Annotated in this window: 68 protein-coding genes and 1 pseudogene; 31 read left to right on the top strand and 38 right to left on the bottom strand. The window is 73.2% G+C overall.

All coding sequences use genetic code 11. The features are described 5' to 3' along the window. The first annotated feature begins 217 nt into the window (after positions 1 to 217). Positions 218 to 676 carry an SRPBCC family protein gene (locus ACFZAU_RS23965; protein WP_500553859.1) on the top strand — a complete coding sequence of 153 codons (459 nt, stop codon included), beginning with the start codon at positions 218 to 220 and terminating at the stop codon, positions 674 to 676. 18 nt (positions 677 to 694) lie between these two features. Here ACFZAU_RS23965 and ACFZAU_RS23970 read toward each other — a convergent pair whose 3' ends face one another. The 9 genes from ACFZAU_RS23970 to ACFZAU_RS24010 form a co-directional block, all read right to left on the bottom strand. Continuing rightward, positions 695 to 1,486 carry an SAM-dependent methyltransferase gene (locus ACFZAU_RS23970; protein ID WP_500553964.1) on the bottom strand — a complete coding sequence of 264 codons (792 nt, stop codon included), beginning with the start codon at positions 1,484 to 1,486 and terminating at the stop codon, positions 695 to 697. Between the two features lie 144 nt (positions 1,487 to 1,630). Beyond that, a complete protein-coding gene (locus ACFZAU_RS23975) occupies positions 1,631 to 2,332 on the bottom strand; it encodes a (2Fe-2S)-binding protein (protein ID WP_500553860.1) in 702 nt (233 codons plus the stop codon). Further along, positions 2,320 to 2,991 (bottom strand): GntR family transcriptional regulator, encoded by a 672-nt coding sequence (locus tag ACFZAU_RS23980; protein ID WP_499598149.1) that lies wholly within the window; start codon positions 2,989 to 2,991, stop codon positions 2,320 to 2,322. The genes ACFZAU_RS23975 and ACFZAU_RS23980 overlap by 13 nt, the downstream gene beginning before the upstream one ends. A 58-nt stretch (positions 2,992 to 3,049) precedes the next feature. Beyond that, positions 3,050 to 4,051: a proline racemase family protein gene (locus tag ACFZAU_RS23985; protein ID WP_500553861.1), complete on the bottom strand. Its 1,002-nt coding sequence runs from the start codon at positions 4,049 to 4,051 to the stop codon at positions 3,050 to 3,052. A 280-nt stretch (positions 4,052 to 4,331) separates the two neighbouring features. Continuing rightward, on the bottom strand, positions 4,332 to 5,231 hold the full coding sequence (locus ACFZAU_RS23990; RefSeq protein ID WP_500553862.1) for a dihydrodipicolinate synthase family protein: 900 nt from the start codon (positions 5,229 to 5,231) through the stop codon (positions 4,332 to 4,334). Beyond that, on the bottom strand, positions 5,228 to 6,562 hold the full coding sequence (locus ACFZAU_RS23995) for an FAD-dependent oxidoreductase (protein WP_500553863.1): 1,335 nt from the start codon (positions 6,560 to 6,562) through the stop codon (positions 5,228 to 5,230). Before ACFZAU_RS23995 ends, ACFZAU_RS23990 begins: the two co-directional genes overlap by 4 nt. 352 nt (positions 6,563 to 6,914) lie before the next feature. Next, entirely contained in the window at positions 6,915 to 7,223 is a 309-nt protein-coding gene (locus ACFZAU_RS24000; protein WP_500553864.1) for a (2Fe-2S)-binding protein, read from the bottom strand. Next, on the bottom strand, positions 7,220 to 8,395 hold the full coding sequence (locus ACFZAU_RS24005; protein WP_500553865.1) for an NAD(P)/FAD-dependent oxidoreductase: 1,176 nt from the start codon (positions 8,393 to 8,395) through the stop codon (positions 7,220 to 7,222). Before ACFZAU_RS24005 ends, ACFZAU_RS24000 begins: the two co-directional genes overlap by 4 nt. Positions 8,396 to 8,421: 26 nt before the next feature. Continuing rightward, a complete protein-coding gene (locus tag ACFZAU_RS24010; protein ID WP_500459611.1) occupies positions 8,422 to 9,516 on the bottom strand; it encodes a magnesium and cobalt transport protein CorA in 1,095 nt (364 codons plus the stop codon). 426 nt (positions 9,517 to 9,942) lie between these two features. Between ACFZAU_RS24010 and ACFZAU_RS24015 the strand changes: the two genes are divergently transcribed. After that, positions 9,943 to 10,779, top strand: a complete 837-nt coding sequence (locus ACFZAU_RS24015; protein WP_499598168.1) for an undecaprenyl-diphosphate phosphatase — start codon at positions 9,943 to 9,945, stop codon at positions 10,777 to 10,779. A gap of 43 nt (positions 10,780 to 10,822) precedes the next feature. Here ACFZAU_RS24015 and ACFZAU_RS24020 read toward each other — a convergent pair whose 3' ends face one another. The 5 genes from ACFZAU_RS24020 to ACFZAU_RS24040 form a co-directional block, all read right to left on the bottom strand. Beyond that, positions 10,823 to 11,425: a TIGR03086 family metal-binding protein gene (locus ACFZAU_RS24020; protein WP_500553866.1), complete on the bottom strand. Its 603-nt coding sequence runs from the start codon at positions 11,423 to 11,425 to the stop codon at positions 10,823 to 10,825. A 77-nt stretch (positions 11,426 to 11,502) separates the two neighbouring features. Then, complete coding sequence (locus ACFZAU_RS24025) at positions 11,503 to 12,525, bottom strand: NADPH:quinone reductase (protein ID WP_500553867.1); 1,023 nt, start codon at positions 12,523 to 12,525, stop codon at positions 11,503 to 11,505. A 150-nt stretch (positions 12,526 to 12,675) separates the two neighbouring features. After that, positions 12,676 to 13,077 carry a hypothetical protein gene (locus ACFZAU_RS24030; protein WP_500553868.1) on the bottom strand — a complete coding sequence of 134 codons (402 nt, stop codon included), beginning with the start codon at positions 13,075 to 13,077 and terminating at the stop codon, positions 12,676 to 12,678. Between the two features lie 58 nt (positions 13,078 to 13,135). Beyond that, complete coding sequence (locus ACFZAU_RS24035) at positions 13,136 to 14,005, bottom strand: Gfo/Idh/MocA family protein (RefSeq protein ID WP_500553869.1); 870 nt, start codon at positions 14,003 to 14,005, stop codon at positions 13,136 to 13,138. A 2-nt stretch (positions 14,006 to 14,007) separates the two neighbouring features. Further along, complete coding sequence (locus ACFZAU_RS24040; RefSeq protein ID WP_500553870.1) at positions 14,008 to 14,382, bottom strand: 5-carboxymethyl-2-hydroxymuconate Delta-isomerase; 375 nt, start codon at positions 14,380 to 14,382, stop codon at positions 14,008 to 14,010. A 299-nt stretch (positions 14,383 to 14,681) separates the two neighbouring features. On the opposite strand from ACFZAU_RS24040, the gene glnII reads away from it, so the two are divergent. Next, complete coding sequence (glnII, locus tag ACFZAU_RS24045; protein WP_499598184.1) at positions 14,682 to 15,701, top strand: glutamine synthetase; 1,020 nt, start codon at positions 14,682 to 14,684, stop codon at positions 15,699 to 15,701. A gap of 65 nt (positions 15,702 to 15,766) precedes the next feature. On the opposite strand, the gene ACFZAU_RS24050 is transcribed toward glnII, so the two are convergent. Together ACFZAU_RS24050 and ACFZAU_RS24055 are read right to left on the bottom strand one after the other, a co-directional pair. Beyond that, positions 15,767 to 16,291, bottom strand: a complete 525-nt coding sequence (locus ACFZAU_RS24050; protein ID WP_500553871.1) for a DUF1203 domain-containing protein — start codon at positions 16,289 to 16,291, stop codon at positions 15,767 to 15,769. Positions 16,292 to 16,314: 23 nt separating this feature from the next. Then, positions 16,315 to 17,478, bottom strand: coding sequence for a hypothetical protein (locus ACFZAU_RS24055; protein WP_500553872.1), 1,164 nt, complete (start codon positions 17,476 to 17,478; stop codon positions 16,315 to 16,317). A 288-nt stretch (positions 17,479 to 17,766) separates the two neighbouring features. Between ACFZAU_RS24055 and ACFZAU_RS24060 the strand changes: the two genes are divergently transcribed. Continuing rightward, on the top strand, positions 17,767 to 19,734 hold the full coding sequence (locus tag ACFZAU_RS24060; RefSeq protein ID WP_500553873.1) for a hypothetical protein: 1,968 nt from the start codon (positions 17,767 to 17,769) through the stop codon (positions 19,732 to 19,734). Positions 19,735 to 20,333: 599 nt separating this feature from the next. Beyond that, entirely contained in the window at positions 20,334 to 20,840 is a 507-nt protein-coding gene (locus ACFZAU_RS24065) for a GNAT family N-acetyltransferase (RefSeq protein ID WP_500553874.1), read from the top strand. An 82-nt stretch (positions 20,841 to 20,922) separates the two neighbouring features. Here the strand turns inward: ACFZAU_RS24065 and ACFZAU_RS24070 are convergent, their stop codons facing one another. The 3 genes from ACFZAU_RS24070 to pulA all read right to left on the bottom strand — a co-directional run bounded on the left by ACFZAU_RS24070 (position 20,923) and on the right by pulA (position 27,679). Then, positions 20,923 to 21,273 carry a hypothetical protein gene (locus ACFZAU_RS24070; RefSeq protein ID WP_499598199.1) on the bottom strand — a complete coding sequence of 117 codons (351 nt, stop codon included), beginning with the start codon at positions 21,271 to 21,273 and terminating at the stop codon, positions 20,923 to 20,925. Positions 21,274 to 21,284: 11 nt separating this feature from the next. After that, on the bottom strand, positions 21,285 to 22,025 hold the full coding sequence (locus ACFZAU_RS24075) for a TNT domain-containing protein (protein WP_500553875.1): 741 nt from the start codon (positions 22,023 to 22,025) through the stop codon (positions 21,285 to 21,287). 215 nt (positions 22,026 to 22,240) lie between these two features. Further along, positions 22,241 to 27,679, bottom strand: coding sequence for a pullulanase-type alpha-1,6-glucosidase (gene pulA, locus ACFZAU_RS24080; RefSeq protein WP_500553876.1), 5,439 nt, complete (start codon positions 27,677 to 27,679; stop codon positions 22,241 to 22,243). A 328-nt stretch (positions 27,680 to 28,007) separates the two neighbouring features. Between pulA and ACFZAU_RS24085 the strand changes: the two genes are divergently transcribed. After that, positions 28,008 to 29,468 carry an alpha/beta fold hydrolase gene (locus tag ACFZAU_RS24085; protein WP_500553877.1) on the top strand — a complete coding sequence of 487 codons (1,461 nt, stop codon included), beginning with the start codon at positions 28,008 to 28,010 and terminating at the stop codon, positions 29,466 to 29,468. A gap of 341 nt (positions 29,469 to 29,809) precedes the next feature. Here ACFZAU_RS24085 and ACFZAU_RS24090 read toward each other — a convergent pair whose 3' ends face one another. The 5 genes from ACFZAU_RS24090 to ACFZAU_RS24110 all read right to left on the bottom strand — a co-directional run bounded on the left by ACFZAU_RS24090 (position 29,810) and on the right by ACFZAU_RS24110 (position 35,992). Beyond that, the gene (locus ACFZAU_RS24090) at positions 29,810 to 30,847 is read right to left on the bottom strand and encodes a LacI family DNA-binding transcriptional regulator (protein ID WP_500553878.1); all 1,038 of its coding nucleotides are present in this window, start codon (positions 30,845 to 30,847) and stop codon (positions 29,810 to 29,812) included. A 31-nt stretch (positions 30,848 to 30,878) separates the two neighbouring features. Beyond that, the gene (locus ACFZAU_RS24095; protein ID WP_500553879.1) at positions 30,879 to 32,510 is read right to left on the bottom strand and encodes a glycoside hydrolase family 13 protein; all 1,632 of its coding nucleotides are present in this window, start codon (positions 32,508 to 32,510) and stop codon (positions 30,879 to 30,881) included. Between the two features lie 89 nt (positions 32,511 to 32,599). Next, positions 32,600 to 33,526 (bottom strand): sugar ABC transporter permease, encoded by a 927-nt coding sequence (locus ACFZAU_RS24100; protein WP_500553880.1) that lies wholly within the window; start codon positions 33,524 to 33,526, stop codon positions 32,600 to 32,602. A gap of 53 nt (positions 33,527 to 33,579) precedes the next feature. After that, complete coding sequence (locus ACFZAU_RS24105; protein ID WP_500553881.1) at positions 33,580 to 34,581, bottom strand: carbohydrate ABC transporter permease; 1,002 nt, start codon at positions 34,579 to 34,581, stop codon at positions 33,580 to 33,582. A gap of 136 nt (positions 34,582 to 34,717) precedes the next feature. After that, positions 34,718 to 35,992 carry an extracellular solute-binding protein gene (locus ACFZAU_RS24110; RefSeq protein ID WP_500553882.1) on the bottom strand — a complete coding sequence of 425 codons (1,275 nt, stop codon included), beginning with the start codon at positions 35,990 to 35,992 and terminating at the stop codon, positions 34,718 to 34,720. 322 nt (positions 35,993 to 36,314) lie between these two features. On the opposite strand from ACFZAU_RS24110, the gene ACFZAU_RS24115 reads away from it, so the two are divergent. Genes ACFZAU_RS24115 through ACFZAU_RS24125 form a run of 3 tightly spaced genes read left to right on the top strand, consistent with a single transcriptional unit; the run spans position 36,315 to position 39,976 of the window. Then, a complete protein-coding gene (locus ACFZAU_RS24115; protein WP_500553883.1) occupies positions 36,315 to 37,982 on the top strand; it encodes a glycoside hydrolase family 13 protein in 1,668 nt (555 codons plus the stop codon). Positions 37,983 to 38,007: 25 nt separating this feature from the next. Continuing rightward, positions 38,008 to 39,096 carry a LacI family DNA-binding transcriptional regulator gene (locus ACFZAU_RS24120; RefSeq protein ID WP_499598221.1) on the top strand — a complete coding sequence of 363 codons (1,089 nt, stop codon included), beginning with the start codon at positions 38,008 to 38,010 and terminating at the stop codon, positions 39,094 to 39,096. A gap of 37 nt (positions 39,097 to 39,133) precedes the next feature. Beyond that, on the top strand, positions 39,134 to 39,976 hold the full coding sequence (locus ACFZAU_RS24125) for a phosphatase PAP2 family protein (protein WP_499598224.1): 843 nt from the start codon (positions 39,134 to 39,136) through the stop codon (positions 39,974 to 39,976). 21 nt (positions 39,977 to 39,997) lie between these two features. Here ACFZAU_RS24125 and ACFZAU_RS24130 read toward each other — a convergent pair whose 3' ends face one another. Next, positions 39,998 to 42,958, bottom strand: coding sequence for a bifunctional [glutamine synthetase] adenylyltransferase/[glutamine synthetase]-adenylyl-L-tyrosine phosphorylase (locus tag ACFZAU_RS24130; RefSeq protein ID WP_500553884.1), 2,961 nt, complete (start codon positions 42,956 to 42,958; stop codon positions 39,998 to 40,000). Between the two features lie 227 nt (positions 42,959 to 43,185). Here ACFZAU_RS24130 and ACFZAU_RS24135 point away from each other — a divergent pair, with 227 nt between their 5' ends. The 4 genes from ACFZAU_RS24135 (at position 43,186) to ACFZAU_RS24150 (ending at position 48,851) form a co-directional block, all read left to right on the top strand. Next, positions 43,186 to 45,453: a peptidoglycan recognition protein family protein gene (locus ACFZAU_RS24135; RefSeq protein WP_500553885.1), complete on the top strand. Its 2,268-nt coding sequence runs from the start codon at positions 43,186 to 43,188 to the stop codon at positions 45,451 to 45,453. A 191-nt stretch (positions 45,454 to 45,644) separates the two neighbouring features. Further along, positions 45,645 to 46,544: an alkaline phosphatase family protein gene (locus ACFZAU_RS24140; protein WP_500459637.1), complete on the top strand. Its 900-nt coding sequence runs from the start codon at positions 45,645 to 45,647 to the stop codon at positions 46,542 to 46,544. Between the two features lie 5 nt (positions 46,545 to 46,549). Further along, positions 46,550 to 47,809 (top strand): MFS transporter, encoded by a 1,260-nt coding sequence (locus tag ACFZAU_RS24145; protein WP_500553886.1) that lies wholly within the window; start codon positions 46,550 to 46,552, stop codon positions 47,807 to 47,809. A 22-nt stretch (positions 47,810 to 47,831) separates the two neighbouring features. After that, positions 47,832 to 48,851: a TolB family protein gene (locus tag ACFZAU_RS24150; protein ID WP_500553887.1), complete on the top strand. Its 1,020-nt coding sequence runs from the start codon at positions 47,832 to 47,834 to the stop codon at positions 48,849 to 48,851. Between the two features lie 40 nt (positions 48,852 to 48,891). Here ACFZAU_RS24150 and ACFZAU_RS24155 read toward each other — a convergent pair whose 3' ends face one another. Together ACFZAU_RS24155 and ACFZAU_RS24160 are read right to left on the bottom strand one after the other, a co-directional pair. Beyond that, a complete protein-coding gene (locus tag ACFZAU_RS24155) occupies positions 48,892 to 49,314 on the bottom strand; it encodes a TOBE domain-containing protein (RefSeq protein WP_500553888.1) in 423 nt (140 codons plus the stop codon). A gap of 94 nt (positions 49,315 to 49,408) precedes the next feature. Next, the gene (locus ACFZAU_RS24160) at positions 49,409 to 49,834 is read right to left on the bottom strand and encodes an ATP-binding protein (RefSeq protein ID WP_500553889.1); all 426 of its coding nucleotides are present in this window, start codon (positions 49,832 to 49,834) and stop codon (positions 49,409 to 49,411) included. A 181-nt stretch (positions 49,835 to 50,015) separates the two neighbouring features. Here ACFZAU_RS24160 and ACFZAU_RS24165 point away from each other — a divergent pair, with 181 nt between their 5' ends. Beyond that, positions 50,016 to 50,783: an IclR family transcriptional regulator gene (locus ACFZAU_RS24165; RefSeq protein ID WP_500553890.1), complete on the top strand. Its 768-nt coding sequence runs from the start codon at positions 50,016 to 50,018 to the stop codon at positions 50,781 to 50,783. A 102-nt stretch (positions 50,784 to 50,885) separates the two neighbouring features. Further along, a complete protein-coding gene (glpK, locus tag ACFZAU_RS24170; protein ID WP_500553891.1) occupies positions 50,886 to 52,400 on the top strand; it encodes a glycerol kinase GlpK in 1,515 nt (504 codons plus the stop codon). Here glpK and ACFZAU_RS24175 read toward each other — a convergent pair. Further along, positions 52,378 to 53,289: a PhzF family phenazine biosynthesis isomerase gene (locus ACFZAU_RS24175; RefSeq protein ID WP_500553892.1), complete on the bottom strand. Its 912-nt coding sequence runs from the start codon at positions 53,287 to 53,289 to the stop codon at positions 52,378 to 52,380. The two genes, glpK and ACFZAU_RS24175, sit on opposite strands and share 23 nt — an antisense overlap. A 95-nt stretch (positions 53,290 to 53,384) precedes the next feature. Between ACFZAU_RS24175 and ACFZAU_RS24180 the strand changes: the two are divergent. From ACFZAU_RS24180 to ACFZAU_RS24210, 7 genes and pseudogenes are all read left to right on the top strand, one after another. Then, positions 53,385 to 53,509: pseudogene (locus tag ACFZAU_RS24180) on the top strand (LysR family transcriptional regulator); the annotation flags it as partial. Positions 53,510 to 53,533: 24 nt separating this feature from the next. Next, positions 53,534 to 54,283 carry a substrate-binding domain-containing protein gene (locus ACFZAU_RS24185; protein ID WP_500553965.1) on the top strand — a complete coding sequence of 250 codons (750 nt, stop codon included), beginning with the start codon at positions 53,534 to 53,536 and terminating at the stop codon, positions 54,281 to 54,283. A 112-nt stretch (positions 54,284 to 54,395) separates the two neighbouring features. Next, positions 54,396 to 55,175, top strand: a complete 780-nt coding sequence (locus ACFZAU_RS24190; RefSeq protein WP_500553893.1) for a hypothetical protein — start codon at positions 54,396 to 54,398, stop codon at positions 55,173 to 55,175. A gap of 16 nt (positions 55,176 to 55,191) precedes the next feature. Further along, the gene (locus ACFZAU_RS24195) at positions 55,192 to 55,410 is read left to right on the top strand and encodes a hypothetical protein (RefSeq protein WP_500553894.1); all 219 of its coding nucleotides are present in this window, start codon (positions 55,192 to 55,194) and stop codon (positions 55,408 to 55,410) included. Positions 55,411 to 56,231: 821 nt separating this feature from the next. Then, positions 56,232 to 56,870 carry a hypothetical protein gene (locus ACFZAU_RS24200; RefSeq protein ID WP_500553895.1) on the top strand — a complete coding sequence of 213 codons (639 nt, stop codon included), beginning with the start codon at positions 56,232 to 56,234 and terminating at the stop codon, positions 56,868 to 56,870. Positions 56,871 to 57,062: 192 nt separating this feature from the next. Continuing rightward, positions 57,063 to 57,431 carry a DUF6193 family natural product biosynthesis protein gene (locus tag ACFZAU_RS24205; RefSeq protein WP_500553896.1) on the top strand — a complete coding sequence of 123 codons (369 nt, stop codon included), beginning with the start codon at positions 57,063 to 57,065 and terminating at the stop codon, positions 57,429 to 57,431. Positions 57,432 to 57,679: 248 nt separating this feature from the next. Continuing rightward, positions 57,680 to 58,270: a DUF4240 domain-containing protein gene (locus ACFZAU_RS24210; RefSeq protein WP_500553897.1), complete on the top strand. Its 591-nt coding sequence runs from the start codon at positions 57,680 to 57,682 to the stop codon at positions 58,268 to 58,270. A gap of 240 nt (positions 58,271 to 58,510) precedes the next feature. On the opposite strand, the gene ACFZAU_RS24215 is transcribed toward ACFZAU_RS24210, so the two are convergent. Beyond that, positions 58,511 to 58,723, bottom strand: a complete 213-nt coding sequence (locus tag ACFZAU_RS24215; RefSeq protein WP_500553898.1) for a hypothetical protein — start codon at positions 58,721 to 58,723, stop codon at positions 58,511 to 58,513. Positions 58,724 to 59,010: 287 nt separating this feature from the next. Beyond that, on the bottom strand, positions 59,011 to 60,372 hold the full coding sequence (gene glnA2, locus ACFZAU_RS24220; RefSeq protein ID WP_499598257.1) for a glutamine synthetase family protein: 1,362 nt from the start codon (positions 60,370 to 60,372) through the stop codon (positions 59,011 to 59,013). A gap of 270 nt (positions 60,373 to 60,642) precedes the next feature. Here glnA2 and ACFZAU_RS24225 point away from each other — a divergent pair, with 270 nt between their 5' ends. Beyond that, positions 60,643 to 62,400, top strand: coding sequence for an NAD+ synthase (locus ACFZAU_RS24225; protein WP_500553899.1), 1,758 nt, complete (start codon positions 60,643 to 60,645; stop codon positions 62,398 to 62,400). Between the two features lie 602 nt (positions 62,401 to 63,002). On the opposite strand, the gene ACFZAU_RS24230 is transcribed toward ACFZAU_RS24225, so the two are convergent. From ACFZAU_RS24230 to ACFZAU_RS24245, 4 genes are all read right to left on the bottom strand, one after another. Beyond that, positions 63,003 to 64,232 carry an MFS transporter gene (locus ACFZAU_RS24230; RefSeq protein ID WP_500553900.1) on the bottom strand — a complete coding sequence of 410 codons (1,230 nt, stop codon included), beginning with the start codon at positions 64,230 to 64,232 and terminating at the stop codon, positions 63,003 to 63,005. A gap of 94 nt (positions 64,233 to 64,326) precedes the next feature. Then, the gene (locus ACFZAU_RS24235) at positions 64,327 to 65,247 is read right to left on the bottom strand and encodes an endonuclease/exonuclease/phosphatase family protein (RefSeq protein ID WP_499599310.1); all 921 of its coding nucleotides are present in this window, start codon (positions 65,245 to 65,247) and stop codon (positions 64,327 to 64,329) included. A gap of 268 nt (positions 65,248 to 65,515) precedes the next feature. Then, a complete protein-coding gene (locus tag ACFZAU_RS24240; RefSeq protein WP_500553901.1) occupies positions 65,516 to 66,160 on the bottom strand; it encodes a TetR/AcrR family transcriptional regulator in 645 nt (214 codons plus the stop codon). Further along, complete coding sequence (locus tag ACFZAU_RS24245; protein ID WP_499598265.1) at positions 66,157 to 67,761, bottom strand: DHA2 family efflux MFS transporter permease subunit; 1,605 nt, start codon at positions 67,759 to 67,761, stop codon at positions 66,157 to 66,159. The genes ACFZAU_RS24240 and ACFZAU_RS24245 overlap by 4 nt, the downstream gene beginning before the upstream one ends. Before the next feature lie 169 nt (positions 67,762 to 67,930). On the opposite strand from ACFZAU_RS24245, the gene panB reads away from it, so the two are divergent. From panB to ACFZAU_RS24280, 7 genes are all read left to right on the top strand, one after another. Then, the gene (gene panB / locus ACFZAU_RS24250) at positions 67,931 to 68,821 is read left to right on the top strand and encodes a 3-methyl-2-oxobutanoate hydroxymethyltransferase (RefSeq protein WP_499598268.1); all 891 of its coding nucleotides are present in this window, start codon (positions 67,931 to 67,933) and stop codon (positions 68,819 to 68,821) included. A gap of 201 nt (positions 68,822 to 69,022) precedes the next feature. Beyond that, positions 69,023 to 69,568, top strand: a complete 546-nt coding sequence (locus ACFZAU_RS24255; protein ID WP_499598269.1) for a hypothetical protein — start codon at positions 69,023 to 69,025, stop codon at positions 69,566 to 69,568. Beyond that, positions 69,568 to 70,161: a sigma-70 family RNA polymerase sigma factor gene (locus ACFZAU_RS24260; RefSeq protein WP_384290942.1), complete on the top strand. Its 594-nt coding sequence runs from the start codon at positions 69,568 to 69,570 to the stop codon at positions 70,159 to 70,161. The genes ACFZAU_RS24255 and ACFZAU_RS24260 overlap by 1 nt, the downstream gene beginning before the upstream one ends. Next, positions 70,158 to 70,868: an anti-sigma factor family protein gene (locus ACFZAU_RS24265; RefSeq protein WP_499598271.1), complete on the top strand. Its 711-nt coding sequence runs from the start codon at positions 70,158 to 70,160 to the stop codon at positions 70,866 to 70,868. Before ACFZAU_RS24260 ends, ACFZAU_RS24265 begins: the two co-directional genes overlap by 4 nt. A 234-nt stretch (positions 70,869 to 71,102) precedes the next feature. Then, the gene (locus ACFZAU_RS24270; protein WP_500553902.1) at positions 71,103 to 72,083 is read left to right on the top strand and encodes an ATP-binding cassette domain-containing protein; all 981 of its coding nucleotides are present in this window, start codon (positions 71,103 to 71,105) and stop codon (positions 72,081 to 72,083) included. Continuing rightward, a complete protein-coding gene (locus ACFZAU_RS24275; RefSeq protein WP_499598277.1) occupies positions 72,080 to 72,901 on the top strand; it encodes an ABC transporter permease in 822 nt (273 codons plus the stop codon). The genes ACFZAU_RS24270 and ACFZAU_RS24275 overlap by 4 nt, the downstream gene beginning before the upstream one ends. Positions 72,902 to 72,911: 10 nt before the next feature. Further along, positions 72,912 to 73,967, top strand: coding sequence for a PHP domain-containing protein (locus ACFZAU_RS24280; protein ID WP_500553903.1), 1,056 nt, complete (start codon positions 72,912 to 72,914; stop codon positions 73,965 to 73,967). Here ACFZAU_RS24280 and ACFZAU_RS24285 read toward each other — a convergent pair. From ACFZAU_RS24285 to ligD, 3 genes are all read right to left on the bottom strand, one after another. Further along, a complete protein-coding gene (locus ACFZAU_RS24285) occupies positions 73,958 to 75,520 on the bottom strand; it encodes a M48 family metallopeptidase (RefSeq protein WP_500553904.1) in 1,563 nt (520 codons plus the stop codon). The genes ACFZAU_RS24280 and ACFZAU_RS24285 overlap by 10 nt on opposite strands. Before the next feature lie 128 nt (positions 75,521 to 75,648). Next, a complete protein-coding gene (locus tag ACFZAU_RS24290; protein WP_500553905.1) occupies positions 75,649 to 76,521 on the bottom strand; it encodes an ATP-dependent DNA ligase in 873 nt (290 codons plus the stop codon). 13 nt (positions 76,522 to 76,534) lie between these two features. Then, positions 76,535 to 77,434 carry a non-homologous end-joining DNA ligase gene (gene ligD, locus ACFZAU_RS24295; RefSeq protein WP_500553906.1) on the bottom strand — a complete coding sequence of 300 codons (900 nt, stop codon included), beginning with the start codon at positions 77,432 to 77,434 and terminating at the stop codon, positions 76,535 to 76,537. Positions 77,435 to 77,475: 41 nt separating this feature from the next. Between ligD and ku the strand changes: the two genes are divergently transcribed. Continuing rightward, a complete protein-coding gene (ku, locus tag ACFZAU_RS24300; protein ID WP_500553907.1) occupies positions 77,476 to 78,375 on the top strand; it encodes a non-homologous end joining protein Ku in 900 nt (299 codons plus the stop codon). A 14-nt stretch (positions 78,376 to 78,389) separates the two neighbouring features. Here the strand turns inward: ku and ACFZAU_RS24305 are convergent, their stop codons facing one another. Next, positions 78,390 to 81,731, bottom strand: coding sequence for an ATP-binding protein (locus ACFZAU_RS24305; protein ID WP_500553908.1), 3,342 nt, complete (start codon positions 81,729 to 81,731; stop codon positions 78,390 to 78,392). Between the last annotated feature and the right edge of the window lie 772 nt (positions 81,732 to 82,503).

Genomic DNA, 82,503 nt, shown 5'->3' on the forward strand with positions numbered 1-82,503 from the left:
CGCCCCCCCCCCCATTTTTTCCACATATAAGCCCAATTCTGTGGCGCCCGGGGGGGGGGGGGGGCCCCCCCCCCCCGGCCCGGGCCCCCCCCCGGCGCCCGCCCCCCCCCCCCCCGCCCCCCCCCCCGACGGCTTTCCCGTCCCGGAAGCCGGTGTGCGGCGCGCGCCCGGGTGGGAGGATCCCCGTGCCGGGTGCCGTGCCGAGGAGGGGTCCGCGATGCCGTCCACCGAACTGGAGCACATTTTCCGGGTGGCCGCGCCTCCGGAGGAGGTCTACGCGCACCTGGCCGAGCCGACGCACTACATCGGCCTGTCGCCGCTCCTCGTCGACGTGCGCGACGTGCACCGCAGCGGCGGGAGCGTGCACTACACGGCCGTGGAGCGGTTCCGGTTCCTGGGTCTGCTGCGGCACGACAACATCATCGGCGTGACACTCGTCGCCGTCCCGGACCGGCTGCCGCACTCCGCCGAGATCTCCGGCGAGGTCCGCAGCCCGGCCCGGATCCGCATGGGCTACCGCTTCGCCATAGAGCGCTGCGGCGCCGGCAGCATCGTCACCGACACCCTGCGCCTGCGCACGCCGCCCGGTCTGCTGCGCTTCGCCGCCTCCCAGGCGCGAACGGTCCAGCAGGCCCGGGCCCGGGTCCTCAAGGCCCGGCTGGACCGGCCCGCCTGAGGAAACGGGCGGGTCCCGCTAGACGCGGCGGCCGACGCCGCCGTAGAAGCCGATCTCGCCGGAGCGCGGCGGGACCGGGGTGCCGGGGCGCCAGAAGGGGACCTGGACGAGGCCCGGCTCCTCGAGTTCGAAGCCGTCGAAGAACCGCGCGACCTCGGCGTGCGGACGCAGGTTGAGGCTCGCGGTGGCGTTGTTGTAGACGGCCTGGGCGTCGCTGCGGTCGGCGAAGTCACCGGTGGCGTGCGAGAGCACCAGGTAGCTGCCGGCCGGGAGCGCGTCGCGCAGGGTGGCGACCACCTCCGCGGGCTTCTCCTCGTCGGTGAGGAAGTGGAGGACGGCGACGAGCAGCAGGGCGACGGGCCGGTCGAAGTCGATGACCCGTCGGACGTCGGGGTGCTCCAGGAGGGCCCGGGGGTCGCGCAGGTCGCCGAGCACGACGCTGGTGGCGCCCGAGCGGCTGAGCAGGGCGTTGGCGTGGGTGTTGACGATCGGGTCGTTGTCGACGTATGCGATGCGGACGTCGGGCGCCGCTTCCTGGGCGATCTCGTGCACGTTGGGCGAGGTGGGGAGGCCGGTGCCGATGTCGAGGATCTGGCGGACGCCGCTCTCCACCACGTGCCGGACGGCACGGCGCATGAAGGCCCGGTTGGCGCGGACGCCGATCCTCACCTCGGGCGCCGCGGCGGCGAGTGCGTCGGCGGCCTTGCGGTCCACCTCGTAGTTGTCCTTGCCGCCCAGCAGGTAGTCGTAGATCCGCGCGGGGTGCGGCCTGCCGGTGTCGATCTCCTCGGCGCGGAAGCCGTTCTCCATCACGCTGCGCTCCTCTCGGCGGCCGTCCCGGCCCTGACCCGGCACCGCTGACGACAGCTTTTCACATCATCAACTTCTCTGCCCACGTGAAGAGTTCCTGGTCACCGGGAGTTCCACGCGGCGCCCACGGGAGGCCGGCCGCGCTCAGCGCAGCGCGCAGTCCCCGCACAGCCCGCCGCCCGGCACGCGGTAGTACAGGCAGCAGCTGCGGCGGGTGTAGGCGGGCGCGCCAGGCCCGGTGAGGCGGAGTTCACCGGCGTCGCACAGGAGCGGATCCGCCGTCAGTTCCTTCGCCAGCGCGACGGCGCGGGTGGCCGCGTCAGGCCGTGCGCCCTCCCCCAGGCACCAGGAGTGCAGCACCCGCAGGGTGCCGGCGAGGGCCGAGGCGGTGTTGCCCCACAGCAGTGCGGGCGCCACGCCCGACACCGCGTGCACGGCCTCGCAGAGGGGCACCAGGTGGCCCAGGAGCACGTCCTCGCGCAGCCGGCCCGCGGGGACCTGCGGGACGTCGTCCGGCAGCCACAGTTCGTCCGGGGCGGACCGGCCGGGGTGCCACCACAGGCGTCCGCCGGACAGGTCGGGCATGCGGCCGGTGAGCGCCGCCGGGCCGAGCGCGACGGACCACAGCCGCGCGGCCAGCCCCTGGTGGGCCAGCGAGGCGGCGACGCGCCGCTCCCGCGTGCCGAGCCGCCGGCCGACCTCCGCCACACGTCCGGTGAGCGCGGGCGAGGGCCGCCCGGCGTAGACCTCCGCCAGTGGCACGAAGCCCTCGGCCCGCGGCTCCCCCGGCCCGGTGCGTACGGCGAAGAACGGTCCCGGGCCGCCTCCGCCGGTCAACGTGCCCACAGGCCCCTGACATGGCCGAGGTGCCGGGTCATGACGGCCTGCACGGCGGCGCCGTCGCGGGCCAGCAGGGCGTCCAGCAGTTCCAGGTGCTCCTCGGCGGAGGCGCGGAGCAGGCCGCGTTCGGCGAGCGCCGTGAGGCCGTACAGCCGGGAACGCTTGCGCAGGTCGCCGACCACCTCGACCAGGTGCTCGTTGCCGGCGAGCGCGAGCAGCCCCAGGTGGAAGCGGCGGTCGGCCTCCACGTAGGCGATGAGGTCGCCGGCCGCGGCGGCGTCGACGATCTGCTCGGCGGCCGGGCGCAGCGCCTCCAGCGCCGGGGCGTCGGCGGTGGAGGCGAGGCCGGTGACGGTCGGGATCTCGATGAGGGAGCGGATGTGGGTGTACTCGTCGAGCTGCCGCTCGGAGACCGCGGTCACCCGGAAGCCCTTGTTGGGCACCGGGTCGAGCAGCCCCTCCTTGGCCAGGTCCAGCAGCGCCTCGCGGACGGGCGTGGCGGAGATGCCGAAGCGGCCGGCCAGCGCGGGCACCGAGTGCACCTCGCCGGGCCGCAGTTCCCCCGCCACCAGCGCCGCCCGCAGGGCGTCCGCGACGCGCTCGCGGTAACTGCCGGTGCGCTGACCGCCGAGGGCGGGCAGGGCGGGCCCGTCGTGCGCTGCCATGCGGTGGCTCCTCCTCGGCGGCGTGGCATGTATGCGCCCAGTATCGGTGTCCGGGGCGCTAGAGGACGAATCCGGCGGGGAACGGGTCGGACGGGTCGAGCAGGTACTGGGCCGTGCCGGTGATCCAGGCGCGGCCCGTGACGGACGGCAGCACGGCGGGCACGCCCGCCACCTCGGTGGTGCCGGTGAGCCGGCCGGTGAAGTGCGTGCCGATGAAGGACTCGTTCACGAAGTCCTGGTCCAGGGGCAGTTCGCCGCGGGCGTGCAGCTGCGCCATGCGCGCGCTCGTACCGGTGCCGCAGGGCGAACGGTCGAACCAGCCCGGGTGGATGGCCATGGCGTGCCGCGAGCGGACCGCCGTGGAGCCGGGCGCCAGCAACTGGACGTGCTTGCAGCCGCGGATCGTCGGGTCCTCCGGGTGGACGGGCGGCTCCTCGGCGTTGATCGCGTCCATCAGCGCGAGGCCGGCGGCGAGGATGTCGTCCTTGCGGGACCGGTCGAAGGGCAGGCCGAAGGCGTCCAGGGGAAGGATCGCGTAGAAGTTGCCCCCGTACGCGAGGTCGTAGGTGACCGTGCGGCCGTCGGCGAGGACGGCCTTGCGGTCCAGCGCGACGCTGAACGAGGGGACGTTGCGCAGGGTCACGGCGGTCGCCGCGCCCCCGCTCACGGCGACCTCCGCGACGACCAGCCCGGCCGGGGTGTCGAGGCGGACCGTGGTGACGGGCTCGGTCACCGGGACCATGCCGGTCTCGACGAGGACGGTCGCCACGCCGATCGTGCCGTGCCCGCACATCGGGAGGTAGCCGGAGACCTCGATGTAGATCACGCCGTAGTCGGCGTCCGGGCGGGTCGGCGGCTGCAGGATCGCCCCGCTCATCGCGGCGTGGCCGCGCGGTTCGTCCATCAGCAGGTGCCGGATGTGGTCGAGGTGGTCACGGAAGTGGAGGCGGCGTTCGTTCATGGTGGAACCGGGGACCGTGCCGATGCCGCCGGTGACGACGCGGGTGGGCATGCCCTCGGTGTGGGAGTCCACGGCGTGCAGGACGAGTTTGCTGCGCATGGGGTGTGTCCTCCTCGTGGGCCCTGGGTCGTGGGCCGGGGGTGGGTGGGGGTGCCTGAGGTGGTCGCGGACCGGACTCCGTTGCGTGCGGGACGGGTTCGCCGCGCGTGGGGTGTGTCGTCCTCGCGGGCCCTGGGTCGTGGCCCTGGCCCTGGGCCCTGGCTCGTGGGGCTCGGGGGCGGGGGTCGGGGCCTGCTGCCGGGGCGACGGGCCCGGCCCGGGCCGGAAGCGGGCCGGGGCGCGGGCCCGGAACGGCTTCCGGGGCCGCGGGCCGGGGCCGTTACGCGAGGCCCGAGGCCATCGCGGCCTCGGTGGCGGCCCGGACCTCCTTCTCCTGCTCCGGCAGCAGCGGCACCCGCGGCGGGCGGCAGGGGCCCCCGTGGCGTCCGGCGAGGTCCATCGAGAGCTTGATGGCCTGGACGAACTCCGTCCGGGAGTCCCAGCGCAGCAGCGGGTGCAGGGAGCGGTAGAGCGGCAGCGCGGTCCCGGTGTCCCCGGCGACCGCGGCGCGGAAGAGCTCGCCGCAGGCCCGGGGCAGGGCGTTGGGGTAGCCCGCGACCCAGCCCTTGGCGCCGGCGGCGGCCAGTTCGAGCAGCACGTCGTCGGCACCGATCACGAGGTCCAGTTCCGGGGCGAGTTCGGCCAGCTCCCAGGCGCGGCGCACGTCGCCGCTGAACTCCTTCACGGCCTTGATGTGGCCGGCCTCGTACAGCTCCGTGAGCAGCCGCGGGGTCAGGTCGACCTTGGTGTCGTACGGGTTGTTGTACGCGACGACCGGCAGCCCGGCCCGCGCGACCTCGGCGTAGTGGGCGTGCACCGAACGCTCGTCCGCGCGGTAGGCGTTGGGTGGCAGCAGCATCACGGCCGAGCATCCGGCGTCGGCGGCGTGCTCGGCCCAGCGGCGTGCCTCGCCGGAGCCGTACGCGGCGACGCCCGGCACGACGCGCTCGCCGCCGATCGCGGCGACGGCAGTCTCCACGACCCGCGCGCGCTCGGCGGGGGTCAGGACCTGGTACTCGCCGAGGGAGCCGTTGGGCACGACACCGTCGCAGCCGTTCGCCACCAGCCAGGCGCAGTGGGCGGCGTAGGCGTCGTAGTCGACGGACAGGTCCTCGGCGCGCAGCGGCAGGGCGGTGGCGACGAGCACGCCGCGCCACGGGCGGTCGGGGGTGGTGTTCATGGCTGTTCCCTCTCTTCCTCTTCGTCTGCCGCGCCGGCCAGCAGGCCGAGCGGCACGGGCCGGGCGAGGGGCCGCCCGGGGTCGGTGAAGGGGCATCCGGCGACGGCGGCGACGCCCGGGCCGCAGACGCGGCCCTGGCACCAGCCCATCCCGGCGCGGGTGAGCAGCTTGACGGTGCGCAGGTCGCCGGCGCCGAGGTCGCGGACGGCCTCACGGACGGCGGAGGCGGGCACCTCCTCGCAGCGGCACACCAGGGTGTCGTCGGTGACGGCGGACTGCGCCCAGTCGCCGGGGAGGCGGTAGACGGCGTCGAGCACGGCGGCGAACCGCCGCAGCCGCTCGCGGCGGCGGGCGGCGGCCGCCCACGCCGCGGGGTCGGGCTCCGTGCCGCGCAGCCGGGCGGCGGCGGACCGTCCGGCGATCTCCCCCTCGGCGAGGGCGAGTTCCGCGCCACCGACGCCGGTGACCTCGCCCGCGGCCCAGAGGCCGGGGGTGGGGGTGCGCTGTTCCGCGTCCACGTCGAAGGAGCCGGCGAGGTCGGTGTGCGGCAGCAGCCCGTGGCCCACGGCGAGGGCGTCGCAGGCGACGCGGCGCCGTACGCCGCCGGGTCCGGCCAGGGTGACCGCCTCGACGCGGTCCGTGCCGTGGGCGGCGACGACGGTGTGCCGCCAGCGCACGCGGACACCGTGCCGGGCGAGGCGGGCGGCGTAGCCGGCGCCCTCCACGGCCTTGCCGAGGGGTACGGCGGTGGCGTGCCGCAGCAGGGCGCGCGGGTCGGCGGCCTCGGCGAGCGCCGCGACGCGCGCCCCGGCCGCCGCGAGGCCCGCCGCGACGGGGAGCAGCAGCGGGCCCGTACCGGCGACGACGACCGTACGCCCGGGGAGCACCAGGCCGCCCTTGAGCATGGCCTGCGCGCCGCCCGCCGTGACGACCCCGGGCAGCGTCCAGCCGGGGAACGGCAGCACCTTCTCGTAGCCCCCGGTCGCCAGGACCACCGCGTCCGCGCCGATCGCGCCCGATTCGAGGGTGTGGAGGGTGAACCCCGGTTCCAGGGACCAGACCTGACGTCCCGGCAGGTGGGTGATACGGCCCGCCGCGATGTGGGCGTCGAGGCGTTCGCGCAGCCTCCGCCAGGTGCGCCACGCGTGGTGCAGGGCCTGCGGCCTGCGGGCCCGGAGCCCTGGTGCGGGCTGCCGGTAGAACTGTCCGCCCGGCTGGGGCGCGGCGTCCACCAGAGCGACCCGTACACCCGCGTCCGCGGCCTCCAGCGCCGCGGCGACCCCCGCCGGCCCGGCGCCGACGACGGCCAGCCCGTACCTCTCCCCGGTCACATCCGCCTCCCGCGACGACTCTCCGGCGGGCCCGGTGCGCGGCGCACCCCGCGGACCGGGCCCGGCGACGCGGGCTGCCGGCGGAACCGCCCGCCTGCCTGCGGCACGGCGTCCACCAGCGCGACGCGCACGCCCGCGGCCGCGGCCACCGGCGGCGCCGTGACCCCCGTCCCCACGGCGGCCGGCCCGTGCCCGTCCCCGCTCGCCTCCCCCGCCGGCCCGATGCGCGACGCCCACCGCGGACCGCACCAGGGGACGCGGCCAAGCCCCCGGGGCGGGCGACTCCCCACGTCCGTCCCAGCCGCGACGTACGGCCGTCCGGCCGCCCGCGCCGGGGCCCCGCCGTCGGCGCTCACGGCAGCTCCCCCGTACCGGCCTGCGGCGTGACGACGTCGCCGGGGTGGGCCTCGGTGACGCAGGCGCGCACGCCGGGGCGGCCGTTGACCGTGACGAGGCAGTCGAAGCAGACGCCGATCCCGCAGAAGACCCCGCGGGGGGCGGCGTCGACGCGGGTGGTGCGCCAGGACAGGACGCCGGCCGACCAGAGGGCGGCGGCGACGGACTGCCCGGGTTGGGCGGGGACCTCGTGCCCGTCGAAGGTGAAGGTGAAGCCCGGGCCCGGTACGGCGCGGGCCAGGCGCAGGGGACTGCGGCGGCTCACGGGGTGGCCTCCTCGGCGGGGAAGCGGTCGGGGCGGAAGGGGGTGAGGTCGAGCTCGGGGCGGGCCCCGGTGAGGCACTGGGCGATCAGGTGGCCGGTCGCCGGGGCGAGTCCGATGCCCGCGCCCTCGTGGCCGCACGCGTGGTGCAGCCCGGGGACGCGGGGGTCGGGGCCGATCGCGGGGAGGTGGTCCGGCAGGTAGGGGCGGAAGCCGGTGTAGGCGCGCAGCGTCGCGACGTCCCGGAGCACCGGGAAGAGGGCGAGGGCCTGGGCGGCGAGGCGGCGTACGACCGGCAGGGAGAAGGTGCGGTCGAAGCCGACGCGTTCACGGCTGGCGCCGATGAGGACGGGGCCCGCGGCGGTGGCCTCGACGACCGCGGAGGTCTGCAGGTCGGCGGAGTCGCTGGCGACGTCGGCGACGTAGTCCGCCGCGTACACCTTGTGCCGGACGGTGCGTGCCGGGAGGGGTTCGGTGACCAGGACGAAGCCGCGCCGCGGCAGTACGGGCAGCCGTACCCCGGCGAGGGCGGCGACCTCGCCGCCCCAGGTGCCCGCGGCGTTGACGACGGCCGGGGCGTGGATGTCGCCGCGGTCGGTGCGGACCCCGCGCACGGCGCCGTCCGGCCCGCGGAGCACGGCCGTCACCGTGGTGCCGAGCCGCGCCTCGGCGCCCAGGTCGCGGGCGGCGCGGACGAGGCGGGCGGCGGCGAGCGCGGGCTGCACCTGGGCGTCCTGCGGGTAGTGGACGCCTCCGGCGAGGCCGTCCGCCAGGTGGGGTTCGAGGTCGTGCAGCCCGTCCGCCGGGACGGGCACGGCCCGGACGCCTTCGCGCCGCTGAGCGGCGGCGAAGTCCAGGAGCGCGCGCAGTCCGTCCTCGCCGGAGGCCACGACGAGTCCGCCCTTGGCCTCGTACTCGGCGGTCGCGCCGAGGTTGTGACGTTCCGTCAGCTCCTGCCAGAGGCGGGCGGAGAGCAGGGCGAGTCCGAGCTCCGGACCCGGTTCCTTGTCGGACACCAGCAGATTGCCCTCGCCGGCCCCGGTCGTGCCGCCGGCCACCGGTCCGCGGTCCACCAGGACGGTGCGGAGCCCGGCCGCCGCGGCGTGGAGGGCGCAGGCCGCGCCCACCATCCCGGCGCCGACGACCACGACATCGCAGCTCGTCGGCTTGCTCACGCCGGTAATATGTCACACAGCACTGCTCACAACCAGCCGTTGCGCCGGAATCCGCGGTGGATGACGTAGCAGGCGACGACCATCACGCCCACGGCGAGCGGATAGCCGTAGGTCCAGCGCAGCTCCGGCATGTGGTCGAAGTTCATGCCGTACAGGCCGCAGATCATGGTGGGGACGGCGAGGATGGCGACCCAGGCGCTGATCTTGCGCATGTCCTCGTTCTGGGCCATGGTCACCTGCGCGATGTTGGCCTGGAGGATCGAGTTGAGCAGTTCGTCGAAGGAGTTGACCTGCTCGGTGGCGCGGGCGAGGTGGTCGGCGGCGTCGCGGAAGTAGGTCCGCAGGTCCTCCTCGACGCCGGGCAGCGGGTCCTCGGCGAGCCGCTGGAGGGGGCGGCCGAGCGGGACCACGGCCCGCTTGAGCTCCAGCAGTTCGCGCTTGAGCTGGTAGATCCGGCCGGCGTCGGTGCCGCGGCCGTGGTGGTCGGAGAAGACGTCCGTCTCGACCTGCTCGATGTCCTCGTGGACGGCGGCGGTGACGGCGAGGTACTCGTCGACGACGTGGTCGGTTATCGCGTGCAGGACGGCGGCCGGCCCCTTGGCGAGCTGGTCGGGGACGGTCTCCAGGCCCTCCCGGAGCGGGCCCAGGGAGCCGTGGCCGCCGTGGCGCACCGTGATGACGAAGTCGGGACCGGTGAAGACCATGAGGTCGCCGGTCTCCACGACCTCGCTGGTGGCGGTGAGCCGGTCGTGCTCGACGTAGCGGGCGGTCTTGAGGACGGTGAAGAGGGTGTCGCCGTACCGTTCCAGCTTGGGCCGCTGCTGGGCGTGGACGGCGTCCTCGACCGCGAGCGGGTGGAGCCCGAACAGCTCGGCGACACCGGCGAACTCCGCCTCCGACGGCTCGTGGAGCCCGATCCACACGAAGCCGCGACCGGACTTGCGGACCCGGGCGATCGCCTCGTACGCGGCGCAGTCGTCCTGCCGCAGTCCGTCCCTGTAGATCACGCAGTTCACCACCGAGCTGCCCAGCGGGGAACGCGCCGGGTGGCTCAGGTCCACGCGCCGTTGGCGTATGTGGGTGAGGCGGACGGCTTTGCGGAGATTGCTGATCATCGACATGAAAGGCTCCTACGCAGGCGTGCGGCCGCCAGTATTTCCCACGGCCGGGCCCGTTCGAGCCCTCCGCCCCATCGTCCCTGCCCCGTAAGGGTCTTGGGCGATCCCCCGCCCCTCCGCCGCTGTCCCGCGCGGCACCCCGGGCACGGCCGTACCGGGACCGCGTCACCATGGGGGCATTTCTCCGGTTCCGCCCGACCGGCATCCGGTTTGCCACTGTTTAGCCGGAGATGCCCGGGAATGTGACGTACGTGACAGGCCGCCGTCCCGGGCTGCCGTGCGACCGCGCCGTCCACGAGGTCGCCGCCCGCCGGGGGCGGGCGGCGGGGCGGCCCTGGTTCGCGGGGGGCGCGGGACTTCTCTTACACTCCGTAGGGCTCCGGCCGGTGCAGGCCCGGGCATGCCACGTACTCCGCAGAGATGGGTCCCATGAGCGCCATCAGTATCGGTCAGGCAGCTGTGCTCGGCGTCGTGGAGGGGGTCACCGAGTTCCTCCCGATCTCGTCCACCGGCCACCTGAAGATCACCGAGGGCCTGATGGGCATCCCGGTGGACGACAAGGCCGTCGTCGCCTTCTCCGCGGTCATCCAGTCCGGCGCCATCGCGGCCGTGCTGGTCTACTTCTTCAAGGACATCGTCCGGATCTGCAAGGCGTGGTTCACCGGCATCGCCAACCGCGAGGAGCGGTACCACCACGACTACAAGTTCGGCTGGTGGGTGATCTTCGCGACGATCCCGATCGTCGTCGTCGGCCTGGCTGCCAAGCCGCTCATCGAGGGGCCACTGGCCTCGCTGTGGGTGGTCGCGGGCTCGCTGATCGTCGGCAGCGGCGTGATGTGGGCGGCCGACCAGATGGGCCGCCACAAGCGCGGCGAGGACGACACCACGTTCAAGGACGCGATGCTCGTCGGTTCCTCGCAGATCCTCGCCCTGCTCTTCCCCGGCTTCTCCCGCTCCGGCGCGACGATGTCCACCGCGCTCATCCTCGACCTGGACCGGGTCGCCGCGACGCGGCTCTCCTTCTTCCTGGGTATCCCCGCGCTGACCGGCGCCGGCCTGTACGAGCTGAAGGACGCTCTCGGCGCCGGTGTGGACACGGCGCCGCTCGTCGTCGGAACGGTCGTCTCCTTCGTCGTCGCGTACGCGTCGATCGCCTGGCTGCTGAAGTTCGTGGCCAAGCACTCGTTCAACGCGTTCATCGTCTACCGGCTCGTGATCGGCGCCCTCCTCTTCGGCCTGCTCGCCACGAACGCCATCAGCGCGTAGGCGCCCGTCGGCACGTAGAGACTCATCGGCACGCCGGCCGCCGTCAGCGCACGGGCCCCGGCCGGCGCTCCGGCGTACGGCCGGACAGGGCCAGGGCCCGCTCGAAGGCGGTCGCCGCGGCGGGGTCCGGGAGCGTGACGGGTGCCGCGAACCCCTCGTAGGTGCGGTACACCTCGGCGTACCGGTCGACGACCTCCAGCACGAAGGCGCCGAGCCCCGCGCCGCAGCGGTACTCCTGGCCGGTGGCGCGGGCCACGTCCCAGCCGTGGACGGCCAGCTCCTTGACGATCATCGAGGCGACCTCGGCGGCCGGCACGGCGGCGTACCCCAGGTCGACGTCCCCCTCCCACACCTCCGGCGCCGCCCACGCCGCGACGGCGCGGTCCAGCTGCTGCGCGTACGCCGCGGCCCAGTCCGGGGCGGCGGTGAAGTCGCGGGCGGTGAGCTCGTCGGGCAGCGGTGTGCGCAGCGCCCGGTGCTCCAGGCCGTGCGAGGTGTAGAGGATCCAGTGGTTGAGCAGCGTGCGGGTGTCCCACTCCCCGCACGGCGTCGGCGCGGCGAGGCGGGCGGGGTCCCCGCCCACGCCGCGGGCGACCCGGGCCGCCTCGGCGGCGGCTTCGAACATGAACGCATGGGCTTCGGTCATGGGCCCAGCCTGCGGGGACGGGCGGCGGCCGGTCTTGAACAAACGCGACAGCTCCGCCGGCCGCCCGCCCCGCGCGGCTACCCGGCCTGCCGGACGTCGACGAGCACCTTGCCCACGGCGCCCTCCTCCACCGCCGCGTGCGCGTCCGCGGTGCGCTCCAGCGGGAAGCGGTGCAGCGGCAGCCCCGCGTCCTCGCCGACCCGCATGGCCCCGTCGGCCAGGGCCGCCGTCAGCGCCGCGACGGCCTCCGCCTTGGCCGCGTCCGGCATGGTGTAGACGAGGACGCCCTGCCAGCGCAGGTTGCGCGCGAAGCTCTCCCGTACGGGCAGGGTGAACTCGGCGCCGCCGTTGTCGGCGTAGTAGGCGACCACGCCGCCCGGCGCCAGCACCGCCAGGTCGAGCGCGGCGTTCCGCGCGACGGACACCTCCACGACGACGTCGACGCCCCCGGGCGCGACCCTGCGGATCTCCGCCGCGGCGTCGCTGCCCCGGTAGTCGACGACGTGGTGCGCGCCCGCGGCCCGCGCGAGGTCCCCCTTGTACGGGCCGCTGACCGTGGTCACCACCGAGGCCCCGGCCCAGCGGGCGAGCCGGATCGCGGCGTGGCCGACCGCGCCCGCGCCTCCCGCGACCAGGACCGTCCGGCCGTCGAGGGCGCCCGGCGCGAGCCGCGCCGGGCCGTGCTCGGCCACGGTCAGCGCGCGGTGCGCGGTCATCGCCGGGATGCCGAGGGCGGCGCCGAGGTCGAAGGACGCGGAACCGGGCAGCGGCACGGCGTGCGCGGCGGGGAGCGTCACGTACTCCTGGGCGGTGCCGTCCGCCCGCTGCCAGGCGGCCTCCCACAGCCACACCCGCTCACCGGTCCGCCCGGGGTCGACACCCTCGCCGACGGCGTCGACCACACCGGCGCCGTCCTGGTTCGGCACCTGCTCCGCGACCGTGGCGGGCGGACCGCCCCGCCGCGACTTCCAGTCCGTCGGGTTGACCCCCGACACCTCGACCCGCACCCGTACTTCGCCCGGACCCGGCTGCGGCACCGGCCGCTCGGTCAGGCGCAGCACCTCGGGGCCGCCGCCTTGCGTGTACACGATGGCCTTCATGATCCGTACAAGGCCGCAGCGGCGCGCGTTCTTCCCGCCGCGCGGGTGTCCACCGCGGGCCGGGCGCCGCGCGACGAGCTCTCGGCCCGGGTACCACCGCCGGCGGTTCCCCGATCTCGCCGGGCACCCACCGCGGGGCACCCGGAGTTGTCAGACGGGCGCCGCGCGTTCGCACAGGAGGGCGCCGCCTGCGGGATCCGGCGGGGGTTCGGGGAGGCCCACCGCGGCCGCGCCCGGCGAACGGTGCGGGGCGCGGGGGACGAAGGCCCCGCCGGCGCCACCGCGGCCGCGGTGGACCAGGAGGCCGGAGACCGGATCGGGGACGGCGTCGAGCGCCGCGCGAGTGCCGGGCAGGGCGCGCCACGCGAGCCAGTGCTCCTCTTCCCGGAAGCACAACTCGAAGACGACGCCCCACCCGTACGTGTGCCATTCCCACGCCAGTGCACGGTTGGTGACCGCCGATTCCACGAGCGTCGACGCGTACGCGTCACGCCATGCCGCGGCGGGTGTGCTGGCGTTGAGGACTTCGATGGACCACCAGTCCGCTGCCATACCCAAAACGATAGGCACTTCGCAAGTCGCCCGCCAGGGTCCTGCCCCTGACGGCGCGTCACACGGGGTCGGCCGAGGCCAGCAACTCCGTCACGCGCGCCGCGAAACGGGCGTCGCAGGGGTGGGGGACGCCGGTGCGCACGGCCGTGAGCAGGGCGTCGATGGCGTTGCCGAAGGCGGGCACGGGCCCGTCGGCGCGTTCGGGGAGCGTGACCACGCCGGAGGTGCCGCGCAGCTCGACGGTCATGCCGGCCGCCGCCGGAGGGGCGGTGAGGCTCAGCGCCGCCGTGCTGGAGGCGCCGCTGTCGTGCCGCAGCACCAGGTGGACGGTGTCGCCCGGCCCCTGGACGGCGGTGAGCGCGGTGACGTCCCCGAGGACCGGCAGGAGCACGGACAGCGCGTGCGGACCGACGTCCCACAGCGCGCCCTTCTCGCGCCGCCAGGGGGAGGCCGCGAAGGGGCTGTCGCCGGAGGTGAACACCGAACCGAGCCACTGCGCGCGCGCGGTGAACCAGCCGTCCCGGGTGGCCTGCTCGTCGATCCAGACGGAACTCGTCGCGTCGAAGCGGAGGGTGAAGAAGACCACCGACGCCACCCCGGCCGCCTCGGCGGCGTCGGCGACCCGGCGGGCGTCGGTGGCGGTCGTCGCGACCGGCTTGTCCAGCAGCAGGTGCCGGCCGGCCTCGGCGGCACGCACGGCCAGCGGGGCCTGCACGTCCGGGGGCAGGGCGACGGCGACGGCGTCCACGTCGCCGATCAGCTCGTCCACGTCGGCGTAGGCGCGGGTGCCCAGGGTCGCGGCGAGCGCGGCCGCGGCCTCGGGGCGGCGGCCCCAGATCCCGGTGAACTCGACGTCGGGGTGGGCGGCGAGGGCGGGGCCGTGGGCGATCTCCGCCCAGGGGCCGGTGCCCAGGAGTCCGATGCGCATGGTCACCGCTCCCCCGCCGGCTCGAGGTGGCTGCGGTACCAGGTGCGGTCGAGGTCGACGACGTCGACGGCGGTCCGCACGCTCAGCTCCGGGGTCGGCGCGAGGTGCTTGCGCACGAGTTCCAGGACGGCCTCGCTCAGCCGGGTCTTCGCCTCGGGCGTGCGCCCGGACAGGACGGCGGCCCGGACGAGGACGAGCGCGTGCCCGGGGGCGCCGTCGGCGAGGACGTACTCGTCGGACCGGCGGAAGCGGGTCGTGCACGCCTCGACCTTGGTGTCGATGGTCTCGGCGACGAGCGGGTGCAACGCGGTCGCGAAGCCCCGCCGGTCGAAGGCGTCCGCGAGGTTGCCCGTGTAGTCCACGGTGATGTGAGGCATGGCACACACCCTACGTCCCTGGTCACGGCGGTCCGAGGGGGCCCGTCCCCGGGGCGGCCGGACCAGCGGCGCCGGTCGTCAACGGCCCGTGCCGCATGGGTCCTTCGGCGCCCGCGCGGCGACGGCACCGGACGTGCGCGGGGGCCGCCGCGCCCGCCGGGCCGGGTGTCCGGCAGGTGGGACACGACCTCGTTCACATCGGGTTAACACATGAGCAATGGATGCGAAATCGCAGGTTGTGACGCTGCAGCGGCAACGACACCCGCCCCGCAAGGCCCACGCCAACAAGGATGACGCCCGTGAGCTACAAGGCCGAGTACATCTGGATCGACGGTACCGAGCCGACCGCCAAGCTGCGCTCGAAGACCAAGATCCTCGCCGACGGCGCGGAGCCCGGGGTGTGGGGCTTCGACGGCTCCAGCACCAACCAGGCCCAGGGCCACAGCTCGGACCGCGTGCTCAAGCCCGTCGCCACGTACCCGGACCCGATCCGCGGCGGCGACAACGTGCTCGTGCTGTGCGAGGTCTTCGGCATCGACGGCACGCCGCACTCCTCCAACACCCGCGCCCTGCTGCGCCCGGTCGCCGAGCGCTTCGCCGGCCAGGAGTCGCTGTTCGGCATCGAGCAGGAGTACACCTTCTTCCAGGGCTCGCGCCCGCTGGGCTTCCCCGAGGCCGGCTACCCCGCTCCGCAGGGCGGCTACTACTGCGGCGTCGGCGCCGACGAGATCTTCGGCCGCGAGATCGTCGAGAAGCACCTCGACAACTGCCTCGCCGCGGGCCTGGGCATCTCCGGCATCAACGCCGAGGTCATGCCGGGCCAGTGGGAGTTCCAGGTGGGCCCGCTGAGCCCGCTGGAGGTCGCGGACCAGCTGTGGGTCGCGCGCTGGCTGCTCTACCGCACCGCCGAGGACTTCGGCGTCTCCGCCACCCTCCACCCCAAGCCGGCCCAGGGCGACTGGAACGGCGCGGGCGCGCACACCAACTTCTCCACCAAGGCCATGCGCGAGGGCTACGACGCGATCGTCGAGGCCTGCGAGGCCCTCGGCCGCGACGACAAGCCGATGGAGCACATCAAGAACTACGGCTCCGGCGTCGAGGCCCGCCTGACCGGCGCCCACGAGACCGCCCCATGGAGCGAGTACAGCTACGGCGTCTCCGACCGCGGCGCCTCGGTCCGCATCCCGTGGCAGGTCGAGGCCGACAAGAAGGGCTACATCGAGGACCGCCGGCCCAACGCCAACGTCGACCCCTACGTCGTCACCCGTCTCATCGTCGACACCTGCTGCTCGGCGCTGGAGAAGGCCGAGCTCGTCTGACGTCCCGCACCACCCCGAGGGCGCCCGTCGTGCGGACGGGCGCCCTCGGCGCGTTCACGGCGCGTTCACGGCACGCGGACGGCCTCGAAGAGGAAGCAGCCGTACTCCACGGCCCGCACGTGCACCAGGACGACCCGCGGATCGGCGAACCGGGCCGCCAGCACCGCGTCGGCGGCGCCCGCGGCGACCTCGTCCGCGGTCAGCTGGACGAGGCGGCCGCCGAGGATGCGGCCCCGGGCGTCGTAGCAGCGGAAGACCCGCCGCTCGCCGTGGAGTCCGGCGGGGTAGCCGGGGCCGCCCGGCGGGCCGGGGCAGTCCTTCGCGGCGGCGTGCACGAAGACCGGCCCGGTCTCGCCGTAGGGGCCGGGGTCGGCGCCGGTCGCGGCGGCCCAGCGCCGCAGCGGCGCGTAGGCGGCCAACGCGATCCGCTCCCCCGGCGCGCTGTGCCGCAGGCAGCAGCGGAGCGGGGCGCCGCCCTCCGGGTCCGGCTCGGGGCGGGGGACGAGACCGGCGTCGTCGAGGCCCCGCAGTTCCTCCGCGACGGCCGGGTCGAGGGCCCGGACCTCGTACGTGGTGCGATGGGTGTCCATGCCCCCAGCGTCGCCGGGAGCGCTCAGGGCGTCCGGCGGGATTCGGACGTCGTGCTCAGGGCCCGCCACGCGGCGCGGTCGTCGGGCAGCCCGAGCGGGACGAAGAGTGCGCCCCGGTTGCCGCCGCGCGGGTTCCACAAGGTGTCGTGCGCCGCCACGGCGGCGGCGTAGGCCCGCTGGGCCGGGGTGGCGGCGTGGGCGTCCGGCCAGCCGTCGGGGAAGAACAGCGGCAGGTAGGGGCCGAGGTCCGGGTTGGGGTAGCGCCACTGGAGCAGCGGCAGGACGGCGACCGCCGCGGGCAGCAGCCGCTCGGGTTCGGTGACACGGCGGCACACCACGGCCGAGACGGTGAAGCGGGGCCGGCCGGAGAAGACGGCCGGCAGCCGCCCGAACGCCGCGTCGAGCGCGGCCGGGTCGCGCAGGGCGTCCAGCAGCACCGTGTGCGCGTCCTCGTCGTCCTCGAGGGCGGGGGCGAGCGCGGCGCAGACCCGTACGGCCGGTTCGGGGTCGGCGAGCAGGGCCCGGGGGGCCTCGCCCAGTTCCCCCAGGTGGACGGCGAGGGCGGCGCGCTCGTCCGTCCCGGCCGTGAGGGAGGCCGCGGTGAGGGCCCGGACCACCTCCTGCCGCGGGCCGGCGAGCGCCGGGTGCACGGCGGTGAGCGCCAGGCAGGAGGCCGCGGCGGCGCGCACCTCCGGGTCGGGGTCCGTCAGGTGGACGGCGGCGGCCGCGTGGACCGCGGGCAGCGCGTCGTGGATCCCGACGGCCGCGCGGAGGACCGCCAGGTCGGCCGTCTCCGGGTCCCAGAGGGCCTCCTGCTCCTCCTCGTCCGCCTCCGCCCAGGCCTCCTGCCAGGCGTCGATCGCCGCGCCGTCCGCGGGGAACGCCCGCGCCCGGCACTCCTCGGCCTCCTCCGGGCCCGGCGCCGCCTCCGCCGCGTACCGCAGGAAGCCCAGCAGCGCGGCCCGCACACCGGGCGGGTGCTCCCCGGCGAGCAGCTCCGCGACCTGCCGGACGGCCGGGGGTGTGGCCGGCCAGGGCGTGCCCTGGTGCACGATCGCCCCGTCGAGGTGCTCCAGGGCGGCCGCCACCTCCGCCTCCCGCCCGGTACGCAGGGCGGCCAGATGCCGCGGGGTGTCCGTGGCGGCGCCGTAGGCGTGGAACAGCCGTGACCAGTCCGTCTCATGCATGCGGCCATCATGGCGGCGGGCACCGACATCGACGCTGACACCCGGGTGCCGGCGGTCGTGCCGCGGGCACCGACTGACGTCCGGTCAGACGTATCGGCGTGGACCAAGGGAGGTGTTCGGCGGGGCCGATTCCCACGCCGACACCGTCCATGTCGCAGTGATCGGCGACGACGGCGGCCGTCTCGCGGATGCGTCAACGCCCGCCCGGAGGACGCTCGGTGGGCTCCGCCCCGGTGGCGCCGAAGGGCGGCGGAGTGACCATCCCAGGATTCACTCGTTCAACGGAACGTGAACGCCCAGCACGCGACCGCCACCCGTCCCCGGCACGGCGCACCCGTGATCGTGGACGTCGAGGAGGCGGAGGCCGCACTCGTCGAGAACTACCCGCACCTGGTCCGGCTGGCCTACCTGACGCTGCCGCCGTCCCTCGGCCGGCACCGCAGGGTGCTGACCGCCCACACCCTGACGCAGGGCGCGCTGCCGCGCTCGCCGTGCGAACCGGACCCCACCGTGGTGGACGTGCCCGGGCCGCGGGGCACCACGGACCCGGCGTACGCCCTGGTGCGGCAGGAAGTGCTGGACACGGCACTCGCGTTCGGGCGCGAGCGGGGCTGGCGGGGCCGGCTGCGCAGGACGCTGGTGGGCGGCCCGGCGCCGTACGTCTGGGGCCTGCGGCTGCACACCAAGGCGACCGGGACCGACGAGGCGGAGCTGGACCGGGCGCTGTCCGGGCTGAACGCGGCCGGGCGCGCGGCGTACGCGCTGCTGGAGCTGGAACGGCCCCGGCACGCGGACGGCCGCGAGGTGCGCCGGCTGCTGGTGGCCTCCGGCGTGGCCGATCCGCGGGGCGCGCTGAAGGCGGCCAAGGCGGTGCCGGAGGGGCTGCTGCTGTGCGGCAGCGGGTTCGACCCGTGCACGGTGCAGGCCCGGCCGACGGATCTGCTGCGCAGGCGGCAGCACGTACGGGTGGGCCTCATCGCGGCGGGCGCGGTCGCCGTGACCGCGACCCTGGTCGCGGTGCTGACCGGCGGGCAGGACCCGTACGCGGCATCCGGTTCACCGAGCGCCTACGGGACCGCGCGGTTGCTGGACCCGGCGAAGCTGACGCGGGTGGACGGCACCGCGTGGACCCGCGCCTCGCGGGTGGACTTCACCGCCTGGCCCACCCGCGGCAGGCGGGCCGGGGACCGGGCCCTGCTGGGCCGGGCGATGGCGGTGTGGGCGCAGCCCTCCGCCCGGGTCGGCGTGTCGGCCACCCAGGGCACCGCCGAGGGACTGCCGGCGCAGCAGCCGCAGTTGCTGTACGCCGGCGACGTGGACGGCGCCACCGTGGTGCTGATGTACGACGGGCTGCGGCTGGTGCGCTACGCCGAGCCCCGCGAGGGCGGGGGCGCCGCGGCCCTGGACTTCGCCCGGGTGGACGGCGCGGGCGTGACGACGGCGGCCGTGGTCCTCGGCCGGACGGACGGCAACACCCGTTTCCTGACCGCCCCCTGGGTCACCGAGGCGGCCTCGCGCGACCTGCGGGACCCGGGGCGCGCCCCGGCGAAGCTGGACCGTACGGCGGACGGGGTGACCGAACCGGTGCGGATGCCGGGGGCGGACAGCCGTGCGGGGGTGTGCGGGGACACCTGGCCCGCGCTGCAGTTCCGCGCCGCCGCCGGGCTCGGCCCGGACCGGCCGTTCCTCCTCACCGACCTCGGCGACCTCGTGCCGGCGCACCTGACGTACCAGCCGCCGGGGGACGGCACGCCGCTGGAGGCGACCGGCCCCGCGGCGCTGGCGAACGTCGCCCGGACGGCCTGCAACCTGTCCTCCATGAGCGGCCTGGGCACCCGGTCGGTCAACGTCTGGCGGTACGCCACGCAGCGGCTGCCGGAGGACAACGGGCAGGCGTCGTGGGTCTGCGCCCGCGCCGACACCTGGCGCGGCACGGACGGCCGGGCCCTCGCGCTGTTCCTGCCCCCGGTGTCCGATCCGGGCACCCCGGGCGCGCCCGTCGGCCAGAGCGGCCGGGACGGCGGGTCCTGCGGCCGGGCGGTGCCGCGGGTGCTGGCCGGGGCGCTGTGGAAGTCCACGGGCGGGCACTGGTACCTGCTGGCGGCGGGCAGCCGTGACGTGAAGCGGATCAAGGCCACGGGCGGCGTGACCGGCACCTCGAAGGGCCCGACCATGGCGGTACGGGCCGAACAGGGCGCCCGCGCCGAACTGTCGGCGACGCTCGACTCGGGCACCACGCTCACGACCCTGCGCTGACCCCGCCCCGCGGGCGCGACCCCGGCCCGGCACGACCGGGCCGCTCCACGGGCGCCGGCCGCCGCCGGCGCCCGGAAGCGCCCGACAGGGCGGCCCCAACCGGGCTGCGGCAGCGCCCGACTCGGGCGCCGCACCCACAACCCCGCGCCGAGCCCGCCCTTCCCCGGCAAAGGGCGCACCGGGCGCGGACCCTGTACGCACGGGCCGGCCGGCCTCGTGACCGGGGTGCCCCTGGCTTACTGCGGGGCGCCGGCGGGCTGCGCCCTCGCGACGGCCGCGCTCGCGGTGCCTGCTGTCCGGTGCGCTGCGCGGCTGGCGGCCGCGGCCGGTGGCCGACCTCGACCCACGGGCGCCGGCAGTGTGGACGCCCGCCTTCGGCCTCGGCTCCCTGTCGGCGCGCGAGGGCGACCACGCCGCGGCCGGCGCCCTCTCACTGCAGGCAGTCATCACCACCCCGGCGCGACGGACGGGGCCTCGGCCTTCGCCTGGCTCCACGTGCCGGGCGTGCTCGGGCTCACCTGCACAGGCCGCCCGGCCGGTCCGGCCCTCGCGGGACCGGCCGAGGGATGGCCCACGGACGGTTCCCCGACAATGGGGGCATGAACGACCTCTCCTTCCGTCTCGCGCGGCCCGCCGACGCCGCCCTCCTCGTCCGCCTCCGGGACGAGGCGGCCCGATGGATGCAGGAGCACGGCATCGACCAGTGGAAGCCCGGCGAGATGGACGAGGAGCACTTCCGCGCCCGCATGACGGCGGGCGAGGTCTGGCTCACCGAGCGCGAGGGGCGCGTGGTCGGCGCCTGGGAGCTGTGGTGGACCGACGAGCACGCCTCGGGGGTACGTCCGCCGGACGCGGGCTACGTCCACCGCCTCATGGTGGACCGGGCGACCGCCCCGCGCGGCACCGGCCGCGCCATGCTCGACCGGGCGGAGCGCCGCATCGCCGCGGAGGGCCGCCCATACGCGCGGCTGGACTGCGTGGCGGGCAACCCGCGACTGCGGGCGTACTACCGGGGCGCGGGCTACACCGTCGTCGGCGAACAGCCCCACAAGCAGGTCGGCAAGGGCAGCCCGTACGCGGTGACGCTGCTGGAGAAGGCGCTGTAGCGGCGCCGCGGACAGGCGGGCGGCCCGTCCCGGAATGCCGGGACGGGCCGCTCCGCGTCGGCGGGCCGCAGGGGCCGCCGCATCACTCGTTCCGGCGCCGCGCCCGTTCATAGGTGTCGTGGGCCGCTCGCCGGATCTCCTCCCGGTCGCGCAGGACCGCCTCCATCTCCTCGTCGGCCCCGGGGCCCGGCCCGGGCCCGGGGTGGGTGAGCCGGTCGTAGAGGTAGCGGCAGGCCGCGTCCTCCGTGTCGAAGTGCCGGAACGGGTCGTGCACCCCGCGTTCGAAGTTGCCGACCACCCACGCCTCGCCCTCCTGCCGGAGGTAGGTGAAGTCCGGCGGCCTCAGGTCGAACTCGTGGAACCCGGGGACCTCGTACAGCCCGCCGGGCACCCCCGCGGAGGCGAGGGCGTCGCACAGCTCGCGCCGGTCCATGGCCGGGCCCGTCAGTTCAGCCGGATGAGGTCGCCGTTGGTGACGTGGTTGAGCACGCTGTCACCGAGCGGCAGCACGTACTGCAGGCCGTTGCCGGGCTGGCCGTAGAAGGGCGCCACGACTCCCGCGGACACCGCGAAGGGCCTGACGACCTTGTACAGGTGGTAGTTGAAGGGGTAGCCCGGGTCGAAGGTGTTGAGGTTCGACGGTGCGATGGAACGCTGGGAGTACGGCGAACCGGCCGGGGCGAGGAACCGCCCGCCCTCGCCGCCGAAGCGGTCGATGCGCTGCCCCACGGCCAGGTTGATGACCGACACGGGACCGCCGGGCAGGAAGCCGTCGCCGGGCGGGAACTTGTAGCTGTTCGTCGCGAAGTCGAACCAGGTGCGCAGGAAGCCGTTGGCGTTCTGCCCGTCGAGCCGCCGGTAGTCGGTCAGCATCGCCCCGAGCAGGCCCTTGGTGGGCAGTTGCCGCGGTCCGAGCCGGGGGTCGCCGCAGAAGAACTTGGGGTCGGTGAAGGTGGCACCGATGCAGATGCGGGGGTTCTCCGGGCCACCGGGAGCGCGTCCGGGGGCGCCCGCCGTCTGGCCGGGCCCGTGCCCCGCGGCGGGGCGGGCGGGGGGAGCCGCGTGCTGTGCGCCCGGCCCCCAGTCCTCGGCGTGGGCCGAGCCGACCGTGCCCAGCAGGGTGCCGACGAGCAGGACGAGCAGGGCGGGAAGGGTGGAGAGCGATATTCGCTGGCGCCGCTTCAAGGGTCCTCCAGGGGACGACGGGAACGAGGCCGACCGGGACGGCGATCACCGTGCGTCACCGGAGCCGCGCGGATACGTACCCCTGCCGGATCGCCCACCGGAACCGACCCGCCGCCGATTCATCCGGATGGACACGTGCTTCGCCCGTACGCAGCACCGCCCGGCCGGGACCCGCGGGAGGCGGGTCACCGGCCGGGCGGTGACGGAACGTGTCGCTACCGCCGGACGAACACCGCCACGGTGCGGCCCGGCACGGTGAAGGTGCCGGAGGCGCTGTCGTAGGAGGAGCGCTTCACCACGGCGTCGGAGCCGCCGGCCTGCACCGGGTGGAGGGCGTAGCCCTTCCCGGCGAGGGCGCCCACCCGCTGCTCCTGGGCCTTCGGGCTCGCGTTGAAGACCACGACCAGCCGCCCGGCCCGCAGGGTGATCACGCCCGGGGTCTCGTCCTCGCCCGAGAGCGGGAAGGACAACTGCTCCTGGACCTGGGCCGCCGTGGTCAGCCCGAAGGCCGGCTCGGTGGAGCGGATCCGCAGCAGGTCCCGGTAGGCGGCCGAGGCCGCGGTGATCTCGGCGCAGCCGACCCGGAGCGTGTCCGCGGTCAGCAGCGGCCTGGCGAAGGACCACTTGGACTCGTTGTCCGCCCTGGGCGGCAGGCCGCGGCCGAAGCCGTTGCCCGCGGCGCAGTCCCAGTGGACGGCGTTGAACCAGTCGCCAGAGTCGTAGGAGTTGCGGTCCAGGGACTTGGAGCGCAGCAGGTCCGAGCCCGCCTGGTAGAGCGCGGGGCCCTGGGAGAGGGCGGGGACGGCCTCGGCGAGGACCTGCATGCGGGCCCGGTCGGCGGGCGCGGTGTCCTTCGGCAGCTTGAAGGCGAGCGCGTCGAAGAGGGACTCGTTGTCGTGGGCGTCCACGTAGGCGAGCGCGTCGCCGGGGGCGTCCGCGTACCCGGCGGGCGAGCCGTTGTAGTCGACCTCGGCGCCGGTGACCGCCCTGCCGCCGCTGTCGGTGAAGGAGAAGGACTTGAGGTTGCCGGTGAGGCCGACCTTGATGAGGTCCTGGTAGTGCAGCAGGCGGGCCCGCTGCTCGGCCGCACTGCCGTTGGCGGCGGAGCCGTTGGGCTCGTTGAACAGGCCGGAGGCGAAGCCCTGGACGCCGGGGTCGGCGTCGAAGGGGCCGCCGCCGCGGACCGCGTCGCGGGCGCGGTCGGAGAAGGTGGCGACGCCGGTGCCGGCCATGTTCTTCTGGGTGGCCTGTTCAAAGCGGGCGTCGTCGGCGACCTCGCCGAAGTTCCAGCCCTCGCCGTAGAGGACGATCTTCCTGCCGTCGACGCCGTCCTTGGCGGGGGTCAGCGCGTCCAGCGCCTTGCGGACGGCGAGGATGTTGGCCCTGGGGTGGTGGCCCATGAGGTCGAAGCGGAAGCCGTCGACCTTGTACTCCTTGGCCCAGGTGACGATCGAGTCGACGACGAGCTTGCCCATCATCGCGTTCTCGGGCGCGGTGTTGGAGCAGCAGGTGGAGTTCGCGACCGTGCCGTCGTCCAGCAGGCGCTGGTAGTAGCCGGGCACGATCCGGTCGAGGACGGACTTGTCGTCCTGGCCGCTCGCCGCGGTGTGGTTGTAGACCACGTCCATGACGACGCGCAGGCCGGCCTTGTTGAGGCCCTGCACCATCTGCCGGAACTCGACGGTGCGCCGGGTGCCGTCCGGGTCGGTGGCGTAGGAGCCCTCGGGGACGGTGTAGTGGAAGGGGTCGTAACCCCAGTTGTAGGCGTCCTTGGCGGCGACCGCGGCCACGCACTCCTGCTGCTTGTCGGAGTCGGCCGGGTGGGCGGCGAGGTCGCAGTCGACCGTGGCCTGGTCGGCGCTCCTCTCCGCGACGGTGGCGAAGTCGAAGGCGGGCAGCAGGTGGACGTAGGAGACCCCGGACTTCGCCAGTGCCTTCAGGTGCGTCATGCCCGCGGAGCCGGTGTCGGTGAAGGCGGTGTACTTGCCCCGATCCGCGGCGGGGACGGAGGTGTCCTCAACGGAGAAGTCCCGGATGTGGAGTTCCTGGATCTGGGCGTTGTTCAGGCCCACGGCCTTGGGCTTGGCCAGTCCTGACCAGCCGCCCGGTGCGAGCTTCGGGTCGTCGAGGTCGACCACCAGGCTCTGCTTCGAGTCGGCGGTCAGGGCGACCGAGTAGGGGTCGGTGACCTTGTTGGTGACGACCTTCTGCACGCCGGGCGCCCAGACCGTGACGGCGTAGCGGTACGGCTTGCCGGTCCAGCTGCGCTCGCCGGTCACGCTCCACACGCCGGTGGAGGCGTCGCGCCGCATCGGGACGGTGCGTCCGTCCAGTTCCAGGGCGACGGACTGGGCCGTCGGGGCCCACACCGACAGGCTGGGCCTGCCGTGGGTGAAGACCGGGCCGAGGGCGGCCTTGGTCGCCCTGGCCGCGTACAGGTCGTCGAGGACGCCCTGGATCTGGACGCCGGTGGCGGAGAGCAGCGCCCCTGTGGCCAGTCGTTGCGTGGCGACGACCTGGCCGGTGAGGGCGGCGCGGACGCGGTCGCGGTCGCGGGGGTCGATCGTGAAGGCCGCGTAGTCCTTCAGGTGCGGGAAGCGGGCCTTCTGCGCGTCGGTCAGGCCGCCCTCGACGCGCTGCAGGCGGAGCCAGTGGCCCTCGGCCCCTTCTGCGACCAGTCCGCCGTCCTTGATCGTCAGGCCGCCGCCGGGGGCGTAGACGAGCTGGTGGCTCGCGGCGGTGTCGCCGGTCTTCCAGGCGACGGTGCCGGCGTCGATCCACTGGGCCTTGGCCGAGGAAAGGTCGAGGTCCGCGGACGAGCCCGCGGTGGCGGGCAGCAGATACTTCTCGGTGCCGTTCAGCAGCCACACCTCGTGTCCACTGGCGGTCAGGTCGAGCGACTGGTCGGCGGGCAGGTCCTTGGTGTCGCCCTTGTGGATGATGTAGCTGAGCGACGTGGCACCCGCGGCGAGCGGCACCTCGAAGACGGCGCCGAAGGCGTCGGTGCGCACCGGCTGCAGCGGGGCGGTCCAGTCGGTGGGGTTCGCGGCGCCGGTCCAGGTGTGCAGGCCCCAGCCGCTGTAGTCCCCGTCGGCCCGGTGGTAGTGGAGGACGGCCTTGGAGCGGTCTTGTCCGGGCTCGGTGCCGGACGGGGCCTCGGTGAGGACGGCCTCCTTGCCCTGCTCGACCCAGATCTCGCCCGTCTTGGTGACGTCCATGAAGCGGTCGGCGGCGACGTCCTTGTTGCCGTCCTTGTCGATGACGAGATAACCGACGCTTGAGGCGCCCGGCTTGAGCTTCACATAGGCGAAGGCGCCGTAGGCGTCGCGGCCGATGAAGTCGTGCCCGGCGGGCCACGTGGTGCCCTCGCCGTCGGCGATGTCGCCCCAGGCGTACAGGCGCCAGTCGGCGTAGTTCCCGTCGGCGCGCTTGTAGTGGACGATCGCGTAGTCGCGGCTGCTCGCCACCGGGGGCTGCGGCGGGACCGGGGTGCCGCTGGTGGTGGCGGCGGTGGCGCTCGCGGTACGGCCGGCGGAATCGATCACGACCGCCTTGTACCGCAGCGCGGTGCCGGGCGTCACGTCCTCGCCGACCGTCTGGGTGACCTTGTACGGCGCGTGGTCCGCCGAGCCGAGCACCTTCCAGGGCCCGTTGCCGGTCTGCGCGGCGAAGACGACCCGGTTCAACTGCCCGCCCTGGACGTCGGCGGAGACCTCGACGGTGCCGGTGGCGCCCGCCGCGGGGGCCTTCAGGGTCAGGGACGGCTTGGCGGCGGGGGCGCCGAGCGGCTTCGTCGCCTTCCAGACCACGGCGGACAGGGCCGGGACGGTGACGGCGATCCTGGTGTCGGCCCCGCTGCGGACGGAGCCCTCGGTGCCGTAGAGCGCGGTGAAGGCGGTGTTCGCGGAGCCGGTGGGAAGGGACGCGGTCCGCTCCTCCGTCGCGTTGTTGACGGCGACGACGTACTCGGTGCGGGTCTTGGCGTCGGTGCGCGAGAAGGCGTAGATCCCGGCGCCGTCCGCGGCGTAGCGCTCGGTCTGCACACCGTCGGCGAGCGCCGGATGGGCCTTGCGGAGCGCGGAGAGCTGCGCGATCGCCCGGTAGAGGGGGGCGCCGGTGTCGTAGGCGTCGCTCGCGTGGGTGCGGTCGGTGCCGAGCTGGTCGTCGTCGAGGTAGTCGGCGACCTTCGAGGCGAACATCGTCTGGCGGGCGTCCTTGTCGCCGCCCGCGCCGGTGAAGCCCTGCTCGTCGCCGTAGTAGACGACGGGGTTGCCGCGGGAGAGGAACATCAGCTCGTTGGCGAGCCGGTCCCTGCGCACGAGTTCGGCGTCGTCGGCCTTCGGGTTGTCCTGCTCCAGGAACGTGCCGAAGCGGCCCATGTCGTGGTTGCCGAGGAAGGTGACCTGCTCGTACGCGTTGGCCTTGTCGGTCGTGTAGCGGTGGTCGTCGCCGAAGACCGAGGCGAACCGGGCCGCGGAGCCGCCCTGGGAGGCGTACTGGCGGGCGGCGTCCTGGAAGGGGAAGTCGAGCGTCGCGTCCAGGCGGCCCTGGGTGACGTAGGGGGAGGTGATCGCGGTGTCGGCGGAGTAGACCTCGCCGAACATGAAGAAGTCATCGCGGCCGTGCTCGGCGGCGTAGGCGTCGAGGGCCGTGGCCCACTGGGTCCAGAACGGCAGGTCGACGTGCTTGACGGTGTCGATGCGGAAGCCGTCGACGGCGAAGTCGCGGACCCACTTCTCGTAGATCTCCTCCATGCCCTGCACGACCTCTGGGCGCTCGGTCCACAGGTCGTCGAGGCCGGAGAAGTCGCCCTGGTCGGAACTCTCGCCGGCGAAGGTGGAGTCACCCCGGTTGTGGTACATCGTCGGGTCGTTGAGCCAGGCCGGGACCTTGGCGTCCGAGGTGACGACGGGGGTGCGGGGGAAGGAGTCGCGGTCGACGGCGGGGAAGCCCCTGCCGGCCTTCGCGTAGTCGCTGTCGTCGAAGGGGACGCCGTCCTTCGTCAGGTAGGGGAAGGCGCCCTTGGAGAGGTAGCCGTAGGACTTCTCGTCGTAGTCGACGACGTCGGCGGTGTGGTTGGTGATGACGTCGAAGAAGACCTTCATGCCCTGGGCGTGGGCCTTGGATATCAGCGCCTTGAGGTCGGCGTTGGTGCCGAAGTGCGGGTCGACCTGGGTGAAGTCGGTGATCCAGTAGCCGTGGTAGCCGGCCGACGCCTCCTCCCCCGTGCCCTGCACGGGCCGGTTCTTGAAGATCGGCGCCATCCATATCGCGGTGGTGCCGAGGCCCTTGATGTAGTCGAGGCGCCGGGTCAGCCCCTTGAGGTCGCCGCCCTGGTAGAAGCCCTTGTCGGCGGGGTCGTAGCCGGTGCTGAGCCGGGTGCCGGTCAGGCCGCCCCTGTCGTTGGACGCGTCGCCGTTGGCGAAACGGTCCGGCAGGACGAAGTAGAACTGCTCCCGCGTCAGGTCGTGACGTGCCGGCTGGGCGGCGAGCGCGGCGTCGGAGGGCGGCGGGGGCGGGGCGGCCGCCGACGCGGTGGGCGCCGAGGCGGGGACGGCGAGGGCGGCGGCGAGGGCCGCCACCGCGACGGCTGCGGCTCCGCGTCTGTGCGCGCGTGGGCGCGTGGACGCGGGCAGCCCGGTGTGCTGGGCCACGGGGTGTTCTCCTTGCGGAATCCGTGTGCGGACGGTTGTACCTCTGGGAGCCCACGCGCCATGAGCCTTCGCCCGGCAGCGGTGCCGGACCGTGCCGGGACCGTACCTCTTACGACGGCCTTACAGCAAGATGTCGCAAGGATTTCCAACGGACCCGCTTCCAATGCCGCACAACGGGCCTGACATACCGTCAGAAGGCCGCCCCGCGGCCGCGGATAACCGAACACTATGAACGCAATGGCCACGGCTCTGGACCCCCGCCACCCGCGTCCCGAAACATCGGGGCCCCGCGCGACGACGCGCCGGACGACCACGGGAGGACGAGATCATGTTCACCGGGCATTCCCCACGACGCACCGGTTCCGGAACCGTACGACGCCGCATCGCCCTGGCGGCCGGGGGTGTCGCCGCCCTCCTCGCCACCGGGCTCGCGGGCCCCCCGCCCGCCGCGGCCGCCGCGACGGCGCCCGCCCCCGCCGACTGCCCGGCGGAACTGCCGGCGGACGCCGCCTGCTTCCGCGGCCAGGACGCGAACGGCGCCCACTACGCCATGGCCGTCCCGCACGACTGGAACGGCTCCCTGGTCGTCCACGCCCACGGCGGCCCGGACCTCGGCGACACCTCCGACCCGGAGCGCAGCCTCGGGGACCTGGCGCGCTGGTCGGTCATGGTGAAGGAGGGCTACGCCTGGGCGGGTTCCTCCTACCGCCGCGGCGGCTACGGCACGCGCATGGCGGCCGAGGACACCGAGAACGTGCGGCGGCTGTTCGTGCGGCAGTTCGGCACGCCGCGCCGGACCTTCGTCCACGGCCAGTCCTGGGGCGGGAACGTGGCGGCCAAGGTCGCCGAGATCTACGCGGCCGGTCACCGATCGCCGTACGACGGCGCCCTGCTGACCAGCGGCGTCCTGGGCGGGGGCTCGCGGGGCTACGACTACCGGGTGGACCTGCGCGTGGTCTACCAGTACTACTGCCGCAACCACCCGAGGCCCACGGAGCCCCAGTACCCGCTGTGGATGGGGCTGCGCGCCGACTCGACGATGACGGCCACCGGACTCCGCGCCCGCCTGCAGGAGTGCACCGGCTACTCCTCGCCGCCGCAGGAGCGCACCGCCCTGCAGCAGCGCAACCTCGACGACATCCTGGCCGTGACGGGACTCCCGGAGCGGACGCTGGAGTCGCACCTGCGGTTCGCGACCTTCACCTTCCGCGACATCGTGCACAACCGGCTGGGCGACCGGAACCCCTTCGGCAACACCACCGTCCGCTACACCGGATCGCACGACGACGCCGCGCTCAACGCGGGCGTGGAGCGCTTCGCCGCCGACCCGGCGGCCCGGCGGGACCTGTCCTTCGACAGCGACGTCACCGGCGCGGTGTCGATCCCGGTGCTCACCGTGCACGCCATCGACGACCCGACCGCGTTCGTGGAGCACGAGGCGGCCTACCGGGCCTCACTGGAGGGCGCCCACCGCGGGGGGCTGCTGGTGCAGAACTTCACGCGGGAGAGCGAGCACAGCGAGCTGAGCTCCTCGGAGTACGCCGCCGCGATGCGCTCCCTGGCCTCGTGGGTACGGACCGGCCACCGGCCGACACCGGGCTCGGTCGCGGCCTCCTGCCCGGCGTTCGACGCCGTCTACGGCACCGGGTGCTTCTTCGAGCCGCGGTACGTCCCGCGCCCCTACTCCTCCCGCGTGTACCCGCGGCCGGGGGCCCGGCACTGGCCGGCGCTGTCCGCCGCCCAGGAACGTGCGTGGAGCCGTCTGGACGGCGTGGGCATCGCGCCCTGAGCGGCTCCCGCCCGGCCCCGCATGTGGCCTCCCACCTGCGATCACGCCCTTCCGCAAGGCCCCTGCAGAATCTTGCAGAAACTTTCTGCAGGGGCCTTCCGTCCTGCCCTGAGCGGCTGTTACGTTCCTCTTCGGCCCGGTTCGGCCGGCCGGGGGTCCGCCCCTGACGGCGGGTCCCACGCGCCCGGCCGGCCGGACCGGCCGTCACCAGGACGGGGGCGGGCCCAGGACCGCAGAAGCCACCCCGCTGCGCCCCGCCCGGGGCAGGTCCAGGGCCCGCCCCGACATCACGGGGACCCGCGCCGCCGTCCGCAGAGCCGTCGGAACGCCCCGATAAACCGTCAGGAACGCCGGCCGGCGCCGGGCGCCTGACCCGTGGAACCGCGCACGACCAGTTCGGTCTGGAAGACGAACTCCGAGCGCTGCACGGGGTTGCCGCCGATCTCCTCCAGCAGCGCGTTCACCGCCGCCGCCCCCATCGCCTCGACCGGCTGCCGGACCGTGGTCAGCGGCGGGTCGGTGAAGGCGATCAGCGGCGAGTCGTCGTAGCCGACGACCGAGACGTCCCCGGGGACGGCGAGCCCGCGCTCCCGCACCGCGCGCACCGCGCCCAGCGCCATCAGGTCGCTGCCGCAGACGATGCCGGTGCAGCCCTTGTCCAGCAGCGCCCCGGCGGCCGCGTGACCGCCCTCCACGGAGAACAGGGTGTGCTGGACGTACGCCGCGGCCTCCGCCTCGCCGATCCCGAGCAGGCTGCCCAGCGCCTCGACGAAGCCCTCGACCTTGCGGTGCACGGGCACGAAGCGGTTGGGCCCGACGGCCAGCCCGATCCGCTGGTGGCCGAGCTCCACCAGGTGCTGGACGGCGATGCGCGCCGAGGCGCGCTCGTCCGGCGAGATGTACGGCCCGGCGATCGCCGGGTTGTAGCCGTTGACCAGTACATAGGGCACGCCCTGGCCGAGGAGGCGGGCGTAGCGCTCGGGGTCGGCCGTGATGTCGGCGTGCAGCCCGGACAGGAAGACGATGCCGCGCGCCCCGCGCTCCACGAGCGCCTCCACGAGTTCGTCCTCGGTGGAGCCGCCGGGGTGCTGGGTGCACAGCACCGCCGTGTAGCCGTAGCCGGTCAGGTTCTGCTCGATGACCTGGGCGAAGGCCGGGAAGATCGGGTTGTTGAGCTCGGGGGTGATCAGCCCGATCTGGCCGGCGCTGCGCTGGCGCAGCCGCACCGGACGCTCGTAGCCGAGCACGTCCAGTGCGGCCAGCACCTTCTGCCGGGTGGCGGGGGCGACCCCCGCCTTCCCGTTCAGCACGCGGCTGGCGGTGGCCTCGCTGACCCCAGCCTGGGCCGCGATGTCGGCGAGTCGAGCCGTGGTGTTCACACCTACAGACCCTATGCGACCGCGACGCACGTCAAACGGCCCACCAGACGGTCGTGTCGGCCGGGACGACGACCCCGTCCGCCGTGACCTCCACGGGGGAACTGGCCAGCAGCAGCGCGCCCGGCGCGGGCAGCGTCACCGGCGCGGCCGTGGTGTTGACGGTGCACGCGAAACCGGGCCGGCGGAAGGAGAGCACGCCCCGCGGGGCGTCCTGCCACTGGACCGATTCGCCGGCGCCCAGGCCGTCGCGCTCGCGGCGCAGGCGCAGGGCGGAGCGGTACAGCTCCAGGGTGGAGGCCGGGTCCCCGGTCTGCGCGGCGACGCTGAGCTCCGCCCAGCCCTCGGGCTGCGGCAGCCAGCTGCCGCCGCTGCCGAAGCCGTGGCTGGGGCCTTCGGTGGTCCACGGGATCGGGACGCGGCAGCCGTCGCGGAAGCCGTCCTGGCCCGCGGCGCGGAAGAACGCCGGGTCCTGACGGGCCTCGTCGGGCAGGTCGGTGACCTCGGGCAGGCCCAGTTCCTCGCCCTGGTACACGTACGCGGAGCCGGGCAGCGCCAGCATCAGCAGGGAGGCGGCGCGGGCCCGGCGCAGGTCGTACGTCCGCTGGTCGGCGGACAGCCGGGTGGCGTGGCGGACGACGTCGTGGTTGGACAGCACCCAGGTGGTGGGCGCGGCGACCGGGCGCATGGCGTCCAGGGAGCGGTCGATGACCTCGCGCAGCTCGCCGGCGTCCCACTTGGTGCCCAGGTACTGGAAGTTGAAGGCCTGGTGCAGTTCGTCGTGGCGGACGTAGTTGGCGGTCCGCTCCACGGTGGGGGTCCAGGCCTCGGCGACGGCGATGCGCCGGCCCTGGTACTCGTCGAGGATGCGCCGCCAGGAGCGGTAGATCTCGTGGACGCCGTCCTGGTCGAAGAAGGGCAGGACATCGTTGCCAAGCAGCTTGAGCTGCTCGTGGGCCCCGATGTCGGGCAGGCCGTCGGCCTTCACCAGGCCGTGCGCGACGTCGATGCGGAAGCCGTCGACGCCCATGTCCAGCCAGAAGCGCAGGATCGAGCGGAACTCGTCCTGGACGGCCGGGTGCTCCCAGTTGAAGTCGGGCTGCTCGGGCGCGAACAGGTGCAGGAACCACTCGCCGTCGGCGGCGCGGGTCCAGGCCGGCCCGCCGAAGATGGACTCCCAGTCGTTGGGCGGCAGTTCGCCGTTCCCGCCCTTGCCGGGGCGGAAGTGGTAGCGCTGCCGCAGCGGGGAGCCGGGGCCCTCGCGCAGTGCCTGCTTGAACCACTCGTGCTGGTCGGAGGAGTGGTTGGGGACGAGGTCGACGATGATCCGCAGCCCCAGCCGGTGGGCGTCGCGGATCAGGCCGTCGGCGTCGTGGAGGGTGCCGAACATCGGGTCGATGGCCCGGTAGTCGGCGACGTCGTAGCCTCCGTCGGCCTGCGGGGAGGCGTAGAAGGGGCTCAGCCAGACGGCGTCGACGCCCAGGTCGCGCAGGTACGGCAGGCGCTCGCGGATGCCGGGGATGTCGCCCATGCCGTCGCCGTTCCCGTCGGCGAAGCTGCGGGGGTAGACCTGGTAGATGACCGCCTCTCTCCACCAGTCCGCGGTGGCCGCGCCCTGGTCACAGGAGTGGGGGTGACGGGTGGAGTCCGCCAGGTACTGGGTCATGGTGATCCCTTGGAAAATTGGTTGCTCGTGCGGCGAGAGGGCGAGGCCGCGGTGCCCGGCCGGCGGGCCGGGCACCCCGGTTCGTACGGTCAGGACTTGGCCGCGCCGGCGGTCAGGCCGGTGACCAGGTGCCGCTGGACGACGTAGAAGAAGGCCGACGCGGGGACGGCGATGAGCACGGAGGTGGCGGCCATCAGGTCCCACTGGTTGTCGTGCTCGCTGACGAAGGTGGTGAGGCCGACGGCGAGGGTGTACTTGTCCTCGCCGAGCATGAAGACCGAGGCGTAGGCGACCTCGCCCCACGCGGTGAGGAAGGCGTAGAAGGCCGCCACCGCCAGGCCCGGCCGGGCCAGCGGCAGGATCAGCCGGTAGAAGGTGCCGAACGGGGAGAGGCCGTCGACCCGGCCGGCCTCGTCGATCTCCTGCGGGATGGTGTCGAAGTAGCCCTTGAGCAGCCACGCGCAGTACGGCACGGCGGTGGTGCAGTAGACCAGGATGAGCGCCCAGTACGTGTCCAGCAGGCCCAGGTCGGCCAGGATGTTGTAGAGCGGCACCATGAGGATGGCGACCGGGAACATCTGGGTCACCAGGAAGGTCCACATCAGCTGCCGGTGGCCGGGGAAGCGCATCCGGGAGACCGCGTAGCCGGCGCTGGCGGCGATGAACACGCCCAGCACGCAGGTGCCGAGGGCGACGATCATGGAGTTCAGGAACCACTGCAGGAAGTTCGTGTCGCCGAGGACCTTGGTGTAGTTCTCGAAGCTGAACTTGCCAGCGATGTCGGCCGGGTGCAGGAAGTCGGTCTTGTCCGGGCCGAAGGAGACCCAGGCGATCCACAGCACGGGGAACGCCGCGATGAAGCTCGCGGTGATCAGTACGCCGTGGATCAGCACGGAGGCGCCCCGGCCGCGCTCGCCGCGGCCGGTGCGCCGGCGCGTGGCGGCGCGGGCGGGGGCGGTGGCCGGGCCGGCGCCCTCGGTGGCCCCCGCGGCGGGGAGGTCTGCGGTGGTGCTCATGGGGGTGGCTGCCCTCTCTTGCGTCATGACGGATGTCCTGGCCGGGGCGGCCGTCAGGCGGCCGGGTTCTCGGAGCGGGCGAGCCAGCGCCGGTACACGGAGGCGAAGACGATGAGCATGGACAGGATGATCACGCCGTAGGCGGCGGAGCCGGCGTAGTCGCGCGGGTCCTGTCCGAAGCCGAGGCGGTAGGCCCAGGTCACCAGGATCTGGGCGTCCTGCCCGGCGTTCGCGCCGAACAGCAGGAAGATGACGACGAACTGGTTGAAGGTCCAGATGATGCCGAGCAGGATCACCGTGCTGCTCACCGAGCGCAGGCCGGGGAGCGTCACGTAGCGGAACCGCTGCCAGGGGGTGGCGCCGTCCATCTCGGCCGCTTCGTACAGCTCGGAGGGGATCGACTGCAGGCCGCCGAGGAGCGAGACCATCATGAAGGGCACGCCGACCCAGGTGTTGACCATGATGGCGGCGGTCTTCTGCCAGAAGGAGTCGCTCAGCCAGGCGGGCGTCGGCAGGTGCAGCGAGTGCAGGACCGTGTTCAGGATGCCGCCGTCGTCGGCGAGGATCAGCCGCCAGGAGAAGACGGTGACGAAGGTCGGGACGGCCCACGGCAGGATCAGGACCAGCCGGTAGAAGGTGCGGCAGCGGAGCTTGCGGTTCAGCAGCATGGCGAGGCCGAGGCCGAGGCCGTAGTGCAGGGCGACGCAGACGACCGTCCACAGGATGGTCCAGGTGAAGTGCGGCCAGAACTGGTGGTCGCCCCCCGAGAGGATCTCCGTGTAGTTGTCGAGGCCGACCCAGGAGAAGGAGTCCGGGATCTCGTTGACGCCGATCGTCCGGCCGACGTTCTGGCTGTTGGCGTCGGTCAGCGACAGGTAGACACCGCGGACCAGCGGGTACAGCACCAGCAGGCCGATGACGGCGACCACCGGCGCCACCATGGCCCAGGCATACCAGTTGCGGTTGTACGACTGCCGGATGCGGCTGAACGGACCGGGGCGCGGCGCCTGGCCACGCTGGGTCTTCCCGGTCCCGCCCTGGACGGCGACGGTCATCTTCGGCACCTTTTCGAGAGGTTCGCAGAGGGTGGTACGGCCGCGCCGCACGGCCGGGGGCCATGCCTGCGGACGCGGGCGGGCCGTCCGGCCCGCCCCCCGCTCGGGGAGGCGGACCGGACGGCTCACGGCTGCCTTACTGGAAGTCCTTGACGAGCTTCCGGTAGGAGTCGGCGGTCTGGTCCAGGCCCTTCTGGGTGTCCGTCTTGCCCTGCAGGATGCTGGTCAGGTTGGTGCCGAAGTCGGCGAAGAGCGAGCTGTACTCCGGGAGCTCCGGACGCGGGCGGGCGACGTTGGCCAGGATGTCCTGGAACTCGGCGACGCCCGGGGCGGCCTTGACCTCGGCGGTGTAGGCGGAGGTGCGGGTCGGCAGGGTGCCGTTCTTCAGCGCGATCTGCGCCTGGGTCTCGCCCGAGGTCATGAAGCCGACGAACTTCTGCGCGGCTTCCTGGTGGGCCTTGTCGGAGCCGGCGTAGACGGCCAGGTTGTGACCGCCGGTCGGGGCGCCCGCCTTGCCGGTCGAGCCGGCCGGGACGGCGGAGATGCCCAGGTTGGCCTTGTCGGAGAAGGCCGCGCCCTTGTAGATGTTGGTCAGCTCCCAGGGCCCCTGGACGATCATGGCGACCTTGCCGTTGATGAACGCGTCCTGCATGTGGGCGTAGGCGTCGGCGGTCACGTCGAGCTTGTGGACGCCCGGGGCGGCGAGCACGGACTTGCTGACGTCGACGGCCTTGACGGCCTCGGGCGAGTTGATCGTGATCTTCTTCGCTGCGGCGTCGACCATGTCGGTGCCCTCGCCGAAGAGGAAGGGCAGCTCGTAGTAGGAGTCGGCGCGGAGCCAGAAGCCGTCGACCTTGTCCTTGGCCTTGACGGCCTTGGCGACCGCCTTCAGCTCGTCCCAGGTGGCGGGGGCCTTGTCGAAGCCGGCCTTCTTCAGCAGCTCCTTGTTCCACATGAGCGCGAGGGTGTCGGTGACGATCGGCGCACCGTAGGTCTTGCCCTCGTACTGCGCCTGCTTCAGCAGGGACGGGTTGATGTCGGCCTGGTCGGCCAGCGCGGGGGTGCCGTCCAGCGGCGCGAGGAACTGGGACTTCGCCCAGGAGGCGGTCCAGCCGACCTCGGCGCGGACCACGTCCGGGGCGCCCTTGCTGCCGGCGGCGGTCTGGAACTTGTTCTGCGCCTGGTCGAAGGGCACGTTGACGTACGTGACCTTGATCTTCGGGTTCGCCTTCTCGAAGTCCGCGATCAGGGCCTTGTAGGTCGGTGCCTCGTTCGTCGCGTTCGAGGTGTCCCACCAGGTGATGGTGACGGGACCGCCGGCCTTGTCACTGCCGCCGTCGTCGCCGCCGCAAGCCGTCGCCGCGAGCCCGAGCGCCGCAACCAGCGCGGTGGCCGCTATGCCACGCCGCATGTGATCTCCTCCAGGATGAAAGCCCGTGATGGTGCGGGGCGCGTCACCGCGTCCCCCCTGCCGACTGCGCCGTTGCGGCCGCCGGGCTGTCGAGGAACGTAACAGGGAAGAAAGCCCGACGAAAGACCTTGCTGCAACTTGCAAGATCTTCCGATCGATACATCTGCGTGTCCTCACAGTTGCAGACGGGAGACGCGCCATGGGACGCTCACCGTCCTGGAAGCCGTTACGCGATCTTCCGCAAATTCCTGAAAGGCATTGCCGATCACGCGGTGGATCGGAATCATCGGCAGGGACCGGCGCCGACTCCCGAGGGACCGACATGACCCAAGAGCTCGCCCCCGTCGTCCACGACGCGACCGACGCGACCGACCCGGCCCCGGCCGCCCCCGAGGGGCGCGCTCCCGGCTGGTGGCGCAGCGCTGTCATCTACCAGGTGTACGTACGCTCCTTCGCCGACGGCGACGGCGACGGCGTGGGCGACCTGCCCGGCATCCGGGCTCGGCTGCCCTACCTGGCGGAACTCGGCGCCGACGCCGTGTGGCTGACCCCCTTCTACGCCTCCCCCCAGGCGGACGGCGGCTACGACGTGGCGGACTACCGCAGCGTCGACCCCCTCTTCGGCTCCCTCGCGGACGCCGACGCGCTCATCCGCACCGCCCACGAGCTGGGCCTGCGGGTGATCGTCGACATCGTCCCGAACCACACCTCCGACCGGCACTCGTGGTTCCGGGCGGCGCTCACGGACCGGCGCGGGGGGCCGGCCCGCGAGCGCTACCACTTCCGCCCCGGCCGGGGCGAGCACGGCCAACTGCCGCCCAATGACTGGGAGTCGGTCTTCGGCGGTCCCGCCTGGACGCGGGTCGCGGACGGCGACTGGTACCTCCACCTGTTCGCCCCCGAGCAGCCCGACCTCAACTGGGACCACCCGGAGGTCCGGGAGGAGTTCGACGCGGTCCTGCGCTTCTGGCTCGACCTGGGCGTCGACGGCTTCCGCGTCGACGTCGCCCACGGCATGGTCAAGGCGGCCGGCCTGCCCGACATCGGCCGCAAGGAGCAGGTCAAGATGATCGGCTCCCAGGTGCTGCCCTTCTTCGACCAGGACGGGGTCCATGAGATCCACCGCTCCTGGCGCCGGCTGCTCGACTCCTACTCCCGCGGGCCCCGGCCGGAGGGCCTGCCCGCCGAGCGCATCGGCGTCGCCGAGGCCTGGGCGCCGAACGCCGGGCGCATGGCGCTGTACGTCCGCCCCGACGAACTGCACCAGGCCTTCAACTTCCACTTCCTGCAGTGCCCGTGGGAGGCCGGCGCGATGCGCGCGGTGATCGAGGAGTCCCTCGCCGCCACCGTCTCCGTGGGCGCCCCCACCACCTGGGTGCTCTCCAACCACGACGTGGTCCGGCACGTCACCCGCTACGGCGACGGCACGGCCGGGTTGCGCCGGGCCCGCGCCGCGGCCCTGCTGATGCTGGCGCTGCCCGGTTCGGTCTACGTCTACCAGGGCGAGGAACTGGGCCTGCCCGAGGTCACCGACCTACCCGACGAGGTCCGCCAGGACCCCTCCTTCTTCCGGGACAACGGCCAGGACGGGCTGCGCGACGGCTGCCGGGTGCCCATCCCGTGGACCACCGACGGCCCCAGCCACGGCTTCGGCCCGGCCGGCAGCTGGCTGCCGCAGCCCGCGGGCTGGGGCGGGCTCAGCGTGCAGGCGCAGACCGGCGACCCCGGCTCCACGCTGGAGCTGTACCGCTCGGCCCTGCGGCTGCGCCGTGAGCTGCCGGGCCTCGGCGACGGGCCGATGCGCTGGCTGGACGCCCCCGAGGGGGTGCTGGCGTTCTCCCGCCCCGGCCTGGTGTGCACCGTCAACGTCACTCCGGAGCCGGTCCAACTGCCCGTTCCGGGGCGGCCGGTGCTCTCCTCCGAGCCCCTGGCGCCCACCGGCGGATCCGTCCGTCTTCCGGCTGATTCGTGCATCTGGTGGGCGATCTGAGATGCGACCGGTACAGTCCAATCCTGTGACCGCAAGGCTTGCCGACATCGCAGCCCAGGCGGGGGTGAGCGAAGCGACGGTCAGCCGTGTCCTCAACGGCAAGCCAGGTGTCTCCGCCGCCACCCGCCAGTCCGTGCTGGCCGCCCTCGACCTGCTCGGGTACGAACGGCCCGTACGGCTGCGCCAGCGCAGCGCGGGCCTGGTCGGGCTGATCACACCCGAGCTGGAGAACCCGATCTTCCCGGCCTTCGCGCAGGTCATCGGGCAGGCCCTGACCCGGCAGGGGTACACGCCGGTGCTGGCCACCCAGACGCCGGGCGGCTCGACCGAGGACGAACTCGTCGAGATGCTCGTCGAGCGCGGCGTCGCCGGGATCATCTTCGTCTCCGGCCTGCACGCCGACTCCACCGCCGACGTGGCGCGCTACGACCGGCTGCACGGCCAGGGCGTGCCGTTCGTCCTGATCAACGGCTTCTCCGCCAAGATCAAGGCGCCGTTCGTCTCGCCCGACGACCGCGGTGCCATGCGTCTGGCCGTCACCCACCTGGCGGCGCTCGGCCACGAGCGGATCGGCCTCGCGGTCGGGCCCAAGCGGTTCGTCCCCGTGCGGCGCAAGATCGAGGGCTTCCTGCGCAGCATGGAGGAGGTGCTCGGCATACCCGCCGACGAGGCGGCCGAGCGCATCCAGCACTCGCTGTTCACCCTCGAGGGTGGTCAAGCGGCCGCCGCCGGCCTGCTCGAAGCGGGCTGCACGGCCGTGGTGTGCGCCTCCGACATGATGGCGCTGGGCGCCGTCCGCGCGGCACGGCAGCAGGGGCTGTCCGTCCCCGGCGACGTCTCGGTCGTCGGCTTCGACGACTCCCCGCTGATCGCCTTCACCGATCCGCCGCTGACCACCATCCGGCAGCCGGTCACGGCCATGGGCCAGGCCGCGGTGCGCGCGTTGCTGGAGGAGGTCGGCGGTACCCCGGCCCCGCACAGCGAGTTCGTCTTCCTGCCCGAACTGGTCGTACGCGGTTCGACGGCATCAGGTCCCAAGGCCGGGGCAGCCGTACCCGTACAGCAGTCGGCCGGGAGGCGTACGCGGGATGCACAGAATCCCACCGGGGGTTGATCGGGCGGCACCGGACCGCATGGCAGACTATCGCCCCATGGGGGAATCGACCGCGAAGATCATGGCCCACCGCAGTGACGGCGTACCACCGCGCTCCATCGATTCCCGTGACCCCGATGGAGCGACGACGGGCAACGGACTACTGGCACCACGCCGGCCCCGGCTGTGGTTCGAGATCCTGCTGATCGCCATCAGCTACTGGATCTACTCGCTGGTGCGCAACGCCGTGCCCGAGCAGCAGGACGACGCCATGCGGAACGCGAGCCACGTCTGGGACCTGGAGCGGTCCCTCGGGCTCGGCTTCGAGCACGCGCTCAATCATGCCGTGAACTCCGTAACGTGGCTCATCGTCGGGATGAACTATTACTACGCGACCCTCCACTTCGTCGTCACCCTGACGGTGCTCGTCTGGCTCTTCCGCAGGCATCCCGGCCGTTACGCGCCGACCCGGCTCGTCCTGTTCGTGACGACCGGCATCGCGCTGCTCGGCTACTACTTCTTCCCCCTGGCGCCGCCCCGGCTGATGGAGGGCGGCGGCTTCGTCGACACCGTGAAGATCCACCACACCTGGGGGTCGATGGCCTCGGGCGACCTGGCGCACGTCTCCAACCAGTACGCGGCCATGCCGTCGATGCACATCGGCTGGTCGCTGTGGTGCGGCATCACCGTCGCCATGCTCGCGCGGCGGGCGTGGGTGCGGGTGCTGGGGGTGCTCTACCCGGTCGTCACCCTGCTCGTCATCGTCTCCACCGCCAACCACTTCTGGCTGGACGCCGCCGGCGGCACCCTCTGCCTCGGCGTGGGCTTCGCCGCCTCCTGGGCCGTCTACGGCGGTCTCGCCTACCGGTTGCCGCGCCAGGTCCGGGTCGCCACGGCCTAGCCGGGCCGTGACGTCCTGCGGCTACGTGCCGTAGAAGAGGCGCTCGACCACCGCGCGGGCCCGGCGCGTGGCCCGGCGGTAGTCCTCCACCATGTCGCCCACGTGCCCCGGCTCGTAGCCGAGGTAGCGCCCCACCGCGGCCAGTTCCTTGCCGTCGCCGGGGAAGGTGTCGCCGGCCCGGGCCCGGACGAGCATGACGGCGTTGCGCATCCGGCTGGCCAGGATCCAGGCGGCGTCCAGGACCTCGGCGTCCTCGGCGGGCACCAGTCCCGCCGCCGCGGCCGCGGCCAGCGCCGGCCGGGTCCGAGTCGTCCGCAGCCCGGGAACCTGTGCGCCGTGCCGCAGTTGCAGCAGCTGCACCGTCCACTCGACGTCGCTGAGCCCGCCCCGCCCCAGCTTGGCGTGGGTGGTCGGGTCCGCGCCGCGCGGCAGCCGCTCGGACTCCATGCGGGCCTTGAGCCGGCGGATCTCGCGCACCGCCTCCTCCGGCAGTCCCTCGGCCGGGTAGCGCAGCGGGTCGACGAGGGCGATGAAGCGGGCGCCCAGGTCCTCGTCGCCGGCGACCGGTTCGGCGCGGAGCAGGGCGTGGCTCTCCCAGACCAGCGACCAGCGCCGGTAGTAGGCGGCGTACGAGCCCAGGGTGCGCACCAGCGGGCCGCTCTTGCCCTCGGGGCGAAGGTCGGCGTCGATCAGCAGCGGCGGGTCGGTGGTGGGGATCTGCAGCAGCCGGCGCAGCTCGTTGGCGACCTTGAGCGCGGCCTTGGCGGCCCGGTGCTCGTCGGCGCCCTCGTACGGCTCGTGGACGAACAGGACGTCCGCGTCGGATCCGTAGCCCAGTTCGCGCCCGCCGAAGCGGCCCATGCCGATGACGGAGAACCGGGTCGGCAGGGGCTCGCCGTCGGCCGCCTCGACGGCGTTGACCGCGGCCTGCAGGGCACCGGTGACGGTGGCGGCGTTGAGGTCGGTGAGGGCGGCGCCGATCGCGTCGGGGTCGTCGCGGTGGACTCCGACCAGGTCCGCGGCCGCGGTGCGGAACAACTCGCGGCGGCGCACCCCGCGGACCGCGGCCACGGCCTGCTCGGCGGTGTCCGCGCGGTGGACCGCGGCCAGCACCTCCTGGTCCAGGGCACCGCGGGTGCGCGGCTGGAGGCCCTCGTCGTCGGCGAGCAGGGCCACCGCCTCGGGGGCCCGCATGAGCAGGTCCGGGGCGAGCCGCCCGGAGGACAGCACGCGCGCGAGGTTGACGGCGGCGGCGCCCTCGTCCCGCAGCAGCCGCAGGTACCAGGGCGTGCGGCCGAGGGCGTCGCTGACCCTGCGGAAGCCCAGCAGTCCCGCGTCGGGGTCCGCGGAGTCGGCGAACCAGCCGAGCAGCACCGGCAGCAGGGTCCGCTGGATGGCGGCCTTGCGGCTGACCCCCGAGGCCAGCGCCTCCAGGTGGCGCAGGGCGGCGGCGGGATCGGCGTAGCCGAGCGCCTCCAGGCGCTGCTTGGCCGCGTCCGTGGACAGGCCCACCTCGCCGGGGGCGAGCTGGGCGACCGCGTCGAGCAGCGGACGGTAAAAGAGCTTCTCGTGGAGGCGGCGGACCTCGCGGGCGTGCCGCCGCCACTCCCGCTGCAGCTCCGTGACCGGGTCCGCGCGGAAGCCCAGGGAGCGGCCGAGCCGCCGCAGGTCCGCCGCGTCCTCCGGTACCAGGTGGGTACGGCGCAGCTTGTGCAGCTGGATGCGGTGCTCCATCGTCCGCAGGAAGCGGTACGAGGTGTCGAGCGCCGCCGCGTCCGCGCGCCCCACGTAGCCGCCGGCGGCGAGCTGGGACAGCGCGGTCAGGGTGGTGCCGCTGCGCAACGACGGGTCGGTGCGGCCGTGCACCAGCTGGAGCAGCTGTACCGCGAACTCCACGTCCCGCAGGCCGCCGGGGCCGAGCTTCAGCTCGCGGTCCAGGTGGGCGACGGGGATGTTCTCCACGACCCGGCGCCGCATCTCCTGGACGTCCTGGACGAAGTGCTCGCGCTCGGCGGCCTGCCACACCATCGGCGACAGCGCCTCGACGTACTCCTGGCCCAGCGCCGGGTCGCCGGCGACCGGGCGGGCCTTGAGCAGCGCCTGGAACTCCCAGGTCTTGGCCCAGCGCTTGTAGTAGGCCAGATGGCTGGAGAGGGTGCGCACCAGCGGGCCGCGCCGGCCCTCGGGACGCAGGTTGGCGTCGACCTGCCAGATGCTGCCCTCGACGGTGGTGTCGGAGCAGATCCGCATCATGTGCGAGGCCAGCCGGGTGGCGGCCTGCAGCGCCTTGGCCTCCTCGGCGTCGGGGCGGGCCTCGGCCACGAAGATGACGTCGACGTCGGAGATGTAGTTGAGCTCGTGGCCGCCGCACTTGCCCATGCCGATCACCGCCAGCCGGCACAGTGCGGCGTCGCCCGGCGCCTCCGCCTCGGCCATGGCCAGGGCGGCGCGCAGCGTCGCGGTCGCGAGGTCGGCGAGCTCCGCCGCGGTCTGCACGAGGTCGCTGGTGCCGCACACGTCGCGGGCGGCGATGCCCAGCATGCAACGCCGGTAGGCCACCCGCAGCGACTGCGGGTCGTCGGCCCCGGCCAGTCCGCGCTCGAACTCCGTGGTGCCCGGGTGCAGGTCGGCGTGCTCGTAGGTGACCAGGGCGTGCCAGTCGAGCGGGTGCCGCGTCAGGTGGTCGGCCAGGGCGACGGAGGCGCCCAGCACCCCGAGCAGCCGGTCGCGCAGCGGCTTGGCCGTGGTGAGCGTGTCGAGGAGGGTGCGCCGCTCCCCGGGGTCGAGGGCCTCGACGAGCCGTACGAGTGAGGCGAGCGCCTGGTCGGGGTCGGCGGTGGCGCCCAGCGCGTCGAGCAGGACCGGGTCACTGCGGACCTCGGCGAGCTGCTCACCGCCCAGCAGCGCCTCGGCGGCCACGGCGTCGCTGAAGCCGTGCCGCAGCAGCCGCCCGAACCTGGTGTCCCGTCGCCCTTCCAGCACGCCGCCCGCCTTTCCCGGTGCTCCCGGCCGGCCCGATCCGCCCTAGAGAGAGTATCCGCCCGGCCCCGGCTCTGTTACCTGGCGGTATGCCTGCTTTCAGGGTGATCGTCCGGCGGTGTGAGGGTGCTCAGGTCCTTCTGGTATAAAGCCTTGCTGATTCAGAGGTTTAAACCATCAACCAACGGTGCCCACGGGATCCAGGGGTGGGACGGGGCGGGGAAGAGAACATGCGGCGAATACGTCTGCGCGGGCGTGCCTGGCTCGCGGTGGGGGCGGTCGTACTCGGAGGCGCCGGTGTCATCACCGCCGCGTCCGTGGCGAGCGGCCCGGAGGGGACCGCCTCGTCGGCACCCTCCAAGGGGCCGGTCAAGACCCAGGTGGACGCTCTGGCACTGAAGGGCACCGGCGGAGAGCGGGAGCTGCCCCAGCAGCGCACGGATGCGTTCGGCACGCTCGGCGTGACCTGGGACGATCCGAAGGAGGAGCTGGACGGCACGGTCCAGCTCCGGGTCCGGACGCAGAAGACCGGCAAGTGGTCCGACTGGTTCGGCATCGAGACTCACAACGATGACGCGCCGGACGCCGGCGCCGAGAGCGCGGGACGCGGTGGCACCCCTCCGCTGTGGGTGGGCTGGTCCGACGGCGTGCAGGCCCGCGTCCGCTCCGACAAGGGCGCGGCGGGCCTCCCGAAGGGGATGAAGCTCACCCTGGTCGGCGAGAGCGACAAGAAGAGCAGCGTCGACGTGGCGATGGCGCCTGCCGCCTTCGCCGTCGACGCCGAGGACACCGCGTCGCCGTCCGCGGACCCCACGGTGACCTCGTCGCCGTCCGAGACGACCGAACCGGCCACGACCGAGCCGTCGACCACCGAGCCGAGCGCGACGGAGAGCTCAGCCCCGGCCAGCAGCGCCCCGGCGAGCAGCAGCCCGCCCGCGACGAGCTCCCCGACGGCGTCCGCGTCCACGCCGCCCACCTCGACCGTGGCCAAGCCGCCCATCGTCACGCGCGCGGGCTGGGGTGCCGACGAGAGCATCCGCGAGCAGACGGAGCCGGACTACGCGCCCAACGGGGTGCAGGTGGTCTTCGTGCACCACACCGCGACGTACAACGCCACGACGAAGAGCGGCGACTACAGCTGCAGCAACTCGCCGAGCATCATCCGGCAGATCTACGCGTACCACGTCAGCCAGACCTGGCGGGACATCGGCTACAACTTCCTCGTCGACAAGTGCGGCACGATCTACGAGGGCCGCTACGGCGGTGTGGACCGTCCCGTGGTGGGCGCCCAGACCGAGGGCTACAACACCGGCACGGCGGGCATCGCGGTCATCGGCTACTTCCAGACCGACAAGTACGTCTCCAAGGCCACGCCGATGACCTCGCAGATGCTGGGCTCGGTCTCCGCCCTCGCCACCTGGAAGCTGGGCCTCAAGAAGATCGACCCCAACCCCGGCACCAAGAGCCAGACCGTCAACGGCAAGGCGTTCTACCCCATCTCGGGCCACCGCGACGGATTCGCCACCGAGTGCCCCGGCACCGACCTGTACGCCAAGGTGCCCACCATCCGCACGTACGCCTCCGCCGTGGCCGCGCCGACGCTGAACGGCGTCAGCGGCGCCACGCTCTCCGGGACCTCGTACTACACCAAGGGCACGGCGACGGTGGCCTGGAAGGAGAGCACCCCGACCGCCGTCATCAAGCGGTTCGAGGTGCTCGTGGACGGCAAGGTCGCGGCCACCGCCAAGGCCACCGCCACCTCCGCGCCGATCACGGTCGCCGCGGGCAGGCACACCGTGACCGTGCGGGCGGTGCACATGAGCAACAAGACGGCGACGTCCGCGAGTTCGTACAGCGTGGTCGGTGACACGACCAAGCCGACGTTCACCACCGCCCCCTCGGTGAAGATCCGCAACGCGACAGTGTCCAGCACCTCCGTGCCGGTCTCCGTGACCTGGAAGGCCACCGACAGCGGCGCGCTCAAGAGCGTCGCGGCGACCGCCCCCAGCACGGCCACCTTCGGCCCGACGACCACCTCGTGGAGCACCACGGGCAAGGTGAACACCGCGGTCACGTACGGCCTGAAGGCCACCGACGCGGCCGGCAACTACACGACCGCCTCGGTGAGCCGCACGGCGGCGATCCTGCAGGAGACCTCGGCGACGAAGTCCGGGACCTGGTCGACGAAGAGCAGCACCAGCTACCTCGGCGGGAAGTCCTACACCTCGTCCTCGAAGAACGCCAGCCTGACCTGGACGTTCACCGGCCGCTCGGTCGGCTGGGTGGTCTCCCGGGCCTCGACCTCGGGCCAGGCGTACGTCTACGTCGACGGGGTCAAGACGGCCACGGTGGACCTCAAGTCCTCCACCACCGCCTACCGGCAGACGATCTGGTCCAAGACGTGGACCACCAGTGCCAAGCACACGCTGAAGATCGTCGTCGTCGGCACCTCCGGCCGCCCGGCGATCACCACGGACGGCATCACGTACGTCAAGTGACGGCCTGACAGCAAGGGCCCGGGGAGCGCGAATCCGCGTTCCCCGGGCCCTTTTACCTGGGCTTGACCTCAAGATCCAAAACGTAGGGACCGTTCCCCTGACCTTCACTTCGGCGGTGCTTCGGGCGTCCACGGCTCCCTCCTAACCTGGCGCGGCGCCACTCCCCGTCCCCCCCTTCACGGAGGTCCGCCGTGTCCGGCTGGTCCCTGCCCCGCCCCCGTCGCACCGTCACCGCCCTCACGTCCGTCCTCGGCGTCGCCGCCGCCTCCCTCGGCCTGTGGGCCGGGCTCGGCGGCTCCGAGACCGCCCACGCGGCCGGCAGCGTCCCGAACCCCGACCACGTGGTCGTGGTGATGTTCGAGAACCACGCCTACAACCAGGTCATCGGGAGCTCCAGCGCCCCCTACATCAACAACACCCTGAAGGCCGGCGGCGCCAACCTGACGCAGTCGTACGGCCTCACGCACCCGAGCCAGCCCAACTACCTGCAGATCTTCTCCGGTGGCAACCAGGGCGTCACCGACGACGGCTGCTACACCCCCGGCTTCAGCTCCAAGCCCAACCTGGCCTCCGAGCTGATCGCCGCCGGCAAGAGCTGGGCCAGCTACAACGAGACGCTGCCGAGCCAGGGTTCGACCACCTGCAGCAGCGGCACCTACGCCCGCAAGCACAACCCGTGGTTCGCGTTCAGCAACGTCCCGACCTCGACGGCGAAGACCTTCGCGCAGTTCCCGACCGACTTCACCACCCTGCCCAAGGTCTCCTTCGTCACGCCGAACCTGTGCAGCGACATGCACGACTGCTCGGTCTCCACCGGTGACACCTGGCTGAAGAACAAGCTGGGCGCCTACGCGACCTGGGCGAAGACCCACAACAGCCTGCTCGTCGTCACCTTCGACGAGGACAACCGGCTGAGCGGCAACAAGATCGCGACCGTGCTGTACGGCCAGCCGGTCAAGGCCGGTTCGTCGTCCGCGACGACCTACAACCACTACAACGTGCTCCGCACGCTGGAGGACCTGGCGGGTCTGAGCACGCACGCGGGCAACGCCGCCTCCGCCTCGGACATCACCGGCATCTGGGCGAGCTGAGGCCGGTGTACGTCGCGGACAGCCGCGGCGGAGCCGGCACCGAGGTCCGGGACGCGTCGCGTCCCGGGCCCCGGGCCACCGCCGTCGCCCCCACCGTCCTCGTCCTGGGCACCGTCAGCCTGATCACCGACGTGTCGTCGGAGATGGTCACCGCGGTGCTCCCCCTCTACCTCGTCGCCGGACTCGGCCTCTCCCCCCTCGGCTTCGGTCTGCTCGACGGGGTCTACAACGGCTTCAGCGCCCTGGTGCGGCTGGCCGGCGGCCACCTCGCCGACCGGGGCGGCGGCCGGCACAAGGCGGTCGCGGCCGTCGGCTACGGCCTGTCGGCGCTGTGCAAGCCCGCGCTGCTGCTGGTCCACAGCCTGCCCCTGATCGGTGCCGTCCTCGCCGTCGACCGCACCGGCAAGGGCCTGCGCACCGCGCCGCGGGACGCGCTGATCTCGCTGTCCTCCGCGCCGGAGACGCGCGGGCGGGCCTTCGGCGTGCACCGTGCCATGGACACCGCCGGGGCGCTGCTGGGGCCGCTGGTGGCCTTCCTGATCCTGCGGCAGGCCGCCGAGGGCTACGACGCCGTCTTCACGGTGAGTTCCTGCGTGGCCGCCGTGGGCGTGCTGGTGCTGCTGCTGTTCGTGCCGGGCGGCCGCGGCGGGGCTCCCACCGCCGAAGTGCCCGCTTCCGCGGACTCGCCCCGGCCCACGCTGCGTGCCTCCCTGGCGCTGCTGCGCCGCCGGGACGTGCGGCGGCTGACGGTCTGCGCGACGCTGCTGGGCCTGTCGACGGTCAGCGACTCCTTCGTCTACCTGCTGCTCCAGCACCGGCTCGGCGTCCCCGACCGCTGGTTCGCGCTGCTCCCCCTGGGCACCGCGGCGGCCTTCCTGCTGCTCGCGATGCCGCTGGGGCGGCTGGCCGACCGGATGGGCCGCTGGCGGATGTTCCTGGCGGGGCACGTGGCCCTGCTCGCCGCGTACGGGCTGCTGCTCGCGCACGGCCCGGTGTACGTCGTCCTGCTGCTGCACGGCGCCTTCTACGCCGCCACGGACGGGGTGCTGATGGCCGCCGCGTCCACCGCCGTACCCGAGGAACTGCACGGCGCCGGGCTCGCCCTCGTCCAGACCGGGCAGGCCACGGCCCGCTTCGCCGCCTCCCTCGCCTTCGGCGCGGCCTGGACCGCCTGGGGCGACCGCACGGCCCTCACCGCCGCCGCGCTGGCACTGACGGTGTGCGCGGTCTGCGCCGTGTACCTGCGTCCGGCGCCGAGTTCGTAAGCCCCCCGAGGAAAGGCCCCCCATGAACACCCGCAGCCGTCTGTTCGTGCTGCTCGCCGCCGTGGCGGCGCTGGCCGCCGTCGCCGCCGTCTCCGTACTGCGCGCCGCCGACCGCGCGGCGGAGAAGGACCGCCCGCAGGCCGGCGGCCCCGCGGTCACGTCCGGGACGGTGACGCTGGCGCCGGACGCGCCCCGCATGGTGTTCCGCAACATGGCCTGGGGCCCGCACCGGGACGAACTGGCCACCGTCCCGGCCGGCAGCCCGGGGGCCGCGCGCACCGCCTCGGACGTCAAGTGCCTGCGTTTTTACGCGGCCGCCGGCACCGGCATCTGCCTGCAGTCGGTCAAGGGCGCCGTCCAGGACAGCTACCGTGCCGTCGTCCTGGACGCCCGGCTGCGCGAGCTGCACAGCTTCCCCCTCGCGGGCATCCCGACCCGGGCCCGGGTCTCGCCCAGCGGGCGCATGGTCGCCTGGACGGTGTTCGTCGGCGGCGACTCCTACGCGGGCACGAACTTCTCCACCCGCACGTCCGTCCTGGACACCCGAACCTGGGCCCTGGTGACGAACCTCGAGGACTTCCGGATCACCAAGGACGGCCGGCCCTACCACGCCGCCGACGTCAACTTCTGGGGCGTGACCTACTCCGACGACACCCACTTCTACGCCACCCTCGGCACCGCCGGCCGCACCTACCTCGTCCGCGGCGACGTCGCGGACCGCTCGGTGCGGACGCTGCGCGAGAACGTCGAGTGCCCCTCGCTCTCGCCCGACGGCACCCGGCTGGTCTTCAAGAAGCGCGTCGCGGGCCTCTCCCCCGACGCTCCGTGGCGGCTGTACGTCCTGGACCTGGCCACCATGCGCGAGACCCCGCTCGCCGAGCGGCGCAGCGTCGACGACCAGGTCGTCTGGCGCGACGACCACACGCTCGTCTACGCCCTCTCCGGGGACTTCGGCGCGGACCTGTGGACGGTGCCCGCCGACGGCACCGGCTCGGCCCGCCGCATGATGACGGCGGCACTGGCGCCCGCGTACCTCGGGTAGGCGCTAGGGCAGGCCACGGGCCCCGGCGGGCGCCGCCCGCTCAGGTCGCCAGGGACACGTCGGTCGCCTTGACCAGCGCGACGACGTCGGCGCCCTCGGCGACCCCCAGCTCGTCCAGCGCCTCCCGGGTGATCACGGACGTCAGCTCACGACCGCCCCCGAACGCCACCCGCACCGTCGCCATCGCCCCACCCGCCGTCACGGCCGTCACCGTCCCCGGGATCCGGTTGCGGATGCTGATCCCGCGCACCGGAGCCGTCGCCAAGGACACCTCCGTCGCCTTGATCAGCACCGTCACCCCGCCCCCGGGGATGATGCCGAGCTCCCGCACGGCCTCGGCCGTCACGGCCGCCGTGAAGTCCGGCCCCCCGCCGTCGAGGCGGACGGTGACCACGGCCATCACCTCACCCGGGACCACCGAGGCGACCTTGCCGTCGATCTGGTTGCGAATGCTCAGTGCCATGAGCGGCACCGTAAGCCCGCTCCCGGCGCGGCGTGCGGAACGACCCGCCGCCCGCCCCGGGCCCGGGCGGCGGTACTGCCCCGCCGGCGGCGGCTCAGGCGGTGACCAGGTCCGCCCAGCGGGTGACCCCCGCGCAGTCGGCACGGATGCCGTGCCGTGTGGAGAGGGCGTTGACGATGCCGAGGCCCCGGCCGTGCTCGTCGGGGTCGGTGGAGCCTCCCGGTAGGCACGGACGGGCCGACGGGCCCGCGTCGGTCACCTCGATGTGCAGGGCGCTGTGCCCGTCGACCTCGGTCCAGCAGATGCGCAGGGAGGCGGGGCCGTCGGCGTGGACGATCGCGTTCGTGGTGAGCTCCGAGATCACCAGCAGCGCGTCCTCGGCGACCTCCGGGCACAGCTCCCAGTCCGCCAGCACGCCCCGTACCCGTCGGCGCACGACGGACAGGGCACCCGGGATGTGCGACAGCGCGCAGACGTGCACGTCCTCGCGCTGCGACATCGTCTCGGGCTCTGCCGCCATGGTGTCCTCCTCCCGGGGGAGTCCTGCCGGGTGGACTCCCGGACCTGGACGAAAGCTTCCGAGACGGGGCATCGCGGGTCAATGAATCGGGGTCGTCATTGTCGAACGCCGCCTTCGCAGGCCGAACGACCTGCGGAAACGCGCTGATGCCCATCGCCGTTGCCGGGGATAGCATCGACGTATGGCCGGCCCGCTCCAGTCCATCGAACGGGCGGCGGCGATCCTCAGGCTCCTGGCCGGCGGTCCCCGCCGGCTCGGGCTGGGCGAGGTGGCCGCCTCCCTCGGGCTGGCGAAGGGCACGGCCCACGGCATCCTGCGCACCCTCCAGCACGTGGACTTCGTCGAGCAGGACCCGGCGACCGGGAAGTACCAGCTCGGGGCGGCCCTGCTGCACCTGGGCACCAGCTACCTGGACGTCAACGAACTGCGGTCGCGGTCGATCAACTGGGCCGACGCCCTGGCCGCCCGCAGCGGCGAGGCGGTGCGCCTGGGCACCCCGCTGGAGGGCCAGGTCCTCGTCGTCCACCACGTCTTCCGGCCCGACGACAGCCTGCAGACCCTCGACGTCGGAGCGCTGCTGCCGCTGCACGCCTCCTCGCTCGGCAAGATCCTGCTGGCCTACGGGGCGGCGCCGCTGGAGCCGCTGCTGAAGGAGGAGCTGGAGGCGTACACGCGGCACACCCTGGTGGTCCCGGAGGACCTGTCGCGGGCCCTGGCCGAGGTCCGCGAGCAGGGCTGGGCGCCGGAGGTGCAGGAGATGTCGATGGGCGAGGCCGGGGTCTCGGCGCCGATCCGCGGCTCGGGCGGCCTCGTCGTGGGCGCGATCGGCCTGTCCGGCCCGGTCGAGCGGATCTGCGACACCAAGGGCCGCCCCCTGGCGTCCCTGGTCACGCTGCTCCGCGAGGCCGCTCGGGCGATCTCCAGAGACCTGGGCGCCGCCCGCTGGTGAGGCCCGCCCGCGCCCCGGACACCGGCCCCGGACACCAAGGACATCGAGGACACGGCGAACGCGACGAAAGCAACGGAAAGCATCGGAAAGCAGGCCCCGAACATGGTTGAACGGTATGTGTTGTCCATCGACCAGGGCACCACCTCCACCCGATGCATCCTCTTCGACCACCGGGGCCGCCTGGTGTCGGTCGCCCAGCGCGAGCACCAGCAGCACTTCCCGCGGCCCGGCTGGGTCGAGCACGACGCCCTGGAGATCTGGCGCAACCTCGAGCGCATCGTCCCCCAGGCGCTGTCCTCGGCCGAGATCGCGGCGGACGAGGTCGCCGCGATCGGCATCGCCAACCAGCGGGAGACGACCGTGCTGTGGGACCCGAGGACGGGCGTGCCGCTGGGCCGGGCCATCGTCTGGCAGGACACCCGTACCGCGCCGCTCGTCGAGCGGCTGCGCAAGGACCCCGGCGACGGCTTCTTCCTGGACCGCTGCTGCCTGCCGCCCTCCACCTACTTCTCCGCGCCGCGGATCCGCTGGCTCTTCGACGAGGTGCCGGGGCTCGAGCAGCGGGCCCGCGACGGCGAGCTGCTCTTCGGGACGATGGAGACCTGGCTGATCTGGAACCTGACGGGCGGCGTCGACGGCGGCCTGCACATCACCGACGCCACCAACGCCAGCCGCACCATGCTGATGAACATCCGCTCACTGACCTGGGACCAGGACCTGCTGGACTTCTTCGGCGTCCCCCGCGCGATGCTCCCGGAGATCCACGCCTCCGCCGAGAACTACGGCGCGGCCCGCACCGTCCTGCCCGGGGTCCGCATCACCGCCGCCCTGGGCGACCAGCAGGCGGCGCTCTTCGGCCAGACCTGCTTCTCGCCCGGCGAGGCGAAGTGCACCTACGGGACCGGCAGCTTCCTGCTGCTCAACACCGGTTCCAAGATGATCAGGTCGCGGCACGGACTGCTCTCCACCGTCGCGTACAAGATCGACGACCAGCCGGCGGTCTACGCCCTGGAGGGCTCGATCGCCGTCACCGGCTCGCTGGTGCAGTGGTTCCGCGACCGCCTCGGGCTGATCAGCAGCGCCCCTGAGATCGAGACCCTCGCCCGCACCGTCGAGGACAACGGCGGCTGCTACATCGTGCCCGCCTTCTCCGGTCTGTTCGCCCCGCACTGGCGCAGCGACGCCCGCGGGGTCATCGTCGGCCTCACCTCGTACATCACCAAGGGGCACCTCGCCCGGGCCGTCCTGGAGGCCACGGGCTGGCAGACCCGCGAGGTCGTGGACGCCATGAACGCCGACTCCTCGATCGGGCTGAAGGAGCTCAAGGTCGACGGCGGCATGACCGCGGACAACCTGCTCATGCAGTTCATCGCCGACGTCCTCGACGTCCCCGTGGTCCGGCCCATGGTCGCCGAGACCGTGTCCCTGGGCGCCGCCTACGCCGCCGGCCTGGCCTCCGGTTACTGGCCGGACCTGAAGGTGCTGCGGAACAACTGGCACCGCGCCGGGCAGTGGCTGCCCGACATGGACCCCGGGCGCCGCGAGGCCGAGTACGAGAACTGGCAGCGTGCCGTCGAGCGGTCCATCGGCTGGATCAGACAGCCGGGGGCACCATGACCGGGGGCTCGGCCTCCGCCGCCCCGGGCGCGGCCAGGGGCACCGCCCGGCCGGTGACCCGTACCCGCGGGTCCCGGGGGTCGACGTCCACGACCAGTTCGCTCGGGCGGCCCATGTCCTCGCCCTGCCGCACCACCACCCGGGCCGCCTCCGGCACCAGCCCGAGCTCCCGCAGGTAACCGCCGAACGCCGCGGCGGCCGCGCCGGTCGCCGGGTCCTCGACGACCCCGCCCACCGGGAAGGGGTCGCGGGCGTGGAATCGGTCCTCGGCCTCCCGCCAGACCAGGTGGACCGTGGTCCACCCGTGGCGGCGCATCACCGCGGCGAGGCCGTCGAAGTCGTACGCGAGGTCGGCCAGCCGGGCCCGGCGGGCGGCGGCCAGCACCAGGTGGTGGACCCCGCCGAAGGCCACGTGCGGCGGCAGCGCCGGGTCCAGCTCGTCCCGCGCCCAGCCCAGCGCGGCGAGCGCCGCGTCCACCTCGGCGTCCGCGGCCGGGCGGGACCGGGTGGGCACGCTGGTCAGCGTGGCGCGCGTCCTGCCGTCCCCGTCGACGGCCGTGAGCACCGGGATCTCGCCCGCCCGGGTGTCCAGGACCAGCTCGCCGGGGCCGACGCGCTCCGCGAGCGCGACGGCGGTCGCGACCGTCGCGTGGCCGCAGAAGTCGACCTCGGCGAGGGGGCTGAAGTAGCGCACGGCGAACCGGCGGCGGGCGGGGTCCGCGGCCGTGACGAAGGCCGTCTCGGAGTAGCCGACCTCGGCGGCGAGCGCGAGCATGCGCCGCTCGTCCAGACCCGAGGCGTCGAGGACGACGCCGGCCGGGTTGCCGCCCGCGGGGTCGGAGCTGAAGGCGGTGTAGCGCAGGACGTCGGTACGGGTTCCGGTGGTCATGCCGTCCACGCTGCCACACCGGGTGTCATCGAAGGAAACGATGGTTCTCCATCACTTCGATTGATGGCACCGATCGCAGCCGCTACGGTCGGGCCGTGGACACCCGACTGCTCACGACCTTCCTCACCCTGGCCAGGACGGGGAACTTCACCGGCGCGGCCACAGAGCTGCACCTGTCGCAGTCCACCGTCACGGCCAGATCAAGTCCCTGGAGAAGGAGCTGGGCGTACGGCTCTTCGACCGCATGCCGCGCGGCGCCCGGCTCACCGGCGCCGGACGGCGCCTGGTGGCGGAGGCCGAGGACGTCCTCGAGGCGGAGACGCGCCTGCGCGGCACGGCGGCCGGGGACGCCCGCTCCGGAGGGACCGTCGTCCTCGGCGCCGGGGACACGCTCTGCTCGACGCACGTACCCCGGGTCGTCGCCGCCCTGCGCCGCACCCACCCCGGCATCGACGTCCACCTGCACCCGGCGGGCACCGAGGCGGCCGTGGAGGGGCTGCGGGCCGGACGCCTCGACGCCGCCCTGCTCCTGGAGGACCAGGTCGCCCTGCCCGACATGACCGCCCGGCCGCTCGCCGCCGAACCGCTGGTCCTCATCGCCGCCCCGGACCACCCGCTCGCGGCGTCCGGCCGACCGCTCACCTGGCAGGACCTCGCCGGGGAGACCTTCTTCCTCCACGAGGAGGGCTGCTCCTACAGCGACCGCGTCGCCCGCGAGCTCCTCGCCGTCCACGACGCCGTCCACGACGCACGGCCGCGGCTGACCCGGTTCGGCAGCAGCGAGGCCGCCCGCAACTGCGTCGCCGCGGGCCTCGGCCTCGGCGTCCTCCCCCGTGCCACCGTGCGCACCGCCCTGCGCGAGGGCACCCTCACCGCCGTCACGGGCCCCCACCTCCCCGACGTGCCCGTCCAGCTCGTCCGCCGGCGCGGCCGCTGGACCTCCCCCGCGATCCGGGCCGTCCTCGACGCGCTGACCGCGCACTTCGCGCGGTAGCGCGGCGGCCCGCCGGGCGCGCGGGAGCCGCTGCGGGCCGTCCGTGCGTCAGGCACACAGGCTGTGGAAACCCGGCACGTACGAAGTCCCGCAAGCCCGGTTGAATGTGCGGGTGACGAAGTGGGAGCACCAGTACGCCGCCCATCCCCCCGAGCGCGTCCCGGCGCTCCTGGACCGGGTCGAGGCCGGGACGGGGACCACGGAAACCTGGCGCGAGCTGTGGAACCTGCTGTGCATCGACGGGGAGACCTTCGTACCCGGGAGCCCCGCCGCACTGCCGCGGCTGGTCGTCCTGGCCCGGGGCGAACCGGCGGCGCTGGCCATCGCCGAGGCGATCGTGTGCAACGCGATGACGGACGACGAGGGCGAGCGCATGTTCGTCGAGAGCGCCGACGCCATCGAGGAACTCCGCGAACTGGTCGACCGGCGTCTGCGGAAGCGCCCGGCCGGCTTCGTCCAGGGCTTCCGCACCCTCCTGGCGATCGCGGGGCAGTTCCACTGGAGCGCCGCCCTGGGCGACTTCAGCGACGACTTCTACGAAATGGCCTGCCCGCACTGCTCCCTGACCGTGACCGTCGCCATCGGCGGTCACGGTCGCTACTCCGCCTACCGGGACTGGGACGCCGGCGACATCGACAGGCGCGACCTGCGGCCGGCGACCGTCGCGGAACTCGACGGCACGGGCCGGTGGATGCACGACCTCGCGGTCCGTGACAGCCAGCACCAGGTGGCCGAAGGCATCACGTACCTCATGGGCCGCGCGGAATGCCCCCGTTGCGCCGGCGTCTTCCGCATCGCGGACGAGTACGCAGCCGCCAACCTCCCCCCGATGCCCTCGCTACGGTGCCTCGGGGACGACGACCCGGTCCGGACCCGGGCCGGCGAGAGCTGATCAGGGGGAAGCCACCGTGCCGGGAGACGAAGTGGTCAGGGCCCTGCTGACCGCGGTGGCGACCTTGGAGGACCTCGTCCAGGTGGGACACGACGCACACACGGCGTTGAGCACCCTGAGCCCGGACGAACGCCGCCGGTTCCTCAACGCCCTGGAGCGCGTCGCCACGGACGAGCCGGACCAGGCCACGTGGATGCTGGGGCTCCCGGACGCACTGGGCCTCGACCGCCCCTGACCAACGACGTACGGCATCCCGCTGGACCGCAATGCTTGACCCGGCCGCAAATCCCCCGTCCCCGGCACCGGGCATGCCCGCTCCCCGGGTGGGCAACGAGCACGGGCCTCGCGGGGCCGCTCAGCCCGACCGCTTGGCCCGGCGAGCCTGCCGGCGCTTCCGGGATTTCTCCCCGAGGCTGCCGGCGGCCATCGCCACCAGCGCGAAGCAGGCGGGGCCCGTCCACCCCATGGGATCGTCGTCGATGGCCCTGCTCAGGAGCCAGAACAAGACGGTGGATACGAGCCACCCGACTGCGAACGACCCGATCACAGGCCAGGTAGGCCACCGCTTATGCACCTTCGGAGCCTATCCGCCCCGCATTCACGCCAGCCTGCCGGTCCCTGCCCAGGCGTGGGAGGATGCCGTCCATGACGTACATCCGAAGGGGCAGTGCCGCGTAGAAGACCGGCTTCGCTTCGGCCTCGAGATCGCGGGCGGGGAAGCCCCTGGATTCGCTATCGCGATGTCCCCGGTCTGTCCGGAGCGGCGAACGCTGCCATCCGCGTGCTCGAACGGGAGCGGTTGTGTCCGGGCATCGTGTCGGTGGCGCTGAGTGTGTGGTCGGTGCGCGTCCACGGCACCAGGCGCCGGTGGAGGCCCTGGGAGGCCGAGTTCACGTGCCCATGCTGTGACGAGGGCTGGGCTCGGGACGAGCTGCAGCAGGCTCTGCTTCTCCTACCGTCGACCGCCGCCGCCGAACTCCGTTTGCGGGTCGAGCGCCTGGACGCGGTCCTGCTCCGACGAACGCACCACGAGCCCCTGTCGGACCCGGATGTGGCGTGGTGGCACCGCAGGTGCTGACCACGTCCGGGCCGACCCTCACGCCAACCCCTGATGCGCGGGTCGTGAGACTGGTGAGCGATCATCGTGCGATGGATATGGGTGTGTGGCCGGTGCTCCCGGACACGGAACGGGATCAGTGGGTCTACCTCCCCGGGCGGACCCTGGGGCCGCTGCGCATGGACATGCACCGGGAAGAGGTCATCGCGGCTCTGGCCGCACACGGCTTCACCACCCAGCCCGACGGATACAGCCCGGGGTGGGACCCCGTGCGCTTCGTCAAGGAAGGCGCCCCCCTGAGACAGGCATCGGTGGATTGCTATTTCTACACGGACGGAGAGCTGGCCTACGTCCAGGTCGACGGACGCCTCGGCCCCCAGGTGACCTGTGAGGGAATCCAGCTCATCGGCCGTGTCCCTTCGGAGCTCGCGCAGGAGATGGAAGCTCACGCGACCAGGTACGACACCGGCCTGCGGGGCAGCCTCACAGGAGACTTCTTTTGCGACGGCTTCCAACTCGAACTCGGAGCTCAACGCGTGGGCGACCGAGTCGTGTCCTGGGCCCTGTTCTTCGTCTCGGGAGACGACCACTCCAACACGCGCGACAACGCACCCAGAACAGTCTGGCACCGCTGGTAGACCGCACCGAGTTGACCTCCGCGTTGAACGCCTTCATAGGGGGCGGGGAAGGGCATCGTGGCCTGCATCTTCCGACGGCCTGCTTTGCCAGTCGGCCGTCGGACGGGGGCGGTTGCTGCGGTCGCGGTACCGCGCTGCCGTACCGACACAGAGACCTTGCCAGCCGCCTGTCGGACGCAGGATCGTACGGCCATGTCCGAAGCCCCTGATGTTGAGACTGCGTGGACACGGCTGCTGGAACGTCGGCCGAATACCCGAGGCGCGCTCGACGACACGTTGCCGCCCATCGCGGCTGCCGCATACGCGGAGCCTGCGCTGCGCAGCCTCTTCCCTTTTCCCACCCACGGCACGCTCAAGTTCATCCGTCACGCTCCCCCATGGCACGAGCCTCCGGTTGATGATCTGCCGTTCATCGTGCTGGGCGAGCCGCCATATGGCGTCTACACGTCCGGTTACAGGACCCGCCTCGGAGAGGCAGCGACGGCTGAGGACGCCATCGGCCTGGTGGTGGCTCACCTGCCTCCGGATCTGGGCGACGACGCAGCAGGCCAACAATCTTGACGACCGTCGAGACAGCGATGTCACCGTGGGTTCACATCCCACCGTCTCCTCAGTAAGTCGGCGAAGGCGCTGGACAGAAGGGGGTGCCCCAAAACACGGAGGCGCCCCTTCTTCGTGCTCGATGACACCGTGCTTCCCCGCGGTTTCCCGTGCCATCGGACACGCCAGGGGCACGAAGCCTGGGAAGGACTGAGATTCAGGGGCAGGCTGCGACAGGTCTTGTCAGAGACGCCTGGCAGAGTGCCCACGTGGACATTGACTCCTTCTGGTCCCTCATCGAGGCGTGCCGACAGCAAGCCCTGAGTCGGGATGATCGGCTTGAGTGGCTGCGCGGTGAGTTGTCGCAGAAGTCACCGGCGGAGATCGTGGAGTTTCAGGTATGCCTGGATCAGGTGACTGCGAATGCGTTCACTTGGGATCTGGTGGCAGCCGCAGAGCGGATCTTCGGTGGCTGGTGTTCGGACGACGGCTTCTGCTACTTCGGTCTCTGGATGGTGGGGCTGGGGCGCGAGGCTTTCGAGCGCGCGGTGGCCGACCCTGACGCCCTGGCCCGCACGCCTGAGGTCCGGCGTCTGGTGGGGCGTCCTCGGAGTGAGTGGGGTGGTGCCTGGCCGGAATGGGAGTCGCTCGATTACGTTGCGTTGGAAGCCCATGAGCTGGTGGCAGGAGAATCCGACGATTGCGGCGATGCGTTCTACGACGCCGTGAATGCCCGGGCGAGCAGTGGTGCGGGGCCCCGAGGCCCCGCCGGCGAGCGTTGGGACGTCCGCGATGAAGCGGAGGCAAGCCGCAAACTGCCGAGGCTGAGCAGTGTCTTCCCACTCACCGTCGGGACATGAGGGCCCGGCGCGTTGGGGGTGCAGCTTCCCGCCTGTGCCCGGGCATGGCCCGGAGCTCCAGTTTGGAAGGCTGAGGCTGCGGACCCTGTCTCACCTGGGCAGACGCTGCCGCAGCAACGTGGTCTATTCACCGCTGTGCCCCGTGGCTCCCCGTTCGGCACCGCCTCACCTGACACGGCTGTGGCACGCCCGACCCCCTCGATGCGAACCTTGGGCGCGTGGCGCCGTGCACTGCGAGGATCACCGGTCGATCAGGGTGACGACGGTACCCAGCACGAAGAGGCTCCCCCAGGAGATCAAAAAATATGGGGCAACTTTAGCGATGATCTTGTCGGTCTTCCGGCGGCCATGTCTGTCTGGCCCTCGTACGACGGGAGCCGTTGGAGCCTGCTCGACTTGTCGTCGAAGGTAGATTCCTGCGGCGATCGCGCCCAGCCCAAGCAACAGCATCACGACGTATGAGTAGACCGCTGTGGCTCCTGTCAGTTCACACTGCCCGTTTCGCCAGATCTCGCCGCTTCCGCACTTGGCCATGGGTTCCCTCCCCGAGCGGCCGCCCGTGCGCGCGGTCGGCCAACGAGGGCTGAGGGTACCTGCGAGCGCGGGCATGCAAGCCAATACGGCTGGTGCGCAGAGGCGCGGAGCGTGAGCGACGCTGGGATGCCGAATGCCGAGCAGCGAGGGAAGGACACGCCGGGCCGGCAGCGTCGCGCTGCCGGCCCGGATCGCGCCGTACGGGGCTACAGGTTCGGGAGGTTCTTCCGGAGCTCGAAGGCCGTGACCTCGCTCCGGTACTCCTCCCACTCCTGCTTCTTGTTGCGCAGGAAGAAGTCGAAGACGTGCTCCCCCAGGGTCTCGGCGACCAGCTCGCTGCGCTCCATGAGGGTGATGGCCTCGCCCAGGTTCTGCGGGAGGGGCTGGATGCCGAGGGCGCGGCGCTCGCCGTCGGAGAGGGCCCAGACGTCGTCGTCGGCGCCGGGCGGGAGCTCGTAGCCCTCCTCGATGCCCTTCAGGCCCGCGGCCAGGAGGACGGCGTAGGCGAGGTAGGGGTTGGCGCCGGAGTCGAGGGAGCGGACCTCGACCCGGGTGGAGCCGGTCTTGCCGGGCTTGTACATCGGGACGCGGATGAGCGCGGACCGGTTGTTGTGGCCCCAGCAGATGTACGAGGGGGCCTCGCCGCCGGCGCCCGCGGTGCGGTTGGCGCCGCCCCAGATGCGCTTGTACGAGTTGACCCACTGGTTGGTGACCGCGGAGATCTCGTCGGCGTGCCGGAGCAGGCCCGCGATGAAGGAACGGCCGACCTTGGACAGCTGGTACTCGGCGCCGGACTCGTGGAAGGCGTTGCGGTCGCCCTCGAAGAGGGAGAGGTGCGTGTGCATGCCGGAGCCGGGGTGCTGGCTGAAGGGCTTGGGCATGAACGTGGCGTTCACCCCCTGCTCCAGCGCGACCTGCTTCATGACCAGCCGGAAGGTCATGACGTTGTCGGCGGTGGACAGCGCGTCCGCGTACCGCAGGTCGATCTCCTGCTGGCCGGGGGCGCCCTCGTGGTGGGAGAACTCCACCGAGATGCCCATCGACTCCAGCATCGTGATGGCCTGGCGGCGGAAGTCCTGGCCCACGTTCTGCGGGGTGTGGTCGAAGTAGCCGGAGTTGTCGGCGGGCACCGGCACGGTGCCGTCCAGCGGCAGGTTCTTCAGCAGGAAGAACTCGATCTCCGGGTGCGTGTAGAAGGTGAACCCGAGGTCGGAGGCCTTGGCCAGGGACCGCTTGAGGACGAAGCGGGGGTCGGCGTACGACGGCGAACCGTCCGGCATGAGGATGTCGCAGAACATCCGGGCGGTCCCGGGGGCCTCGGCGCGCCACGGCAGGATCTGGAAGGTGCCGGGGTCGGGCTTGGCGATCATGTCCGACTCGTACACCCGGGCGAAGCCCTCGATCGCGGACCCGTCGAAGCCGATGCCCTCGTCGAAGGCCTGCTCCAGCTCGGCCGGCGCCACGGCGACCGACTTGAGGTAACCCAGCACGTCGGTGAACCACAGCCGCACGAATCGGATGTCGCGCTCCTCGAGGGTGCGGAGCACGAACTCCTGCTGCTTATCCATAGCTATCCAACCTCACAGGTCATGGGGCCTGTTGTCCGTGCCGACTCGAACGAGGGCCGGACCAGTATCGCGCGACGGGGTTACCGGCCTGTTTCGGCGGCCGCCGGGACCGCCGGACACCCCTCGTCACCATTGTGATGCACCCTTGCGATCTTGACACAGGGGGACGACCCCGGAAAGGCCCGTCCGCCACGGCGTACGGGGCCGAGTGCGCGACTCCACAGGCGCCGCCCACGACATCGCGTCGATTTGACGATTACACTGGGCCGCGTGCCTCAACTTCGCCTCGCCCTGAATCAGATCGACTCCACCGTCGGCGACCTCGCCGGGAACGCGGAGTCGGTAGTGCGCTGGACCCGGCACGCGGCCGAACAGGGAGCCCACCTCGTGGCCTTCCCGGAGATGGCGCTGACCGGGTACCCCGTGGAGGACCTCGCGCTGCGCTCCTCCTTCGTCGAAGCCAGCCGTGCCGCCCTGGAGGCCCTCGCCGAGCGCCTGGCGGCCGAGGGCTTCGGGGAGCTGCCGGTGGTCGTCGGCTACCTCGACCGCAGCGAGAAGGCCCAGCCCCGCTACGGCCAGCCCGCCGGCTCGCCGCGCAACGCCGCCGCCGTGCTGCACGGCGGGAAGGTCGTGCTCAAGTTCGCCAAGCACCACCTGCCGAACTACGGCGTCTTCGACGAGTTCCGCTACTTCGTGCCCGGCGACACCCTCCCGGTGATCCGCGTGCACGGGGTCGACGTCGCCCTCGCCATCTGCGAGGACCTGTGGCAGGACGGCGGCCGCGTGCCCGCCGCCCGCACCGCCGGCGCCGGGCTGCTGCTGTCCGTCAACGCCTCCCCGTACGAGGTCGCCAAGGACGACACCCGCCTCGACCTGGTGCGCAAGCGCGCCCAGGAGGCCGGCTGCACCCTCGCCTACCTGGCCATGATCGGCGGTCAGGACGAGCTCGTCTTCGACGGCGACTCGATCGTCGTCTCCGAGGACGGCGAGGTGATCGCCCGGGCCCCGCAGTTCGAGGAGGGCTGCGTCCTGGTCGACCTGGACCTGCCCGCCGCGGACACCACCAAGGTGCCGGGCGGCATCGCCGACGACGGCCTTGAGATCGAGCACGTCACCCTCTCCGCCGAGCCGCTCCCGGCGTACGAGCCCGAGGTCCGCGGTGGCGAGGCCCCGCGGCTCGGCGACGACGAGGAGGTCTACACCGCGCTGGTCGTGGGCCTGCGGGCGTACGTCGCCAAGAACGGCTTCCGCTCCGTGCTGATCGGCCTCTCCGGCGGCATCGACTCCGCGCTCGTCGCGGCCCTCGCCTGCGACGCGGTCGGCGCGGCCAACGTGTACGGCGTCTCCATGCCGTCGCGGTACTCCTCCGACCACTCCAAGGACGACGCCGCCGAGCTGGCCCGGCGCACCGGGCTGAACTACCGCACCGTCCCGATCGGGCCGATGTTCGACGCCTACATGGCGTCCCTGGGGCTGACCGGGCTGGCGGAGGAGAACCTCCAGTCCCGCCTGCGTGGCACGACGCTCATGGCCATCTCCAACCAGGAGAAGCACATCGTCCTGGCCCCGGGCAACAAGAGCGAGCTGGCGGTCGGCTACTCCACGCTGTACGGCGACTCGGTCGGGGCGTACGGGCCGATCAAGGACGTCTACAAGACGACCGTCTTCCGCCTCGCGCGCTGGCGCAACCAGGCCGCGGCGGAGCGCGGCCAGACCCCGCCGATCCCCGAGAACTCCATCGCCAAGCCCCCGAGCGCGGAGCTGCGGCCCGGCCAGGTCGACACGGACTCTCTGCCGGACTACGACGTCCTGGACCAGGTGCTGGCGATGTACGTCGACCAGGACAAGGGACGCGACGCGATCGTGGCCGCCGGGTTCGACGGGGAGCTGGTGGCGAAGGTGCTGCGGATGGTGGACACCGCGGAGTACAAGCGGAGGCAGTACCCGCCGGGGACGAAGATCTCGGCGAAGGGGTTCGGCAAGGACCGCAGGCTGCCCATCACGAACCGCTGGCGCGAACACGTGTGACGCTGCGCTGACGGTCCGGGGCCGGTGGTTGCGGCCGGGTTGTCCGCGCCTACGGCCGGGCGCCTCGATGGTCTGAGGCGCCCGGGCCGGGGCGATGGTGCCCGTGGGCGAGCGCGGGTTCGTCTCGCGCCGCGCCGGAGCGGGGCCGGTTGTTCGTCCGGCTCGGGTCTGTTGCCGTCCGCGGGTCTGGATGGCCGGTGACCACGCCCACCCTCCGTGGGTGGCGGGCCCGCCGTGACCGGCGTCTGCGGGTGCTTCCCCGATCCGACATCGGGCTCTGTTCCGACGTATATACCGCCGAAAGCGAGCCCGATCTCCCGCCGATCCCCCGACAGCACCCCGAAATATCCGCAGACGCAGGTAACGGCAGGCGCGCCCACCACCGGCAGTAGGCGTGGCAACCGGCCATCCATACCCGCGGACGGCAACGAGACCGACACCGCCGGAAAGGCAACCCGCTCCGGCGCCTGAACCGCAGCCACCCACCCACCCGCACATTGCCGAGTTGGAGCGCCCCCCACCCGCCCCTCCGCAGCCCGCCGCTGTGCGCCCGCAGGGCGCGAGACGGCGCGGCAGCCGGCGACGGCGCACCGGCGGCGCCGTCAGCCCACCCGCTCCGCGGACCGCACCACCGCGTCGGACGCCACGACGACCCGGGACGAGGACGACCCTGCAGCCGGCACCCTGGCCGCACGCCGCTCCCACAGCCCCGCGACGGCCGCGATGCCCAGTCCCACGACCGCCAGCCCCGCACCCGCCACGGCGGGGGCGGCGTAGCCGAGGCCGCGCGCGAGCACGACCCCGCCGAGCCAGGCGCCTCCCGCGTTGGCCAGGTTGAACGCGGCCTGGTTCGCGGCGGAGGCCAGCGCGGGAGCGTGCCGGGCCTTGTCCATGACGAGCATCATCATGGGCGACCCCGTCGCGAAGGCCGCGATGCCGAGCAGGACGACCGAGAGCGCCGCGCTCCACCGGGCGTGCGCGGTGACCGTGAACAGCAGCAGGACGACCGTCAGGGCGCCGAGCCCGCCGAGGAGGGAGGGCTGCAGGGCGCGGTCGGCGAGGCGGCCGCCGAGCAGGTTGCCGATGGTCGCGCCGACGCCGAAGAGGGCGAGGACGAGCGTGACGCTGCTCTCCCCGAACCCGGCGACCTCGGTGAGCATGGGCGTGACGTAGCTGTAGACCGCGAAGACCGCGGCGAAGCCGAAGATCGTGGTGCCGAGCGCCAGCCAGACCTGGCCGCTGCGGAAGGCCGAGAGTTCCCTGCGCAGGCCGCCGCCCGGGGCGAGGGGGATACGGGGGACGAGCAGGGCGATGCCCGCGATGGCGGCGAGGCCGATGACGCCGACGGTGAGGAAGGTGGCCCGCCACCCGAGGTGCTGGCCGAGGAGGGTGGCGGCGGGGACGCCCACGATGTTCGCGACGGTGAGCCCGGCGATCATCAGGGAGACGGCGCGGGCCTTGCGCGCGGGGTCGACCATGCTCGCGGCGACGACGGCGCCGACGCCGAAGAAGGCGCCGTGCGGGAGCCCGGAGAGCACCCGTCCGGCGAGCAGCCAGCCGAAGCCGGGGGCGAGGGCGGAGAGCGTGTTGCCGACGGTGAAGAGGGCCATGAGGGAGAGGAGCAGGGCCTTGCGCGGCATGCGTGTGGTGACCGCGGCGAGGAGGGGGGCACCTATGACGACGCCGAGGGCGTAGCCGGAGACGAGATAACCGGCGGTCGGGATGGAGGTGTGCAGGTCGTCCGCGACGTCGGGCAGCAGGCCCATCATCACGAACTCCGTCGTACCGATGCCGAATGCGCTGATCGCCAGTGCGAGCAGGGCGAGAGGCATGACAGGCCTTTCCGGGGCAGGGTCGGGAGCAGTTATAAGTTTAACTGCGGAACAAAGTCTGCCCGGCCCGTTCTTCCCGTGGGCGAAGAACTCGTTACGGGAGCGCTACCTTCGCCGCCACCGGCCGGTGGTCGCTGCCCGTGGCGGGCAGCACCCAGGAGTCGGTCGGCTCCGCTCCCCGGACGAGGATCTGGTCGATGCGGGCGGTGGGGAAGCCGGCCGGCCAGCTGAAGCCGAAGCCGTCGCCCGCGGCGCCCTGCGTGGAGCGCATCTGGGAGGTGATGTTGGCGAGCGCACGGTCGTTCATCGTCCCGTTGAGGTCGCCCATGAGGATCACGTCGGGCATCTTCTCGTCCGCGACGGCCTCACCGAGCGCGTCGGCGCTGCGGTCGCGCTCGCCGGCGGTGAAGCCCGCGTTGAACTTGACCCGCACCGAGGGCAGATGGGCGACGTAGACCGCGACCTTCCCGTGCGGTGTGGCGGCGGTGGCGCGCAGGGCGCGGGTCCAGCCGAGCCGGATGTCCACCGGCCGCACCTGGCTGAGCGGGAACCTGCTCCACAGGCCGACGGTGCCCAGCCTGGCGTGGTACGGGTAGCGGGCCTTCAGCCCAGACTCGTAGACGGAGGCCTTCCCGGCGGGGATCTCCTCCAGCGCCACGAGGTCGGCCCCTGAGCCGACCAGGGCCTGGGCGGTGCGGGCGGGGTCGGCGTTGTCGGCGTTGACGTTGTGCGTCACCACTGTGAGGTCACCGCCGCCGGTGTGCTTGTCCGTGAGGAGCCCGCCGAAGAAGTGCAGCCACACCACGACCGGCAGCAGGACGGCGATCAGCGCGGTCGCCGAGCGCCGCAGCAGGCCCACCACCAGCAGCACCGGCAGGACGAGCCCGAGCCACGGCAGGAAGGTCTCCAGCAGACTGCCCAGGTTGCCGACCCGGTTGGGCACCGCGCCGTGAAAGGCCATCACCACCGTGACGGCGACGGCCAGTACGGCCGTGACGATCCCCCGCCGCCACATGCCGTCGCCGAACGCCCAGTACCGCCGGAAGCGTCCGAAACGTCCGTTCGCACCCGAACCCTGCGGCTCGTCGCCGCTGTCGGTGGTCACGTCCGCGTCGTACGCCTGTGCCATGGGGGGAGTCCTCACTGTCTTGCCAGGTGCTCTGTCGACCATAGGGGATCGACGCCCGGAGGACAGGGCTCACCGGGCGACAGGTTCCCCGCCGCCCGGCGAAAAGGGCGTGCTGTGACAGAACCAGGACATTCCCCCTTGCTCCCGTGCCTGTTCAGCGCGTTGCGCGGACGCCCTGCAACACCGAGTCGACGATCAGCTCGGACAGCCCCTCCGGCAGCGTGGCGTCGGGACGCAGCATCGAACGGGACAGCATGGGGCCGATGAAGAGGTCGCCGAGGAGCTCCGGGTCGACGTCGTCGCGGAGTTCGCCGGTGCGGACGCCGCGCTGCAGGACGTCGCGGACCTGTGCGCGGCGGGCCACGATGACGGTGTCGTGGTAGGCGGCCCACAGCTCAGGCTCGGTCTGGGCCTGGGCGATGACGTTGCGCAGCAGGGCGGAGGAGCGCTTGACCAGGGCCCTGCGCCGTATGAACTCCACGCAGGTCACCAGGTCGTCGCGGACCGAGCGGCCGGCAAGCCGCGGGGTCTGCTCGTCGACGGACTTCATGACGTCGAGCATCAGCGCGTTCTTGCCCGCCCAGCGCCGGTAGACCGTGGCCTTGCCGACGCCGGCGGCGCGTGCGATGCGCTCCATCGACAGTTCACCGATGGTGGCGCCCTCCTCCAGCAGGCTGAGGACGGCCTCGATGATCGCGGTGTCGGCGGCGGCGTTGCGCGGACGGCCGCGCGGGACACGCAGGGCGGGGGCGGGGGCCGCCCCGGCGTCCGGTCCCGTCGCCGCGCGGGTGCCGGTCACCGTTCCGCCCCCACCGGGCTGGCCTCGCGTTCCTCGCCGCCCGCTGGGCGAGCCCCGGGGGTCCGGCCGGGCAGGAAGACCAGGACGACGAGCATGCCGAGCAGCGCGACGCCGCTGGCGACGTAGGCGGTGACGTGCATGGCGTCGAGGAAGGCGTCCGTGGCGGGGGCGATCAGCGCCTTGCCCGCGGGGCCCATGCCCTCGGCCACGGCGCGCGTGGCCTCGATGGACTCGCCGGCCTGGTGCTGGACCCCGGCGGGGAGGCCCGCGAGGTGGTCGGAGATGCCGTCACGGTAGACCGTCGACATCAGCGAGCCCAGGACCGCAACGCCGAGCGCCCCGCCGACCTGCCGGAAGGTGTTGTTGACGGCGGAGCCGGAGCCGGCCTTCTCGCGCGGCAGGGAGGACATGATGGCGACGGTCGCGGGCGGCATCACGTGGGCCATGGCCGTGCCCATGAGGAAGAACAGCACCTCCAGCTGCCAGATCGGGGAGTCGGCGTCGAGCAGCTGGAAGCCGAGGAAGCTGAGCGCTATCAGCCCGAGCCCGGCGGCGCAGGTGGTGCGGGCGCCGACGCGGTCGACGACCAGCCGGGCGCGGGGGGCGAAGACCAGCTGGGCGATGGCGAGCGGGAGCAGCAGCAGGCCGGACTCCAGGGCGGTGTAGCCGCGCACGCTCTGGGTGTAGAAGACCATGAAGAAGGTCACGCCCATGAGCGCGAAGAAGACCAGGCCGATCGCGGAGACCGAGGCGGAGAAGGTCGGGTTGCGGAAGTAGGAGACGTCGAACGCGGGGTGGCTGCTGCGGGCCTCGTGCCAGACGAAGGCGCCGAGCACGACGATGCCGCCGATGATGGTCGTCAGGGCGGTGGGGGCGGTGAAGTCGGCGAGCTGGCCGCCCTTGATGATGCCGTACACGAGCAGCACCAGGCCGACGATGGAGAGCAGCACGCCGACGGGGTCGAGCCGGCCCGGCCGCGGGTCGCGGGAGTCCGGGACGAGGAGCACCATCGCGACCAGGGCGACGGCGATGATCGGCACGTTCACCAGGAAGACCGAGCCCCACCAGAAGTGGTCGAGGAGCAGTCCGCCGGTGACCGGGCCGATGGCTATCGCGAGGCCCACCGCGCCGGTCCAGATGCCGATCGCCTTGGGCTGCTCCTCGCGCTCGAAGACGTTGATGATGATGGCGAGCGTGGCGGGCATCACGAAGGCGCCGCCGAAGCCCATGACCGCGCGGAAGGCGATGAGTTCGCCCGAGGAGCCGGCGAAGGCGGAGAGCACCGACCCGACGCCGAAGACGGCCATGCCGAAGAGCAGCACCTTCTTGCGGCCGAGGCGGTCGCCGAGCAGGCCCGCGGTGAACAGCAGACCGGCGAAGACCAGCGTGTAGGAGTTGATCGCCCATTCCAGCTCGCTCTGGGTGGCGCCCAGGCCGGTCGGTGCGGGCTCGGCGATGGTCTTCATCGCGACGTTGAGGATCGAGTTGTCCAGGACCACCACGAGGAGGCTGAACAGCAGGACGGTCAGGATTCCCCAGCGGCGGCGGTGTACGGCCTCGGGAACGGTGGGGCTCGGCGGCTGCGCGGTGTCGGCGGGCATGTCGCCAACGTAGCCCCGAATTCCGATACGGGACCGTTTCGTATTGTAAAACCTCGGCAAAAGGGGAGTGGCGGACGTCCCCTTTTGCGCGGGCGACGGAGCGTGTCAGCATGGAAGCGGTCCGGGGACGCCGTCAGGGCGCCTCGAGATGACACAAGGAGCAGTTGCAATGACGCACGCCGTTCCGGCTGCCCAGACGCCCGCCCCGTCCGCTCCCTCCGCTCCCGACAGCAGCAAGGCGCTGTACGGCGGCAAGGGGACACGGCGGATCACCGTCCGTGACATCGCCGCCGCCAAGGAGCGCGGCGAGAAGTGGCCCATGCTCACCGCCTACGACGCCATGACCGCCTCCGTCTTCGACGAGTCCGGCATCCCCGTGCTGCTGGTCGGCGACTCGATGGGCAACTGTCACCTCGGCTACGACAGCACCGTCCCGGTCACCCTGGACGAGATGACGATGCTGTCCGCCGCCGTCGTGCGCGGCACCAAGCGCGCGATGGTCATCGGCGACCTGCCGTTCGGCTCCTACCAGGAGGGCCCGACGCAGGCGCTGCGCAGCGCCACCCGGCTGGTCAAGGAGGCCGGGGTGGGCGCCGTGAAGCTGGAGGGCGGGGAGCGCTCCGCCCAGCAGATCGAGCTGCTCGTCCAGGCCGGCATCCCCGTGATGGCCCACATCGGCCTCACCCCGCAGTCGGTCAACGCCTTCGGCGGCTACCCCGTCCAGGGCCGCGGCGAGGAGGCCGCGCAGCAGCTGCTGCGCGACGCCAAGGCGGTGCAGAACGCCGGCGCCTTCGCCGTCGTGCTGGAGCTGGTCCCCGCCGAGCTGGCCGCGGAGGTCACCCGCATCCTGCACATCCCGACGGTCGGCATCGGCGCGGGCGTGGAGTGCGACGCCCAGGTGCTGGTCTGGACGGACTTCGCCGGGATGACCGGCGGCCGGGTGCCGCGCTTCGTCAAGCAGTACGCGGCGCTGCGCGAGACCCTCGGCGGCGCGGCGAAGGCCTTCGCCGAGGACGTCGTGGGCGGCGCCTACCCGGCCCCGGAGCACAGCTTCCACTGACCTCCCCACGACCTGTCGCGGCGCCACGCGCGACCTCCCCCCCGGCGGTGCGACCCACCGCCGGCTTCCGCCCCGGGAACCCCCTCCCCGGGGCGGAAGTTTTTTCTGGGGACGTTGAGCACACCGGCCGCCGCCCCCGTATGAGTTGGCAACCGCCCACCAGGGGCGGAGCACCGACGACACAGTGCCGGGGGCCGTGGCATGAACGTTCCGAAGTTGCGCCGATCAGTGGGGGCGGGGGCATTCGCCTCGGCCGCGCTGATCGTCGCCACCGCCTGCAACGCGGGCGTCGACGCCGCCAGTCCCCCGGTGGGCGCGATCCAGGCCTCGCAGCCGGCACCGGCCCCCGGCCTCCGGACCGTCGACAACGCCCAGCTCGGCAGGCTGGTCACCGACGAGAAGGGCTGGGTGCTGTACCGCTTCGAGAAGGACAAGCCCAACCCGCCGACGTCCAACTGCGCCGACGAGTGCGCGGCCCGGTGGCAGCCGGCCGCCGCGGTCTCGGACACCCAGGTGCAGGGCGTCGACCAGAACCTGGTCGGCAGCGTCAAGCGCCCGGACGGCACCCTGCAGCTCACGCTCAACGGAATGCCGCTCTACCACTTCACCGGCGACGAGAACCCCGGCGACACCAAGGGCCAGGGCGCCGACAGCTCCTGGTACGCGGCGACCCCGGACGGCGCGAAGGCGGGAACGACCGCGCAGCCGAAGAGCGCCTCCTCCGAGAACGGGTCAGACCAGTACTGATGGGACAGCAGGCATTGAGAGGACTCGACCCCCGTCGATCAGTAGGGCAGGATGCGCTCGTGGCCGACCATCGCTCTGGTGGGGTCCCCGAAGAGGACCTCATGCGAGCGCTCTACCGCGAACACGCGGGCGCGCTCTTCGCATACGTCCTTCGGCTGGTCGGCGGTGACCGCTACCTGGCCGAGGACGTCGTGCAGGAGACCCTCCTGCGCGCGTGGAAGAGCGCGTCCCGCCTCGACCCCGGGGCCCGTTCCCTGCGGCCGTGGTTGGTGACGGTCGCACGGCGGATCGTGATCGACGGCCACCGCAGCCGTCAGGCACGGCCCCCGGAGGCCTCCCCGGCCGCCCTCGACCAGCTCCCGGCCGAGGACGAACTCGAACGCTCCCTGAGGCTGATGACGATCTCCGACGCACTGGAAGATCTCACCGAGGCCCACCGCCAGGTGCTGATCGAAACGTACTTCAAGGGCCGGACGGTCAACGAGGCCGCGGCGGCGCTGGGGGTACCGCCCGGCACCGTGCGCTCCCGCGTCTTCTACGCCCTCCGCTCCCTGAAAATCGCTCTTGAGGAAAGGGGTGTGACCACCTCGTGACGGTCTACGGTTACGGCTCCGGGGCAGGTACCCCCCACGACCCGCACGTCGACGTCGGGGCCTACGTCCTCGGCGTGCTCGATGACGCCGACATGGCGCGCTTCGAGGAGCACCTCGCCGTCTGCCACCAGTGCGGGCAGCAGCTCGACGAGTTGAGCGGCCTCGTGCCGGTGCTCGCCGAACTCGCCCCGGCCGGTGCGGGCGCGCCCCTCCCGCCCAGCGGCGACAAGGTGCTCGGACGCCTCCTCGGCAAGGTGTCCGACGAGCGCAAGACCCGCGCCCGGCGCAGGATGTTCGCGCTCGCGGCCTCGGTGGCGCTGATCGTGGCGGCCCCGACCGCCGCGGTGCTGGCCTCCGGCGGCTCGGACGACGTGCAGGCCAGGGTGTACGCCGAGCAGTTCAAGGGCACCGACAACTCCACCGGCGTCAAGGCGACGGTCGGGGTCAACGAGAAGAAGTGGGGCAGCGAGGTCGGCCTCACCCTCGCCGGGGTCCAGGGCCCGCTGACCTGCCGGCTGGTCGTCGTCGGGAAGGACGGCTCCCAGCAGACGGTCGGCACCTGGAGCGTCCCGACGGCCGGCTACGGCACCTCCGACCAGCCCAACCCGCTCACGCTGGACGGGTCGGCGGGCATGCAGCCGGACGACATCTCCCGCTTCGACGTCGTCACGTCCCAGGGCCAGCGGCTGGTGTCGGTCACCACGTAGGCCCTGCGGGCCCGATGCCGGAGGGGGGACGCGCGATGCGCGTCCCCCCTCGGCTTTCCCCGGTGGAACGCGGTGCGGCGGGCCGACGTCAGGCGCCGCACCTGGCCGGGCGGCGGCCTCCGCGGGGCCGAAACGGCCCGGTTCCGGGCGGCGGCGGCCCGTGTCGGGGGCGTGTCGGTGAGGCTGTCAGCGATATGTCGGCGCCGTGTCGGTGGGGCGCGCGACCGTGGCGGCATGACACAACGAGATGCCAAGAGCGCGGACGCCGCCGTCAGGGTGCGGGGGCTCGTGAAGCGCTACGGGGAGACGAAGGCCCTCGACGGGGTGGACCTGGACGTGCGGCAGGGGACCGTGCTCGGTGTGCTGGGGCCGAACGGCGCCGGCAAGACGACGCTGGTGCGGATCCTGTCCACGCTGATCCGGCCGGACGCCGGTACCGCGACGGTGGCCGGTTACGACGTGGTCGACCAGCCCCGGCAGCTGCGCCGGGTGATCGGGCTGACCGGGCAGTACGCCTCGGTCGACGAGTCGCTGTCGGGCCGCGAGAACCTCTACATGATCGGCCGGCTGCTGGACCTGTCCCGGCGCGACGCCCGCGGCAGGGCGGACGAGCTGCTGGAGCGGTTCTCGCTGACGGACGCCGCCCGCAAGCCCGCCAAGGAGTACTCCGGCGGCATGCGCCGCCGCCTGGACCTGGCGGCGTCGATGATCGGACGCCCGGCGGTGCTGTACCTGGACGAGCCGACCACCGGCCTGGACCCCCGCACCCGCAACGAGGTGTGGGACGAGGTGCAGAACATGGTGGCGGACGGCACGACCGTGCTGCTGACCACGCAGTACATGGAGGAGGCCGAGAAGCTCGCGCACGAGCTGACGGTCATCGACCGCGGCCGGGTGATCGCCGGGGGCCGGGTCGAGGAGCTGAAGGCGAAGGTCGGCGGCCGGACGCTGCAGGTGCGGCCGGTGGACCCGGGCGTGCTGGACGCGATGGCGGCGGCGCTCGGCGCGGGCGCGCGGGCCGTGGTGGACCACGCCGTCGGCGTGCTCAACGTGCCGATCCTCAGCGACGAGCAGCTGACCGACGTCGTGGCCGCGCTCGGCGCGCACGGCTTCGCCATCGCCGGCATCGACACCCACCTGCCCAGCCTGGACGAGGTGTTCCTGGCCGTCACGCACGGCAGCGGCACCCGGGACCGAGAGGAGCTCGCGGCATGACCGCCGTCACCGTCCCCGCGGGGAACGCCAAGGCCGTGACCGCCGATCCGCGGATCGGGCTGCGCGCCAACCTGCGCCACATCGGCGCGCTCGTGCGGCGCAACGTCCTGCAGATCCGGCAGGACCCGGAGTCGATGTTCGACGCGCTGCTGATGCCGATCGTCTTCACGCTGCTGTTCGTGTACGTCTTCGGCGGCGCGCTCGAGGGCAGCCAGGAGAAGTACGTCAACTACATGGTGCCCGGCCTGATGGCCATGATGGGCATGAACATCGCCATGGCCGTCGGCACGGGCGTCAACTCGGACTTCAAGACCGGGGTGATGGACCGCTTCCGGACGATGCCGATCGCCCGCTCCTCCGTGCTGATCGCGAAGATCGTCGTCGAGATCGGCCGTGCGCTGGTCGCCACGGTGATCCTGCTGATCATGGGCTTCATCCTCGGGCTGCACGTGGACAACGGGGTGTTCGGGCTGCTGGGCGCGGTGGTGCTGTCGCTGGCCTTCGGTGCCTCGCTGATGTGGGTGTTCATCCTCCTGGGTCTGGTCGCCCGGACCCCCCAGTCCGTCCAGGGGCTCGCCATGATCGTCGTCCTGCCGCTGCAGTTCGGGAGCTCGATCTTCGCCAAGCCGACCACCATGCCGGGCTGGCTGGAGGCCTTCACCCGCTACAACCCGCTGTCCAACCTCGCCGACGCCTCCCGCAACCTGATCAACGGCGGCGCCGTCGCGCACTCGGCGATGATGACGGTGATGTGGGCCGTGGGCATCACGGTGATCAGCGCGCCGCTGGCGGTGGCGAGGTTCCGCAACAAGACCTGATCCTGGAGGCATGGACCCCGTCGAGGCGCTGGACCGGATCGCGTTCCTGCTGGAGCGGGACGGCGCCCCGACGTACCGGGTCCGTGCCTTCCGGGGTGCCTCGGCCGGGGTCGCCGCGCTGCCGCCGGAGGAGCTCGGGCGGCGCGCGGACCAGCCGGGCGGGCTGGAGGAGCTCAAGGGGCTCGGTCCGAAGACCGCCGCCGTCGTCCGGGAGGCGCTGGCGGGCCGGCGGCCCGCCTACCTCACCCGGCTGGAGGAGGGCACCGCGGACACGCTCCGGCGGCCCGGCGGCGACGCGGGCAGCCGGATGCGGGCCGCGCTGCGCGGCGACTGCCATCTGCACTCCGACTGGTCCGACGGGGGCAGCCCCATCGAGACGATGGCCCGCACCGCGTGGGAGCTGGGGCACGAGTGGGCGGCGCTCACCGACCACTCCCCCCGGCTGACCGTCGCCCGCGGGCTGACCGCCGAGCGGCTGCGGGCCCAGCTGGAGGTGGTGGCCGAGGTCGGGACCCGCCTCCCCGCCCCCTTCCGGCTGCTGACCGGCATCGAGTGCGACATCCTCGCCGACGGCGCCCTCGACCAGAACGCGGAGCTGCTGGACCGGCTGGACGTGGTCGTCGCCTCCGTCCACTCCAAACTGCGCATGGGCCGGGACGAGATGACCCGGCGCATGGTCTCGGCGATCAGCAATCCGCTGGTGGACGTGCTGGGCCACTGCACGGGGCGGCTGGTGTCCGGGAAGCTGCGCCCGGAGTCGGAGTTCGACGCGGACCTGGTCTTCGCCGCCTGCGAGCGCTTCGGGGTGGCCGTGGAGATCAACAGCCGCCCGGACCGCCTCGACCCGCCGCGCCGGCTGCTGCGCAAGGCCGTGGAGGCCGGGGTGCTCTTCAGCATCGACAGCGACGCCCACGCCCCGGGCCAGCTGGACTGGCAGATCTTCGGCTGCGCCCGCGCCGAGGAGTGCGGCGTCCCCCCGGAGCGGGTGGTCAACACCTGGGACGCGGACACCCTGCTGCGCTGGACCCGCACCCGCGAGGTGCCCGCGGCGGCGGCTCAGGGCTGAGCCGTTGCCCGGTCGGCGGGCAGCGCGAGGAGGTCGCGCAGACCCTTGGTGTCGGGTCCGGCCCCCTCCCCGGGGGCCACGGCGGCGTCCACGGCCCGGTCGAGCGCGGCGTGGACGCCCACGTCGAACTCCAGGTGCCTGCCGCGTTCCCAGTCCAGTTCCCAGCGGGCCCGGCCGTCCTCGACCAGGGCCGTCAGCGCCAGGGAGTACAGCCCGTCCGCGGCATCGGCCCGGACGCGCGCCCGCAGGGAGTCGTCGAGCAGCATGTGGCCCCCGTGGCCGGGGCGCGGCATGCAGTCGACGACCTCCGCCCACCGCCCGGCGTCAATCGCGTCCAGCAGCATCGCGAGGTCCGCGGGCCTGCGCAGGACGGCACGGGCGGCCCGGAGCACCGGTGTCGTCTCGGTGCCGAGTTCCGCGGCCCCGGCCGCGGCGGCCAGTTCCCGCCACGGCAGTTGCCGCAGCCCGGCGGCACCGGGGAGCGCCAGCACGGTGCGGGCGCCGGTCGCCGCGAGGTCCCGTACGAGGCCGGTCGCCGCGGGTGAGGGCCCGGGCGCCGCCGTTCCGGCTGGTGCTCCGGCGGCGTCCGCGGGCAGCGCCTCGACCGCCGCGACCCGTTCGCGCATCGGGGGGTGGGAGTCGTAGGGCGAGGTCTTCTCCCGGGGCGGGTCGGCGATCAGTCCCCGCTCCTCCTCCCGCCAGGTGGCGCTGTCCAGGAACGCCCCGAAGCCGGAGTGCACCTCCTGCGCCGGGGGGAGCAGGTCGAGCGTGGTGCCGATGCCGGCGTACTCCCGGACGTAGCGGGTGTGCGCGGCGTCGAGCAGCGGGATGCGGCGCAGGGCGGCGGCGGTGGTGTCCCGCCCGGCGATCCGTGCGGCGGCGCGGTCCGCGGCGAGTTCGCCGAGGCGGGCCTGGGCCTGCGTCGTCCGCAGGCAGAAGCGGGCGTAACCGGCGAACATCGAGCCCATGGCGTGGCCGATGCCGTTGCCGTCCTCCGAGTAGCGCTCCAGGACCCGCGTCAGGCCGGCGCGGTTGCGGGCGGCCAGCCCCGCCAGGAGGGTGTCGCGCCGGGCGAAGTGGCCGAGTTCGTGGGCGATGACCGCGTCGATCTGACGTTCCGTCAGGCCGGTGAGGTACGGGACGCCCAGCACCATCCGCCGGGGCCCGGGGACCAGACCGAGTACCCAGGAACCCTGCCAGACGGCCGCCACGGGCTCCGCCACGAGCCAGAGTTCGACGGGGGCCGCGGTCCCCATGGCCTCGGCGACCCGCAGCACCCGCGCCCACAGCTGCGGTTGCTCCTGCGCGCTCACCCGGATCCCGTCGGGCCGGTGGCGGTTGACGCCGCGCACGGAGGCGACCAGGCCCGACACCAGCGGTGAGGCGAAGGCGACGCTGATGCCGAGGAACAGGAACGTCACATAGCCCTGCCGCAGCGCGACGTCGGTGAGGACGACGTCGGCGGCCACGATCGCGGCGAGCAGACCGACGGTCATGACGTAGAAGCCGAGCAGCAGGACGAGCAGCCGAGAGGCCTGGAGGTACGCGCGCATGCCGGAAGGGGTCTCCTCGGAACCGGGGGGTCGCACGCGACCGACCGGCCGGCGACGCGCCATCGTATTCCGGCGCCCTCCGCTGCTCAACGGCCTTTCGGGGGCGGGGCGGTGAACGCCTCGCCGGGTCAGTCGTCGGGGCGCAGGCGGAGCACCGTGGTGAGGGCATGGCGGCCCTCGCCCTGGAGGATCTCGACGGGGAGCGGGGCGGGCAGCGGATGGTAGGGGGTGCCGTCGTCGAGGGTCGCGGCGGGCGGGACCGGCGGGGCGAGGAGCGCGGCGAGCCGGCCGCGGAGGGAGGCGTCGAGGGGCGCGGAGGCGTAGGGGCCGTCGCCGAGGTCGAGGACGAGGGCGCGGGGGGCGCGGGGGGTGCCCGTGAAGCCGATGGCCTCGGCGTCCTGCGGGACGGCGTGCCGCAGCTTGAGCCAGTCGCGGCGGTCGGGGCGGTAGCGCTGGCCGAGGCCCTTGACGACCAGGCCCTCGATGCCGGCCGGGGCGAGCGAGGCGTACCAGTCGACGGCCTCGTCGCGGTCGGTCGTCATGGGCACGGCCTGCAGCGGCGGCCCGAGGGGCGAGAGCAGGGCGACGAGGGCTGCGCGGCGCTCGTGGTACGGCCGGCCGCGCAGGTCGGTGCCGCCGGCGGCGAGCAGGTCGAAGGCCGCGTAGTTGGCGGGGAGGACGGGGCCGCGGGGGGAGCCGCGCAGGGCACGGCGCTGCAGGGCGGCGAAGTCGACCCGGCCGTCCCGCCAGATGACGACCTCGCCGTCGAGGACGGTGCCGTCCGGCAGCGCCGCGGCGGCCTCGGCGATCTCGGGGAAGGTGGCGGTCACGAGCCGGCCGGAGCGGGTCTGCAGGCGCACGGGACCGGTGAGGACGACCATCCGGTGACCGTCGAACTTGGGCTCGTAGGCGCACCCGCCGGGGAGGGCGTCGGCCGCGGGGACGGTGTCGACGCGGCGGGCCAGGGCGACGCGGACCGGGAGCGGGAGGGGGTCGCTCACCGGGGGGCGCCCGTCACGGCAGGGTGCCGCGTCCGGCGGCGTCGTCCAGGGCGGCGAGCAGGTCGCCGTGGTCGGCGACGCGCCGCAGGACCTCCTCGGGGGTGAAGGCGAGGTCCTCCGCCGTCCGGCAGGAGGCGACCTCGTCCCAGGTGACGGGGGCGGCGACGCCGGGCCGGTCGCGCAGCCGCAGGGTGTAGGGGCAGGCGGTGGTCTTCGCGGAGGCGTTCTGGGACCAGTCGATGAAGATCTTCCCGGCGCGCAGGCTGCGGGTCATGGAGAACACGACGAGGCCGGGGTGCTCGTCGCGCATGCGGGCGGCGAGCGCCTTGGCGTAGCCGGTGGCGGCGGCCTCGGCGGCGGGCCGCAGCGGCGCGTAGAGGTGCAGCCCCTTGCTGCCGGAGGTGACGGGGAGGGCGGTGAGCCCGTCGTCCTCCATCATCTGCCGCAGGCGTTCGGCGACCCGGCAGCACAGGACGAGGTCGGCGCCCTCGCCGGGGTCGAGGTCGAGGACGAGCCGGTCGTGGGCGTCGCGGCCGCCCGCCGTGGTCCACTGCGGGACGTGGAGCTCCCAGCCGCCGAGGTTGGCCATGGCGACCAGGGCCGGGACGGAGTCGACGACGACGTGCGGCTCGTCGGCCTCCCCGGCGGTGGTCACCCAGTCGGGCGTGCCGGCGGGCGGGCGTTTGGCGAACCAGCGCTGGGCGTGCGGGCCCTCGGGGGCCCGCACGAAGGAGGCGAGGCGCCCGGCGGCGTGCGGCACCAGCACCGGGGCGATGCTCGCGTAGTACTGCAGCAGCTGCGCCTTGGTGTGGCCGGTGACCGGGAAGACGATCTTGTCCAGGTGGGTGAGGACGACGCGGCGGCCGTCCACCTCGACCGTCTGCCGGTCGGGCGAGGCTGACGGGGCGGGCATAGTCTGGAAAGTCCCCGGAAAGGGACGAAAGTATGCGATCCATGTGGAAAGGTGCGATCGGCTTCGGGCTGGTCTCCATTCCCGTCAAGCTCTACGCGGCCACCGAGGAGCACGGCGTCTCCCTGCACCAGGTGCACGCCGAGGACGGCGGCCGCATCCGCATGAAGCGGTTCTGCGAGAAGGAGGGCAAGGAGGTCCCCTACGCGGAGATCGCCAAGGGGTACGAGGACGAGACCGGCCGCACGGTGGTGCTCACCGACGAGGACCTGGCCGCCCTCCCCCTGCCCAGCAAGAAGCTGATCGACGTGCTCGCCTTCGTCGACGCCGACGAGATCGACCCGCTGTCCCTGTCCCGGGCCTACTACGTCGGCGCCGAGACCGCCGCGGCCAAGCCGTACGTCCTGCTCCGCGAGGCCCTGAGCAGCAGCGGCAAGGCCGCCGTCACCAAGATCGCGCTGCGCACCCGCGAGTCGCTGGCGCTGCTGCGCGTCCACGAGGACGTGCTGGTCCTGCACACCATGTACTGGCCCGACGAGGTCCGCGCCGCGGAGGGGCTGGCGCCGCCGGAGAAGGTCACCGTGCGGCCGCAGGAGCTGAAGATGGCGCAGAGCCTGATGGAGACCCTTTCCGAGGACTTCGACCTGGAGTCGATGCACGACGAGTACCAGCACGCGCTGGACGAACTGGTCGCCGCCCGGCTGGAGGGCGAGCCCGTCCCCGAGATGGCCGAGGTCACCAGCGCCCCCGACAACGTGGTGGACCTGATGGCGGCGCTCCAGGCCAGCATCGACGCCCGCGGCGGGGAGAAGGCCGGCGCGAAGAAGACCGCCGCCGGCAAGGCCCCGGCGAAGAAGGCCGCCGCCAAGAAGGCCCCCGCGAAGAAGACGGCGGCCAAGAAGTCCACGGCGAAGAAGGCGGCGCCCCGCAAGAAGGCCGGCTGAGGCGGCCGGAGGGGTCAGACGGGCGCGCGCAGCAACTCGACCGCCTCGGCGAAGACGAGCCCCTCGCCCTCGCGGTAGGCCGCCGCGAAGCCCTCCTCGCCCAGGTACCCGCGCAGCCGCACCGCGTCCTCGTCCAGGCTCGCCCGCTCCCACGGGGTGCAGGCGGTCTGCCGCAGGGCGTCGTGGGCGCCCAGCACCACCGCGGCGCGGCGCGCCGGGCCGCGGACGTCCTCGCCGTCGCGCAGACCGGCGATGCCGGTGAAGAGCGCGACGCCCGGCGGGAACAGGAGCACCCCCAGGCGCGGCCCGATGACGGGACTGAGCGGGTGCCCCTCCATGTAGGCGACGGACTCGGCGAGATGGGGCAGCCCGCCGTACGGGTCGCCGGCCATGCCGGTGAGCCAGCCGCGGACGGCGGCGAGGAGCCCGACGATGAACGAGGGCATCCCGCGCGGCGGGGCGGCCTGCAGGACGTCGAGCAGCGCGAAGGCCTCGTCCAGTTCACCGCGCCGCGAGAGCAGGGCGATCAGCAGCACCTTGCCGTAGTAGCCCGCGTCGTCGCCCACCGGCCGGAAGGCCTCGGCCTCCGCCACCCCCTCGCGGATCAGCCGCTCCCCCTGCTCGAGGTCGCCGGCGTTGGCGAGGGCGTCCCCGAGCCGGACCTTCATGATCGGGACGTGCTGGTACGCGCCGAGCTTGCGGGCGAGTTCGATGGCCTCGCGGCAGCTCTCCGCCGCGCGGGCCCAGTCGCCGGCGTTGGAGCTCGCCTCGGCCTCCGCCGCCAGCGCCTCGGCCATGCCCCAGTCGTCGCCGACCCTGCCGAACAGCTCCCGGGCCTCGCGGATGTCGTCCATGGAGGCCTCCAGCCGGTCCTCCACGTCGTTCATCACCTTGGCGCGGAACTGCAGCGCGAACGCCAGCTCCCACACCCGGCCGTGCAGCCGGCAGCTCGCCACCGCGTCGTCCATGAGCTCGGGCATGCGGTCGAAGCGCCCGGTCAGCATGGCGCCGAGCACACGGAACAGCCCGGGCCGGAGGCTGGACTGCGGCAGTTCCGGCGGGTAGGCCTCGATGATCGCCTCGCCCAGCCCGACCAGCCGCGGGTCGTTCCACACGTCGTGCTCGCCCATGAACGCGAACACCTCGGCGGTACGCACCCAGCGCCGCGCCTCGGTGAGCTGCAGCGGGGTCATCGGCAGCGGGTCCTCCAGCGGCGCGCGGTCCAGCGGCGGTAGCCGCAGCGGCTCGGCGAAGGCGTCCACCGGGCTCATCGCGGCCACCACGGTGGGCCAGTACCCCATCTCGCTGCGGTAGTTGCGCATCTCCCAGAACCAGCCGCAGGCCAGCACCAGGCAGAGCGCCTCCTGCTCGTCCCCGGTGTCCACCGCCCGGCGGATGGCGGCCCGCAGGTTCTCGTGCTCGCGCTCCAGCCGGTCCAGGCAGCGCAGTTGGCCCGGGCCGCGCAGCTCGGGATCGGCGGTGCGGACGTACTCGCGGAAGTACGCGGTGTGGCGGCGCCCCACGGCGTCGCGCTCACCGGCCTCCGCGAGGCGTTCGGCCGCGTACTCGCCGATGGTCTCCAGCATGCGGTAGCGGGCGCCGTCCTCGGCGAGGTCGACGACGACCAGCGACTTGTCGACGAGCGAGGCCAGGACGGAGGCGACGTCACGGGCGTCCACGACGCCGCCGTCCTCACCGCACACCGCCTCGGCGGCGGTCAGGTCCCAGCCGCCGGCGAACACCGCGAAGCGGCGCAGCACGACCCGTTCGGCCTCGCTGAGCAGGCCCCAGCTCCAGTCGACCACCGCGCGCAGCGTCTGCTGGCGGGGCAGCACGGTGCGGCTGCCCGCGGTGAGGATGCGGAAGCGGTCGTCGAGCCGGTCCGCGAGCTGACGGGGCGTCATCATCCGCAGCCGGGCCGCGGCCAGCTCGATGGCGAGCGGCAGCCCGTCGAGCCGGCGGCACAACTCGGCGCAGGCCTCCGGGTCCTCGTCCGGCGTGAAGCCGGGGCGGGCCGCCGCACCCCGGTCGGCCAGCAGCCGCAGGGCGGGGGTCCGCGGCAGCGGGTCCAGCGGCCGGATCAGCTCCCCCGGGACACCCAGCGGCTCACGGCTCGTGGCCAGCACCGCCACGCCCGGGCACTGCGCGAGCAGCCGCTCCGCGAGCTCGGCGGCGGCGCCGATCACGTGCTCGCAGTTGTCCAGCACCAGCAGCATGCGGCGCTCCGCGCAGTACTCGGTGAGCTGCAGCAGCGGGTCCTTGGCCGCGGCCCCCTTCGCCTCCGCCGACAGCGCCGCCTCGGTCGCCGAGGCGGGGTGCAGCAGCGTCTCGCGCAGACCCAGCGCGTTCACCACGGCGACGGCCACGGTGCGGGGGTCCTCGACGGGGGCCAGTTCGGCGAACCACACGCCGTCCGGCCAGTCCCCCGCGACCAGGTCCCCGGCCTCCTGCGACAGCCGGGTCTTCCCGGTGCCGCCGGGGCCGGTGACGGTGACCAGCCGGGCGGCCGACAGGTCCGCCGCGATCGCGGACAGGTCGGCCTCCCGGCCCACGAAGCTGGTCAGGCGGGCGCGCGCGTTGCCGAGGCGCGGTGCGGTCGTGGGGGGTGGGGCGGGGGCGGGGGTGTGTACGGGGGCGGAAGGATTCAGCAGCTCGGCGTGAAGGGCGCGCAACTCCGGGCCGGGATCGGTGCCCAGCGTCTCGGCGAGTTCGCGCCGCACCCCCTCGTACGCCACCAGCGCGTCGGCACCCCGGCCCGCCTCGCGCAGCACGCGCAGCCGCAGCACCTGCACGGCCTCGTTCAGCGGATGGGCCACCGCCAGCTCCACGGCCTCCGGCAGCACCTGCTCGGCGCGGCCGAGCCCCACCTCGGCGGTGATCCGCAACCGCCGGGCGTCCAGCCGCAACGCGTCGTAGCGGGGCGCGACGGCCACCCGGTCCGGCAGGTCGGCCAGCACCGGACCGCGCCACAGCGCCAGCGCGGAGTCCAGGGCCTCGGCCGCCTTGGCGGCGTTGCCGTCGGCGAGCGCCCGGCCGCCGTCCTCCACGAGCCGCTCGAAGCGGTACAGGTCCACGGCGTCCGGCGTGGCGACCAGGCGGTAGCCGCCGTCCGCCGAGCCGACCGCCTCGTGCCCCACCGCCCGGCGCAACCGGGCCACCAGCGCCTGCAGCGCGCCCGTGGCGTCGGCGGGCGGCTCGTCCTCCCACACCTCGCCGATCAGCGCCTCGCTGGTGCGCACCCGGCCGGGGCGCAGCGCCAGCGCGGCGAGCAGCGCCCTCAGGCGCGTGCCGGACAGCGGCACGACGGTGCCGTCTTCGCGGTGGGCCTGGGTCGTCCCGAGGATGCCGTAACGCACGCCCCCATTCTGTCCGAGGGCGGCTGCGCCGTGCCGCCCGGTCCGTTGTGTGCGGCCCGGTTGTTGTGTGCGGGTGCGCTGTGGTTTCTGTTGCGGGGTTCCCCCGCCCGCCCGCCCGATTGCCCGGCGCGATTGGTCACCGCCTCGCGCGGTTCGTCGTGGGGTCGGCGCCGCGCCGGCGCACGTCCTCAACGCTCGCGGTTTACGTCCACATCCTTGGGCACCGCGTTCGCCGCTCGTCGTTTCCGGGCGCACCCCGACACACCCCCTCCGAGAGGGTGGGGCGACCAACGGCCGGTGGGGGTGCGAAGGCGGTCCGGGTCACCCCCGTTGCCTGACTAACCGCGCCCCAACACGTGGAAGGGGGGCAGGGTGCTCCCACTAACCGAAGGCTGGGGCAGACGGGCGGCAGACCCGGCGCCGAACGATGCGGGCCTGAACCGCGGGGCCGCAGGGTCAGCGAGCGGTTCAGGGCAACCCCGAACTGCCCTCACACCCCCCACCGGCCGTCCTGCGCCCACACCCGCCAGAGGGGGCGCGTCGGGGTGCTCCCCCTCGCCGAAGGCCGGGACAGAGGAGCGGGCGGACCCGGTACCGAATGATGCAGGCTGGACCCCTGGGGCCGCGGGGTCAGCGAGCGGTTCAGGGCAACCCCGGACTACCTCCATACCCCCCCCACCGGCCGTCCTGCGCCCACACCCGCCAGAGGGGGCGCGTCGGGGTGCTCCCCCTCGCCGAAGGCCGGGACAGAGGAGCGGGCGGACCCGGTACC

Source organism: Streptomyces sp. NPDC008238 (assembly GCF_042956445.1).
In the GTDB taxonomy this organism is placed as follows: Bacteria; Actinomycetota; Actinomycetes; order Streptomycetales; family Streptomycetaceae; genus Actinacidiphila.

Excerpts from the sequence above, each read along its gene's own strand:
- ACFZAU_RS23965 (WP_500553859.1), top strand. The coding sequence starts at position 218 with ATGCCGTCCACCGAACTGGAGCACATTTTCCGGGTGGCCGCGCCTCCG.
- ACFZAU_RS23970 (WP_500553964.1), bottom strand. The coding sequence starts at position 1,486 with ATGGAGAACGGCTTCCGCGCCGAGGAGATCGACACCGGCAGGCCGCAC.
- ACFZAU_RS23980 (WP_499598149.1), bottom strand. The coding sequence starts at position 2,991 with ATGGCAGCGCACGACGGGCCCGCCCTGCCCGCCCTCGGCGGTCAGCGC.
- ACFZAU_RS23985 (WP_500553861.1), bottom strand. The coding sequence starts at position 4,051 with ATGCGCAGCAAACTCGTCCTGCACGCCGTGGACTCCCACACCGAGGGC.
- ACFZAU_RS23990 (WP_500553862.1), bottom strand. The coding sequence starts at position 5,231 with ATGAACACCACCCCCGACCGCCCGTGGCGCGGCGTGCTCGTCGCCACC.
- ACFZAU_RS24010 (WP_500459611.1), bottom strand. The coding sequence starts at position 9,516 with ATGTCGATGATCAGCAATCTCCGCAAAGCCGTCCGCCTCACCCACATA.
- ACFZAU_RS24015 (WP_499598168.1), top strand. The coding sequence starts at position 9,943 with ATGAGCGCCATCAGTATCGGTCAGGCAGCTGTGCTCGGCGTCGTGGAG.
- ACFZAU_RS24020 (WP_500553866.1), bottom strand. The coding sequence starts at position 11,425 with ATGACCGAAGCCCATGCGTTCATGTTCGAAGCCGCCGCCGAGGCGGCC.
- ACFZAU_RS24025 (WP_500553867.1), bottom strand. The coding sequence starts at position 12,525 with ATGAAGGCCATCGTGTACACGCAAGGCGGCGGCCCCGAGGTGCTGCGC.
- ACFZAU_RS24030 (WP_500553868.1), bottom strand. The coding sequence starts at position 13,077 with ATGGCAGCGGACTGGTGGTCCATCGAAGTCCTCAACGCCAGCACACCC.
- ACFZAU_RS24035 (WP_500553869.1), bottom strand. The coding sequence starts at position 14,005 with ATGCGCATCGGACTCCTGGGCACCGGCCCCTGGGCGGAGATCGCCCAC.
- ACFZAU_RS24040 (WP_500553870.1), bottom strand. The coding sequence starts at position 14,382 with ATGCCTCACATCACCGTGGACTACACGGGCAACCTCGCGGACGCCTTC.
- ACFZAU_RS24050 (WP_500553871.1), bottom strand. The coding sequence starts at position 16,291 with ATGGACACCCATCGCACCACGTACGAGGTCCGGGCCCTCGACCCGGCC.
- ACFZAU_RS24055 (WP_500553872.1), bottom strand. The coding sequence starts at position 17,478 with ATGCATGAGACGGACTGGTCACGGCTGTTCCACGCCTACGGCGCCGCC.
- ACFZAU_RS24065 (WP_500553874.1), top strand. The coding sequence starts at position 20,334 with ATGAACGACCTCTCCTTCCGTCTCGCGCGGCCCGCCGACGCCGCCCTC.
- ACFZAU_RS24070 (WP_499598199.1), bottom strand. The coding sequence starts at position 21,273 with ATGGACCGGCGCGAGCTGTGCGACGCCCTCGCCTCCGCGGGGGTGCCC.
- ACFZAU_RS24085 (WP_500553877.1), top strand. The coding sequence starts at position 28,008 with ATGTTCACCGGGCATTCCCCACGACGCACCGGTTCCGGAACCGTACGA.
- ACFZAU_RS24095 (WP_500553879.1), bottom strand. The coding sequence starts at position 32,510 with ATGACCCAGTACCTGGCGGACTCCACCCGTCACCCCCACTCCTGTGAC.
- ACFZAU_RS24100 (WP_500553880.1), bottom strand. The coding sequence starts at position 33,526 with ATGAGCACCACCGCAGACCTCCCCGCCGCGGGGGCCACCGAGGGCGCC.
- ACFZAU_RS24105 (WP_500553881.1), bottom strand. The coding sequence starts at position 34,581 with ATGACCGTCGCCGTCCAGGGCGGGACCGGGAAGACCCAGCGTGGCCAG.
- ACFZAU_RS24110 (WP_500553882.1), bottom strand. The coding sequence starts at position 35,992 with ATGCGGCGTGGCATAGCGGCCACCGCGCTGGTTGCGGCGCTCGGGCTC.
- ACFZAU_RS24115 (WP_500553883.1), top strand. The coding sequence starts at position 36,315 with ATGACCCAAGAGCTCGCCCCCGTCGTCCACGACGCGACCGACGCGACC.
- ACFZAU_RS24125 (WP_499598224.1), top strand. The coding sequence starts at position 39,134 with ATGGGGGAATCGACCGCGAAGATCATGGCCCACCGCAGTGACGGCGTA.
- ACFZAU_RS24135 (WP_500553885.1), top strand. The coding sequence starts at position 43,186 with ATGCGGCGAATACGTCTGCGCGGGCGTGCCTGGCTCGCGGTGGGGGCG.
- ACFZAU_RS24150 (WP_500553887.1), top strand. The coding sequence starts at position 47,832 with ATGAACACCCGCAGCCGTCTGTTCGTGCTGCTCGCCGCCGTGGCGGCG.
- ACFZAU_RS24155 (WP_500553888.1), bottom strand. The coding sequence starts at position 49,314 with ATGGCACTGAGCATTCGCAACCAGATCGACGGCAAGGTCGCCTCGGTG.
- ACFZAU_RS24160 (WP_500553889.1), bottom strand. The coding sequence starts at position 49,834 with ATGGCGGCAGAGCCCGAGACGATGTCGCAGCGCGAGGACGTGCACGTC.
- ACFZAU_RS24165 (WP_500553890.1), top strand. The coding sequence starts at position 50,016 with ATGGCCGGCCCGCTCCAGTCCATCGAACGGGCGGCGGCGATCCTCAGG.
- glpK (WP_500553891.1), top strand. The coding sequence starts at position 50,886 with ATGGTTGAACGGTATGTGTTGTCCATCGACCAGGGCACCACCTCCACC.
- ACFZAU_RS24175 (WP_500553892.1), bottom strand. The coding sequence starts at position 53,289 with ATGACCACCGGAACCCGTACCGACGTCCTGCGCTACACCGCCTTCAGC.
- ACFZAU_RS24185 (WP_500553965.1), top strand. The coding sequence starts at position 53,534 with ATGCCGCGCGGCGCCCGGCTCACCGGCGCCGGACGGCGCCTGGTGGCG.
- ACFZAU_RS24205 (WP_500553896.1), top strand. The coding sequence starts at position 57,063 with ATGTCCGAAGCCCCTGATGTTGAGACTGCGTGGACACGGCTGCTGGAA.
- glnA2 (WP_499598257.1), bottom strand. The coding sequence starts at position 60,372 with ATGGATAAGCAGCAGGAGTTCGTGCTCCGCACCCTCGAGGAGCGCGAC.
- ACFZAU_RS24230 (WP_500553900.1), bottom strand. The coding sequence starts at position 64,232 with ATGCCTCTCGCCCTGCTCGCACTGGCGATCAGCGCATTCGGCATCGGT.
- ACFZAU_RS24235 (WP_499599310.1), bottom strand. The coding sequence starts at position 65,247 with ATGTGGCGGCGGGGGATCGTCACGGCCGTACTGGCCGTCGCCGTCACG.
- ACFZAU_RS24245 (WP_499598265.1), bottom strand. The coding sequence starts at position 67,761 with ATGCCCGCCGACACCGCGCAGCCGCCGAGCCCCACCGTTCCCGAGGCC.
- panB (WP_499598268.1), top strand. The coding sequence starts at position 67,931 with ATGACGCACGCCGTTCCGGCTGCCCAGACGCCCGCCCCGTCCGCTCCC.
- ACFZAU_RS24255 (WP_499598269.1), top strand. The coding sequence starts at position 69,023 with ATGAACGTTCCGAAGTTGCGCCGATCAGTGGGGGCGGGGGCATTCGCC.
- ACFZAU_RS24260 (WP_384290942.1), top strand. The coding sequence starts at position 69,568 with ATGGGACAGCAGGCATTGAGAGGACTCGACCCCCGTCGATCAGTAGGG.
- ACFZAU_RS24270 (WP_500553902.1), top strand. The coding sequence starts at position 71,103 with ATGACACAACGAGATGCCAAGAGCGCGGACGCCGCCGTCAGGGTGCGG.
- ACFZAU_RS24275 (WP_499598277.1), top strand. The coding sequence starts at position 72,080 with ATGACCGCCGTCACCGTCCCCGCGGGGAACGCCAAGGCCGTGACCGCC.
- ACFZAU_RS24280 (WP_500553903.1), top strand. The coding sequence starts at position 72,912 with ATGGACCCCGTCGAGGCGCTGGACCGGATCGCGTTCCTGCTGGAGCGG.
- ACFZAU_RS24285 (WP_500553904.1), bottom strand. The coding sequence starts at position 75,520 with ATGCGCGCGTACCTCCAGGCCTCTCGGCTGCTCGTCCTGCTGCTCGGC.
- ligD (WP_500553906.1), bottom strand. The coding sequence starts at position 77,434 with ATGCCCGCCCCGTCAGCCTCGCCCGACCGGCAGACGGTCGAGGTGGAC.
- ku (WP_500553907.1), top strand. The coding sequence starts at position 77,476 with ATGTGGAAAGGTGCGATCGGCTTCGGGCTGGTCTCCATTCCCGTCAAG.